The organism is Candidatus Endolissoclinum faulkneri L5, assembly GCF_000510265.1.
GTDB classification, from domain to species: domain Bacteria; phylum Pseudomonadota; class Alphaproteobacteria; order Thalassobaculales; family Thalassobaculaceae; genus Thalassobaculum; species Thalassobaculum faulkneri_A.
Map to the genome: position 1 here is coordinate 692,058 of NZ_CP006745.1, position 115,343 is coordinate 807,400.

A 115,343-nucleotide genomic window follows, 5' to 3' on the forward strand; every position below is an offset into this window, starting at 1 on the left:
TAGACAATCATTTATCGGCACAGAAAGCTTAGTTAGATAATAAGGATCCGGCCCATGGCAGCCTTCGATTAAAATATTTATGCCATAGAGGACATTAAATAGGATGGAATACCATATATTATCTAAATACTCATAACAAGTAGTTTACAAACTACACTATCAATTTTTAATCACAATTAATAGCAATTATTCGTAAGTACTATAATAAGTTAATAATGCCCTTTATTCATCAAAAACTAACGCTACTTGATAAGTAAGTAAATCGTCCAGTAGTGATTAGTTTATTTAACTTATTCTAAACGATTTAACTGAATTTAATCTAGTATTTGTTAATACAATTTAAGTATGCAAGTATATTAAAATACTTTGTTTGAAATAATATTTTAATATACTCATTTTATACTACTAGTAAATTACGAGGATGTTAAACAAAGTAGAATGTTACATATAATTCATCTCAAATTATTTTCTATAATTTATTAGCTAATGATTATTATATTATTTTTTAGACATATGTTATTTACCGCTGAACTATTAGATAGAATCTAGGATATTTTATAGGCGTTAGTTGCTTTTGAATCTACTCTAAGAGATATCAAGTTAGTTACTGTTAACATAAACTTAGTTATTTAGTTTTTGCGGCAAAACATCTTCGTAAAATAAGTTTAAAGTATTGCTCTTCAAAAGTAACTTACGCAATATAGATTTAATAATAATTATTAAATCTATATTGCACACGATAGCAAGCTTTATGATTCATTATTTCTTCTACTACATCAAATTACACAAGTTATGTATTTGTTCATGGCACAAACGTCATATCCCATAGTCTACATTGGGCTATTCTCCAAATCCCAAAGTATTGGAGCAAAAAGTAGTGTATTTTGCAATCATAAAAAATTATTTCTCGCATCAGACTAATGCTTTAATTGTTAGCATATATTTTTATTTTATCCTACATTAACTAACTCTCTATCACTTGTAATGCGGCTTAATTTATTTTTAATTGAATTATATATCTCTCATCTTATTACTGCAGATAGCGTTTTATCATGTATAAATATCATAAATTCCCCTAGTGTAGATAAGAATACTTTCATTTGTTATGTCAATTTACAAAGCACCTCTTTCTACTAGTATCTCTGTAATAAAATCTGTCATATTGTCTATTTCTGCACCAGGGAACAATTTTAATACCTTAGCAATTAAGGGGTAAGCTGCAAATTCACTCTGTATAGCAGCTAATTGTGCTTCATTTTGTTCCATCATTGTTGGGCTACCTTTTTCGTTAGAAATTTCGATAACCCACTTCTTGCCAGTCCAACATTGCAAATATTGAGTAAGCAATTTAAAAACATGATGATGGTCGATACTTCCCTGCGGACGAAGCTTTAAGCGACCTGGCTTAACAAGCACCGGATGCACATTAGTTACTAATGTAGTTCCCAAAATCGTTTCGCCTCTCTGGAATGCTAATTTAACCACTCCAGCAAAGTCGACAGGCATTGGATCCAATATTTTATTTGGATTGTAAGCTAATGATTTTTTGTCAGGATGTACATCAGCTACGCTAGAATCTGAGATAACATTTTTGCTACATTGTGACGTTTCATAATTTAAGTTATCAAAATCATTTCTGCTATCATCAACGGCAATATTGCTAGAGGCATTAGATGGCATATCGATTGTTTCAATAGGTATTGATGAAGCGTATGTTGGTAAATGAGTTTGTGTTTTTGTAGTTTCGTATGTAACATCTGTGGGCAAAATTTTCTTATCGTGCATCATTCGCATCAAATCAAGTGGCTCAGGTAATTCAGCGCTATAAGCAATACGAATAATAATCATCTCTACTGCGGCAATTGGCAGAGAAGATGCTTGAACCTCGCTAATTCCCTTTGCCAACATTTGCCAAGCCATAGTCAGGGAGGACATCCTCATTACTTTTGCTAGGGCTATACTTTGTTCTCTCTCCGCTTCGCTTAGGTTGTTATTTACAGCCGCTTCAGGGGCAATTTTTATGCAAGTAACAATATGAGTTACCTCCATTAGATCCTGTATTATTATAACTGGGTCAGCGCCATTCTCATACAATTTTGATAAAATATTGAGAGCATCTAAAATTTTACCTGCCATAATTGCTTGGTACATTTCATAAATTCGTATACGGTCAATTAGACCAAGCATTTGACGCGTATCATCAAGCGTAATTAAATTAGCATTAAGTGCGATAGCCTGATCTAGAAGCGATAAAGCGTCACGAGCAGATCCATCGGCAACGCGAGCCAATAATTTTAACGCATCAAATTCTGCCTCAATTTTTTCATTATGGCAAACCTTTTCAAACAATTTTATTAATAGATTAATACTTATTCTTCTTAAATCAAATCGCTGACAGCGTGATAAAATCGTAGTTGGAACCTTACGAATTTCAGTAGTGGCAAAGATAAATTTCACGTGTTCAGGTGGTTCTTCAAGCGTCTTTAACAGTCCATTAAAAGCATTTTTGGATAGCATATGGACTTCGTCTAGGATATATATTTTATAACGACCTGCCACAGGACGATATCGAGCATTTTCTATCAGCTGGCGTATATCATCTACACCAGTATGAGATGCTGCATCCATTTCTAACACATCTATGTGTCTACCTTCAGCAATAGCACGACAATTATGGCAAACAACACATGGCTGCATTCTTATCCGATCATCTACACTTTGACCGACACAATTCAAACTTTTAGCTATAATTCTGGCTGTAGTAGTTTTACCAACTCCACGCACACCAAACAACATAAAAGCATGGTGTAAACGATCATGCTTGCATGCGTTGCGTAAAGTACGCACTAAGACATCTTGGCCTATAAGGTCGTCAAACGTCTGAGGCCTGTACTTACGCGCTAAAACCAAGTATTCACTCAATACAAAGCTAACCCAGGCAATGAGAAAATGTCCATTAACTTAATAACTATAGTAAATAAAACGATGTATTTTATATAATCGTAAACCTTTCATTGAAAAGGTGGAAGATTAGCAGTGACCCACACTAACAATCGTTACGGCTGCTTCCTTCCGGATCTGACCGAGTTGGCGAATAGCATGCCCAAGCTAACCTTCCGATTATGATGATACATTATTAATCTGGTCCAAAGCAAGGATTAATTTTAATAATTTTATAAAATTATAAGAATCGATCCATTATCCCTATAATCAAACGTTAATAAAAACAATAATCTAGAGAATAACTATAACTTATATTAGTCGTAGTTAATATTCTAGCTATAAATTGGCTATCTGCGCTTTAATTATCAGCAATATAAAAGCTTGCATAGCCTTAGTAGCAAGATAAGAAATTATAGACAAAAACTAACTGTATTTGTTAAATAATCGATATATACTATGTATGAGATATAGCTAGACGATTAACCAATATAATTGTTGCATATAGTGCAACTTAAAATTTGCTAAAATTTCTAGCTTTATTATATTTTGAATGAGCAATCCGAAAGATTAAATAATTTAATATTATTCTTAACTGAGGATTTTTATGCTCATCATTTACGCAAACTTGCTGAATTTTATATTTATAATTAGTCTATTTTAACTAATTCGCTATACCTATCACTGAAGGATTCTTCTTGAGGGAGAACGAATACAGATAAAAAACACCACAAGATGTTAGCTTTCGTTTTATTAATTGGCATCCTTTAAGATTTTGACACCATGTGACTATCACTTAATTATTTAAATTAATCAAAAGTAGTGCATATTAAGATACTTAAGGGTATTAGAAATTACTTTTATCGTCTAAAGATTTGTTCTTTCTATAATTAAGAGAAATTATACAATTAATCATCGTAAAATACGTATATTGCAGATAGAATTTGCGCATTGCTCGCTTTCCATTCTCGGCTAACTGCATCACCCACATTGACTAACAAATAGTTGTAAAAGTTAGCAAAACTATTAGACGTAAGTTTATCGTCAAGACAATTACCATTCTGGTTTATTTACTTTCGCAGTACCAAAAGCTTTTTCACCTCTGCAATCGCCTTAGCTGGATTTAAACCCTTGGGACATGTATTAGTACAATTCATAATTGTATGACACCTATACAAGCGAAAAGGTTCATCGAGCATATTCAATCGCTCCTCTGTTTGCTTATCGCGGCTATCCGAAATCCAGCGGTAAGCCTGTAGCAACACTGCTGGACCGAGAAAACTTTTGCTATTCCACCAGTAGCTCGGACACGCGGTAGAACAGCAAAAACATAAGACACACTCCCACAACCCATCAAGCTTATCGCGTTCCCGCGGAGACTGCTTGTGCTCTTTGGCAATAGAATGTGGTTTATCAACTTGTAACCAAGGCTTGATAGAAGTAAGCTGTTCGTAGGCTGATGATAGATCTGGAACTAGATCTTTAATAACTGGCATATGCGGTAGTGGGTAAATATAGACGTCACCTTTTATATCAGAGATCGACTTTAAGCAAGCAAGTGTATTAGTTCCATCGACATTCATTGAGCAAGAACCACATATACCTTCGCGACAAGAACGGCGAAAAGTTAAAGTTGTATCAATCTCGTTTTTAATTTTAATCAGTGCATCAAGTACCATCGGCTGGCAATTATCAAGATCTATCTCATAAGTATCTAACCTGGGGTTGGGTATTTTATCAGGGTCATAACGATAAACTTTAAAATTCTTAATTCGAACTCCCCCTTTTCGCGCTTTATAAGTATGACCAACGCTAATTTTTGCATTCTTGGAAAAATTCAACCAGCCCATCAGTACATTTCCTTCATTTATTAGGATATTAGGTTAGAGGAGATCAGTTAATAAACGCGATCAACAGGTGGGATTACTTTTACATCATCCGAAAACGTATGCATGTGGACTTCGCGATAAGCAACAGTAGTTTCATTTTTACCGTTTAACCACATAACCGTATGTTTCATCCAGTTTTCGTCATTACGATTAGGAAAATCCTCATGAGCATGGGCACCTCTGCTTTCTTTACGTAAGAAAGCAGAGGTGAGAGTAACAATTGCTTGACTCATTAAATTATCTAATTCCATCATATCAATAAGATCAGTGTTCCAGATTAACGATTTATCGTTAACACTGACGTTAGATATCAGACTAGCTACCCCCTTCAACTTTTCTCTACCTTTATCCATGAGCTCCGTGGAACGAAACACTGCAGCATGTTTTTGCATTGTGCGCTGCATACTAAGCCGCACCTCGCCAGCACGCAAATCTCCTTTTGCATTACGAATACGATCAAGACGTGCAATTGCCCTATCCGAAGCATCTTTAGTGATTGATTTATGAACTTTACCAGGCTGTAATATATTAGCAATACGATGGGAAACGGCACGACCAAATACGATAATGTCTAGCAGAGAGTTTGTTCCTAATCGGTTCGCTCCGTGCACTGATACGCAAGCTGCCTCACCAATTGCCATAAGACCATGGACTACACAGTCAGAATTTTCTGCGCTTGGATAAATCACTTCTCCGTGACAGTTGGTCGGGATTCCTCCCATATTGTAGTGAACCGTTGGTAATACTGGTATAGGTTCTTTAGCAATATCAGAGCCAGCAAAAATTCTAGCTGTTTCCGATATGCCAGGTAAACGCTGTTGCAAAACATCTGGACTAATATGCTCCAAGTGTAGCATAATGTGATCACCATTTGGACCAAAACCACGACCTTCATTAATTTCAATAGTCATAGCTCGACTAACTACGTCGCGAGAAGCTAGGTCATTAGCTGTTGGCGCATAGCGCTGCATAAAGCGCTCACCATCAGAATTTGTCAGATATCCCCCCTCACCACGTGCACCTTCTGTTATCAAGCATCCAGAACCATATATTCCAGTTGGATGAAATTGTACAAATTCCATATCTTGTAGTGGTAAGCCGGCACGCAATACCATTGCATTACCGTCACCAGTGCAGGTGTGAGCTGAAGTGCAAGAAAAGTAGGCACGGCCATAACCACCAGTAGCCAGTACGGTTTGATGTGCGCGAAAGCGATGAATAGTACTATCTTCTAAGCACAAAGCCATAACACCAACACACTCATCTTTCTCACTCATGATAAGATCAAGGGCAAAATATTCGATAAAAAAATCGACTTTATTGCGTAGTGACTGCTGATATAGGGTATGCAGAATTGCGTGACCGGTTCGATCTGCAGCAGCGCAAGCACGTTTAGCTATTGATTTACCGTGATTTAAAGTATGACCACCGAACGAGCGCTGATATATTTCGCCATTCTCAGTACGCGAGAATGGCACACCAAGATGTTCCAGCTCGATAACAGCTGGGATAGCATTACGACACATATACTCAATAGCATCTTGGTCACCAAGCCAATCGGATCCTTTAACGGTATCGTACATATGAAACTTCCAGTTATCCCCTTCACCCATGTTATCAAGTGCTGCACCAATACCACCCTGAGCAGCTACTGTATGGCTACGGGTAGGAAAAACTTTAGTAATACAGGCAGTCTTTAAACCTTTCATAGAAATGCCTAAAGTTGCCCGAAGACCAGCGCCTCCTGCACCAACCACAACTACGTCATATTGGTGATCAATAATTGAATAGGAGTTCATGACATTAACGCCCTAAAGCAATTTTTAATACAGCGAATATTGCAGAAATCACTACAAAAATTAGTGCGCATTTCATTAAGACTAGTATTGCAAGCCTTGCGCTCTTGGTATGTACGTAATCCTCAACAATCACTTGAAGACCAAGTTGAGCATGATAAAACGATAAGATGATTAAAGATATTAAGGTTATAGCTACTGAAGTAGAACCGATCCAATCTCTGGCACTAGCGTAGTCCATTTTTGTCAAACTTACCACAGAAATCACGAACCACAGGATAAAAGGCACTAGTACTATGGCAGTAATTCGTTGCATCAACCAGTGATGCTTGCCGCCTTTAATATACTCCATATGTTGTATTTGCTCCAAATATATACTTTAAAATAAACTTTAACATCAGTCCGTGTGGCAATTTATCTAAATAACTGTTGTCCTTAAAATGATTACAAAGATCCAGGTTATAGAAGTTAGTAGGACTGCTATAGACAAAGTAATCCATCCAGACTTATACACATCCTCTAAACGAAACCCGTAGCCAGCATCCCAGAATAGATGTCTGATGCCATTACATAGGTGATACATAAGCGTACAAGTAAAAATGAATAAAATTAGTATGCCTAGCCAAGAAGTTAAGAACTTTTGAACCTTATCGAACACCTCTGGCCCTACGGCAGCGGCAATTACCCACCAAACTAGCAATAAAGCACCTGCTACTAGTGCAACTCCTGTAGCGCGATGGCAAATCGACATAACACTAGTAAGCTGAGGCTTATAGATTTGTAAATGTGGCGAGAGAGGGCGATTGTGAGTTTTCATTATTTTAAAAATCTCATAGCTGGGAAATGTTTGACTGCTTTTAAATTATATAGCTAGAAAGTAATACTGCAAATTACTTAAATATATCTTTATAACCTGGAGGGAAGCGGCAATATTAGCTTTTCCATACTTGTTCTAGAGATTAATCTTTTTAATAAAAAATCTTAATTAAGTTGCAAATCTCTTAAAAAATTTAAACATTTGCGCATGGATGCCTTCGTCGTATTTTAATTTTTATGAAATGTCGGTATGTATTAACTTAAGCAACATCTGTTCTTGAGCATGATGTTCAGTCTGCCATAATATTACGGTTAAAATCAAGCTAATTTGATGGAGTAAAATACATAGACTGCAAATTTTTGCATGGAATCATACATTGCTCTATGTATTGAGGAGTTAAATAAATGCGGCAAGAGCAACCAGTAGTACTGAGCTAAGAGTTCTAAGTCATAAGGCTGTTACAGAATTTTTCTTAATCTTAAAGTTTTTTAAGAAAGGCTTATGGTTAATTTTTGCTTGCTCTTAAATTGCAAATACTGAAGAAAGAATAAAGTTAAATATTAGTTTTAGTACTAGATCGATTAGAGTATCATTCATTAGTTAAAACTAGGATATATTTAGTAAATAAAAATGATCTTAGTAGGTTTTGTATTAAACACACTAAATCTTTAAAACAAATATTTTGAGTTATACTAAAAGTATCAAATTAGTTATGCAGAAATATTAATCATTATAGAGCATTAGTCTATTCCCCAGTTTAATAAAGTTATATCGAAATAATTTTGCATTAACACAAAAACACTTTGAGATTCCTCTAATAAGTGTAAAACATTATACTAAAAAGGGAAGATTATACCTAATGCATCCATATTTCTTAGTCTATATTTAACAATTTTAGAATGATAAACCCCATCAGTTTAATATGCCCAGCGATAAGTTTTGTTTATTAGGATTAATAGTTTCGTGAAGTTCTCACTAGCCTGTTTTTAGGTATTTAATTATGCCCAATACAAAAATTGCTGCACATAAGTTATTTTGCAAATCTATCGCGGCAGTAGCGATTTTAAAAAATTATTCGCTTCAATCTGAAGTTATTGTTGCTATTTTAGAGCCTTGTAATATACTTAAGGTAATATTAATATACTTAAGGTAATATATTAATCCGGCAAAAGCTTTAATTAAATCGTAGAGCACAAGTTATGATTAATGTAGTAAAATAAGGCATATCAATTTTGCTTGAGTTTTACTTTAGTTAATGTTATAATTCACGTTTTTTATAAGTTAGCGGATATTAATCCAGTGATTCGAAGTAATAGTCTGTTCAGTATGATATAAATTGGTCGGTAAATTTTAGCTGACTTTTACTTCCAATAGTTTATGTTTTCATGTATTTGACTTTTATTAGCAGTTTTTAAGTTCTCATACTTTTTGATAAGCTATAGCAAAGTAAACTTGGCGGATAATTTATACTTAATTATTAAGTATACTTATATTATAAGTTAGAGTATTTACTAAGGTTATTAACTTCTTGCTTGAAGATCAAATTTTGGTTACCTTGATGGGGTATGTAACTCATATTAGCATTGAGTTATTCAATAGTTGGAGATCCACTAGAATTTAAAAATTTTGAGTTGCTTAATTTATCAATGAATAAATGATTATGACTCTGTTTAGCAAAACGCGTATTTGAATTTTTATTTTTGTTCAAAGGTAAAATTCAAATTGAGCATGAGAATATCTTCGTATTAGCAGTAGAATATTAATATATTTTGATTACTGATTAAATTGTTTTGCTTATCGATTAAATTTCTTCGCTACGTGCCCCTAGCTTTGTCGTTCTTTTGCTTGCCAACTTATAGAGTAAGTATAAGTCGAAGAATTTTTGTTTAAGTGCAATATTAATTTATGCTAATTAAAAATGAGGAGTTTTTTTCATTCCTAGCGTAGTTCCCAAAGAAGTTGTTTCAAAACTAGAAACTCATAGGCCGATTATTTGTTCCAGAAGTCATGGTCGAATTATCCGTCTAGACCTTAATGAAGGTGCACTTGGTCCATCACCAAAGGCTATAAAGGCTCTGTCTGGAATAGGCTCAAAAATTCATACTTATCCGGCTGAATCCACATCGGGACTTGTTGAGGCAATAGGAGTGAGATATAGAATTAATGATCCTTCGCGAATAGTTTTAGGATGTGGCTCGGATGAGCTGATTCGTGCGTTAACGCAAGCATATTTGGAGCCGGGCGAAGAAGCAATCCATACTCAATATGGCTTTTTACAGTTTCCCACAGCAATTAAAATTGCCGGTGGCATACCAGTATCGGCGCCAGACAATCATTATACCGCAAATGTAGATGCGATTTTAGAACGTATTACTAGTCGCACCAAGATTGTATTTTTAGCAAACCCTAACAATCCGACCGGTACTTATCTCTCAAACAAGGAGTTAAAACGTCTGCGTGTTGAACTACCTCAGCGAGTTTTGCTCGTTTTGGACGCAGCTTATGCCGAATATGTTCAGATACATGATTACAGTGCTGGGATAGATCTGGTGGAACAGAACGATAATACAGTTATGTTACGTACTTTCTCTAAGATGTATGGCATGGCAGGATTACGTCTTGGATGGGCATATTGCTCCGCTGATATTGCTAATACCCTTTATGCGGTAAAACCCCCTTACAGTGTAAATACTCCAGCATTGCTGGCAGGAGTTGCGGCTATAAATGATTTAAAATTTCAGAAAAAATCCGTAGACCATAACGCAGTATGGCTGCCTTGGTTACAGAATGAATTTAAGAAGTTAGGCATGAAGCCTTATTCATCTGTTGCTAACTTTTTTATTATCCGCCTACCTAAACAAGCAAGAGAATATTTAGCTAAACGCGGGATCATAGTACGCAGCATGTCTGACTATGGTAAACACGAGTTTATTCGTATATCCATAGGACTAGAAGATGATAATCGCGCTGTGATTCAAACTATGGTTGATTTCTTCAACGGAATAGAGGTATGAACAAAAGATCTCAGATTAAAATTTTTTATGTTCTAAGATATCTGTATTGGCAAAATTAATCTCTTATTGGATCTATAAACAAACTTTTACATAGAGTGCCTAAATATAGTTTGTTTACTCATAAATTTGCTAGCAAATTTAACATTTAAAGACTCTGAAAGCTTATTGAGCTCACAAATATATTATATTTGGCTGATACAATTTAACTGAGTACTTTATACAAAACTTTGCTAGCTTACCGAGTTGAGCTAAGGTCTAGTGCATACTAGAGTTGATGTGCGATTTTACCATAAAATGATTGTGTGTAAGATGCTAACATTAATATCTGTAGATAAGCAAGTGCAGACTACATATTAATAAAAATCTTTTCGTATCTGATTAGCATCAATAATAATTTTTTAAACTATATAATAACTAACTGGTATCTACTTTTATTTTGATTGTTAGCTGGAAAACCTTTTATCTGAAGGCATTGCCGCTAGTACGTAGCAGCTTCTTATAGCTGATGACATATCAGTCATACCAGTATTAGCCAGTGGTAAAAAGTAGATCAAATAATATTAGAAATAATGAATGAGATATTAAGCATTTTGTATAAGAACTTACTTGCGCTCTTTTAGATACGAAGTGCATTCGCAGTAAGTATCTATCACTAATCGATGATAGGCTAAAAACCCTTGTCAAGAAGAATATATTGGGCTTTGTTTCTTCTAATATACTACGATTAATCTATGTGATGAACGGTATAAAGTCTTGTGATTGTTATTTTAGTTAATTAACTAACTGAATCTAAAATTCAGCTTTTATATTAAAACAATCAATGATTTTAAACCCATGGGATTATTGAGTATTTACTTACTAGTATGGCAAAAACTTTTTCTTCATTTATTTTATCGATACTCGAAAGCAACCGTCAATCAACAAGAGAGGAGTACTATTATACACCATTTGTTTTATTGGTAATTGTAAGCAACAATTGATTTTTTAAGCAAAAATATATCCTTTTAAATATAAAATGACATTTCTTATATATTGATATAAAGCTGTTTAATTAAACAGTTAGCTTAACGTTTATATATTGTCAAAGCACAAAGACATTATAAGTCAAGTTTATTATTATTAACGTTTAATTATCGGTGMTTCTATACCGCATTATAATTTTTGTACCATACTCTGATTATTCCAATGAATACATCAAATTTCATAGCATTAAACTAAGATAACCTTAATAGTACAATACTATTAGTTAATAAAATTATTTAATAGTTTAGCGTCAATTTATCTTTGTACAAAATTAGCTATTCGCTAACTTAGCAAGTATTTTGTCTGTAAACGATTAAACTTATTCCTGTGACTATTTGTCTGATTTTATTCGGAGTTCATATATTATGAAGCTCTGCTTAAAGTATTCTTGAGCAAAAAATATGCTTGAATATATTGAATTAAGTAGTTAATTAAAGCAATTAATATGCTAAAACTTTTTAAGCGAAAAAGATAAATTGTCATTTTGATATGGTATAGCTAACATATTATAGTTTTTTATATTTTTTAGTGACCCATAGCTACAGCGGAAAAACTATATCAATTCTTGCAATTTGATTTAAAAAATCAAAAAACATAAAACTTTCTATGATTTAAATTTTAGCATAATGGAAAGTCTAACTAAAAATATAACATTGGTTAATAGTTATATAACCAAAAATAGATCTTATCGATTAATAAGATAATCCTAACTATGCCAAATGACGTCTTTTTCACTTGAGTATTATAATTTATATGCATTATCAATGCAATAGCTTTGCTATTTGTCTACATGCATGCGACGCATTCTGGTCAAATTTTGGATTAGCCACTACAAATTTATATACAAAAAGATTAAAATTACGTGTATAATTATTCCTTGGTTTGTCTACATTCTTCTTAATTTAAAAGCTAATTATCGTACCTGAAAAATACTATTATGCTGAATTAATACTGGATAGATTTATTAATCCGATTACCATACCTAAGTATGCTACAAAAATTGTTGCAATTGACGAATGTTCTCTCTTGACTGCGCTAAAACTCGTGAAAGTTTGTATTTTATATGCTAATATTATAGTTGGTTAGCTATAGATCTACATGTTGGTAATACTTATGTTAAATTATTATACGATAAAAATTAAAAGTGTATATGAACTGTCATCAAGCAAGCTATTATAAAAAATTAATATAACGCTAATTTTACTTCCTTAGTTAACTGGTATAATTAAGAAAGCACTGTTGATAACGATCACAGTCAAATAAGATTTTTAGTCTTGGTATCTGTAAATATGTACAAGTGTACAATTAAATATTGCTTTTCAGCTTTAATCTAGAAAAACTGACAAGTTGATGCTAATTTAATATAGCATTCGCCAATAGCAAAACAGTAATAACAAATGTTAAACAGCAATAATTAAATAAGTTAATACACACTTTACTTCAAAAATAATTTAACTTTTTTATGTTTAAGCTGACATCGAGATACTAGCATCTTCTGGTATGCCAAGTAGTAAATTCATGTTCTGCACAGCGGCACCGGAAGAGCCTTTGCCAAGATTATCCAGACGCGCAGTAATTACTGCGCGTCTGGTATTATCGTCAGATAATACAAATATTTCCATTAAATTAGTGCCGTTTAGTGCTTGCGGATTTAGCTCTTGCAATTTTGTTGTCTCAGTAAGTGAAGCGACACGTACAAAGCGACTGTTATTATAATGTTCTGATAAGATTTCATGAAGTGATCGTGCAGTAGGTTGTCTATCTATCTGCCATAAAGCTAACGGTACATTGACCAGCATGCCCTGCGCGTAATTAGCAACTGCTGGCTGAAAAATTGGCGGATGAACGAGACCAAGTCGGTTGGTAATCTCTGGCACGTGCTTGTGATTTAGGTTTAACCCGTACTGCCAGAATGGGTCAGGCTTATAGTTCTCTGCAGCTTCTGATTCATATCTTGTGATAAGAGATGTGCCCCCTCCAGTATAGCCAGATATTGCATTAATTGTAAAAGGATAGTCGATTGGTAGCAAGCCAGCCTTGATTAATGGCGCAAGTATGCCTACAGCGCCTGTGGCATAGCATCCGGGGTTAGAAATACGATTGGCCGTCATGATGGCTTCACGTTGACCTTCCTTAAATTCTGCAAAACCGTAAACCCAACACTCATCGGTACGATGCGCGCTAGAAGCATCAATTAACTTAGCATTTGATTTTTTAGCAATTGATGCTGCCTGTCTAGCAGCTTCATCTGGCAAGCATAGAAAAGCAATATCGCATGCATATAGCGCTTCAATCCGATACTTAAGATCCTTGCGCTGTTGATCTTCCAAGGATATAAGTCCTATGTCATTACGAGCAAGCAATCGCTCACGAATTAGCATACCAGTCGCACCGGTATTACCATCAATAAATATCTGTGGAACGCCCATAAATCAATCCAATACTTTAAATAGTATAATATATAAAAATCATCCTAACAGGCAACAAGCTTTGTAAGTTTACATTAGTATAAGCATAAACCTATTCTTAGTTAGACAATCACCTGTTATAGCCATCATTATAGAAATTAATTAATTTTTAATCGAAAACGAGTTAATATTTATTTATAAAATAATAACTCGTTTTCGATTAATAAATGAATAAAATTGATAATTTATCAAATTAGTTAATTTTAAATTGAGCAAATAAAAAAGTTTATTCTACTTAGCTAAAGAGTAACGATTAGTTATATAGTTTCTATATTCTCAAAAAAATATCTTTAGAGGGCTAAGTGCAAAATAGTACCATTAATTTCTAATGTAATATGCTTAATTTACATTAGTTGGCGAAAGTGTGGCGTATAGGATTATGTTAAAAGTCAATCTTGTATTTGTAATGGTGGCTAAATGGTAATATCAACATTTGATATTAATGTTAATAGAATAAATGATTGCCTGAAGAACATAATCTACCGCAACTAGTATCAAGTAATTTGCTTTGGATTCGTTAATTTGCTCACTACCTGAAGTAACGGATTAATATTCAAGTAATAATTGATAATAATTATCTTTTAGTTAGAGGACAGAACAAAAAATGGTTATATGTTACTACCTTTTTAGCCCATATGTTTATATTACTTAAAAACTTTTTCCAAAGTAGAGGCGTAACAAAAATTACCTTTGTAGGTTTACTAAAATAATTTAATTAAATTTTAGGCTCATTTAATAATTAAATGCTTTTGACCTAGGAGGTGTTTAATTTGCAAATAACTATATTATTTCAATATAACTATATAAATATGAAAATTACTAACATACTGAATTTATAATGCCACCATTATACTAAATAGGATTATAGCAATATGCTTATTGTTATTTAAAACTCATCAAGCAAAAGTTGCTATTCTAAGTAACTAATTATTTCAGCCCACGAACTATATTAAGCGGTGAAAAAGCCTGAGCTCCCGCCATAATCTCAATCCTATTTATGTTGATGTTTCGTGGTCGAGAGACTGCCCAAAATACTGCATCTGCAATATCATCAGGCTTGATCGGACTAACATCTCTATAGATGTCTGCTGCTTTTTTTTTATCGCCCTTGAATCTTACTTCAGAAAATTCTGTTTCTGCTAAACCAGGTTCTATATCAGTGACATGAATGTTTTTGCTAACTAAATCAGCACGTAAATTTAAAGAAAATTGGCGAACAAAAGCCTTAGTAGCGCCGTAAACATTACTTCCAGGATATGGCCAGTAACCAGCGATCGAGCCAATATTTACCACATGCCCACTACCCCTTTTTACCATCTGAGGTAATATTGTACGAGTACAATATAGAAGACCTTTTATATTAGTGTCAACCATCAGCTCCCAATCTTCAATACACACTTCATCGGCATCCATCATGCCGAGTGCTAAGCCAGCGTTATTAACTAGAACGTCAACTGGAGTAAATACATCCGGTAAAGCACATACCGCTGCGGTAACCGCATCAAGATTGCGCACGTCTAGAACGATACTATGGCATGGGTTTAGCAAATTTTGCTTCAATGTTTCTAAGCGCCGGCTGCGCCTACCTGAAATCACTGTATACCAACCTTCTGCATCAAACCGCTGAGCAATCGCTTTACCAAATCCACTAGTTGCTCCCGTTATAAATACTTTTTTCGCTGTACAGATCATATTTTTAATTTAACTAAAGCACTTTCATTGACTTTTTATTAATTTAATTTGCTTTTATTCTAAAAAGCAAGCAAAAACTTTTAACTAGGCTTTGTTTAATTCATTTTATCGATCAGCAATTTATTATTCATAGTGCAAAAGAATTTCCAGAGCTAATACGCATGGTAATCTCCTATCTATTTATAAAAGTAAGCACATACCTCTCCCATAAGCAAAGCAAGCATACTTCTTAGTCTGTTATTGTATCTTACTAATTTGCAATCTTGCTTAGTGCTCCATTTAGGTAACTTAGCTTTTCTCAAGTATTGTCAAAAAAAATACGTTTATAGTTAAAATATTATGTTATAGTATACATATATCTGATAAAACAATATTTACTATGGCAAGTATGCTACACATTAAATTGATGGAAATATTTAGTAAATGTATTCTAACACTACAGATTAATATTGTTTAGTCGTCTAAAAAATCCAATTTTTATGATTGATAAGTAAATCATCAAGTAGCACCTATTGATATAAATCATCGTCTATACTCAATAAATATTAATAAATATTTTTCCCTCATATAATTCATCATGCTTGATTACTTTTATTAAAGTAAAGCTAAAATATACATTAATATAACCTTCAAGCATAATTTTAATGTATAAAAAGCTTCTCCCTTACCATAATTCAATATTTATTCTTAATCTAAATTAGCATTAAAAACAACAGTATCTGTATGCTACAATAAAGGCGATTATAGCATCTATGACAAATAGATTTTTGTAAGCTAATATATTTAATCCATTAATAAAATATTAAATTTTACAGTAAAAATTAACTGTATTGTATTTTATTATCCCAATAAATTTTTTAAGCGTTGAAATTTTCAATTAGTTAATGTATTGTTAGAATATGTAAGATATTAATTTTTACTGCTAAATTAATTTAGCTGTCGCCTTTTGATCAATTTCCATATTGGAAATATTCACGCTAATTATTAATAGTCAACGTTCTAAAATGATTGTCTATATTTATGCTTTTAAATTAATGCAAGGATTTTTTATAAAAAATATTGCATTCCAGCAATTTTAAGATTGTGCAGAATAGTTCCACTAAAATTAAAATAAAGTGTAGAATAAGTGTAATGTTATATAAGTGATCTGTCTATCATTGAATTTACGTATCATTAAATAATTCTCACTCCGTTATTTGGCGGCTTAATGCATCTACTAAAGCTTTAATACTCCCTGCATTGGCTTGAATCACCGAAGTGTATTCTTGACGCTGAGTAATGCTCATACTCATGCCCTCAATAATAACATCAATAATTTTGAAAGTAGAATTGGATTTAGCTACTACCCATTCCAAGCGAACCCCTTCATTGTTTTTTGGTGATACAATCCTACTGGAGACAATGTCAAACCGACCATTTTTACGAATACCATAGATTACCAATCGTTGACCGAAGTATTGATCTAGTTGGCGCGCGTATGTATAAACAATATTTTTGGCAAAAACTTTAAGATAAGCATCCCACTCAGCTTGTGTAGCAGTTTGCCAATATTTTCCTAACAAAAACTTTCCAATTACGGGCAAGTCAAAGTACTTTTGTACAAGCTGTTCAAATTTATCGCGACGCTCGGTTTCGCTTAGATCAGAGTAAGACATCAGAATAATTGCTTTATCGGCAAATTCACTAACTGCAGAGCTGGCATCAAATGCAGCCGTAGCTATCGAGGATGGCCAAGCAATGAAAGAAAATAAGATAAATAATCGAATGAGTTGGCTCATTTAGTAATCAACTAGTGTTGTAGATTAGAAAAATGGTAAAAATTCTACTAAATTTAGGCTAGTATTAACTAAACAAGATAATCTGTATTATCTAATGTAGATTATCTTGTTTAGTTTTATCATTCTCTTTTGCTATAATTAATCGTCGGATACCTGAAATTTCTCAAAATTTCATTATGGTTTTTTTTATTAGTACATGATTTCAACCGAAGAGAGATTATTTTTGATTAACAAATTACGATGCTGTTTATATATAGCACGGATTCGTGCGTAATAGTCTATCGAGGTCTCTTTAATGTTTTTTATCTTTTGATAATTTCGAGCACGAAAATCGATTACTTCACCAACATTCCGTGTAGCTTGAAATCTCATTTGTTTGTCATTACAAACTATAATATGTTGAGTTGGGTCCATAAAATAGTCAGCTAATAAGCCACTTGCGTCACGCAAATTTGATGGTCCAAGAAGAGGTAAAACTAGATATGGACCGTCGTATACACCCCACACTGCTAAGGTTTGACCGAAATCTTCTGGCCATCGCTCTAAACCGAGGCCAGTAGCATTATCGACAAGGCCAAACATTGGAGAATTGGCGATAAAACGGGCTGTATTATGTTCTAAAGCCGTAAAATTTCCTTGTAGGGCACTGTTTACAATATATATGGGAGAGCTTAACCAATCGAGAAAATTGTAAACAACTTCGCGTATTGGTGCAGGAATTACACTCTTGTATGTATATGCCGTTGGCCGCAAAATCACAGTGTCGATAACATCGTTCATCGAGAATACTAACCGATTAACTGGCTCAATTGGATCGCTAACAAATTGATTGTTGAATTTTTCTTGAGATGCACAGCCGGCAAGTAAAAATAATATGAATGTTTTTTTTATACTTAACCTAAGCAATCTCTTTTCACCGTAAGAATAAAATTTAGCAACAAATAATCCTCATTTACTTTCGTCGAATTGATTAACGATTAGGATAATAACGCAACTTTTAATTTTATCATTAATACGGGTAAATTATCTAGGGTTACAGTGTTCAAGCTAAAGAAAAAATACGTACATTATAGAAAAATATTAATTTTCATAAAAAAGCAGCAATTTTTGACATACTAAATAAGCGAATATGATAATTATATCGCTTGTATATGAGCTGTTAAGAACGTAGTAGCAGAGTTTTATCTGCTGTTTTGATCAAAACGTTTAGTTTATATTTTTTATTTAGCCTAATCAAGTCAGTACTTTGCTCATCACAAAATCAATCTTCGGAAGATATTATTGCGCAGAGCATATTTTATTATTCTGTGATCGCATTTTGGTAATTATTCTGTGATCGCATTTTGGTAAATGAATATTACTAAAAATGATTGGATGTATTGCAATTATAGGGCAGCATTTTTATGGAAATCACAGTTTTTATTTGGATGCTGCAGCAAATCAAAATTTTTAAAAATTAGGTGAGTTTAAACTTATAGATAAATTTAGCAATATGATGCACTTAATAGCTGATAGAACAAACTATCGTAATTTTTGTTATAATTTATTTAAATTCTAGATCATTAATATATTTATGCTGAGTTATATTGGTGCGCATTATTTGCGATTTTTTAAAATTTTTACCGTATACTACTCAAGGCTCTGAAATATTAGCCTTTAGGTTGTCATTTCTAAAAAACATGAAGATTACTTGGCATATTTGAGGGTTGAGCTTAAGATCTTTTTAGCTCCTCAAATATCAGATACGTAATTACACACATCCAAATTAACCACAGATTATCCCATATTTTATTAACCACAGATTATCCCATATTTTATTATAATTTGCGTATATCAGCTAAATAATTTTTCAGATTTATTGTATGCTTTTTAATAAGCACAAAAACAAATACAGTCTAATCTACAAAATTTAGACATGACTAGGAAAATGTTTTATCACTACTGTAGATTTTCGTTCAGCCAAATCGTAGATCAGGTTAATTTGAACATTAATGCTTTTGAGTAAATTTCTACATGATGGTAAAGCGCAATTCGCATTGAATTCATCTTTAATCTAAATATTTTTTGAACATAAAAACCATTCACAACTTTAATAACAAGATGAATAGCAGTAAATTTTACTTTTCATCAAAGTCAAATAAAGTTATAATGTGTTATGCGTTTCTTTAATAATTTTTAAATCGATTAAGATTGAGTTAAATACTTTTCGACTTTTTTGGTTCAATTTAAAAAATAAATCGTAACCTTCTTTGTTGTTTTTTTGCAGACGTATTGGCTAGAAATTAATGCAAGAAAATTTCTAAAATTATTTTATACTTTTAAATAAAAAAAAACAAAACAGCGATTTTCAGGATTGAGGATCAAAATAGAATTATTATACAATTCAATTTTTCTTTATAGTCTAGCAAAGCTAGAATTTTATAGATCATTGATGTGACTATTGTTTTTATCTGGATATTTCAGCTGGCTTTTTCAATTTTTAGCATTGGTAGATATTTACTGATACGCCTAATTGTCTGCAATATAAACAGCAAGTTCAACATAACTACTTTACGCGTTTAGCCCGCACTACTTTAACATAATATACATACTTTTTTTTCAATATTTTATTGAGTATTAACTGTTGTTTGATATTTTACATCTTATCATTTGTATATTTTTAGATAAAGCAGGGCGGTGCTATTTTATCCACTCAATAGACAAGTAAAATATTTAGGGGCTAAAGATTGTTTACGTAAGATTATATTAAAAATATTCACCAACTTAAAGGTTATTTTGATTAAGCGCAATCTAATAAATGTTAATAGTTTGTATTGAAAACAGCATTTCTAATTATCGTTGCACGATAATTAATTAGATAATTGTCTACTGTAATTCATATCGATTGGCTTTCGCCAAACTTGATTTATGGAAAAAAGTTTCACAAAAATTTATTAGATATTAAGGAATAAAATATCAATGCTAATTAGCAGAAATAAATTATTAAGTGCAGGATTCTGGATAAATAGATAGGAGTTTAATTGTTAAAATTAATCTTAGCAATGACACAAATTTGGTAAAGGAAAACAACATTCAAATCAATAACAGCTTTCGCCAATAAGAAATCTGCAGCTAAGAACAATAAAGTCTATCGATTGATTCATTAGCAGCATAGAAGGAGCTGTTCTTGGCAAGAAATATCAGATAAAAAATCTACGATTATTTAATAGCAACATTTGAGCAGCAATATAATAAAAACTTTAATTGGCGAGTATCTCAAATATCATAACGAATTATCAGATTGCATTGTGAAAAACTCTAAAAAAAATTTCACATTTTGACTATGAATAGCTTTTAAAAATATAAATGCGTCTACTAAAAAAACTTTAAATCTATAACACTAAATAAAGTATAAAACTATAATAATTATTTTTGCACATTTAGATAGACACTAATTTGACTAAAGCTATTTTCTTCTTAGTCTAACCCTGTCTCGCCTTAAAGCGGGGATTAGATTTGTTTATTACGTATACTCGCCTTTTACGTCTGACAATTCTACATGCTTTGTGACGATTTTTTAAAGTTTTAAGTGAACTTACAACACGCATCAAATTTCCTTTCAAAGTCCAGAAAAGGATAAATAAACATAATTTTTTCGATAATTAAAAATTGCCTTTAAGCAATCCCCATAAGAATTATGGACTTATTAATTATTAACAATAGAAATTATTAGCATAGCTATCCGGTATGATTACACAACTTTTGCGATCCCAATTAATCAATCTGCAGATTGCTCCTCCGGATGGATAATAAACGCCAGTGACTTCACCATAGCACTTCTATGATTTTTTATTAATTAAGCACGATCTATATTGTTGTAGTTTTTATTTTTTCTGATCTGAAAGTACATCTCTCAAGTAATCATTTTTATATAAAATATTTATCATTCAGCATAGCTTCAACTACATAGTGAAATCATTGTATTAATTGATTAACTTACTAGATAATCACAAAAATCAATAAGTTATTCGCTTAAGAAAGACGAATATTATCAATTAATCACTCGCACAACGACATATATTGGCTAGTTTACAACATCAAATGGTATATTTGCTTTTCTTATCATCCAAAAACATAGCAATTATCTAACGATACAATCGTATGATAATTGAATTAATTTTTTCATAGTTAACTTAAACAATAATTGCAAAAATCTCTAATCAAATTATACAACGACCCTAAATAATTAAAAGCTAATTTATTTAGTTAATAGCTTATCAGAATTACATAATATAACATTAAGATATTTTGGATAAAAAGTTGTCTTTAAAAATTGTGATTTATCTTTTTATATCCTATTATCTAGAGCAATTTATTTAGTTTGTAGTTGAACAAGTAAAAATTACAAAGTTAGATCAAAAGACATTATTGAGCTAAAAATATACGCAAGATTTATTTGGAACTAATACAGCCTCTGTAGGCTAATCATATCCGACTTCATCATAAAGCTGCTGAGCTAATGACTGATGTTCGCCAAGCTTAGATAAATTCATGATGTCTTGACGAAATATACCAAGTTTGGAGAGAGCACAGCTAATTCCTACACCTGGAACTACTGGATATTCGTCATTATCGGATGAAAAATATTCTTGTGCGCTATCGGAAGCTAGATATTCCATAAACTTAATAGCGTTTTTTCTGTTAGGTGCCGTGGAAATTACACCAGCGCCGGAGATATTTATATGGGCACCGGTCGTATCCTGGTTAGGAAATATCCAGCCAATTTTGGCGATATTATCCTTGTTTATACCGTCTACCTCGTTACGTAAGGCGCGAACAAAGTAGTAGGTATTAGCTAATGTTACTCCACATTGCCCAGAAGCAATAGCCCGAAGTTGATCTGTATCCGATCCTTGCGGACTGCGAGCTAGATTTTTATAAACTCCAGCAGCCCAATTTCTCGCTCCATCCCGACCAGCGTGCTCGATTTGCGCCGACATAAGAGATAGCATGTAAACATTTGAACTTGATCTTGTGCAAACCATGCCCTTCAAAGAAGGTTCAGCTAATGCGTTATAATTTTGAAGCTGTAATGGCGAAACCCGAGACTTATCATAAAAGATGATTCTTGCACGCTGAGAAAAACCGTACCATAGGCCGTCCGGATGTCTCAGGTGGACTGGTATTCGAGAATTGAGAAAATTAGAATGCACCGGTTGAAAGATACCCATACTACTAGCTCGCCAAAGTCGTCCAGCATCAACGGTTAACAGAATATCAGCTGGGCTATTACGCCCCTCGTTCTTAATACGCTGAATCAACTCATCAGCATCACCCTCAATTCGATTAATGACTATGCCAGTTTGCTTCTCGAAGTCAGAGTAGAGCCTTTCATCTTGATCATAGTGCCTTGAGGAATAAAGATTAATTTCTTCAGCAGCTAATACATACCGACTGATAAGACCATTGATACCACAGACAAATAGGAAGGCAAATATAGTCAATATTTTAAAGCGCCATTTTTCCAATTCCTTATTGCATTTTGCTTTCAATTCCTTTTGCATTTTGCTTTCTTCAAAATTCATTCATAAACTAAAGTGTTATCCAGAGTTAAAGCACTAAGATAAGTTAAAGCAGTAAGATAATCAGTCAAATGTCTGTGACTCACAGAAAATTTTCTATGCAACGATTATCGATTCACTGAGCAAAGACGATGTAAAGACGATGTATAATCACCCGTCCTGTAAAAGTTAGATATTTCACCACAAGTCCTAATTAGCAACACTACAAGTCCTAATTAGCAAATTAAAATCTAAAGATCAAAGTATTCTATTTCTAAGATCAAAGTATTCTATTAATAATCTCTATAATAATAAATAATTCTATAATAATAATCTCTATATCAATAATCTCCTCAATATCTAAATCTCCATAATCTCTAATCTAACATCGAACTAATTAACTAATCTAAATATCAGCTTATGTAAAATCTAACATATCAACTATGATTTTTGCTTGCTACGGTTGATAAAATAAACGAAGGCCGAACTAAGTACTGAATATATTAAGTACTGAATATATGATGTGACTATCTAAAATACAATGTGCAAGTTGGTACATGGAGAAATTCGTCTAGAAAAATTAAAATCTTGACTTGATATAATGAGGCTATAACTTGATATTAATGAGGCTATTATTACGAAGTATTGCTGCTATTGCTGCTATTATTACGAAGTATTGCTGCTATTGAAATAAGAATACTTTATAAAGTTGGAGATGATATATCTCAATTATTATTTGGAGATGATATATCTCAATTAATCTGCTTAACATCTCATTTAAAGGCTAATCTGCTTATTTTATATAGGCTAGTTATTTTATATAGGCTAGTTTGTTTTTTTTGATGGTACGTTGACACTGTATTCAAGATACGGTACGTTGACTAATGTAATTCAAGAGTAAAATAATACTATAGATCTGCTTCTCAAGTAGAGGGTTGTGGTTTTGCTCAGTTCTTGGATTGCAGCCAAACGTTTGTGGATATTTTCTCAATGCAAAAGTCATTGTTATTTGCGGGAAATTCATATGAAGCGACTTGTTATTGCAACCTGTGCTGTATTGTTGGAAGTTAGCACGATTGTTATCTTCGGCTTTTCTTTAGTATCAGCGCAAAGTCAACAGCCTATCTCTAAAGGTCAAAAGTTTATCTCTATAGGTACTGGTGGAGTCACTGGCGTTTATTATCCAACCGGAGGAGCAATATGCAGATTGATTAATCGGGATCGTAAAAAGCATGGTATACGTTGCTCTGTAGAAGCTACTGGCGGTTCGATTTATAACGCAAATATCATCCATGCAGGCGAACTCGAATTCGGCATAGTTCAATCGGACGTACAATATAACGCATACAATGGCAAAGGTAGCTTTGAGAATGTCAGTCCATTCAGGGAACTACGCAGCGTATTTTCTCTTCATGCCGAACCAGTGACTATAGTGGCGCGCAAAGATGCAAATATCAAAACATTTGCTGATTTGAAGGGCGCTAGAGTAAATATCGGCAATGCCGGCTCTGGCACACGCAATACTTGGGAAATTATAGAGCAGGCCCTAGGCTGGAAACGAAATGATTTAAGACTTGCTGCCGAACTTAAATCTGCCGAGACTGCTCAAGCTTTGTGTGATAATAAAATCGATGCAAATTTCTGGATGGTCGGTCATCCAGCAGCTATAGTATCCGAAACTATGTCAACTTGTGAAGCTAACTTGGTAAGTGTTGTAGGTCCTGTTTTCGATAAACTGGTTGCTGATCATTCTTACTATCGCAAAGCTACAATTCCTGGTAATATTTATCCAGGTAATTCGAATGATATCAATACTTTCGGTGTAGGTGCTACTTTACTCACTTCATCTAAAGTTTCCGATGAGGTTGTTTATACGCTTACCAAAGCCGTATTTAGCAATTTAGAAGATTTTAAGAAACTGCATCCGGCTTTTGCCACCCTCAAGGCCGAAGAGATGATTAAAGAAGCTTTATCTGCTCCCCTCCATCCAGGAGCGATTAAAGCTTATAAAGATCTTGGTTTGATGTAATCCAGTATGATGTCTTGCTTTCTCCATTTCGGCTTTGTTTGTTTGGCAAAACATTCGGAGCTTCGGTGCTGAATAAAAATAAGTAATTTTTCATAATAATATGCTGCCATATTATCTGACACGTTTTCCTGTGATTTAAAGGATCCGGAAATTATGAATAATCAGAACGGCACATCTAAAACTGTCGATCTTGAAGATCTCGTCGCCTCTACTGATACTGGCAACAGGGTACTTGTGGGGGTTGTAGCTAAGCTACTAGCTGGGCTGGCACTGGCTTGGTCTCTATTTCAGTTGTACTACGCATCTAATTTTCCGTTCATTCTTAGTGATATCACAGGCCTCCAAGTAGTTTTTAATTCCGACAGCGCCAGAGCCATACATCTAGCTTTTGCCTTTGTCCTTACCGCTTTGTCTTATCCGCTATTTAAGTCTTCACCACGTGATCGGGTCCCGTGGTACGATTGGATTTTGGCAGTTCTTGGAGTAATGTCGTGTTGCTATTTGATATTGTTCGAAAATCAAATAGCAACACGAGCTGGATTGCCTAACGAGGTGGATTTATTGATCTCGACGTTAGGCATCGCTTTGGTTTTGATCTGTACCTATAGAGCACTCGGCTTACCGCTGGTAATAGTCGCTTTGGTATTTCTTACTTACGTTTTTTTTGGTCACCAAGCATTTATTCCAGAAGTTATTCAGTGGAAGGGTGGCTCTTATGGAAAGGCCATGTGGCATTTTTGGATGCAAACCGAAGGTGTTTTCGGTGTTGCTCTCAGCGTGTCAACGTCAATGGTATTCATGTTTGTCTTATTTGGTTCATTGCTTGACAAGGCTGGCGCAGGTAATTACCTAATAAAGGTTTCTTTTGCTTTACTGGGACATCTGCGAGGTGGCCCAGCAAAAGCGGCAGTAATTTCTTCAGCAATGACTGGACTAATCTCCGGTTCTTCAATCGCTAATGTAGTTACTACAGGTACTTTTACCATACCATTAATGAAGCGTGTAGGCTTTTCTGGAAATAAAGCCGGAGCCGTGGAAGTTGCTTCTTCAGTTAACGGTCAGATTATGCCACCGGTTATGGGGGCAGCAGCTTTTCTTATGGTAGAATATGTTGGCGTAACTTATCTTGATGTAGTCCGTCATGCAATTTTACCAGCTTCGATCTCCTATATAGCACTACTATACATAGTACATCTAGAAGCCTTGAAAGCTAATATGAAAGGACTAACAAAACCAGGTCTCCCGCGCTCAATGCTAGAAACTATTATAGGCTTGCTAACTGGGTTTCTTGCTATCGCTATTCCAGCTGCAATAATTTATTATTCGCTTGGTTGGACTAAAAGAATATTTGGTGAGTTCAGTTTTTATGCCGTGTGCATTTTGTTTGTAGTGGCTTATATTTTATTGTTGGCAATAGCTGCTCGACTGCCCGAACTGGAAATGGATAATCCTAACGCTCCAGTTACTAGTCTACCAGAGATAAGGCCGACAATTCTATCAGGCCTTTATTTTTTGCTGCCTATTGTAGTATTAGTTTGGTCTCTGATGGTTGAGCGATTATCACCTGGACTTAGCGCCTATTGGGCAAGCGCAGCAATGCTGTTTATTTTGATTACTCAGCATCCTCTGAAGGCGATGTTTCGTAAATCTGGGGGCTTATCTAAAGGATTAACACGTGGTTTATCGGAGATTTTGGAAGGATTAATCGCCGGAGCTCGTAACATGATCGGTATTGCGGTTGCTACCGGGGCAGCGGGAATTATTGTCGGTACCATCTCGCTGACTGGTGCACACCAGGTTGTTGGTGAGTTTATCGAATATCTTTCTGGCGGTAATTTGATGGCTATGTTGGTGCTGGTAGCAATTTTTTCTTTAGTCCTAGGAATGGGTTTACCAACCACGGCTAATTACATCGTGGTTTCTTCTTTAATGGCTGACGTATTAGTTAAGGTTGCTGCACAAAACGGTTTAGTTGTGCCTCTGATAGCAGTGCACTTGTTCATTTTTTATTTCGGTATATTAGCGGATGTTACCCCCCCTGTTGGTCTTGCTTCTTTTGCTGCAGCTGCAATTTCTGGTTCTAACCCGATCAACACTGGTTTTACTGCTTTCTACTATTCCTTACGCACGGTAGCACTCCCTTTCTTATTTATCTTTAATACTGATTTACTATTAATCGATGTTAGTTCGCTGGAAGCTGTGTTTGTATTTATGATTGCTACTGCTGCAATGTTACTGTTTGCTGCGGGCACTCAGGGGTATTTCTTTGCTAAGAATCGTTTGTGGGAAGCGCTAGCATTACTCCTCGTAGCCTTTACCTTATTTCGTCCCGGATTTTGGCTTGACCTGATTGAAGATCCATTTGAGAGAATTGAGCCGATACGTGTTGTTGAAACAGCACACAAATTACCTAAAAATAGTGAGCTGCGTCTGGTCATAAGAGGGCCTAGCGTAGATGAATCAAATTCAGCAGGTTATACTACTACTATCGTGGTACCTCTTGGGGCATGTGCTGATGGATTAGATAGGTTAAGGAATGCAGGCATACTAGTAAGGGTGGAAAATGGCATCGCTAAATTGGACGAACCACTCCAATTTGTTAATTCTAGCAATATTCTAACTCAAAAGCTGGGAGATTTTGACTTTTATGACAACGATAACCCAGTACATATCTCCGAGGTTTATGTTAAGGCACATCGTTTACCAAAAGAGGTATTTTATATTCCTGCACTTTTGCTGCTTTGGTTAGTCATCGCATTACAAAATCGACGTACTGCATTATTAGCATTTTAAAAAGGCCAGCGATATGTTTTTAGATATTTTGCTAGCGATAGATTTGGTATCTCCGCAAACTCAAGAAAAGGCTGTTGCGATTGCTGTCGAGCAAGCCAAATTATTTAATGCTCGATTACATGTCTTAACCGTAGTTCCAGAAGTTCATTCAGGTATAGTGGCTGGTTTTTTCCCTAAAAACTTTGAGAGTGCGGCCATAGAAGTAGCTCGTCAGCAGTTACGTAATTTTTGCGAAAAAAGAATTCCTTCTAATGTAAAGCTTCAGCATGTGGTCGCTCATGGGACTATTTATCAAGAAATCGTTAAGGCTGCTCAGCAAACTAAATGTGATCTTATAGTGATGGCTTCACATCGTCCAGAGCTATCAGATTTTTTATTGGGACCAAACGCAGCAAGAGTTGTTCGCCATGCTTCATGTTCAGTAATGATTATTCGTGATTAAGGATGAAGTGCATTATAAATGATTAATTTTTTTAATTTTATTGAATAAATATTTTGCTAAAATCTATTATTAGTTTACTTATAATTATTAACTAAATCATATAGTTGCCTATAATATACTATATTTTAGCTTTATGCTAGTGCCATTCACTATTATTACTAAGCATATTAAAAGATTTTGAATACAGTAATATTGAAGCAGTATTGCATACTTTTTTATTTAAGCAATTGATTATTCAAACATCATTATAAAAAACCAGATTATTAATATTAGAACCGAACTAAAAAACTTTAATTTGCATTCTATAGATTTTATCAGATAAGGTTAATAATCAGTATTTATAAAGAAATATCAATGCTAGTTGAGCACATAGATAACACATTTAACTTAAAATTTAAAATAGAACATAAAGTACTTTTATTGCAAACATAAATTAAATTATGTGTGGATTAATAATTTAGTCGATCATACCCAGATTGTTAGGCAGAAATTATCTTAATATCTTTGTATGATTATCATATAACTAGACTAGCTAATTAGCTTTTAATTGAATTATTAAATTGCAATACTAGTTAATTTGCGTTACAAGCTAATGCTATTTTAACGTATAGGGATTTAATGAGTCAATTTATCATAAAAATTAAACTATCTAACAGATATAGGCAAATTTAATCAACTTTTCTACTTATTTTGGCTATTAAAATTAGTTTGATGTTGACAAGCTGTTAGATAGCTCTTTCATGGATATCATCACATTAAAAACATTAAACAAATAGTAATGTTAATACTACTTTACTAATATTACTAAGAAGGTCAATAAAAATAATGCGCCTACTCAGGGAAGGGTAAATAAAAAAACACACAGGGTGCGATAAGCAAAAAAGCAAACACGTTGTATTTAGCGATTTCTTCAGCTAAGTAAATAGCATTTTATTACAAGAGCAGCGAAAATTGACACAAAATTCCTAGGTAGTATATTAGTAAATATCGCTAAAAATGTAAATCACAAGTTGACATATGCATTTCGAAAAAGAAAATCTTATCGTTTTTGAAATCAAAAGCCAGCACAATATATGAATAAATTTACTAATGACATGTTTATTATTATTTTTCTCAAATAAAAAAGCTACTTTATGAAAGTGACACAAATACTTTATGCTTTGTTAGCACTACAAACAATTTATTCTTCGTCATAAGACCGATTGTTTTTTAGAAATTTCTTGCTTTGTTCATCCCAAAGGGATAAAACTAGATATCTTGATCAGCACAAACTCTTTTAATTTTATTTCCAAATTGTTATTACAAATTTGGAAATTCACTAGTAAGGGCATTGAATTTATCATCGATTATAAATATTTTTTATTTCTTTTTTCGAAATTGATCTAAAAAAACTACATCAGCAAGCAAACTAGGGGTATTTTTCTCTACAGAAACTTCTCCCTTCTGTGCAATATTCCGACTAGCTATTTGTTCAAATTGTAAGCCAAATTGAACAGAAGGATCAGCAAAACTAGTAAGAGCCTCAAAAGGAATTGCTATTGACTCAAGTACATTATTAAAGCTCAGCATTAGTAAAAACTTATCCTCCATTACCTCCAGATTCCAAAACTGGAACTGTAGAATAATAGTCATCTTATCTGGATAACGCTCAAATAAATACTTCGGAATTTTTACTCCATTAGCACGCGTTTTAAATGTAATATACAAACTTCTATTATCAGAAAGACCATGCCGCGCAACTAGCTTAAGAGTTTGCTTAACTACATCACGCAAGGCGGTTTCGACCATTAAGTCGTATCGAAAAATATCCTCGTCCATTTGCTTTAATGCATCTATGATCTTTAGTCCTAAGACAGATTAAAAGGAGATTTGTTGATCTTCAGAAAAAATTTCTAGCCAAATCTGCCAAGTAATCTAAAAAGCACGAGCCTTCTGTTGCTAGGCGGCTCGCAAGCCTCACGTTTTAGGCAAAAATCCAAAACGAATTAGTTAGAGGAAGCCGAGCCGCATCACGCAGCCAGGCGAGCCTCAAAATAGTTGTCGTTCGCAACTAGTATGAAAGCCCGATAACGGTGGAACAATACCGAGCAAAAAGTGACCCTTTATTACGCACGTCGACTCTATTTCGCCCCCATTAAAAACCTGCTATCCATAATATAGATACAACTCATGGTGGAGGCGCCGGGTACCGCCCCCGGTTCCGCTGCGCTTATTCCGAGCACCATTTATCGCCATAGTCGAACGTTAAGATCTGACGAACAATAATGTAGTCTTTGTTAAAGATTATTAAAGAGGTATCAAAAAAGACTACATTATAAATATTTTTTCAAGTAAAAATAATCCTGAATTGCATTTTTATTCAAAAGATTTTTATTGTAAATTTAATAATTTAAAAAAATGAAATGTTGATTAATCTCCACAATAAAACAGGCAAGCATTTTAGTTATCATGCTTTGTTTGAGCTATGAACTTACTCCGATCGTTCTAGTAGGGTTGTTAATAAAAACGAAAGATTAGAAAAATTACTATAGAATTTGCTATTCATCGCCCATAACGAATGAAATTACTGAGTTTACAAGCAGACAAAACCAATGAATTTAGGCGTTAAATTTCGACAGCTAATTCCTGGTTAATAATTATAACAACAGCTAATTCCTGGTTAATAATTATAACATATCACCTAGAAAGAAAACAAAGATATCTTAAAATTTTTAAATTTATGACAAGTAAAAATCATAGACATATGGTATAATGAATGCACTTAATCGATGATAAGATTCAGCCAATTTAATCTAAAAACTGATTTTTGTTCTTTGATGAAAAACTAATAGTATTAGTAATAATTATATGGATAAAAATCCTGCTCTTACCTAAGGGTTTTCATGATTCGCTATGATTGAATGTAGCCTGATCTAGAAAAGGATTTGTTTAGTTATCAACTAACCAAATAATATCAATGAATAACTTTGATAGTCTTTGCTTTAACTACTAAGAAAGTACTCTCAAGTTATGTAAATTCTACATTTAGAAATAGAACAAAATTTATCTATGAGCCTTGATTTACACTTATGCGCATAAATAATCCAAAACAAACTAGCACAGCATTGCGATAATTAATTTGCCTATATTGAAATTCATAATAACAAAGCAGATTAATATTAAATCTGGATTTGGGAGTATACTATAAGAATGTAAGAATTCATGAAACCTAGATACTAATGAAACCTAGATACTAATAGAGAAGAAAGTAAAGCAATATTTTCTTGTTTTTACCAGTCAATAGACTTCATTTTTATGACCAATCAAATAAACTAGCACGCTAGTTATTTGATTAAATCTATGAGGATAAAATCACTAAAATTACTATCATTGCGGCAATGGCTGACAACATGGTAATCGGTCGTAGTAATGCTGGGTTACCTTGGTCAATACCTAAGGATCTTGCTCGTTTTAAACGTCTTACACTGGGTCACAGCATATTAATGGGTCGCCGTACCTGGGAGACAATTGGCTACCCTCTGCCCCTTCGACGATCAATAGTTTTAACTCGTGATATCAACTGGGTTGCAAATGGAGCATATCGAGTAAAAGATTTGGATACTGCCATCGCAGTATGTAGTGAAGAAAAGGAAATATTTATCATTGGCGGAAGCGAAATCTTTGCTTTAACTATTCCTTTGGCTGATTCTTTATCTCTTACTTTTATACATTCACAGGCGTGTGGTGATGTTAAATTTCCAAAGATTAATTGGTTTGCTTGGAGCGAAATCTGGAGAGAAAATCATGTAGCTGAAGATAGTCGACCGGCATTTACTTTTACTACTTATGTGCGCGCCCAGGTACGATACTACAATCGTTAAAAAGTTAATTAATATTAAAATTTAGTAAAAGCAACTTGTAAAACGTCTGAGCAAAACTCTCCTCAACTATGAGTTAGTTGGTGTTAAATAAAAAATTTGTTTGCGAGTTAGCTAAATAACCACACAATATCATTATTCGATAAAGCGTTTTATAAACGGTCGTTGTTGTGTGTTAACAAGAACCAGAGATGGCTAATTTTACTTTATTAGCAATATTAGTAAATGCTGTTCCATGTGAAGTTAAAGGTTTGGAAGCAACTATCGGAGTGCCATTATCGCTAGCTACTCGGATGTCAAGGTGCAGAGGTATCTCACCCAAGAATGGTACACTTAGTTTTTTGGCTTCTATACGTGCTCCTTCGTAACCAAAAATATCGCTGCGCTTACCACAACAAGGGCATATAAAATAGCTCATATTTTCTACAATTCCTAGAATTGGAACAGCTACTCGGCGAAACATATTAAGCCCCTTGCGCGCATCAATCAAGGCAATGTCTTGCGGTGTAGAAACAATTACCGCGCCAGCCATAGGAACTCGTTGGGCCATAGTAATCTGAGCATCCCCAGTGCCAGGAGGCATGTCAACTACAAGTAGATCCAATTCACCCCATTCAACGTCACGAAGCATTTGTTCTAAAGCACCCATTACCATTGGCCCGCGCCAAATAGTTGGTGTATCTTCTGCTGTCAAAAAGCCTATTGACATGCATTTAATCCTGTGATTTTCTAACGGCAATATTTTTTTACCTTTAAAAATCTCAGATTTATGTTTAATACCCATCATGCGCGGTAATGAAGGGCCATAAACATCAGCATCCAGCATACCTACTTTCAAACCATTTTCGGAAAGAGCTATTGCCAAATTAGTAGCAACGGTTGATTTGCCCACTCCACCCTTGCCAGAAGCAACAGCGATAATGGATTTAATTTTTGGTATCGCTTGGCGTGGTGGTATACGATTTTGTTGGGGATGAACAGTACCGCGATGCGCTGTAAGTACAGCTTTTACTGATGATACGCCTGATATCAACAGAACAGCAGCTTCCGAAGCTTTTCGTAGACCTTCCATGGCATGCCCCTTGGCTGGATCTACCTCTAGCGAGAAGCTAACATTACCTTCGTTGATTACTAATCCTGATACCTTAGCGACTGTGAGTAATGTAGCTCCGGAAGTCGGATCAACTACTTTTGCTAAAGCATTTTGAATAGATTCTTTGTAAACCATTGTCATAGGTTGAAATCCCTGCCATTTCGCCAACATACTGGAAGTTGTAACATACTACAAACCCAGCATTTGGGATATTAGATTATTCAGCTGTGCCTTATAAACGCGCCGGCAGTATACTACTTTTCCCGCTTCAAATATAGAGAGGAATAGCTATGCCTTGGAGGGATCAAGGAGGACGTAAACGAGGTCCCTGGGGAGAGAGCAACGAAAGTGGAGGGCTTATCAATTCACCTTGGGGGCGCTCTCGAGGAAATGGAGGAGGTAGTCAGGGACCGAGCCAGAATGATATCGAAGATATGTTACGTCGTCAGCAGCAAAAATTTCGCGATATGATGCCAAGTGGTTTTATTAGTCCTAGGTTTATTATTTTGGCAATTTTTATTGTTGCCTTTATTTGGCTGATATCTGGTTTTTATCGAGTACAGCCAAACCAACAGGGTATTGAACTTGTTCTTGGCAAATATCAAGGTATTCCAAAAGGACCTGGCCTGCAATGGAATTGGCCAACTCCAATTGGTGAAATATTCCTTCCGGATGTTACTCGCGAAAATAGGATTGAAATTGGTTTTCGTTCCGGAGTTAATGAACGCACAAACACTAGACAGGACGTTCCAGAGGAAAGCCAAATGATCACTGGCGATGAAAATATTATTGATATTGATTTTGTGGTATTTTGGCGTATTCGCAATGCCAGTAATTTTTTGTTTAACTTGCATAATCCTGAACAAACTGTGAAGGTTTCTGCTGAAGCAGTAATGCGTGATATCGTTGGCAATACAAAGATTCAGGATGCTCTAACTGAATGTCGTGGTGCAATTGAAACCTCTGCGCAGGAACAACTTCAGTTATTGGTTAATGAATATCAGGCTGGCATAGAGATCCGCTCTGTTCAACTCAACGAGGTTGATCCACCTGCTCAAGTAATCGATGCTTTCAACGAGGTCACGCGAGCACGACAAGACTTGGAGCGACTCAAAAATGAAGCAGAAGGTTATCGAAACGACGTGGTGCCTCGAGCCCGAGGGGAAGCCGCCCAAATAATTGAAAACGCCGATGCATATCGCCAAGAAGTAGTTAACCGGGCTCAAGGGGACGCTAATCGATTTAGCTCAGTTTACGAAGCTTATAAACGAGCTAAAAAACTGACAACTAGACGTATCTACCTAGACACTTTGGAAGAAATTCTATCAAACATAAATAAAGTAATCATTGACGATAACGTTAAGAATAGTGGTGTTATACCTTATTTACACCTACCAGAAATTCATAAATTATTCAGCAATAATCGTTTAACGAAAGATAGTAGCCCTAAAATAAAAGGGGGGGGGGAGTAACTAAATGAACTGGGTAATTACCAGTATTTGCATCTTAGTCGGGATGGGTGTCATTCTTTCGCAGTCCTTATTTGTTGTTAATGAAACCGAGCAAGCATTAGTAGTGCTCTTTGGTGAACCGGTTCGCGAAATTCGAAAACCAGGTATTAATTTCAAAATTCCTTTGGCGGAGAACACCACTTATTATGAGCGTCGCGCGCTTGATGTAGATCCGCCGCGCCAGCAAGTAATTCTAGCTGACCAAAAACGTCTTGATGTAGATAGTTACGCTCGCTATAAAATTATTGATCCGTTACAGTTTTTTCGAGCAGTACGTGCTGAAAGTGAAGCAGCTTCAAGACTGTCAATAATTATCAACTCTTCACTAAGACGTGTTCTGGGCAACCAAACATTAGCTGATGTCTTGTCTAAGAAGCGTGCTAGAATTATGACTAATATTAAAACTGAGGTAAACGATAGCGCACAGCGATTTGGTATGGAGATAATTGAAGTACGCATTCGTAGAGCTGACTATCCGGATGCGACTAAGCAAAATATATTCGATCGTATGACTTCTGAGCGAGAGCGTGAAGCAAGAGAGTTTCGCGCTCAAGGGAGTGAGCAAGCGCAAAAAATTCGGGCAGATGCTGACAAACAACGCACGGTTATCGTTGCAGAATCTCAAAAAAACGCAGAAATTTTACGCGGTCAGGGTGATGGTCAAGCGATAAAAGTTTATACCGATGCTTTCAGTCGCGATCCTGCGTTTTTTGATTTTTATTGGTCCATGCAAGCGTATAAGAAGATGGTGAACCATGGAAATAGTGATACCACAATGGTGCTTTCCCTGAATAGTGCGTTTTTTAAGTATTTTAATTCCATAGCTAGTAATAAACCATCTATGGATGCTCAGTAATTTAGAATTATTAGGCATAGTAAATATAATGAAATATATTAATTTATTCTATGATAATGATTGTGTATTTTTATTAGTTAAAAGTACTGTTTTATGATATGGTCTATAAATAGAAAATTTAGCTTTTTGTTAGTGATTAATTTCATGATTTAGATATATAGCTAAGCTATGAATTAAAAATATTTATTTCATTATGATAATCTTTTATCTTAGTGTTGTAAAATATTAGATCATTAAAAACTGGGTTGTATATTAATCTAATATATAACCCACCTTCTGTTATTATTGCTTTAGTGAAAAAATTAACTTTTGCGGAATACTATCTTGTTGGATAAAAAAGTTATTTCGAACAAGATTCTAAGTTAGTTCGATAAAAAATAAGATTATTGGACTGCTTTTTATAACTTAGGTATACAGTTTTTGCTTATTTACCAAAGATATCTAAAGCAGTATAGGAATAATTAGTAATTACATTACTATTAAGGTATAAATAAAATAATATATTGAGACTACATTTAACTTAATAATAAGGCTTTACTTTTTTACTAAACTTAATTAATTCTTATATTTAATTAATATTGGTAGTATTATTTAATCAGTTTAACAATTTTTACTTAAATTTAACTTAAGACTATTTTTAGTTAAAACTATTTTTTAGTTAAAATTGTATCGTAGATAATGACCTTTCTAGAAGGTTGCTTCAATTTATAAGACACTCTTATAGGTAGCGCGTAAAGTGTATTAAGATCATTAAAAAGAATTTTAACTTAATGGCTAACTTATATTAGCAATAATTACGATAATTTCTAAACTATTTAGTAATTTTTTATTTACATAGTTTATTACAAGATGGATTTAGCGCAACAAAGATTATTTTTTGTTAGATGTCAACTTATTTAATATTATAATTTACCATGCAGATATGATCAACTGTTATTAAAATGCTCTTGTTTACTTAATATTGTACCGGGATCTATTTTTAGATTTTTATTATCGATACTGTAGCAGTAAAGGAAGTAAAGTTTATGCCCTTATTTGCAGCAACCGATCCAGCAGATAAGGTAGCTCTGCTAAACGCTGTAGCTATCCTAGCTAGAGCAGCTGGACAAATTGAGTTGTTTTATTATCGTGTTGGCACTGTGACTTCCACTAAAATGGATGGTAGCATTGTTACTGCTGCTGATCAAGCAGCCGATACTTATATCGTAAAAAACCTTAATTTACTTACCCCAAATATTCCGGTGGTGGCTGAGGAAAGTTTTGAAGCTGGTGAGATACCCGATATTTCTTATGGAAGGTTTTGGTTAGTTGATTCGCTTGATGGCACCAAGGAATTTGTTAATGATAGTATTGATTTCACGGTCAATATCGGATTGATCTGGGATGGTATTCCCATTCTTGGTGCTTTGCATACACCTGAAAATGGCATAGTTTGGGGTGGTATACTAGGTGAAGGCGCATGGGAAGAGTGCAAAGACGGTACTCGGAAAATGATTGCTGTTCGTAAATCTCTTCCGGATAAACTAAGCGTAGTTGCTAGTCGCAATAGTCAGAATCCAGAGTTAGATGCTTACATCAGGAAAATGCATGTGAAAGAAATCCTGTTACGTGGCTCTGCTTTAAAATTTGCTCTTATTGCTAGAGGTGATGCTGATATTTATCCCAGAACTAGCCCTACAATGGAATGGGATACGGCCGCAGGTCATGCTTTATTGCTAGCAGCTGGAGGAACAATGACAAAATTTGACGGTAGTCGATTTGATTACGGTAAGCCAAACTTTCTTAACGAAAAGTTCATAGCTCGAGGCCTCTGAGTAAATTTAGACCAGTACACTTTAGACCAGTACACTATTTTAACTACAATACTATTATTTAACTACAATACTATTATTAAAAATAATTTTGCCGTTGTTAGATCTAAAAACAAATAAAAACTAATTTTAGTATTGTAGTTTACATGTAATAATAGTTGAGAAAACTAATCTTTTTGTTTAGATAAGAGCGATAAATTAATTTATTTAAAAACTATAAAACTTTAGGATTGGCAAATAGTCAAAAAAATAAAATTTTTTGCTTTTAGTGAGCGCATAATCTAAAAATTCTTACTTACTTTTCTTCGAAAGAAGATTTTTTGGTTGACTGTCATCTAATTAATCAGCTATTAATATAGTCAAGTTTCATTTTCCGAGTTACCCAATAGTTAAATATTAGAATAATAAAACGACTTACGATAAGTAACTCGCAGAAAGGTAGTTGATTTGATCAACGCAGATTCTAAAAACCCAAATATTGACAATATTGTAGCATATGACTAGTACAATTTTAACTGTTAAAAGCAAACGCGTAGAGTAAGCTGTGAAGCTTATTTTATTTTTATTTAGGGAAAATCATGCAGGATTTGCTTTACTTTTTAAGAACTTTACTCAAAAAAGCTGCTCCTGAGCTTAAACCACCCTCATCGATGCTATGGCCAATGCCTGGCCTTGAAATAGATGTTACTGTTATGCCAGCAGATGTAAGAGAACTCTGTGCCGCTTCCATGGCACTAAATGGCACGACATTGTCTAAAGTACCATGAATCAGCAAAACTTGTGGTCTTGAAGTAATAGGATCTTCCGGTATGTCTTCGACGATCAATGCACCAGAATAACCAACAATGCCTGCAATAGGCGGCAAACGACGTAGAGCAGTATACAAAGCTATCATTGTTCCTTGACTGAACCCTACTAAAGCAAGTTTATTGGCAGTAATAGATAAGCGATCTAGCTCAACATTAAGAAAGTGATTAAGTATTTCTGCCGTTTTACGCATGCTAGTATGCATGCTATTATGATCACCATCATGCATAAGATTAAACCATTGACGACCAGAGTGGGTTATATCGCAAGGAAAAGGAGCGTGGGGTGCAATAAAAGCTACTGAACCCATTTCTGGCGCCCAAATCCGAGCAACTTCTATCAGGTCATTTCCATCAGCTCCTAATCCATGTAGCATTACCACTAATGCCTCTGCTTTATCGCCGCTCGATGGTTCCAAACTTGGACCATAAATTTGTTTAATTTGTGTCATAATCGTTTCATCCGTCACATTGATCAACTTTTAGTTAATCAATACTGGCTATAATTATCATATAATAAGATATACTGTTATAATTTAGCATAAAACTCAAAATATTATGATATTTTATCGAAATACTAGCTTAATTGTTAAGCCATATTTGATCACCCACCCAATAAGATTATATTTAGGTTTAATATAGTTTATCAATCAATTATATTCAAATTGATATTATATTTTGCTATTTTACATTTAGGGTGGTAATTAATATTGCAATTAAAAGCAGCGTAGCTTTTAATCTAACATACCAAATACAGTGCAGAGCGTTCTTCGCATAATAAGAAATCATTTTTGAAGTATGTCTATTGGTCGTTTGGAGGTTATTTTACAACACTTTTATAGCAAATACCGATAAATTTATTGCATAAATGAATTTATTTAATTCAAATTCACTAACTAGTATCCAATATATACTGCTTGAAAGGTAAAAATTTATAAACTAAGCATCTGCTGCAAAAAGCAAATTATCTAAACACAAGATAAAATTAATGCAGCAATGTAATAAACAAACCAAACTACTAAATGAGTTAATTCATCCGCTTCCAGCGGAATAGCTATTATTGGTTAAAAGCTAAGCGCAGTTCACTTAAGTTAAGGACAATCTTACGAATAGAAATAAAAAAAGATTCGAACACAAAAATAATCTTAACTAAACTTTAATTATACAACAATACATTATATCTTAATGATTACTTTTCTTTAAATTAATTTAAGCTGATTTTTAGGTTTAGTGTGAGATATAAGCGCAATAAAAATTAAGTGCGCTTTGGTATATCAAATCAAAAAATAGTATATCGACCGAAGGTCCAACCAGCAGCAAATGCTAGCAAGATGTGCCAATAACTTAGCTGAGTTCTTGTCTGTAAAATCAATCGCATCGTATCGGGGTGTAATTTGATGCTACCATCTTTCATGTAGCCGAGTGCTTTATCTGCCTGACGAATCAGCGAAGGCATTTGCTTAATGCCTCGCACAATATCCGCGCTTATTAATGCTATACGAGCTTCCGGTCCTCGGTTTTCGCGCATCCACTCCTCAATTAACGGCTTAGCTAGATCCCACATGTTGACGTTTGAGTTCAAACTTCTACCTACGCCCTCCGACATTACCATAGTTTTATGCAATAATAAGAGCTGAGGCTGGGCTACCATATCAAAATTTTCTGCGATACGTAAAACTTGCCCGAATAATTTAGCCACAGATATTTCCTTCATAGACTTGTTAATCAGTGGCTCGCCGACTGATCGGATAGCTTGAGTAAATAGATCGATAGACTTATTGGCTGGGACCATACCCATTCGAAAATGAACTTCTGCTACTGTACGCCATTTACCTAACAAAAAACTGGCCAATGTGTCTGCCAAGTAGTATCGTGTTTGCAGATCAAGTCGTCCCATAATTCCGAAATCTACAGGCATTAATACACCATCTGGTGATACTAACATGTTACCGGGATGCATGTCAGCGTGGAAAAATCCGTCACGAAAGACTTGATTAAAAAATACACCTGCAGCACGAGCCAGCAACATTGTTGGCTCCAAACTGGCCTTAGCAAGTGCTTTAGTATCATCTATGCGAAATCCATCAATCCATGCATTAGTGAATACTCGACTCGTAGTGCGATCCCAGTCAACCTCAGCAACAGCAAAACTTTTATCACCAACAAAGTTTTCCGCAAGCTCAACGGAAGCTGCTGCTTCTAGGCGAAGGTCTATCTCAATTTTAACGGTATCGCGAAAAACATTGATAATATCAACCGGTTTAAACCGATGAGATTTAGGTAAGTAACGCTGTAATATTTTAGCAATCCAAGAGAGCAGATTAAGGTCGCGAGCAATCGCCGTTTCAATATAAGGTCGTAAAATTTTTACCGCAACTTTACGTCCATTTTTGGTAGTGGCACGGTGCACTTGAGCTATAGAAGCTGCAGCAACCGGAGTTGTATTAAATTCGGAGAACAAAGCGTCAATAGGTGAACCTAATTCATGCTCTAGTATACTACGAGCAATCGCATAGTCAAATGGGGGTAAACGATCCTGAAGCTGTGTAAGATCTTCGGAAGCCTCTTCGCCAATTAAATCGCCACGAGTCGCTAAAGACTGACCAAGTTTGATAAATGTTGGGCCAAGCTGCGTTAGTGCTGCAGCAAGTCTTTGACCCCAACGACCGGTAATCGAATAACTACGTAAGTACCGAGCTATCTTGGCCAGATTAGAAATAGCGGGTGCTCCGTTTAGCGTTTCTAATGGTTCAAAGACACCATTCTTGGACAAAACCAGGAATATGTGTAATAGAAAAATTAGATTGCGCAATGAACGTATCATAGGAATTAGCGTATCACTTTAGAACCGCCAACCAGAATGAATTGCAACAATCCCAGCAGACAAATTTCGCCACTTAATATGTTCGAGTCCAACTCTGCTCATACGCTTTGCTAGATCATGCTGGCTAGGAAATTGGCGAATACTTTCAATAAGATATTTGTAAGCTGCACGATTATCTGCTATCTTTTCGCCTAACCAAGGTAAGACCCTAAAAGAGTAGATATCGTAAACAGAATTAAATAATCCTTCGCCTGGTCGAGAAAATTCTAAGCACATAAAACGGCCTCCACGACGTAATACTCTAGTCATTTCCATCAATGCTAAGTCAATGTTGGTTACGTTACGTAACCCAAATGCAATCGTAACGCGATCGACTAAACCTTCGCTTAATGGAAGTTGCTCAGCATTACCGACTACCCAATCCGTTATATCGCTACCATCTTTTTTCATACGTTCTTGTCCAACTGCAATCATCTTAGCGTTGATATCACAGACCGTGACCCGCCCACCACCACGTTTTTGCCAAAGATTTGCAATGTCCCCTGTCCCACCTGCAACGTCTAATAGCCATTGCTGCTGTCGCGGCGCTAACCAGTCCACAAATGCTTGTTTCCAAATTCGGTGAATTCCAAAACTCATCAGATCGTTCATTAAGTCATAGTTTGTTGCTACATTATCAAACAACTCGCGAACCATTAAGCTTTTTTCATTTGCAGTAACAGAGGTAAACCCAAAACTGCTCATACCTTCATGAATTTTAGCGCCGGAAGCGAATTTTTTATCAGTTGAGCAAATTAAATTGCTGTCATCACCATTTGCGTTAATCACTTTAAAATATATTCCATATTATTATAGTAAATGATATATAGTTTGTACCTTAATGATATATAGTTTGTACCTTAATATAGTTTGTCTAATGTTATTTATTCTCCCTAATAGTTTGTTTAATTGTAGTATATTTTATAAGCTTTTCTAATCTAGAATATTCATATTCATGTGAAATCAAGGCCACTAACTGTTAGATCTGACGATCTAACAGTTAGTGGCGAATGGTTACCTAGGGTGCGTTTAATTATTATGCCTGAATTGCCTGAAGTAGAAAATGTAATGCGTGGGCTTGCCCAGAGGTTAATAGGACAAAGATTGGCTAAGATTGAACTACGTCGCTCAACATTACGTTGGCCAATACCAGAGAACATAGTTGAACAGTTAACTGGTAAACGTATCACTGGTTTTCGTCGTCGAGCTAAATACATCATTATCGACCTTAATAGCAATATAAGCTGGATAATTCATTTAGGTATCTCTGGTCGTATATTAGTATTCAATGATTCAAAGCCTTTGATTGACATTCATGATCACGTAGTATGTCATACAGATGACTGCATTTGGATAAAATTTAATGATGCTCGTCGCTTTGGTATGATGGATTTGTATAAAACAAGTGAAATTCAGCAGCACAAATTACTTAAGAATATCGGACCAGAGCCTTTGGATAAAGGCTTTTCTGGTACAATGTTAGAATCTGCATTATCCGGCAAACATGTGCCAATCAAAGCAGCTCTACTTGACCAAAAAATAGTAGCCGGAATCGGTAACATTTATGCATCTGAAACTTTGCATCGTTCCGGGATTTTACCATCGCATCTTGCTATGAATATTACTGAAAAACGAGCAGAAAAATTGGTTTTAGAGATAAAATCAGTGCTTACTGAGGCTATAGCTGCAGGTGGATCTAGTCTAAGAGATCACCGTCAAGTTAATAACAAACCTGGATTTTTCCAGAATTTTCTTCGTGTCTATAATCGCGAAGGGGAAAAATGTCTATCTTATGGATGTCATGGATCGGTGAAACGAGCAGTTCAGTACGGAAGATCAACTTTTTATTGTCCTCAATGTCAGCACTAAACTTGTAATCTGTTGTCATAAGTATTACAGTGTACCACGTTTATTTTTTTTCTAATGTGCTCTAAGATTCTTAAGCTAACAAGATCAACACTGCTTTATTTTTCAGTTTAAAGTAAAATGCCAAAGCATTGTATCAAATGAGCTTAGTCGCTTAAGCATCTTTTAACTGGAGATCCGAGCATATAAACTGCGATTACTAGATTACAAGATAAATTAATGGCTTAATAAGCCAGAATGTATTGTTGATATATTTTTTCTGGGAAATACTATCCAAAGTGAGTTAAGTAGGTACAAAATTATTAATTTTGTACCTACTTAACTCACTCGCTGCTGTAAAATTTGGCTGATATTTACTTATTATGATCGTAATATATTGTAGTCATGGTAGTTAAAAAAATCTTTGCAAATATTTAGATAATATTGTATTTTCCGTTAGAGACCATTAAAGCATAGTTCTGATATGATAAATCCGAGAAAAATGTCGCTGTTTTATGCGAGAATAAACGTGAGAATATCTTGTTTTGTATACCATAATCAAAAAAGCGCATTTTAGATTTTATAATAATGAAATAAGATTTTCAGCACTACGAAGGAATAATTGAAATAGCAAATTTAATTAACATAGTATTGTGTGAATCTATACTATGTTAATTATTCCGGTATGTTTGGGCGACGATAATTTTTATCTTGATTGCTGAACGATCCTCAGTAGAAGGCGTTGCTTGATAGGCCGATAGTGTGTTTTTCATCTAATTATAGGTTCAAGAACAAACATATAATTATTAGGTTCAAGAACAAACATATAATTTAGATAAAAAACTTAGTATAGTTAGAAAAGAATCAAATCGTTTTAAAAAACCAACAACTTGATACTGGTAAGATCGTAGATATAGACATTTAGATGATACATTTGTGAAGATAATCTTTGTTTACTTAGGCATAACGAATGTTACTAATGTGTTTAGTAATAGAATTTATTATGAAGGGAGAGAATATATTGGCTAATCATACTTCAGCTGAAAAACGCATACGGCGTAATGCAAAACGTTACGAGATAAATCATTCTCGTATCGCACGTATTCGGACTTACGTCAAAAACGTAAAAAAAGTAATTGCTACTGGTGATCATGCTAGTGCAATGGAAGTTTTTAAAGTAGTTCAGAAAGAGATGCATCGTGGAGCATCAAAGGGAGTTATGCATCGTAATAAAGTTGCTCGCAGTTTATCTCGACTTAATAGTAAGATTAAAGCTATGAGTACTTAAGTTTACACTATTTTCTTGTTGTAAAAAGGTCAATTAAGTTTGCTAAGTACTTGATTTAAAGTGTGATTTTTTGCTTTTGACTTCCCAGCAAGCAAATTAAAAAATTTGTAATTTTTACGATTGTTTTATCCAAATTCTAAAAGTTGCTATTTCCCTACTCCAGTAAACAAGCAAACTAATCATAAAAATTGCTGTAGTATATTTTAAGTTATTCTAATAAGCTAGATATCTTTACTGGTTAAGGATAATAAATATCTTGCCGCTTATAATGTTTATTAGGCATTTTAATTATTCCTACTTAGTATTTGGCAAAAAAAAGAAAAGCAAAAAAAATTCCAGTAAACCAAGTAGTAGCATTTGCATTGATTAAATCAGTGCAAATGCTACTACTTGGTTTACATTATTCATTATACGATTTATCTTCAGCGAATTAGAAATATTTGATATGTATCATACTGCTATATAAAAAAATAATATTGCTAGTCGCTAAATCTATCGGAAATTATTCCGATATAAAAAGCTTGGAAAAAGCTAACTGCTTAATACTTAAGCAAGCAAAAGATTTTACAAATCTATCAACTTGATATAAAAATCGAAGCAAAAATGTTAATTAAGCAAATTAAGTATTGCTTAACCAGATTAAAATACTAAAAATTTTAATCGATATATTTGTTAACAATGTCTATTTAAATTCTATTAAATTAGAACATACTATTAGTATAGTCATGGCATTCTTGCTAAAGTTATTTACTTACAAACAAAATAATCCGATATAAAACAATTTAAATAAATTGCCATGAATAGCGATTTATTTAAAGACAGCAGATATAAATCTAAATTTCCAGCACGATTGTAACTAATGAAGCAGTTAGCGTAATAAAGCGTAAAAAGTTTTATGCTGAACATTAGATCATTTATAGGATTGAGCAATAATTATCACAAAGTATCCTAATAGATCATCAGCTAATCTACTTAACAGCAGATTAGCTGATGATCTAAATAAAATGAGTTGTAATTTGTTATTAAATTATTAATTTTGATTTATTTATCTAATACAAATTACTTTTTATATTCCAACAATAATTAAGCTTTTTATTATTTAACAATTATTATGAATAATAAAAAGATTAATTATTTTGGTAGAATGCTAAAAATTCCCTCGTAAGTTTTACGGATAAAATAAATACTAGAATTCTTTATTAAAGTAATGTGAAGAAAACACGTTAATACCAATCCGCGGGATGAGCCAATCGCAGCATATATAGCTAAAATAGAAATATTGTAGCATTATGTTGATCATCGCCGACTAGTCAAACAGGCGATCTTTCTAGGATTATTCGTCATGTCTGAATTGGCAGATTGCGATGAATTGGCAGCTCAGTGGGCGCGAGTAAAAATACGTTTGCGCTCAGAATGTGGTGAAACAGCGTATCATGCTTGGTTGAAGTCTCTAACTTTAGCTTATCGCAATGGTCAAATTGTCTATCTGGTAATGCCTTCAAAGTTTGAACGCGACCGGGTAGTCACACAATACGGCGACAGACTACGAGGTCTTTGGCAGGGTGAAGATCCAGCTATTGCAGCTGTAGAGGTGGTCGCCACTAGCCGAAGAAACAATGGACTACGGCCAGTGGATAAATTACCAAAGTCAAACCTGGCCGAGGAGCCAATTGTAAATATGCTGTTGATGCAAGAACACATCCTTTCAGATCCACCAGGTGACTTCAATGCTATATCAGCATCGTTGGACGATCGCTTCACTTTTAAGAATTTCGTTGTTGGGAAACCAAATGAACTTGCTTTCGCCGCAGCTCAGCGAGTAGCGGAGAGTGATACAATACCCTTTAATCCACTTTTTTTATATAGTGGAATCGGTCTCGGCAAAACTCATCTAATGTGTGCTATGGCTTGGGAGATCCGCAAAAAATATCCGCAACGACGAGTTATATACCTCTCAGCTGAGAGGTTTATGTATCAGTTTATTCGCGCTCTAAGGTACCGAGACACGGTTACTTTTAAAGATTTATTTCGTTCAGTAGACGTGCTAATGATTGATGACGTACAATTTATCGGCGGTAAGGACAGTACTCAGGAGGAATTTTTCCATACCTTTAATGCATTGGTGGGCAATAACCGCCAAGTTGTAATTTCTGCTGACAAAAGCCCAACGAATCTAGATGGGCTGGAAGAAAGGCTACGCTCACGTTTAGGCTGGGGTCTAGTGGCTGATATTCAACCTACAGACTACGAACTCCGTTTGAGTATTTTGCAATCTAAAGTAAAAGAGGTAAATGTAGATATTCCGACAAAAGTTATAGAATTTTTATCCCATAAAATCAGCTCCAACGTACGTGAACTTGAAGGGGCATTGAACCGTGTTGTAGCACACTCCACCCTAGTTGGCTTAGCAATTACCTTAGAAATGGTGCAAGAAGTGTTGTCCGACATGTTGCAAGCGAATAATCGACAACTGACAATTGAGATGATCCAACGTCAAGTTGCATCACACTATAAAATGGATATCACAGATATGTACTCGGCTCGCCGTGCTCAAGCAATCGCTCGCCCTCGGCAAATAGCCATGTACTTAGCAAAAAACCTTACTCAGCACTCCCTTCCAGAGATTGGCCGCAAATTCGGTGGCCGTGACCATACGACAGTTATGCATGCAATAAAAAAAGTGGATGAGCTACGTGCAACAAACAATAGTTTTGACGCTGATCTTACAATTCTACGTAAAATGCTTGAGAAATAATTATCTTTTCTGCTGTTGATTATAAAGAGAAATTTACTCGTTTAGGTTTGTTTTTATGTTATAAATTATTACTAATGCTATTTTATGTACAATACAACATTTATCTAGAGTATTAAATTAAATGATAGCAAACACATGAAAATTATCATTGATCGATCAGCTTTTCTTAAACCCATGGCCCACATTCAAAGCGTCGTTGAGCGGCGAAGTAATATTCCAATCTTAGCTAATGTGCTCTTACAAGCTAAAACAGGACGTCTATCAATGACCGCTACTGATATGGATATGAATTTAGTTAATAGCACCGCCTGTATAGTTAATCAACCCGGCTCTATCACTGTACCAGCCCTTACTCTTTACGATATCATCCGAAAACTGCAAAAAGGATCAAAGATTAAACTAAATATGGATAAAGACAGTGTCAATCTATCAATTAGTGCTGGACGTTCTAAATTTTTCTTACCTACCCTACAAGTAGACCAGTTTCCTACTTTACCTAACGATGAAATAACTGTTAATTTTATGCTTTCTGCGGCTAATGTAAAATCGCTAATAGATCGAACTCGTTTTGCTATTTCCACAGAAGAGACTCGATATTACTTGAACGGTATGTACCTGCATGCAATCCAAGCTAATAATATATCTGTACTGCGAGCTGTGACCACTGATGGCCATCGAATGGCTCTAATGGAAATTCCGCTACCTGAATCAAAATCAGACATACCACCAGTAATTGTACCACGCAAAGCTATAATTGAAATACGCAAGCTGATTGACGAAAGCGAAGGCTGGATAGATCTAGCTTTTAGTAAAAACAAGCTTCGTTTTGACTTCGTTGATACTGTGATAACAACTAAGTTAATCGATGGAAATTTCCCAGATTATGAACGAGTAATCCCGAGTTCTAACGATAAGATTATGCGACTTGAGTGTAGATCTTTAAAAAAAGCCGTTGAGCGTGTCGTAACTATCTCAACAGCAAAATCGCGTTCAATCAAGCTAGAGATCAACAAGGGAAATTTAATGTTATCAGCCAAAAATCTTGATAATGCCTGGGCAAGTGAGGATATGAATGTAGACTATGATTCTGAACCTATAGAAATAGGTTTTAATGCGCGGTATTTGTTAGAGATAACTGATCAATTTAACGACAACGCCATAATGCTATTTCATATGGCAGACAGAGCGTCTCCAGCTATAGTCACCAATGAGAAGAACGACGGTGCAACTTATGTAATTATGCCTATGAGACTCTAGCTACCCGCTTATTTGTTAGCGTTATAATGTTAAACAAACAACAGCAGTGAACCCTCGGTTTCTGAAACTGTTTTATTTAGTAATGAGATTGATAATTTTAAGTTCATTTCATGAAGCATTCAGCAAATGGTATGAAGAAAGGTTGAATAGGTAAGATTATAGCTTAGAACTACTATCTTAAGCAATATTGACGACAAACAAATAAGTATTTTCTTAACAAGAAATTATTGCACTGTATTAATTTGGTCTTTTACGCTTGATTGGGTTGATAATTTAAGCAAATGTACTCAGCATTAGCAAAAATCACATAAAATGCCTAAAAGATTGTTCATATAGGCTAACGAGCCGGTAATAAATTTCACTAAAATATTAGTAATAAATTTCACTAAAATATTAAACGATTGCTTTAGTTTAATTTCATTGACTCATTGCCTATTTGCCAAAGTATGCTAATAAAGAAACCATTGGCTACTCAATCGTAGATTTTAATCTTTATTGTCTAACCATAGATGACATAGCAATTAAAAATACCTAAGAGTTATTCCTGATGCCTATACAGGCGCTTGCATAGCAGGCAGGTGACAGCAAAGTTTATTTTAAGTAAAAAATAATTGGATTTATACTCGTCAATGCAACTATTTTCCTTGCAGCGACGTGCAGTAAATAAAAAATTTAATGCTCTATTTCTTTGGCAGATTTAGATTTGGAGATAACAAACTAATTAATAAATTATAATTACATATAACTGGCCAACTAGCAATAGACGATTTTACAATTCTACGCATATCTTTAATGCTTAATCGTATGAGTAATGTTATGTTGATGGCTTGATAATGATATAGGCCAATCTAACTCCTTTCTTACCTGATATATTATGAAGATTCTGCTCTAGTGAGCTAATACTTGATTAAATGAGATCTCATACCGTGCGACTAGTAGATGAAGCGTCTAGCTATCTGAAACAGATCGGAGTTGTAGCTATATTGTTCTAGCCATATTGTATTTTGATCAATATTTACGGGTGGAATAAAAAAAAACTATCTTTTACGACCTCGCATTGATCTTTTACAGGCAAGATTATTTGACTTTGTAGATAGATAATTCTGGCTGGCTGAAGTCACATTTAACTGGAGGTCTAAGATGCTTGAAGCTTCTACTAAGTGCATAGAAAACGGTAAAAATAATGAGTATTCTGCTGAATCAATTAAGATTTTGCGTGGACTTGATGCTGTACGTAAGCGCCCAGGTATGTATATAGGAGATACCGACGATGGTTCAGGTCTACATCATATGGTATATGAGCTGGTTGATAATGCGATCGACGAAGCTATGGCCGGTTATTGTGACACAGTGCGAGTTATTATCAACTTCGACGGATCAATGACAGTAGAGGATAATGGTCGCGGCATTCCTGTTGACATCCATACTGAAGAAGGAGTGTCAGCTGCGCAGGTTATCATGACTCAACTCCATGCCGGCGGTAAATTTGATCAAAATTCTTACAAAGTCTCTGGCGGCTTGCATGGACTTGGCGTTTCGGTAGTGAACGCCTTATCTGAATGGCTGGAACTAAGAATTTGGCGTGAAGGTAAAGAGCATATGATGCGATTTTATCATGGATATGCAGAAGCAGATCTAATTGAAATTGGCCCATCGTATGGCAAAGTTGGCACTAAAGTTACCTTCAAGCCTTCAAATGATATTTTTACTATGGTTGATTTTGATTTTTCGATTCTGGAGCATCGACTACGCGAGTTAGCCTTATTAAATTCTGGTTTGCGTATTACTCTAATTGATCAGCGCAGCGATAGGTTGAAGAACGTAGACTTATTTTACGAAGGTGGGCTGAAAGCTTTTATTCAATATTTAGACCATTCGCTTATTAGTATGCACCCCACCATTGCAGCCTTTGGCGAAAAAGACGGAATTACTGTTGAAGTAGCGATGGAATGGACAGAATCTTATCGTGAGACAATTTTCTGCTTTACTAATAATATTTTACAGCACGATGGTGGCGCCCATTTAGCTGGTTTTCGTGCTGCATTAACCCGGAAGATAAATAACTATGCTAGCCAATCGAATATTGCTAAAAAGGATAAAGTGTTGCTTTCCGGCGAAGACACTCGTGAAGGGCTTACTTGTGTACTTTCAATTAAAATGACAGATCCAAAATTTTCTTCCCAAACTAAGGCTAAATTAGTTTCCTCAGAAGTTAAACCGGTAGTAGAAAATGTTATTAGTGAGCGGTTAGGTAGTTGGCTTGAAGAACATCCTAACGAGGCTAAACGCATAATTACCAAAGTATATGAGGCTGCTACTGCTCGGAATGCTGCTCGGAGAGCTCGTGAACTGACTCGTCGCAAGAACGCGCTTGATATTGCTACTCTCCCTGGTAAATTGGCTGATTGTCAGGAGAGCGATCCATCAAAAGCTGAATTATTTTTAGTTGAGGGGGATAGCGCTGGAGGTTCTGCTAAACAAGGTCGCGATCGTAAAAACCAGGCAATTTTGCCATTACGTGGCAAAATTCTGAATGTAGAGCGCGCTCGTTTTGATAAAATCTTATCTAGCATAGAAATTGGTACACTCATATCAGCACTAGGAACCGGTATTGGACCAGAAGATTTTAATATAGAAAAAACTAGGTATCACAGGATTATTATAATGACCGACGCGGATGTCGACGGTTCGCATATTCGTACCCTGGTATTAACTTTTTTCTTTAGGCAGATGCCGGAGTTGGTACACCGTGGTTATCTCTACATTGCTCGTCCTCCTCTTTATCGAGTGAAAAAGGGCAATAAAGAAACTTATCTAAAGGACGAGAAGGCACTGGAGCGTTTTCTAGTAAATGAAGGCAGCAGGCTTGCTGTACTATACATTGATTCAAATACTAAAATTAGCGAGGATGATCTAAGAAATCATGGCGAGCTCGCTCGTCAAGCTCGCCAATTACTAGAGCCTGTAGTGCGCAAGCTAGGTGCTTTAATAGTGACTGAGCAAGCTGTGATAGTTGATTTGTTACATCCAACTCTCCTCGCCAATCCAGCAGCAGCAGCGATAGCAGCAAACGATTTTGCAAAAAGAATGAATGCCTTATCGGGGGCACATGAGCGTGGCTGGTCAGCTGTATACAAAAAGCAGACTGATAAGGGGCCAGCAATCATAGTTAGTTGTACCTTGCGAGGTGTGACTGAAACATACCATATAGATAACGTATTAGTAAAAAGTCCTGAAGTTGAGGCCATTAGGAAGCGCTTAGTCGATTTGCGCAAAATATTTATCAACCCAGCAACCTTAGTACATAAAGATGGAGCTAGGCGTACTGTTTATGGTCCAGTCGGATTAATTGATGCAATATTCGAAATTGGACGAAAGGGATTAATAATTAGCCGCTACAAAGGTCTCGGTGAGATGAACCCTGACCAGCTTTGGGAAACTACTATGGATCCAAATCGGAGAAACCTTTTACAGGTTAAGATAGAGCATTTAGATGCAGCTCATCATGTCTTTAGCACTTTGATGGGTGATATTGTTGGACCGCGTCGCGAATTCATTCAGTCTAACGCGCTTAAGGTAATAAATTTGGATGTTTGAATAAATGATTATTCTTTTATACACCGTATAATCAGTAAAAATACTAAATAAATTATTATTATGTATTAATGATCAATTGTAATCAGTTGGATGGGTTACAAATCACCTCTTTCTAGAGATCATTAGTAAAATTTAAAATATTATTTTAACAAATTCGTAAGTGGATTTCAATGCACTTTGAATAAAGTAAGTTTATTATTGATATTATTAAATAAACGGTTACTTTTAGCTGATTCATTTCTGTAAGAATATACGAAGGCGTAGAATTCTATTGTATCGATCAAAGTACACTGATCTTGCATCGTTTTTCGCTGCTTGAGTTAATAGCGAATAACATTCGTGCCTATTGATATGCTTATATTATTTGGTAATTATAAGTCCAATAAATAAATCTTTATAAAAACTTATATTAGTTTTGCTTTGAGTAAACGTCCTATACAATATCTGATATGTGATGAGATTAATTTATTGCTATCTGAATACTTATCTAATGATCAATTTAATAAAAATTAAATCATGAAATTTAAATAGATTAGAATTTACGTAGCAGATATATTATATTACAAAACAAAATCTTGTTTGATAGCGTTATTTATGTAAAAGACAACTGATAATGTCAGTGTAAAGATCTATAATCACTCCATGACCTATCGTATAATATAAACACGCTAGGCTAATATAGCTTAAGTATGTAAAAAATCAATTTTATAATTTATTGTTTTGTTCGACGTAAAAATTATTTGACTAAATGACGTATCTTGTTCAATATAAAATCTTGTTAGAACAGACTTAATGTTAATGTATAGTGATGATTTTTAAAAGATCAGTTAATTTTTAAGGCATCCAGCTACATAAGTTTAAAAATAACGATCATATCAAATAAAACCATCAAAAATATTTGATGGTTGCTATTTAGCAAATCAATTACTAAGAACAAAAATTCCAAAATTTTACAGCCAGAACATAGCAGAAGATATTGTTTGTAATGATATAGTTTTATTATTATCAAAATAAATTCATAATGTTAATTAATAGATTAATATTATTAATTTATCAATGTAAGCTTTCTAGCAATCAAACACAATTTATTTTTCTTAAACTTTACCTTTTGATGCTGGCATAATAAAACAATCTAAAAAAACTAAATATTTATATATCACATACTTAAAAATTTTTGATACTTTAAGTACTAAGCATAGATAACTATCTGTAGGTGCAAGGTTTCATTGGGGTATGCTATTTACTTTTTAAAGAACTGATAATCTGTGAATGATACATAAAAATAGTTGCAATAGCTCCATGTGCTCACATAAAATTTTATGCTTTAAATTTTGTCAAAATGGCAAGATTATAAAATAGTATTATTGCCCATAGATTAATTTCAACGTTATAGAATAACCTATCGATATTAAAGTTTTGTATAGAAAAACACTTATAGAAACGGGGATACAAAGCATTGTTGACGACATATGCTGTTCTTGGCATAGAAACAAGTTGTGACGAAACATCAGCCTCAGTGGTCGCAAACGATAGGAAAATTTTGTCGAATGTCGTTCTAAGTCAGCTTAATGAGCATAGATTATATGGTGGTGTAGTTCCAGAGATTGCTGCTCGCGCCCATATCAATCACATCGATTCCATAGTAACTAGAGCTATGATTGAATCTGGGGTTAAGTTTGCTGATCTCGCGGGAATAGCAGCAACAGGAGGTCCTGGATTGATTGGCGGTATATTGGTCGGTAGCACATTAGGAAAAGCGATTGCTAGCGCTCACTGTAAGCCTTTTATTGCAGTTAATCATCTGGAGGGACACGCACTTACAGTCAGATTAACTGATGCTATAGATTTTCCCTATTTATTACTACTAGTTTCAGGCGGTCACTGTCAACTTTTGTTTGTAAAAGGAGTGGGTTTGTATCGTAGACTTGGCACAACTATAGATGACGCAGTGGGCGAAGCTTTTGATAAAACCGCAAAGCTTCTAGGTCTTGGATATCCCGGAGGGCCAGCCGTGGAATATGCAGCTGCATTAGGGGATTGCTCTAATGTTAAGTTACCTAGGCCTATGTTAGGTAAAGCAGGCTGCGATTTTTCCTTTTCTGGATTAAAAACTGCCGTGCGGAGACGAGTTAATCAGGTAAAGGAAATACTTAGCTCACAGATGGTTGCAGATATAGCAGCTGCTTTCCAAAAAGCAGTGTCTGATACTTTAGTAGACCGTACCAAACAAGCAATAAATCTCCTAGAGATAGAAAAAATTAACAATCAGTTTCTGGTAATGGCTGGTGGAGTAGCAGCTAATCAGACAATCCGAGCTGCTATTGCAGATCTAGCTGCACTCCGTGGGTTGCAGTTCGTAGCACCTTCGATGAATTTATGCGGCGACAACGGTGCAATGATTGCTTGGGCTGGAGTAGAACGCTTAGCCTTGGGACTAATCGATGGTATGAGTTTTCGTCCACGCTCTCGTTGGCCGCTTGATCAGTATGCTGCTCTATCTAGCAAAACTAACAAAGTCTAATAATTAATTTTTTAAAAAATCGCTTATATTATAACTAAACTACCCATTATCATATCTAAATAGAAAGCAATACTACGTAAAAAGATCAAGCTATTATAAAAAAAGGTTTATAGAATTTCGAGTAATTAAAGAATAAGTTAACGAGTAATTAAAGAATAAGTTAAACTAATTTAATCATTAACAGACAAATAAGCATAATATAAATTATTTTTAATTACTAATCAGTATTATTATACTTTTGTATAAATTACGAATATTAAATATAGCTAATAATAAATAATCTGGTATTTTATGTATATAAAGCCCTAAGTTTAGAAAGATAATGGGATTTAATCAAAAAGTTTTTTTGATTAAATTAGTCAGCGTTATAATAGGGGTATTCTCTTTTATATTCTAAAATTTGGCATGAAAATAAATATTCGAATTACCATAAAAGATGCCAGATTTTATAACATTAAACAATTTATAGTAATTTGGTATATAATGGTATGGTAAGATTTCATCTAGAACTGCGATAACATTACTATTATCTACAGATGCAATAATGGAAAAACTATTATAAAGGTCAAGCATTGTTGTAACAGAATAATTTAACCCTTGCCATTTAAGGTCTAGTGTGCCTCGGATTATTTATCCCCAAAAAGCTAAGGCCAACTTTTAGGAAGAAAAACATGTGTAACGACGTGAAAAGGGTTATGAAATTAATCCAGGAGCGTAACGTTAAGTACGTTGATCTCAGGTTTACAGATCCGCGCGGTGCACTTCAGCACCTCACCCAGCACGTGCGCACGATTGATGAGGAAAGCATAATCGAAGGATTTATGTTTGATGGGTCATCTATCGCAGGCTGGAAGACGGTTGATGAGTCTGACATGGGTCTGAATCTCGATTTATCTACCGCCGTCATGGATCCTTTCTTTGCACAACCCACTCTCGCTATTACTTGCGATACATTTGAGCCGTCTACTGGTGAAGCCTATGAACGAGACCCACGTTCAACGGCTAAAGCTGCAATCAGCTATATGGCAAACCTCGGTATTGGGGATACAGCATTTTTTGGTCCGGAAGCTGAGTTTTTTCTGTTCGATAATGTAAAAATTGCAATTAGCATGAATAAGGGATATTATGAAGTAGATAATGAGGAAGGATCATATAATTCTGGGCGTGAATATGATGAAGGAAATTTAGCGCACCGTCCAGGTGTTAAGGGTGGTCATTTTCCAGTCCCTCCAGTCGATAGCAGCCAAGATATTCGTTCCGAAATGTTATCCGTAATGCGCGAGATGAATATTAAAGTTGAGAAGCATCATCACGAAGTCGCGCCGTCTCAGCACGAACTAGGTATAGAGTTTGGAGCTATGATCCAAATTGCAGATCACTTACAACTTTATAAATACGTAGTAAAACAAGTTGCAGCGTCTTACGGAAAAACTGCTACGTTTATGCCAAAACCAATCTCTGGTGATAATGGTTCAGGTATGCATGTGCACCAGTCGATTTGGAAAGACGGTAAACCAATGTTTGCGGGTTCAGAATATGCTAACCTATCTGACACAGCGCTATACTATATAGGAGGTATTCTTAAGCATGCTCCTGCGATCAATGCCTTTACCAACTCTACGACGAACAGCTACAAGCGTTTAATTCCAGGATTTGAAGCTCCCGTATTATTAGCCTATTCTGCTCGTAATAGGTCAGCTTCTTGCCGCATACCACACTCAAATAGCCCTAAAGGTAAACGAGTAGAGGTTAGATTTCCTGATCCAGCTGGAAATCCATATTTATCATTTGCAGCTATGCTAATGGCTGGTTTACATGGTATACGGAACAAAATACATCCTGGTAATCCAATAGATAAAAACCTATACGACCTCCCGCCTAAAGAGATATCGGCGATACCGAAAGTTTGCGGTTCTTTGCGTGAAGCGCTAAATAACCTGGATAAAGATCGAAATTTTCTCACTCAAGGTGGAGTATTTACTGATGATCAGATCGATGGCTATATTGAACTAAAGATGCAAGAAGTATACGCATTTGAGCATACGCCGCATCCGATTGAATTCGATATGTATTACTCTAACTAATCTCTAACAGGTGTGATACGAGTGCACAAATAATTGCTGAGTTTATCTAATAAGCATTACTAATCTGATCATAAATATTACCTTTATTTTATTTCTTTGTTTCTAGTATATGTATATTGTAGTGAATGACTGGTTTGAATCATTAATTGTTGTTTATTAAGCAAAATGTCCTATAAAAATAAATAGCTTTGCTCTATAATGCATGCAAATTTTGCATGGAATCTCTGTTAGATTTTAATTGTTACTTAACATATTAAAATGCTCATTAATCTCTGCGTGATTTAAATTCTACGATGCAATTTTGCGTTTAGGGTATTTGTAGTAGAATTTCTTCAAAATAGAGCACAGCTAGTAGCTTGCAAATTTAAATGCACAATGCTTACATAAATGTAAGCTGTATAGATAAAATGATTAATCGCTTATGTTAAAAATCCATGAGATTTGTATAGACGGAAGTAATTTTTAATCACTTTAATAAAGTTAGCTTATTATTTGACCAAATTGTTTTATTATTTATAGATTTGATGCATATTATTTAATAATAAGTGTTTTATTTATCTATTACATATTAAAATTATAGCCTGTTATAATTATAATACAGGCCCCAAATAAATTTTTGGCAGAAAGTTTAATGTCAGATTTTTTTGCGAATAATGCTCCTTTCAATATATCGAATTACTCAGCTAAAGATATTGAAGTACTTGATGGCTTGGAGCCTGTGCGTCGTCGACCTGGCATGTACGTTGGTGGCACCGACGAGCGTGCTATGCATCATCTGGTGGCAGAAGTGCTAGATAATTCTATGGACGAAGCAATTGCTGGTTTTGCTTCACGAATTGGAATAGAGCTCTCTGCTGACCAAACTGTAACTATTTACGATAACGGTCGTGGTATTCCTATTGATCAACATCCAAGATTTTCTAACAAATCGGCTCTAGAGGTAATTCTTACGACGTTACACAGCGGCAGCAAGTTTTCCGAAAAAGTCTATGCAACTGCCGGTGGATTACATGGAGTTGGTATATCGGTAGTAAATGCCCTATCCGATAGATTGGAAGTAGAAGTTTTTCGTGAACAACAACTTTACAGACAACGTTTTTCGCGCGGTATCCCAACGGGAGTTTTGGAGAGCTTAGGCAATAGATTGGGCTGCCAAGGCACTACCGTGCGTTTTCACCCGGATCCTGAAATATTTGGTGCCAAACTGAAATTCCGCCCATCTACTTTATTTCGTATGGCTCGTTCCAAAGCTTATTTAGTCAACGGTGTAGAAATTTATTGGAAATGTGATTCTGATTTATTAAACGATGATAATAGTACACCGCAAGAAGTTAATTTACATTACCCAGGCGGGCTCTCTGACTTTCTAGCTGGTGCTATACAAGGTCGTCGCACTATTGCTACTCGGCCTTTTATAGGTGATGTAAAATTTGCTGGTGATCGAGGTCGTGTAGAATGGGCTATAACTTGGCCTAACGATCAAGATAATGGTTTGCTACTTGCTTATTGTAACGCAATTCCCACGCCACAAGGTGGTACTCACGAGTCTGGTCTACGCAACGCTTTGGCTCGTGGAATTAGAGCTTATGGAGAATTAGTTAACAACAAAAAAGCAGCACAGATTACATCAGAAGATACCATGGCTGGAGCTTGTGTGGTGCTAAGCATTTTTATTGCTGATCCAGCTTTTCATGGTCAAACAAAAGATAAACTTGCTACTGCAAGTGCCACTAAGCTGGTGGATCAAGCAATAAAAGATCATTTTGATCACTGGCTATCTGGTGATCCAGATACTGCTAACCAACTTTTGAATCTACTAATTGAGAGGGCCGAGAATCGCCTAAGGCGTCGTCAGCAGAAGGAGATAAGTCGCAAAACCGCTGCTCGTAGGTTGCGACTACCAGGCAAGCTTGCAGACTGCTCACGCTCTGAGAAAGAAGGGACTGAGATCTTTTTAGTTGAAGGTGATAGTGCTGGAGGATCAGCAAAACAAGCCCGCAATCGAGAAACTCAAGCGATTCTACCATTAAGAGGTAAGATACTGAATGTAGCTAGTGCTACAGCAGAAAAGTTACGGGCTAACCAAGAACTTAGTGACCTGCTTCTAGCGCTTGGTTGTGGTTCTGGTTCTTCTTACCAGCAAGATGCTTTGAGATATGAGAAAGTTATTATTATGACTGATGCCGACGTAGACGGCGCTCATATAGCATCGCTGCTAATAACTTTCTTTTATCGAGAATTGTATAGGTTGATTGCTGACGGCAATCTTTATCTGGCTATGCCGCCTCTTTACAAGCTAGTGCATAATGGTAAGACTTTTTATGCTCGTGACGATGCACACCGTGAAAAACTTGTGCATAGTTACTTTAGTGATAAGGACAAAATAGAAATAAGTCGTTTTAAAGGTTTAGGAGAAATGCAGCCAGCACAGCTTAAAGAGACCACTATGGATCCTAGATCACGACAACTTATACGTATAAGAATTCCTCCAAATTCTGATTCAGAGCTGATAATAGAGCCAGAACTAAACAGTGAAAATGTACGTACCCGCCATATGGTTGAAACTCTTATGGGTAAAAAAGCTTATAAACGTATGGACTTCATACAATCAAATGCTCAATTTGTATTGAATCTAGATATTTAAAATAAAACTAGGTATGTAGATATATCTTCTGTTTAGATTAACAATCATTTATTTAGATGAATACAGAGCTATATTAATTTACTATTTTATAAAAAAATAATTTTGCTAGCCAGTGATTTATAATTAATATTTACTCGTTAATTCGTTTTATTTAAAAAAGTAACATCATTTTTTACAAGCATCTAAGCATCATCTATTTTGTACTAGATGTTTTAATCTATAGAAAAGATCTTTACCATTTAATCAGATGTTTTCATCTGGCTAAATTTCTTCAGTAACTAGATTTAATTAAACTAAAATTTTTTATTTAATTGTTATAAGACAAAGTAAATAATGCTGCTTAGCAGTTGCTAACTTCTTTTAATTAAGAATGTATAAAAATCGAGCATTATAGTTCAGATCATACGAAGTTTTACTAAAGAGCCGCTGAAAAACTTTTCAAGATATAGGAGCATCTTCTGAAAGAGGAAAAAATAAGATTATCTTTATTCAACTTATTAGACAATTTTTAGATGATTCACTGCTAGGTAACTACGTCCATATCATTCGTTACTATTGCGATATGTCTATAAATAGCACAGTCAAATATAATAGTTAATTAGCTAATGATACTTTATCTTGAATAATTTTTATTAAAGATAAAGCAATTAAGTCATAGTTTAACGTAAAATACTATTTATTATTTATTTAAAAGTAGATAATATTCAAAAAAAAAATCACAGATGCTTGATACTTTATTACAGATGCTTGATACTTTATTATAAATAGCAATTACATTATAAACTATCATTCAGTTAATTATTAACTAGTTCTACTAATCATAAAATACATTCACGTTTTGTAGTCATGATAGTCTATGTACAATTCTTGGTTTGAAGAGTTAATTGTAAACTAAAATAGCCTATGGGATTTTTAAAATCGGAGTAGTCGTTATTAAAGCTAATTATACTATAGCAATAAATGGGTTAGAAAAGCTATTTATAATCAGCAGACTATATCGGCAATAAAAAAAATTACCTTTAGCTTAAAATAACTAGCTCCGGCTATTCTCAGCGAGAAATATAAAATATTTGTACATTGGAAAGGATGTGTAATAGACATTCATTAAATAACAAATGTGTATTACACATCCTTTTTGCCTTCTAATAAACTAATCTGAACACTATGTTTAATTTATCTGATTTTGCTGTATTACAGTTGTGTATAGAAGTTCAATATAATTTAGAATCTTTAATGATGGTGATTTCATGATTTATTTAAGATCATCTTTCTTCAATTTGATTTGGATACTGTGGTCGCTATTGATGGCGTTGACGGTCCCGATTAGCATACTGTTCTACCGCGGTGACGATGGTCGTTATGCTCGTCAAGTAAGCCGAGTGTGGTCGCGAGGTACTACTTGGCTATTAGCAATGATTTGTGGGTTACGGTATCGTGTAGAGGGAAGTGAGAACATACCAAATAGACCAGCCTTTTTAGCCTGTAAACACCAATCAGCTTTTGAAACATTCGTAATGAATATAATCGTTCCAGATTTATGTATTGCGTATAAAAGCGAGCTAAACTCCGTTCCCATTTTCGGCTGGTTTTTACGACATTCTAAAATGATGTCAGTTAATCGCAATGGCGGTGCTTCAGCATTACGAAATATGATGGCACAAGCAAGAGCAGAGTCTAACAAAGGTAGATATGTACTTATCTTTCCTGAAGGCACTAGAGTAGCAGTTGGCGAGTACGGTAACGCTCACGTTGGAATTGTTGCTATGGTACGCGATCTAAAACTACCCGTTGTTCCTATCAGCCTCAATTCCGGACTTTATTGGCCAAGAAAATCTTTCTTGCGTTATCCAGGTGAGATCATAATTAGATTTATGCCCGTCATCGAATACGTTGATAAATTTGGGAAAAAAGACCTAGAAGATCTAATAAAAATAATAGGATACGAGTCATGTAGATTATGTTCTATTGAACAACATTAAAATCAATAATAGAGATATAAACTTTAGGAAAAACACTGCACAAGTTTATTATAAAGAAAATAGTATAGAATCATCTAATAAATTACATTAGTTTGTTGATTCATTATATTTTGCGGCCTTTTGTGCAAAAGGATTTGTTCCTTATAGAGTAACTTCACCCTTTTTACTGAGTAAAACTAAAATAATGATCGAGCATTATATAGAAAATAACCTAATTTAGCAAGATTATTAATTATTTATTAATAATCAAAATTAAAAAGATTTTCTTCCAAAGAGCACTCTATATTGTTAGAGCATTGCTAAAAGTTTTAATTTAGAATTAAATCTTGCTAGTTTAAATTCTCAATAAAAAATTTTTAATGTAGATAATTAACAAAAATTTTATTTTCTTGACTAAGTTCAGTGTATATCCAGTTAAGCTAAAGTAAAAATTATTTTATTAATCCTAACCTCTGCTACACATATTTATTTTCATAAAAGACTAGGTTTTATTTACCGTTAAATGCTATAATCTTAAAAAGATCAGCTAATTGATTAGCATTCAATATGAATTATTACCAGTTTATTACGCATAATGCAAACCGATGATAAGTTAGAAATTGCACTTGCGAATAATATAGTGAAGTATCCATAGATAATTTTTCACTATAGAGCTTTATATTTTTGATTAACGATTTCGTACATTTTTAACTACAATGAAATTGGCTAATTCAAAAAAGCATTTAATGCTTTATAATTTAAGTTTTGCGTGAGTACTACCACTAATGCGTAAAGTTAATAAAGTTTAAAAATTAAACAATTTTGAGCTATTAATTTAAAAATATAGTCAACAACTATTAAATGTAATCAATGATTTATGCTAACTATTGTTTGTAAATAAGCAATTGTTTGAATTGTACTGCGATTATGCTTTTTCATTGCAATAAAGATAATTCAATTATTATAGAAAAGTATTAGTTGTATTGGTATTAAAGCATTCTGCTTGCGAAGGTATTTTAAGTGCGGTAGCGAGTTGTTGCAGTGCAATTAGTGATTAAATTATATACAGACGATAATATCATTTTAGAAAATTCTTCTACTCCCTTGTTCGGGGTTATATTCATTTGATATGTATAGTTCGTTATACTGGATTACAAGTATATTTATATACTTGATGCTACTATTTATATACTTGATACTACAATCACAAATCTACTGGCATATATTTTTGCAGATAAAATGCATTCCACAATCTAATAAAAAACTAATATTTGACTTAATCTAAAACTAAAAATAAACAATTAAACTAAAATAACTATTTATACATCCACTTAAGATATTAAATATCAAAGACTGCTCAGTTACTGAGCTAATATCGATTTTGTTAATATTACATAGGTTAGCAGTATTGACGAAAGGATTAGTTAACTAATTGCGAGTAGCTAGGTGGTGCATAGAGCACTACACTTACTGTGCTTATTCTGTTCTACTGTGTAAATCTTATTTCTCTTACATTTTTAGAATATTATCTAAAAGTAGATAATATTCTATTCTATTCACGATAGAAAGTTTTTAGCGTTAAACAAACACAGTGTAATAAAACTTTCCTAAGTCATATTGTTTCTTTTAATGCACCAAGAGGATTCTATGGAATTAATTATAACATCAAAATAGCTTACTGGCTTACTAGTATGGACGTTTAGGTTAATCAACAGGCAATTATTCTAATGATAAAAGAAAATTTTAATCAACTTAATACAAAAACTCATCAAGTAGTTTGATCGAATGTTAATCTACTACCTTCATCAAGGATATAGAATTTGTTTTTGTCTATAAAATCTCTTCAGTTAGGGTTGGTAATTTACCAGTTTGTTAATTGATCTGGATTGTCTCGTGTGGGCTGTCAAGAGAAAAGGCTGGGATAGATACTTGGAATATTATTCCTTCAGCGTTCTTCATCGCGTAGGTGCCTACCATCATGCCTGATGGGGTAGTTAATGGACAGGCGCTGGTATACTCAAAATGCTCTTCTGGTTTAAGTATTGGCTGATCTCCTACAACCCCTACCCCGCTTATTTCTCTAATAAGTCCAGTAGCATCGATGATTCGCCAATGACGTGTTATTATGCGGACGACTTCTCTGCCGTTATTCTCTATTTTGACTTTATAAGCCCAAACATAATGATTATTCGATGGGCTAGAATATCCATCAAGATATACTGAAATTACTGTCACATGGATATTACGCGTAGTCTTGCTGTACATTTGCCAGCCCTACATATTTATGTATGTCTGTAATAGGTTTAGTTTGCACCTAAAAATATAAAAGTTACAATTAACATGTAATTTTGCCTAAACTTAGTTAAATCAATTGTAGTTATTGGCTTAAGAAAATTTTTCTTTTTGCTTCTTGACTTTATAAACTTAAGTAAAGCGTAACGCTGCAAATTATTTAGAGTAATTAAGTAATTCTTTTTATTTTATTATTAGAAATAAAATATATTATTATAATCCTCCGCAGAGTTAGATCAAATTTCTTTGAAAAGTAGTGATTATAGGTTAAGAACGAAATTCATTCTCTTTTTATAAAACATGTATATGATTGTGGTTAAAATCAATCAGTCTCTTTAATAATTAATAATGCTGGCTTGTATATTCAAAGTTAATGAACTACTGAGCTAAAACGTTTGCTTGTAAACAAAAAAACATTAACAATAGTTAAAAATGAATAATCTAGCTTTAATGAGATTGATCAGTAGCATAGTTGCTGACTTATATTTATAACCAAGTAGTGTTATAATTCTTTTACTTAAGTAAAAATACAGTTTTTCTTTGAAACAAAATACCATCACTATTTTAAATAGTATTTTTAATATTACTTAAATCACTAGATTTAAGTAATATTAAACCAATTCTGTAGTGTATTTTAGATTGTTTTTACAACATAACCAAGAAAAACGTTGAATGATAACATTAATTGGATATTATTTCTAATAAATTTAACATACAATCAATGATTATTACCTTAAGATATAAAGATGTAATATATAAAACTATTAAATCTTTAGAAGACTTTTATTCTTTACTAGTAGTAAGGCAACTTCTAGTTAAAATTCTTTATATAATTAGTAGATTAGTTTCATTATCTTAGCTTTAACTGCAGTTAAAGCCCTAAGTTAACAAAAATCTTTTTAAGATTACCATCTTAAAACCTACTAAGTATCTAATAATAAAAGTTGCTTTAAGTTATACCTAAAAATACAACAATCCAATTTGATTTTATAGGACTTTTATGTATTCCAGATAATCTTGAATAATTAAAATGTTATATAGATGCGTCTTTTACGCCCAAACATTATACCACCTTAAATATGTTAATATATTTAGGGTGCAAATGATAGAATTATACTAATAAGCTTAACTATTCAGTTAAACACAGTGCATATTTTAAATAAATTGCTAAACAAACTGCATTCGCTATTGTATGCTATTTTTTTTACTTATTTTAATAATTCATTATTTACTAAAAGCAAAATCAAGTAATAATTTTCAGCATATGAAAATTATTACTTGATACAGTAGCATCAACAAGCTTATTGACTAATAAATTATTTTTTAAAGGAAAATTACTACGCTATTTATAAAATAACATAGTTGCTTTCGTAGATATTGTTAGCTCAGATATATAAACTGAGTATGAGTTTCAATTTTTATAGCAAATACTCTTCTCGCTGAGAATTAAAATATGTTTTTATCAATCTCACATAAAAATAAAAGTAAAAATAATTATCATCGTTGTTAATATACAAGGAAATATTTAAAATCAAATTGCTTACTAACTATAGTAAATTGCGTTAATTGTTTTAACAGACACTTATGGTTAGGAAATGGTAGTGTAGCACACACTTATTGCCTCAAACAGAGTAGTTAAAATAAATTATAGTCAATCTTTTATGATTTAATACATATTAAGAGTTATCATCAACAATAAATCAGCAAACGCAAATGATTTAGGAAGATTTATTGACGGGTGTTAAAAGTATAATACACAATTAATTTTTAGCAAGTAGTAATGCCCGACTAACTTAGTGGCATAAAACTACTTTCGTAAATCCAGAATCAAAATTGCTGATGGCCTTATATAGAAAAAATTATTAATCTTACTTTAACTACAAAAATAACAAATAATACCTTTTCTTTTTATGAAAAGTTAGCTTTATTCTTTCTCTTTTCAGAAATAATTTAAGTAAAACACAAAACATTCCTAATTTAACAACTAATACCATAGGATGAATTTAAGATTCATGTTCTATAGTATTTTTAGAACATTTCACCTAAAAATTTTTTTTAAAATAGCCGCCTAATGAATCTTAAAAGATTAACGCTCTGGTATAAGGCCCCTTGGAGCGAATCGCATTACTGATAACAAGATAATTCCCATCAATAGATAACGAGTATAGGAAGTACCTGCTATTAAATGAGTAGTAATAAAAGAAGTTTTAGGCAAACTAGCAGTAATTATACTCACAAACCAATTTCCTACTGGTTCCACTTCAACCCACAAAAACCAAATTATAACCCCACCTAAAACCGCCCCCCAATTGTTTCCAGAACCACCCAGTATAACCATAACCCAAATTAAGAATGTGAAACGCAAAGGGATGTAACTAGTAGGGGTAAACTGACCTTCCAAAGTTGCAAGCATAGCACCAGCAATACCGCAAATTGCACAACCCAAAATAAATACTTGTAAATATCGCGCTTTAACATCTTTTCCCATAGCTTCTGCAGCATCGCGATTATCGCGAATGGCACGCATCATTCTTCCCCAAGGCGATTTTAATGCCCTCTCGGAAAGCCACAGGATGATAGCTAAAACAACAAAAAATAGAACACCATAGCACAATTTTACAAATATGCTAGAAGCATTATTGATATCAGTAACTCCTAGAAAATGCGTTAAACTAACAAACCAAGAAAGATCTAATAAATCGATCTCGTAAGGCACTGGACGAGGAATTCCTGTGACGTTTCTCACGCCACGTGACAGCCACTCCTCGTATTTAATTATTGCAATAATGATGTCAGAAATACCAAGAGTAGCTATAGCGAAATAGTCTCCGCGCAATCCAAGTGATACTTTACCGATCAACCAACCTGCTACGGCTGTAACAATGCCAGCTATAGGCCATGACAAAAGGATTGGCAGCCCCATCCCACCAAGATAACCAGATATTACCGGATCAATTGCTTCGATTTGCTTAGTAGCAGGTAAGAAAAAATTACCGATTAATAAATACCCAGCAATCAGCAAACCGATTGTAACAGGCAGACGTAAACTTGAAGTAAGCGGCAACAAGCGACGAGCTAAAACAATAGAAATCACGACAGCTATAAAACTAAGAAAAGATAGTATAAGTCCATTGCTAGCAACTACCCAAGCCCGTTGTACCTTTGGCATTGATACAACTACAGCCGTCAAGGCTCCCAGAGCGGTAAAACCCATGATACCGACATTAAACAGTCCTGCATATCCCCACTGTATGTTCAAACCTAGCGCCATAACAGCAGAAATAATGCATAGATTAAAAATGCTTAAAGCAATATTCCAGCTCTGTAAAGCACCTACCGCAAGTAGAGCTATAGAAGTTATAAAATACACGACTCCCACATGTTTGGTCATGTAGTTTTACCGGGAATAATGCCAGTAGGCCTTAACAACAATACTACAATTAATATGATATAGGAAACTGCATATTTGTAATCAGTAGATATAAGTTGTACTAAACCTTGTGGTTCCCAATTTGTTGGGGCAAGATATGTTAAAAATTTTTTAAAAGAATAAGTAACTGCTACCTCCGAGAAAGCAACAACAAAGCCTCCCAATACTGCACCAATAGGTTGTCCAATACCTCCTATAATTGTTGCAGCGAAGACCGGTAAAGTAATCTGCGTAAATATAAAAGGCTTGTAAATCTTATCAAGACTATATAACGTACCCGCAACACAAGCAAGTGCGCCAGCAATTATCCAAGCAAGCAGCACTACACGCTCTGGGTTAATCCCGGAAAGCAAGGCCAAATCTTCATTGTCGGAATAGGCACGCATCGCTTTACCCCAACGAGTTTTATAAATAAACCAGAGCAAATTAATGACCACTATTAGAGTTACCACTAAAGTTATTAATTGGGTTTGTTTAATTGCTATTCCTTGATCCCATCCTGTAATCGCCTTAAAATCTCGGAAACTAATTAAGAATCGAGCACCATCAGCAAAACTGTACTCATTAGGGCCAATAATTATTCGAATTAAGCCAGCCATAAAGAACATCAAGCCAAGCGAAGCCATGGTAAAAATTATTGGTTTTGAACGATTTTTTCGATAAAATCGAAATATAAGTTGGTCTGCTAGCAAAGCTATCGCTATAGTAGCAATAATTCCTATAGGCAGTGCCAACAAAGCTGTTGGTATAGGAAATATATTAATCCCTTTTGTTTGAAATAAACTGGTAATTAGAATAGTTACCATAGCTCCAAAAGACATTAACTCTCCGTGGGAAAAATTGGCAAAGCGCAAAATACCAAAAACAATCGTCACGCCAAGCGCGCTAAGAGACAATTGAGCGCCGTAGGTAATACTCGGAATGATAACAAAATTCGTGAGCAAAGCAAAAGCATTGGCTATTTCCATTTTAACCTCCAAGAAACGAACGACGAACTTCTTCGTTGGCTAGTAGCAATTTACCGCTATCTATAAAACGGTTGGATCCCTGAACCAGGACAAACCCCTGATCAGCAATCTCTAGTGCCTGACGTGCATTCTGCTCTACCATAATGACAGCAACCCCGGTAAGCGCAATCTCTACTATACGATCAAACAGTTCATCCATAACTATTGGCGATACACCAGCAGTAGGTTCATCTAACATCAGTAATCGTGGTTGAGTCATCAATGCTCTTGCGACTGCTACTTGTTGACGCTGCCCACCAGATAAATTGCCTGCCAGCTGATTGCGTTTTTCAGCTAATATCGGAAATAACTCAAAAACTTGCTCTTTTAATGTGGAAACATTACTATCACTAATAAATGCTCCCATTTCCAGGTTTTCTTCTACACTTAATGAAACAAAGACATTGCGGTTCTGCGGTACAAATCCCATTCCAATACGTACTCTCTCCTGCGGCGCAAGATGAGTAATATCATCACCATTAAAAACCACACTCCCACTGCAAAGATTCAGCATTCCAAACACTGCCTTCATTGCCGTTGACTTTCCAGCACCATTGGGACCGACAATTACAGCAATTTCACCCTTGTTCACCCACAACGCACAATCATTGACGATGTAAGTACCGCCATATCCGCATGTCATGCCAGTTGCCATTAGCAAACTCATAATCTACGACACCTTTTTGTATTTACGCCCAGTACCTAAATATGCTTCTATAACATCCTCATTATTAATTACTTCGTTTGGCTTACCCTGAGTCAAAATACGCCCCTCGGCCATAACTATGACCATATCGCATAGACGAGCGATAAAATCCATATCGTGCTCTATCAAACAAAAAGTGTAACCAAATTGCTGGTTTAAACGCAGAATAGAGCCTGCAATAATTTTTAGCAATCTACGGCTTACACCAGCTCCAATCTCATCTAAAAAAACAATTTTGGGGTTAGCCATCATGGTACGACCAAGTTCTAGTAACTTTTTCTGTCCGCCCGATAGATTACCTGCTAACTCGTTCTCCATTTGATTAAGTTCCAAAAAATTGATCACTTCTTTAGCTTGCTTACGCACTAATTCATCAGCTTTGCGGACTTTAGCACAGTTAAACCATGTGTGAACCAACTGCTCACCAAACTGATCACCAGGAACTACCATCAGATTTTCAAGTACTGTTAGACTAGAAAATTCATGAGCAATCTGGAAAGTGCGAAGCAATCCCTTGCGAAATAATTCATGTGGCTTAAGAAAAGTAATATCTTCTCCATCAAGATATACCGCTCCTGATGATGGTGATAAATGTCCAGCAACAATGTTAAACAGCGTGGTTTTGCCAGCACCATTCGGGCCAATTAAACCGATAATTGATCCTTGATCTATTTCAAAAGATACTCCATCAATAGCTTTGATACCGATAAAATTCTTACTAATATTACTAACTTTAATCATTCAACAAATCCTAATATAAAACAATTTGGTTGCAAAAATGCTTTTTAATTGTTAGTATCTTTAGCAATCAACTACTTAATTCCATAACTATTACTCATAATATATCAAGCAAAACCAAATAACTAAAATTTCTTGGTTTATTCTACAATAGAGATTAAAGAATAAAATACTTTACAAATCAAAGCAATTAACATCGCAGCATATAAAACAATCAATCATGCCGTTCTCGAAAGTTTAATTTTATTTTTGCAGACTTAATAAAATTTTTGGGATATCGCATTTATTAAGCGAAACGTGGATGCTAAAGTATCATGTGTGGTAAACAAGTCATTCAACTTGCAATAAATTATCCCCGTAAACCTTTGTGAATGTTGCTTCAGCAGCAAAGAATAGAATGCCAGTTTTTCGATTGCTTGGATTAATTCTTAACAAGAACTATTAATTTTCTAGTAAATTTTCCAGCAGTACAATTTAAGATAGCATAGATGCTATCAAAATTAAATAATATGGGATTAAGTTTTGCAGCAAATACTTTATACGTGTTTATATTTACGTATTTGTATTTAAAATTTTTAGTAGCTATAAATTTAAGTAGCTATAAAAAAAGGAGTAATTGCAATAACGCTCAATAATCAACAATTACCGGAGAAAAACCGTTTTCTGTATATTTTTCGCAAAACTAATTAATTAATTAGTAATTATTGTAAGATAAGCTTACCGGAAGGTAAGCTTCTTCTATAAGAAGAAAATATCAATATAAAAATTCTCGCAAAAGGGGAACTTTTAGTTTTGTAAATGCGTTAACGTCATAATTATTGGTAAATAAATCGACAACACTAAAACTTATTATACAAAAATGCTTTAAGTAACAAATGATTCATAGCAAAAATAAACAATAATAAATTAAATGCAGCCAAAACATATGGCTTTGATCGGTACTTTTATTAGTATCTAGAATATTTTTCTTAAATGTTTTAAGAAATTTTAAACTTAAGCATAAATCAAAAGTAATACACTAATAACTTAATAAAAAAATTATTTCCAAATAACTATACAGTTCAGGATAAAAAAATAAATTTTATAATGCTTAAATCAATCACAATTTATTGATTGCCCATATCATAAAAGATTTATGTAATTTTTATTTGCAATTGCATTTTATAATTAATATCATTAACCCACTATAAAATTTCATAAAATGATTTTGCTTTAAAAAGCTAAATATTTGGTATATAACTTATTTACTCAAAAAAAATAAAGAGAGCAATGTAGTACACAACTAATTATAATGTCTGTTAAAAATATTTATTCTTGCAAAATGTGTGAATAACTAACTGAGGTAAACGTATATTCTTAAAGCCAAGCTAGTTATTTAAAGCAATGGTTTGACTTCTTTAAGCATGCCATCTATTATTACGATTATACTAGATTCTTAGTAATACTACTAAATGATAAATTAAAGACAAGCGATGACATACGATAATCTTAGGCAGATTGCAGATAGTTGGGGAATACTTTATATCGTAGCGATGTTTCTTGCAGTTGTCGCCTATACCTTTCGTTCTTCTGGGCGCAAGCGAGCAAACGATGCAGCGTTTATACCGCTGAATGAGGATTTATTTAGCAATCGAGAAGAAAATCAAAGAAAGACTCTTCAACATAAAACACTGAATGATTTGAGTGATACTTAATTAAGTAATTCCATTCTGTTTTTGTGTCTAGCGTAGCGTTTTTTGTGTATAGCTTTGCTCCTTTTCCTAAGCTAGGTCGTATTATTGTTCTTTGGCTTGTATTCGACTTAAAACGAAAATATTTACAACAATTTATACTTACAATTGGTTTTCCTTTGCTTCGTTATATTATATTTTTATTATAAAAACGCAAAAAGCTACTTTGAGGTAGATCAGCTTGTCATAACCGTTAGCGAATAACTTTTTATGTCTATAAATATATAAAGTAGCTTAATTAAAAAAAACTATAATTAGTGTATTTAGAAACCTTTGGATAACGATAAACAAACGATCCAGCATAAGCAGTTTTTTTGACAAAGTCACATATGATGAGAATTTAGCTTGCGTTATGATAGATCGAGAACATAATTTTATTTCAATAACTGGATTACTGACGATATATTAAATGTAATCTACGAAAAGTAATCGATGATTACCTTAGTGCATCTAAACTTATCTAACAACTAATCCCGCAGCATTTTATCACATTCTAGGCTAAAAAACTTATTAGACGTCAATGAATAATAATTTCTGAGCACTGCTATAAGGATAAAAATCTTCCTGGCTTTTTATTTGTCGTTAATAATAAAATAACCGCGTTTTATTTTATTGCTTAAATTAAAAGCAATTTGCAGCATTGCCCTGCAATTAGCTTTGCTTACTGTTTATGCTAGTAGCATTTTATGCAATAAATTGCACAGAGTTTTTCTATCCTTATACATACCTTTATTATTCACCCATTTTAGTTGGTTGAAACCTTTTAATAATCGCGCTCTCGATTAGGAATGAGTCGAATAAGATTAATAAAATTAAATATTTGTCAATTTATTTTGTCAATTTATTACTTCTGTTGGTATCGACTACAATAAATCGGTTGTAACTCAACAACTGATATTTACCAATATTGGCATATTAAAACTGTTAAGAAAATAATTGCTCTAGTTTGTTTGAGGGGCTCAACTAATCATTTAATTACTTAATACAAACATTTAGTTTATAATGTTTAGCCATTTCTTCGGTCACATAAACATGTACGTACGACGCCATACACAATAAAAGTTACTCAGGAATAATGCTACTAATCCAGCAAATATGCTGTTTAATGAGCAAATATTAGATGATTTCATTAAATCTTGTTAGCCTTAAAAAATATTTCCTGACACTGCTTTAATTTGCCTAGTTTTTCTTTAAAAAATTCTTAGTTTATCAAAAAGTTACGAACAATTAAGTAAAATTAATTCATCCTAATGTAAACAAAAAAAAGACTAAAATGTCCTGCTGCATCTCCTCCGCTCCATTTTCTTTAAGTGATGCCCAAAGGCCAAGCAAGTGCGAAATAATTAACGCCTCACAAGATATCGGTAACGGAGTTATTGTTACTCGCTTAGCTATACCAGAAGCTCATTGTGCAGCTTGCATAGCTACCATCGAAAAGGCAATAAGTATGGTTGAAGGTGTTATTGACGTACGAGTGAATCTTGCTGAACGCTTCGTTACTGTGAAGTGGCCAAGTGCATCAATTAACCCAGACGCAATTTTTAATGCACTAGACCGTGCTGGCTATCGAGCAAATCTACTTGAGGAGATTGAGATAACGCCTGATCCTATTCTACGTCGCTTACTCCTTGCGCTCGCAATAGCAGGGTTTGCTTCCGGTAATATTATGCTACTTTCTGTGTCTATTTGGTCTGGTGCAAATGATGCCACACGCGACTTGTTTCACTGGATTTCAGCCTGCATCGCCATTCCTACGATTATTATTTCAGGCCGACCATTTTTTGCATCAGCACTTAAGGCAGTTGTAGCCAAGCACTTGAATATGGATGTGCCAATTTCTTTAGCCGTCATTCTAGCAACTGGATTGTCTTTACATGAAACTTTGATAGGTGGCTTACATACTTATTTTGATGCTTCAGTTACTTTGCTATTTTTTTTGCTGATCGGGCAAACGCTTAACCATATGCTACGCTCGCGCGCTGGATCAGCTCTGCGTACATTAGATCGAACGACTCCAACCGGAGCTTCAGTCATATCTTCTGATGGAACAATAACTTGGACCCCATTATCTCGAGTTGTTCCCGGTAATAAAGTATTAGTATCTTCTGGCGATCGAGTACCAGTAGACGGGATAGTTATCGATGGTTCTTCGCGAGTTGATTTAACAATCGTTACTGGTGAAAGCGAAGCGATCAATATATCAATTGGGGATACTGTAACAGCCGGTGCGGTAGTGCTCGATTCTTCGCTAACTCTAAGTGCTATTAGGATCGGCCAAGCATCCTTTCTTGGCGAAATGCGCTCAATGCTAGAGTTAGCAGAAAATAATCGACCGGCTATTAGCAATTTAGCAGATAAAGCTGCAGCGTTATACGCTCCTGCAGTACATCTGATCGCTGTAGCGACCTTCATCGGTTGGTGGATTGTCGGAAAAGAATTTAGCCAGTCTTTAAGCACAGCAATCACTGTTTTGATAATTACTTGTCCATGTGCCCTGGGGTTAGCAGCTCCAATAGTACAAGTAATCGCTGCTGAGGTATTACTAAAATATCGCATATTGTTGCGTGAAGGTAATGCACTAGAAATTTTAGCTAACATTGATCAAATTATTATAGATAAGACTGGTACAATTACTATCCCGACGATAGATAATTGTTGCATGAAAAATTTTTCTAAGGTTGCTTTAAGTGTTGCTAGCACGTTAGCACGAGAGAGCCATCATCCAATATCCAAAGCCATAGCAGATTCAATTGGCTTGACAACATCTGTCGCTATCGATCACTTTAGCGAGCATATTGGTAAAGGCTTAGAAGGTATGATAGACAGCCAGATATGGCGTCTTGGAAAACCTAATTGGGCCCTTTCTGATAAGGCTTTTTTTAAATACTTTTCAATTGATCGTCGAAATGCTTCGGTGCTATCTTGTAACGGTAATTTGATGGGCGTATTCAACATGGTTGACCTGCCTCGTCCAGGAGCCGACATTGCAATAGCAAAAATGATTTCTTTGGGACTATCTCCAACTTTGCTTTCTGGAGATAGTGAAGATAGAGTAGCAAACGTTGCACGTCGTATTGGAATTACAACTTGGAGTTCAAAAGCTACTCCAGATAACAAAGTTAATGTTATAAAAATGCTACAAAACAAAGGACATCACGTGCTAATGATCGGTGACGGGTTAAATGATGCTCCAGCAATGGCCGCGGCTGACGTATCAATCGCGCCTGGTAATGCTTCTGACGTGAGTCGCACAGTCGCTGAAATAATTTTTCTTGGCAAGGATATGAATGCTGTTGTTACTGCTATTATGATTGCCCGCAAAGCTAAACAAATAATGGTACAAAATCTCTTATTCGCTTTCTCCTACAACGCCATTGCTATTCCCTTGGCGATTGCTTGTTACGCAACTCCGCTTGTTGCAGCAATCGCTATGTCAGCGTCTTCGATTATTGTCATTGCTAACGCACTACGTCTAATCATACGGTGAAATAATATGATGGCTTCATCATCCATTAACATAATCCCAATTTACGTATCTCAGATATCCGCTAAATATTGTAATGATGGATAGAATGCTTGCCGACTACTTATATTTCCAGTTTTTATTTTCACTTTAATGATAATTTTATTTTCTGTATTTAAATACATAATTTCTTATTGTTGATCTTGATATTGAATTAAGACTTTATACTTTACTAGGCCGAAATAAAGAATTTTTGTTTCCGATGCGGAGCTAGGCTTAAACCTTTATATACTTAATATTGAATTTACAATACAGTTATTTATTCTAGGCAATACAATATCCTAAACAGATAACATTTTAACAATACACCATGTTTAAAAGCACTTAAATTTCTATTTAATTTTTAATAGAAATTTGCATTATTTTTAATAATATTGGCATCATCCATTTTAACTAAGCTTATCAAGCTATATCTTATAGATTTTGTTTAGATTAATTAACAATATTTTGTTGGCAACAAATTAAATAAAAAATAATTTGTGCTTGTTTATTATTATTTAATTAATTGTTAGTTAATTAATCACAATGCAATGTACTGTATATTGTAGTGTGATGGTAATGCTTGGAAAAATCTTGTATAATGTGTCATATCCCAGCAATTTCATAAAATCTTTTTCCTTTATGCCTTTCATAAAGTTATGTCTTTGGCTAGCCTAGAACAATAATAATACATAAAGTTTATAGTTAGTGTGTAATAATCTCCTCATCAAACCTAATTAAAAATATCTTAACTGCAATACTACTTTTCAAAAGTATTCTAGGAGCTTTCATGCGCCGCCAGTTGTTTATAACATTAAAAGAATATGCACGTCTTAAAGCAAGAAAATATATTCGTACCAGCTACAATATATCCACGAGTCGACTTCTTAACAAAATTTCACTTGTCATCAAGATACAAAATATCAACTAATTTAGTTAGTTGAATCAAAAATAATAAACTGTTATTGAATACACACCAAATCTTATTCTTATCGATAATTTACTTTCCCAATATAATCTAGAAAAATTATCCTAGTTCAAAAAAAACTATTAATAAATTGCCAATGCTTAAGTAATTCGATTATTAATTGATTATAATGGTTATTTTAATAAAAATACCATATTAAATATTTTTTATTCTATGCTTTGAAATAGTCGCATACAAAATTTAGTAGTATAATCTACCATATCTCGATTGATTCTTATTACATTCACAAAACTACCAAATATTTATCAATATAAACATCATAATTTGTATACGATCGCAGTCATTGCATTTATTTCAATAAATAATTTTACTGCACAAACTTATTATAAAACCTAAAACTTTGATAAAAGTAATTAATGCTCAGTAGACTGTCTTGATTAATTCAAGTAATAACTGTAAAGTCAATTAATCTTATCATATTAGAGAGAAGGATTTTGTAATGATTTTACATAAGTAAGTTATTAAACTACTAATAATTTTTATTTTTATAGAATACTAGCTGTTCCCAATCGTCATAAAGTATTTTAGTAAACCTCTAGATTTTGTATAATTAGATGTTTTCAAGAATAAGGCAATTAATTAATAAGGTGGTATTACTTTGCCTAGTGTAAATCGTACTTCAGATTTTATCTTAAAACCACAATAACAAGTAAGGCATTATTTTTGATATTTACTACAAATGTAAATTGTAGTAAATAATATCACTGCTCAAAATTTTTGCCTAATTACCATCAACCCATTGCATGCATTTTAAAAAGATATTATTGATTAACTAATCTATAAACCGTGATATTTACCTTATTACCGTGTGAGTAATTTAGTCCACATACTTTCCCAATCGGCTTTACTTTCATATAAAGCTCTGCGCTATCAGCAAGAAATTTTTTCTGCTGGCTATGTTCGATCGCAGCTAAGACGCAAGTCGACTGGTTATTATTCAATAATTTTGCCGCCTCCTCAGCATTGCTGAATTGGGTATTAGTACCATGAAAAAAAACTACGCTTGGTTCAGAAAATCCAGCGATAACTAATCGCCTATTCTTGCAATTTTCTTCTTTAGAAACAACCTGATATAAAGATCGTGCGATCCAAAGAGAAGTAAGTGATGGAATTACCTTGGCAAAGATCAAGGTGTAAAAAATACAAACGCTGACAGCTAAATGGATTAATCGCAGTAAAGATAGCTCAATTGAAAAACGGATCATTAATATGACTAAAATAATGCCAGCACTAAAAGTGCTGATACTTAAAAAGGTCACTCCGTTTGCAAGATAAATCTCAGCAAAAAACGGAAAAATAGCAAACAAAACGCTTATTAAAATTACAATAACATTAAGCAGTTTTTGGGCGATCAAACCTTTTCCTAAAGAAACTAAATTAGTACCGGTTGTCAAAAATACACCTGCAAGAATTGCAATAGCTGGATATACAGGAAAGGTATAGTGCGGTAGTTTAGTTGCTATCAGCTCGAATACTATAAGGGTAGGTACAATCCAACATATTAAAAATCGGATATCCGGAGAAATTCGACGAGTCCAGGCAAGGATCGCGCCACCTGCTGCTAAGGTGGTACAAGGCCAGAACGCCAAAATGAATAACAGCATGTGATACCCAGGTGGTGCGCCATGATGGTCATCCCCTCTCGCAATTTTGCCCATTAGCGCATGACCAATGGATTGCTCTAAAAAGCTAGTTCCAGAATTTATACTAATCGCTATAATCCAAGGAGCTACTATAATAATATTTAAGACAATGCCCGATAACCAATAAAGCCGTTGTAGCAACTGGCGATTATTATTCCACAAACACCAAAAAATAATAGTAGTTCCGATTACGAGGGTAATTATCGGTCCTTTGATTAACAAACCAATCCCATGAAACATCCAAAAAGCCAAAGGTGAGCGTAATCTACCAGTAAAAAATCTTTCAGGTCTTTTGGGATGAGTAGCAATTCGATGTAGAGCAATCTGTGCAGCTAAAATAGTAGCAACTAGAAGCGCGTCTGTTTTAGCAGTACGTGCTTCTACGGCGGTAATCAGTGCTAGAGCTATAACAATACCTGAAGCTACTCCCGATTCCGCTGATCCTAATTGAGCAGACATCCATGTAGTCATTGCAACTATACCAATAGCTGCCAACAGAGATGGAAGGCGATAAGCCCAAATGCCAGCTTGCGGTCCACCACCAAAAATTTTTGCGCTGGCAGCCTGCAACCAATAAATACCAATCGGTTTCACATAGCGGGGTAAGTTCTGGAATCTTATATCTATTAGATCGCCGGTTTCTAACATTTGACGTGATGCTTGAGCATAGCGTGCTTCATCACGATCCATTACTGGTATTTGCAAAATACCAGGGATCAAAGCCATTAAGGCGATTGATAGCACTATAATCCAATGTCGAATTAACAAAATATTTATTGCCTAAAATTTCTGAGATACATTTATGATTTAATGTATTCGGTCGGCTTCGATGAAGAGTAATACCTAACAGTAGTGCGACGTAACAACCAAAATACACCAAGTAAATCGATAATTCCTACTAAAGCACGCTTACTGTTGTTATATTTAGATCTTCCTACTCTACGAGGTCGATCGTCAACTAAAACATGCAGCGTCTCATAACCGTAGCACTTGGTTAGCGCCGGCATGTAGCGATGTAAGCTATCAAAGTAAGGAAAAGCTAAAAATAATGGCCGCAGGACTACTTTAAGTCCACAAGCTGCGTCAGGGCAGTCGTCACGCAGTAAAATTTGCCGCACAAAATTGCCAATACGTGATGCAATCAAACGACCTAATCCGGCAGTACGGTGCCGACGAACACCAGCTACAAGACCAACCTTACCAACTTTTGTCGCATCTATTTGAGCAACCATTGCTAGCACGTCAGTTGGATCATTTTCACCATCACCATCTATAGTTGCCATCCAAAGAGAATTTGCTATCATTGCCCCAGTGCGCAACGCTGCGCTTTTATTTGACCGCTTAGCATGGCGAACTAATATAATGCGTGAATCATTAGCGGCTAGTTGCTTCACAATTTTGTCAGTTCCATCACAACTGCCGTCATCAACAACTATAACTTGTACACGATAAATTGCTCCAACCTTATCAAGCACTTCCTGCAATAAATTTGCTATGGCGCCTGCTTCATCCCGCACGGGGATAATCACACTAATCGAAGGCGCATCAATTAACTGATTATTTACCAGCATATTTTCATCATATGCTGGTAAATAATCCGGCAATAGAAGCTGTAATCTCAAACACTTCACCTCAATAGTTTTTGAAAGAGTGTTGTATAATTAGTGACACAAGCAAACTTGCTAAACTCCGCAGCATGTCGAGCGCTGCCAGCCTTACTTAATCTATTCGCTAGCTCGTTATCCTGTATCATCAGAAGCAAAGCATCTCGCAGTGGGTTTACCTCATCTTTGGTAACTATCAAACCATCGATCCCATTACATACAAATTCAACAGGTCCATCAGTATCTGTCGAGATCAGCGGTTTACCATAGGCCCATGCCTCCAGCATAACTGTACCGAAGGGTTCGTAGCGTGAGGGTAAAGCTACTATATCACAACTTCGAAAGAAAGCGCCAGTATCACTTCGCCATCCGAAAAACGTTACTCTATCACTTATACCTAGTTCTATGGATAATTTCTTTAGTAGTTTTTTTTCTGGACCACTACCAGCTATCCATAAATGAATTTGAGTTTGATCTGCTATAGCACGCATCAGCACATCTAAACCTTTCACTCTATGGAGACGCGACGGAGTAAAAATCACTTTCGCCCCCTCGGGGACTCCCAGGGCAGCGCGATCAAGTGCTGCGGTTTTATCACATTCAGCAAAATTATAGATCACACTGCATCGATCATTGGGCCAACCGTGATCGATGACATAGCGACGAATGCCCTCTGTTATACAGATCAGATGCTCGCAATTGAGAAAATGATCTAAGTTGTACAACCCGCCTAATCGAGCAACTTTAACATGCGTTCCTTCTGGCATAAAGGCGCTAGCACGACTCATGTAAGACAGCACAATATCAGGTTGAAACTTTGTTACCATGCGACAAATAGAATTTTTAGTATAACAATCCATAAAAGAGTAGAAAGGAGCTTCTGAAACCCACACCCCATTCGCTTCTAAAGTAGCACGACGGTGGTAATTAGGGCGAATTACTGTGCTACAGGTTTCACCTGCGGCGGCAAGCGCACTAGTTAAGTTAACAAAAAATGTCTCCGCTCCACCGTTAGCAGCACCGGCGATTATTGAAAGTATTCGCATGGTATTTAGATCCGCGTAGATGTCAAAATTAATTGGCTTTTATCAAGCTTAAGGAATCAATAAGCTATCATAAATCAGGCAACCGTCATGAAAATAATTTAAAAAATCAGCTCCAAAGAGCTCTTAAAATACATGAAATTTTATAAATTTTGCAACGAAACTCTCAGCTATTTTCTACATGCAGTTACTGATTACTAAATGCAGTACTGCATTTATACTAGAAGATTTTTTCTGGCTATGGAAAATGAGGGGGATATTCACATTAAAAATAATCTAAGCACAACTTTGGCATCGGTAAGTTCAGAATTAGGGATGTGAAAATTGAAAGCAATTTGCAATATGCTTTAAAGACTCTAGATTAGTTAAAAGCATTGCGGAAAGTCATTCAATGCATCTAAAATGTTCCTTAATGAAACATTATCTTTGCATCTAAAATGTTCCTTAATGAAACATTATCTTTGCACCTAAAATGAATATTTTTACGCATCGCAGATAATTTATCGATTAAATTTTATAAATTCAGACCACGTTATATCTGCTACCGGTACTTAAATTTAAAATTATGTAAGAATTTTTCAAAAAAACAATCAAATAATTATTATGACTTTATATTGGCAATTCTTAACTTTTAGTGCAAGCTTTAACTAAACGATCTCCTGTAAAATACGCGATATTAATGAGTAACACAATATTTCGTCTATATGCTTGCATATTCGTCTACAGTGGCGTTATAAACGTCGAAGACTTCGTATGGAATAGCTATTGCCTTCTTGCAAGAAATAGGTTTATGGCCTGTTTTATACTGATGCTAGCTTACAATAATCTGCACGCTAACACGCGTTCCCCGAACCCAGTTTTCCCGGAATTGGATGAATGCCTCCGGTGTTAAAGCCGTGTCTTAGTTATTGCTCGTGAAGGTTAAGCCGGAAAAACAAATCCTTATAAGGAAAAAACATGACTGTCCCTAATTTTACCATTCGCCAATTACTCGAAGCTGGGGTCCATTTTGGCCATCACACTAGGCGGTGGAACCCAAAAATGGACCCATATATCTTCGGCGTTCGTAATAATGTCCATATTTTGGATCTTCGTCAAACAGTTCCACTTCTATATCAAGCCCTTGAGGCCGTGCGTGACATTGTCGCTAACAACGGACGAGTATTATTCGTTGGAACAAAACGCCAAGCTGCTAGCACGATTGCTAAAGCTGCACAGCAGTCTGGTCAATACTACGTCAACCATCGATGGCTTGGTGGCATGCTAACAAACTGGAAGACTATGTCTAATGCCATTAGACGATTACGAGAACTGGAAGAACGTATGGAAGCAGGCATAGATGGCTTAACTAAAAAGGAAACACTTGGCTTGTCTCGTGAACGTGATAAGCTTGGTCGCTCACTAGATGGGATCAAAGAGATGGGTGGGCTACCTAATATTATGGTTGTAATCGATACTAACAAAGAGTCTCTTGCAATTCAGGAAGCAAATACGCTCGGTATACCTGTAGTGGCTATCTTGGATAGTAATTGTGATCCGGATGGCTTAACTTATCCGATTCCCGGCAATGATGATGCTATGTGTGCTATTGAATTGTATGCCGAGTTAATCGGACAAGCTGTCATTGGCGGGATTAGAGCAGAAGCAGCTGCTTCCGGTATCGATGTTGGCGAGTTTAAGGATTCTTCAACTGACCAAAAACTCTCCAGTAAGACCTCGTCTTTAATAGCTTAGTCGACCAATCAATCGGCGCTTACCTAGCCCAGAGCATGGTTGATTGGCTGAGCCAATCAATTAATATTGATGAAAAAACAGCTTAATAAACATTTATCAGCGCAGAGGATTAAGTCATGGCTGTTACTGCTTCTTTGGTGAAAGAATTGCGCGAGAAGTCTGGCGCAGGGATGATGGATTGCAAAAAGGCCTTGACCGAGACCGGGGGTTATCTTGACGCTGCCGTAGATTGGCTACGCAAAAGAGGATTGGCCGCAGCAGCGAAAAAATCAAGCCGCATAGCCGCAGATGGTTTAGTAGGTGTTGTGGTAAATGCCAATAAAGGTGCCATCTTAGAGGTTAACGCTGAAACTGATTTTTTGGCAAGGAACGACGTTTTTAAAAACTTTGTCGCAACCGTAACCAATTTGGTGCTGCAACATGGAGAAGACATAGAAAATTTAAATAATACAACATATCCAGGGACCACCCATACTGTTGCGGAACAATTGGCTAACAACGTCGCGATCATAGGGGAAAAAATCTCCTTACGTAGAGCAAAAATATTATCAGTTTCCGGTGGAATTGTAGTTTCTTATGTTCATAACGCTGTACAGCCTGGACTAGGCAAGATCGGCGTCTTAGTTGCCCTAGATTCCATAGGTGACAATGCTAGGCTATATGATATCGGAAAACAAATTGCCATGCATGTTGCCGCTACCGCTCCGATGTGCCTGTCCATCGAGGATCTGGACGGAGAAGTGATTAAGCGAGAGCGCACTATTCTTACAGAGCAGGTTCGTCCTATCCATAATAGAGAAGATATTACTGCCAAAATAATTGAAGGCCGTATGCAAAAGTTTTATCAAGATGTTGTTCTTTTGGAACAAAAATTTATTATGAACGGAGAAATTCAAATTTCAAAGTTTCTTGAGAGTGCAACTGAGATTGTCGGCGCAGCAGTTAGATTGACTAGTTTTGCTCGTATTCAGCTTGGTGAAGGAATAGAACGCAAGGAGGCTAGTTTCGCAACCCAAGTTGCTGCATCCACGCCTTCTTAAGCTGCCTAAGAAAATAAAAAGGCCATAGCGACAAGGAGAGAGGCGCATGGCAAAAAACAGCTGCCAAGAAACAGCAAAAAAACAAGCTAAAAAATCAACTACATCCTATAGGCGTGTCCTTCTAAAAATCTCTGGCGAATTTATAATGGGTGACTTTACCTATGGAATCGACCCGAAGATGGTTGATTGGGTAGCTCGCGAGATTTATTTAGTCTCAAAATCTGGTGCTGAGATTTGTCTAGTGATTGGTGGTGGAAATATTTTCCGTGGAATTTCTGCAGAAGTTGCCGGAATAGAGCGAGTAACCGGAGACTATATGGGGATGTTAGCTACAATAATTAATTCACTGGCTATGCAAAGCGCCCTGGAACGCCACAATATTCAGACTAGAGTTATGTCTGCCCTACCAATCGCAGCAGTTTGCGAGCCGTACATACGTCGACGTGCCATGCGACATATGGATAAGGGTAGGGTAGTTATCTTCGCTGCTGGTACAGGAAATCCCTTCTTTACTACCGATACTGCTGCTGCTTTGCGCGCTTCGGAGATGGGTTGTCATGCTTTATTAAAAGCAACTAAGGTTGATGGTGTGTATGACGCTGATCCGATGAAAGTATCAACTGCAAAACGCTATGATCGTTTGAGCTACATGGAAGTACTTACACGTGATTTAAAAGTGATGGATGCCTCCGCGATCTTACTTGCTCGAGAAAATGATATCCCAATTCTCGTATTTTCCATAAACCATAGCGGAGCATTTGCTGATGTAGTTCAAGCTAAAGGTCGGTATACGATTATTACGGAGTAGCTTAAGTATGACCAAACTAGATCTCGATGACATTCAACGCAGGATGAATGGTGCCGTAGCTAATCTAAAAAGCCAGTTCTGTAGTTTGCGGAGCGGACGAGCTTCAGTTAATATGCTAGATTCAGTTATGGTTGACGCATATGGCACGAAAATTCCCGTAAACCAAGTTAGTACAATTAGCGTTATTGAACATCGAATGCTATCGGTACAAGTGTGGGATGTAGGTATGAGTAAAGTAGTGGAAAAAGCAATTCGCGATAGCGATCTAGGTTTAAATCCGCAATCATGCGGCAAACTAATACATATACCTTTGCCAGATTTATCCGAGGAGCGAAGCAAGCGATTGAAAAAAATTGCTGCAAAATACGCTGAAAATGCCAAGGTTGCCGTGCGTAATGTACGCCGAGATGGTATGGATATCTTAAAAAAGTTGGAAAAGGATAGTTCTCTAAGTCGAGACGATCGTCGTTTGTACGAACAAGATATTCAGGAGTTTACCAAAACGCACGTTAAAGAAATTGACGAGGCTTTAGAGGAAAAAGACAAAGACATCATGCAGGTTTGAAATGGTGAGTGTAACACCGTTAATTAGTTCTCTGTCTTCAGCTTCCCTCCTTCATGTCGCAGTTATTATGGATGGTAACGGACGTTGGGCTCGTTCTCGGGGTATGCCGCGCACTTTTGGACATCGAGAAGGGATGAAAGCAGTTAACCGAGTAGTAGATTGCGCATCGCAGCTCGGTATTACCCATTTAACTATGTTTGGCTTTTCGTCAGAAAATTGGAGCCGGCCTAAAGAAGAAATTTCTGAATTGATGAATATCCTTCGTTACTATTTACAGCGCGAAGTAATTGGGCTCCACAAAAATAATGTCTGCATTAGAATGCTTGGAGATCGAGATAGAATGACAGCTGATATCGTATCATTGATTAACAAAGCTGAGCAGCTAACTGCTAGAAATACTGGTCTTAGTCTAAACATAGCGCTAAGCTACGGTGGTCGCTGCGAAATTACTAAGGCGGTACGCCGCATCGCTAATGCTGTAGCAGATGGCAAGCTCTCGCCATCTGCTATCGATAATGATATAATCAATTCTAGCTTAGATACTAAAGGCATTCCTGATCCTGATTTATTGATCCGTACCAGTGGTGAACACCGAATTTCTAATTTCCTACTTTGGCAAATTGCCTATGCTGAGCTTGTTTTTACCGACGTTCTTTGGCCAGATTTCGGTAAAAGACATCTAATAAAAGCGTTAGAAGAATTTTCTCGTCGCTGCCGACGTTATGGGCAAACGACTACATAATGAGGTAGAGATATGAAGAAGATCTTCAAGGATAACAGAATCAATTATGCATCCACATTAAATGAACGATTTGACGATCTATGTAAGCGAGTTATTTCTTCTTTGGTATTACTTCCGCCGACTGTATTACTAATCTGGATAGGGGGGCTAGCATTTGAGCTCGGCATCCTAGTAATCGCTAGCTGCATGTTATGGGAATGGGGAGGCTTGATTGCTATTCCTTCTGATCGTTATCGCACTCGACTAATTCTTGTGGTAGCAATGCTGGCATGTTTCTTGATGGCTCTTGTTTTTTGTTTTTCAGCAGGAATGGTTTGTGCATTGTTATCTGGCTCAATATTTGTAATATTCGCTAAGAACCTTCGAATAGTAAAACTATTTTGGCTTGGCGTAGCAATAATCGCGACAATAATCCCAACATTGGGTATAGTTTGGATGCGGTCACATATAGAATTTGGTTTAGAAACGGTAATCTATGTAATTACTAGTGTGATAGCTACAGATATTGGCGCATATGCTACCGGCAAAATTATTGGCGGCCCGAAGTTATTACCAAAAGTTAGCCCTTCTAAAACCTGGGCTGGATTGGCTGGAGGTATCGCCGCTTCAATGCTAATCGCAGCTATATTCACTATAGTGCTTAAAGATGCTCGCGGACCTGCTTTATTACCGATAGCGATTTGCATTACCTTAGTCGCACAAATTGGTGATTTATTAGAATCTAGCATCAAACGCCACTTTAATGTGAAAGATTCTGGTACTCTTATTCCAGGTCACGGCGGTGTTCTTGACAGAGTTGATGGTATGATGACTGTCTTGCCAATAATTACGCTTGCGATTTGGATAAGCGGAAGGAGTGTTCTACAGTGGTAGATAAACCACGTTTGATCAGCATACTTGGGTCTACTGGATCAATTGGTAGCAATACAATCGATTTGATTGCTCGTACGCCTGAGCATTATATCATATCTGCCTTAGCTTGTAAGCAAAATGCTAGGTTGTTAGCACAACAAGCAAAGAAGTTACAAGCTGTATTTGTAGCTATCGAAGACAAAAACGCTTGGCCAGTCTTGCGTAATGCTTTAGCAGGAACAGGAATTGAGGCTGCAGCTGGTACTGAAGCAGTATTGGAGGCTGCAAAACGCCCAGCGGAATGGACTATGTGCTCTATAGTCGGCGCAGCTGGTTTGGCTCCAACGTTAGAAGCTGTGCGACGTGGCCATACAGTAGCACTAGCCAACAAGGAGGCCTTAGTTTGTGCTGGTTCGTTATTCATTAGAGAAGCAATGCGTACAGGATGTCAAATATTGCCGGTTGATAGCGAGCATAACGCCATTTTCCAACTGTTTGATAGCCGAAAACGCGAGGGAATCGAAAAGATAACTCTTACAGCCTCAGGTGGCCCATTTCGTACACTTTCTCGTAAAGAAATGGCTTGCAAAACTCCGAGCCAAGCAGCAGCACATCCTAATTGGTCTATGGGAACGAAGGTTTCTATCGATAGTGCTACTATTATGAATAAGGGTTTGGAGATCATTGAAGCTCATTATTTATTTGCTATACCAGAGGTGCAAATAGACGTGTTAATTCATCCTGAATCTGTGGTGCACTCAATGGTTTCCTACATAGATGGATCAGTCATTGCACAACTTAGCTCTCCAGACATGCGTACACCTATTGCATATTGCTTAGCTTGGCCGAAAAGAATGGATACAATAATAAAAAATTTAGATTTAGTGTCGATTGGTCAACTTAGCTTCTTCGCCCTCGATAATAATAGATTTCCAGCCATAAGTCTGGCAAGAGAAGCATTACGCGCAAAGGGAGATGCAGCCTGTGTGATGAATGCGGCTAATGAAGTAGCTGTTGAAGCATTTGTGGCGGGGCGAATTGGTTTTACCGAAATTAGTTCGGTAGTGTATGAAACGATGCAGCGTTGTCCTACAGAAGATATCGATAACCTTGAATCAGTTTTTAGATCAAATGCTAAAGGGCGTCGTATTGCCGACGATATAATATCAGATTTTACAGGTGTTTCGATTGCAGATAGGAGAAGATATTTACTTTTGCCCAACTTTTCCATGAAAAGTGTAGCTGTAATGCATAACAAAAAGATTTAAGGATAAAATATTGTAATGATCGATATTATCGCCGGCTATGCATTGCCGTTTCTAGTGATCATGAGTGTATTAGTTTTCGTTCATGAATTAGGTCACTATCTTATAGCTCGACGTAACGGTGTACGAGTTGAGGTTTTTTCCATCGGCTTTGGCTTAGAATTGTTTGGCTGGACCGCAAAAAATGGCACTCGATGGAAGATATGCGCTATTCCACTTGGTGGATATGTAAAAATGTTCGGTGATAATAAAATTATTGAGAGTATGTCCTATACTGAGGAAGATCGACGTGAGTCGTTTTGCTATAAAAGTGCAAATGCTCGAGCAGCAATAGTTGTCGCTGGGCCATTAGCAAACCTCATATTTGCCATCTTAGTGCTATCCTGTCTCTATATGTGGGTTGGTCAATCCTTTGCACCTACCGTCGTTGCAAATGTGATTAAAAACTCTCCTGCCGATCATGCGGGTATCACGGCTGGCGATAGAGTGGTTAGTGTGGATGGTACAAAAATCACTAACTTCTCTGATCTTAGAAGGATTATCATTGAGCAACCAGGAAAACCTGTTACGCTCTTAATTAAGCGAAATGGAGAAACTTACAATATTTCAGTCACTACAGATAGCATAGTAGATCCAGACCCATCAGGCAACAAAAAATACTTGGGTCGCTTAGGTATTCAATCTAGTAATATGCTTTTTGATAAGCTTAATCCATTAAAAGCAGTAATGGTAGCCATTACAACAACTTTCTCTATAATTGTAGAAACTTTTAAAGCGATTGGAGAAATGCTCATTGGTCTGCGTAGCACCGATGAACTTGGTGGCCCATTGCGCATTGTTGAACTATCCGGTACAGTAGCACATAACGGATTGATAACAACTATGTGGTTTACAGCTGTGCTTTCAATTAATCTTGGGTTAATCAATATGCTTCCAATACCAATTCTTGATGGTAGCCATTTGATATTTTATGCGCTTGAAAGTATCCGTGGAAGACCTTTGAGTGCAAAAGCGTATGAATGGATGTCTATTATTGGCATGAGTATTATAGTAATCCTCATGCTATTCGTAACTTGGAAGGATCTCATGAGATTTAATGTAAGCAATTTATTTAAGTTCATTAATTAAATAATTGCTTCGACTGTCCGAAACATACAAATGGTTAACCGTCTATGCTTATATTTTTCAGCTATTTGGTAAAACTATTTTTAATGCCGATATAACTGGCGCAGGATGATTGCTTTAGTTTAGACTGAGGGACTGAACCTTGCGCATAAAACTAATCCTTTTTTGCCAGGCGGTAGCGCTTGCCTTTGCTGTCGGAATGATTCCGACAGCAAAGGCAAAATTCGCGGAGATGAATAGGAATATAATTAAAAAAGTTGTGGTTGAGGGGACAAAACGCATCGATCCAGCCACAGTTCGTTCCTACTTGCTAATTCAGCCTGGTGATACATTTGATTCAGAGAGACTCGATAGATCGCTCAAAGCTCTATATAGCACCGGCCTGTTCTCAGATATTACGATGTATCGTGATACTACTAATCTATTGATTAAGGTGGTAGAAAACTCTATCATTAATCGCATTTCCTTTGAGGGAAACAGACGAATCAACGATGAAGAATTAAAGCGCGAAATTAAGCTTCGCCCTCGCTTAGTATATTCTCGTAATCAGGTACAACAGGATGTGCAACGCATAATTAAGACCTATCAACGTTCAGGATATTACGCTGTGAATGTTGAACCAAAAGTCATACAACAAAACCAAAACCGTGTTGATTTGATATTTGAAATTAAGGATGGTGAACTTACTCGAGTACAAACTATCAATTTTTTAGGTAATCGGGCATTTAGCGATGCTAATTTACGCGGAATCATTAAAACTAAGGAATATGCATTTTACAGATTTTTCACTTCTGATGACAATTATGACGCGGATAGGTTGAGCTACGATAAAGCGCTACTGCGTCAATTTTACTTAGAAAACGGCTATGCAGATTTTCGTGTACTTTCGGCCGTAGCTGAGCTTGCACCAGACGGTAAGTCATTCGTTATAACTTTTACCGTAGAAGAGGGGTACTTCTACACTTTTGGATCAAGTGACTTTGATATATCGTTGCCACAAATTGATTCTAAAGCTTTGCGCCAATTTGTCCTCACTGAGGAAGGAGAAAAATACAATGCTAATTTAATAGACGATACAATCTACGCTATCAATGACTACCTTGGCACTTTAGGATATGCCTTCGTGGACTTAAGCTACACAGTAAACACTGATCTTAAAAAGCGAACAATTGATGTTACATATCAAATTGGTCCAGCACGTAAGGTTTTTATTGAAAGAATTAATATAAGAGGTAATGTGCGAACACTGGACCGAATAATTCGGCGAGAGATAGGCTTTGTAGAAGGTGATTCATTTAACATCTCCCAAATGCGAATATCTGAACAACGCATTCGCAATTTAGGATTTTTTAAAAGCGTTAATGTAAAAAATACTCAGGGTAGTGGGCCAGATCGTACCGTAGTTAATGTTGATGTCGAGGAGAGATCTACTGGTGAAATTTCTTTCGGTATTGGCTTTTCTACAACAGAATCAATAATCGGTGATATTGGTATTCATGAGAGAAATTTACTTGGACGAGGACAAGATTTACTCTTTAACATAACGACATCAAATGTTGCCACCGAATTCGATATAGCCTTTACCGAACCTTATTTATTTAATCGTGATCTAGCTGCTGGTTTTAACCTCTTTCGTACTGAAAGAGAAAGAAAAGAAAGTTCTTATAATGAGCTCCGTTTTGGCGGAATGCTGCGCTCCTACTACACTCTACAGCCAAATCTAACGCAACAAATCAAATATCGACTTGAGCAAATAGAGATTAAAGAAGTGGACGAAAACACTGCTCAATACATCAAAGCTCAGGAAGGAACAAGGATAGTTTCTCAGTTTGGCCAAACTTTAACTTATGATAAACGTGATAACCGCCTAGATCCACGCGATGGATACATCACTCAGCTAACGAATGAAGTAGCAGGTGCTGGGGGGGACGAAAAATTTTTTCGTACTCGTATAAAGGCTGGTTACTATTATCCACTAGATGATGTTTGGGGATTGTCATTTCTAATTAATAGTGGATTTATTGTCGGTCTTGGTGAAGAAGTTTCCATCTTAGAACGATTTTTTATTGGTGCTAGTTCTTTCCGAGGCTTTCAGCGTGGTGGTGTTGGTCCACACGATAGTGTTAGCAAAGACGCCTTAGGTGCCAACAATTATTATGTAGGATCAGTTGAGCTTGCATTTCCAAATGGCATGTCAAAAGACCTTGGTATGCGTACATTTATTTTTACCGATTTTGGTAGCGTATGGGGCATTGACGAAAAAGATAACAAAATAGCGGATGATCCCTCAATGCGTGCAACTGTAGGATTGGGACTATCTTTTGCCACTGCATTTGGTACAATTCGATTAGATGTAGCTGAAGTATTAGCAAAAGAAGATTTTGACGTTCCTGAAGTATTCCGCTTAAGCTTTGGTACACAGTTTTGAATATTCTTTGTCCTATAAACTTTTCTTTGAAAAAACCTCTTAAATGGATAATTAGCCCTTAAAGGAGATGATAAAAATTAGATTAATAAAAAGTGTATGATGCGCTTATTGTAAAAGCGATGATGAATTGCGAGTTACAGGCTAGTGATGTAATTAGCCTTAGAGCATAATAAATCAATTACGGAAATTGCTCTTCGGCCAAGCATTTCAAAATATGAATACTACTGAATAAATACATAACAACATTAACTACTATAGCTAAATTTATTAGCTCCGGATTACTCAAAGGCTGCAAAATATTGCCTGTGAACGAAAAAGATTTACAACAATAGTCCTTAATCTAGCTTGGAGCTGTTTATTACACACGGTTATTATAACTTTAATAGTAAAATTATGAAGTTACAAAAATAATGCATAAGCAAAGAAAATCCTTAGTCAAACTTTCATCAGAGTAAAAAAGTTAAATAACATATTAATTTCGGTAACTAATGAAATTAATATGTTATCGATAATGAAATTAATTCCTGTTAAAGAATCCATTATTTTCTTCCAAAGAAATCAATGGATTGGATCGGGAAATGCTTTAAGTAGCTTAAATAAATGAATGGTATCAATTAAGATTGAATTGCCAATACTCATATTAACCCACTATATATGTACGGGGGGTGATAAAACATGGTCGATAGCCGGTTCCATAGCGAAGCTGGCCAATTTACTCTCGGGCAAATACTTAAAATGACAGGAGCTAAATTGCATGGTAGTGGGGATCTAGCGCTTCCATTTTATGGTGTCAGCACACTAAGTAATGGCAGTGGTCAAGAAGTAACATTCCTCGAAAATCGTCGTTACTTGAAAGATTTTCGTAGCTCTAAAGCAGGAGCTTGCTTAGTTGCTTCAGCTTTTGCTAATCAAGCACCAGATGGTATGGCAGTACTTATTACTGCTGTTCCTCGCCGCAGCTATGCCAAACTGGCTCGACTATTTCACCCTGCAGAGATTCCGCCGATAGGTATACATCCCACTGCGGTTATCGATCCTACTGCCAGGTTAGGCAATGAGGTTGCCATCGGACCAGGTGCTATCATTGGTGCAGAAGTAGTATTAGGTGATTCAGCTTGGATTGAGGCTAATGCGGTAATTGGTCAAGCAGTCAAAATTGGCGAACGAACACGTATTGGTGTTGGCGCAGTAGTTTCCCATGCTTTGATAGGCGCTAGGTGTTTTATTTATTCCGGAGCGAGAATTGGCCAGCCTGGATTTGGCTTTGAAATGGATGCAGGAACTCCGTTTCCGCTGCCGCAACTAGGACGAGCAATTATCGAGGATGATGTAGAGGTTGGCGCCAATACTGCAATCGACCGGGGTAGCAATGCAGACACGATTATAGGCCAAGGCTCGATGATTGATAATCTTGTGCAAATAGGTCATAATGTTGTGCTAGGAAGAGGATGCATAGTAGTGTCACAGGTTGGCATTTCTGGTAGCACCAGACTTGGTGATCGTGTAGTACTTGCTGGAAAAGTTGGCATCGCTGGTCATCTGGAAATTGGTAGCGACGTACAGGTTGCAGCTATGTCTGGTGTTAACCGCAGCCTACCCGGGGGAGCTTCTTATGGAGGAGTACCGGCTATTCCGGTACGCAAGTGGCGGCGACAAATCTCGACATTAAAGAAATTGGGCCAAAGTAAGCAGACTGCCAGATCAATGAACGAGAGTTAAGGCAGAATATTATGAATGATGCGGTGAATGAACCGAGCAGTGGCTATTCCGATATCGATATAATGCGGATTATGGATCTAATTCCTCACCGATATCCATTCCTCTTAGTCGATAAAGTCGTTCAGGTAGATCCTAATGTTGGTTGTATTGGTATCAAGAACGTCACCATTAACGAGCCATTTTTTGCTGGACATTTTCCACAGCGCCCTGTCATGCCAGGAGTGCTTATCATAGAATCTATGGCCCAAACAGCCGGCTGTTTGGTTGTAGCAACTTTAGGTCCAGAATCTGAAGGTAAGCTGGTTTATTTCATGACAGTGGACAACGCACGGTTTCGCCGCCCAGTAGTACCCGGTGAATGTATGAAAGTTCATGTAAAAAAGCTTCGCAACCGAGGAAATGTCTGGAAGTTTGAAGGACAGGCTAAAGTGAATGGACTTCTAGTAGCTGAAGCAACTTATTCAGCAATGATTCTGGACCATTGAGGAGGTGGCAGTGGCCACGCAAATCCATCCCACGGCGATGGTTGAGCCAGGAGCTCAGCTTGATGATGGCGTCCAGATCGGAGCCTATTGCCTGGTTGGTACGGATGTTTTGCTGTGTAATGGATGCGTCTTACATAGCCATGTAGTCATCGGTGGACATACCAGTGTCGGTCCACGCACTCAAATTTTTCCCTTTGCCAGCATTGGGTTGCAGCCACAAGATCTTAAATATAACGGTGAATTGTCAACCTTGGAAATTGGTTCTGATAACGTAATCCGTGAGCACGTAACCATGAATCCCGGAACTGAAGGCGGTGGAATGGTAACCAAAATCGGTAACGGTTGCCTATTTATGGTTGGCGTTCATATAGGACATGATTGCCAAGTAGGGAATCAGGTAATTATGGCAAACAATGCTACTTTAGCTGGACATGTAACTGTACAAGATTTTGCAGTGCTTGGTGGTCTATCGGCAGTACACCAGTTTGCACGTATCGGCCGATACGCTATGATAGGTGGCGTTACAGGGGTTGAGCGCGATGTAATACCTTTCGGCTCGGTTATTGGAGATCGAGCGCGCTTATCAGGTATTAATATAATTGGTATGAAGCGCCGCGGCTTGTCTCGTGAAGAAATTCATGACGTCCGTAAAGCGTACCGCTTACTATTTACAGGTGAGGGTACGTACCACGAGAGATTAGAAGAAGTCGCTATAGAATTTCCCTCATCAGCGCCGGTTATAGAAATTATTAATTTTATTCGAGCTGATTCTGCGCGTAAAATTTGTCAACCAGAAGACGTTAACGATCTTTAAGGGAGTAATGACTGCTCATCCTAGCGGTAGTCTCGGAATCTTGGCCGGTAGAGGTATACTGCCACGACGTATTGCTGAGATTGTATTAAGTGAAGGACGTACAATATTTGTAGTAGCCTTTAATGGACAAACCGATCCCGCAACTGTCGATGGCTTACCGCATGCCTGGCTACCCCTAGGTGCCACAACTAAGACTCTCAAAACTCTTCATAAAGCTAACTGTAGTGAAGTGGTTATGGCCGGATCAATAAACCGCCCGGCCTTATCTTCTATAAACTTAGATTTACGTTCCACTCTTAGTATTGCTAGAGCAGGAGCGAAAGTATTTGGTGATAATGGGCTGCTATCCTTGATCGTTGAGGAGATAAAAAGTGATGGAATACAAGTGATTAGTATTGAGGATATATTAGGTGGTTATCTTATACCCGAAGGTACTCATACAAAAATTGAACCAAATACGTTTGCCATGCAGGATGCTGCTAGAGGAATTGCTGTGCTAAAAAATACAGCCTGCGCAGATATTGGTCAAGCTGTCGTGGTGCAGGAAGGAATTGTACTAGCCGTAGAGGCGATAGAAGGGACAGATTCAATGATTAACCGTGCTGCTAATTTGCGTCGCAAAGGTACTATTGCCCCGATTCTAATAAAGGGCTGCAAATCAGGGCAAAGCACCTGCGTTGATAGGGCGACAATTGGTCCAACTACCATCTCCTACGTTGCATCTTCTGGATTTGCTGGCATTGTTGTGGAAACACTGCAAACTTTAATCATAGATCGTTATGTAACAATAGCTGCTGCCGACGCTGCAGGTATATTCCTTCATGCTATGTCTTTTGATGGAAATAATCGTTGAGCAGCGAATCGAGTGCTGAGGTAAAAGTACCTTTGATTTATATCATTGCGGGCGAGTCTTCAGGAGATACACTTGGCGCTGGACTGATTCGAGCATTGCGGGCAGAAACCAGAGGTAATGTGGAAATAGCGGGTATTGGAGGTGATCTCATGAGTGCGGAAGGATTGCAAACAATATTTCCTATCACTGAAATAGCTGTTATGGGTCTCATTGAAATCTTGCCTAAAGTACCAAAGATACTAGAACGCATTCGTCAAACTGTAGCTGATGTGCGATCCCGTCAGCCAGCAGCTGTTGTGACCATCGATAGTAAAGCTTTTGCCATGCGAGTAAATAAACAATTACATGCACTACGTGTTAGGAGTGGTAATGGCCCCAAACTGATTCATTGGGTGCCACCGACTGTCTGGGCATGGGGTCCCAGGCGGGCAGAGGTTATTGCCAAGTACATTGATCATCTTCTAACACTTTATCCTTTTGAGGCACCTTATTTTGCAGCACACGGCCTGCCAACAACTTTTGTTGGTCATCCAGCTGCATTAACCCAGAACAACAACAGTAAATGTTTTAAAAGTATTTATGGTTTGCCATTAGAAGCTCCGGTACTAGGGGTATTTCCAGGTAGTCGTTTAGGTGAGGTAAAACGTCTATTACCCATTTTTGGCAATGTAGTCGATCGTTTAGCTGTACGTTATCAAGGTCTACGGATCGTATTACCAACGGTATCCTTGGTTGTTGATAAAGTTCGCGAAGCGATAACAACTTGGCGCTCGCCAGTCACTATTGTAACCGAACATCGTCATAAAACTGCAGCATTTTCCGCATGCACAGCGGCATTAGCAGCTTCGGGTACAGTAACACTTGAGTTAAGTTTAGCAGGTGTGCCAACAGTAGCGGCATATCGTCTTAATGCATTGACTGCAACTATTGCCCGGCGCTTAATAGATCCAGATTCAGTAGTATTGACCAACAAACTAATGGGCAAACGTGTTATTCCACAATTTCTACAAGAGGATTGCACTCCCGAACGACTAACCGTAGCAATTAAGCAGCTATTTGACGATCCTCGAGCTAGGGCAAAACAAGGAATAGTTAGTGAGTCAATTCGCCAAATGCTCATCGTAGATGGCGAAGACCCCTCTATACGAGCAGCGCGTAAGATATTAACACTACTCTCCGAGTCATGTTAATATCTTAGCAGCAAGTTAGCACTTTGCTTAATCCAATTAAATCACCGGTGGATATCTCATCTGATCAGCCTAAGGCATCGCTAGGCTAGTTTCTAATTTGTGTTAATTATAAAAATAAGATTATTCAAAAATAAATACAGAAAACTACTAATTAAATATGTATTAAATAATACATTAGTCAAGTCAAATCAGTAGCGTTAAAATTAACGTTAGTTAATAAAAACATTGAACTTCACTTTTTATCGATTTTTCCAACAAAATGCAACGAACTCTCGTGGAGAATACTCCACCTTTTGAATTTTCGACCATCAAAGCAGTATAATGAGAAAACACACCGCTCTGTAATTAGAGCAAATATAGCCATGCGAAAGAAAGAAAATTTTCTTCTAAGAGGATTGAATATTTGCGTTTTTATTAGCTTAAATATTAGGATATTATCTATAATACAGATTAATCAAATAAAAATTTTTATTTTAGTTATTACAAATAATACAAGAATACCAAGTATTAAAATAACAAATCAATTTAAAGATAAGCTTTATAAAGAGTCATTGTATATCAGAAATATTGTTTTGCGTAAAATTTTTATGTTATCTTGTGAGGTGATTTATTATTGCAATAATACTTGGATAACTAAGTAATGATTGTGTCGATCGACTACAAAAATAAAAATAAGCCTTCTGTGCTAATAAAGCTAGTATCTATATATACAAAAAAGCTTGATCAAATAAATTTCCGCTTATGAAGAATAGTATCTTGTAATAGTTAGATAATTGAATTAGTATATAGACAATGTAATGTAAGCTATATAATACTAAAAATTATTCAATCATCTAGTAGAAATTAAAGAAAATAGTATACAACACAGGGTAAGTTTGATATATCCTTAAATTCCTAAAAATTGATATTATCTTCTAGCTGTAGTTGAGGTAAAACAATCTAGAATTACTAATTTTAAATCCTTTTAACAAGTTACCAATGCCTAATTTTACCCCATTAGGTAATAACAGAGACGAGCTGTCAAATCAACAATTTTGCAAATTTTATTCTTTGTATAATAACTTTATACTTTAATTTTTGTTTAAGTATAGAAAGATTTTTTCTCATGGAAAATTAATCCTACAAAGGAAAGTAAAAAAACATATTTTATCTAGAACAATAGATGTTTTACTTTATTCATACCATAAGGTATATATCTTATTTGTATCAATGCTGTTAAACCTGCTAAGAAATATTATAATCGATTACCTTTATTTCTCTATGTTAACAATCGCTGAGTAATCAACGCTTAATGAGGTGGGGCAATAAGGATTTGAATAGTTGCAACTATACGGCTAACAACAAATATTTATTGCATATTAATTATTTTCTTGATGTGATCGGCTTGAACCCAGTCAGTACTATAATATTTAAATATTAATACTTGACTGGATTATTTGCAAACCCGTAAAGTTTAGCTGTGATAGTTGTTTAATAACAGTAATCATTGTCCTAAAAGATAAGGCACAAAACAAGAAATTTGTTCAGATAAATAACTAGCAAAAGCGTAAAACAAAAAATACTACTTCAGCTAAAGTTAGCTATTATTACTAATTATTTTTGCTTATTCGGCGAATAAAAATATTTATTAGTAAATAATAGCTTCGGGGGGGGGTGAGCTCGTCAATTGATGAATCAATATTCAGGAATTGATGATACTAAAAATTATTAGCAATATTGATGAAGATACATTTTGTTTGATAAATACTGATTGAAATTGGTACACCTAAGTTTACGTTAGTAAAACTACTGCTGCATGATGGCGGATTTTTCTACAATTTATTATACTTATTAAGGATCGAATACCTAAACAATTATCTAAAAGTTTTATTGATACTGACAAAAAAAGACTTTTTATATTTTATAAAAATAAAATTATTAAAGTCTTAGTACCAAGTATTTATATGCTCATTAAACGATATATTTTAATTGATTATAAGGATAATTGTTACTACTTTAATGGATTATATTGGGAAACGATTAAATCCACTAAGTGAGATAAAGAATTTTGATGATTTACCGTATATACTCAAGATGTACGGTAAATCATGTTAGAAAGGCTTCCTTGGAGGAAATTTGTTAAATTAACATGAAGTAAACATTTGGATACAATAATTTATTCTAGATAGTTATTTTTAATAAAAATATTATTTATTAATATGTTTTCCCTTAGAAATATAATCTTTGCAAAAAAAATTAATTATTTTTTATTTATCTTTGTAAGCTAATAATTAAAAATGCATTATTAATATAGTTAAGTATATAACAGTAATTATATTATTACTTAATAGATAAGTATATATTTATTATTGATTTCTAAAAATATTTTTACCGATGTAATTCTATTATAGATAAAAAACTCATAGCTGTTGTTGATTAATGCATTCACAATAGCTATACTAGGAAAATTTACGTCGATGTTAATTATTATGTTAATAAACTAAATTATTTAAAACACTAATAGTAAATTTTTATTGATTGTTTAAATTTTTATTGATTTTTAGAGATGGTTATCATGAAATCTTATTAGAATATTTGTCTAATATAGTGATAAGCCTTAATTTGGAATGTCTTGTATGTCAGTCATTACTCGGTTTGCTCCTTCACCTACAGGATCTCTGCATATTGGTGGCGCTCGAACAGCACTATTTAACTTTATGTTCGCTCGCCATCATGGGGGGCGTTACTTGTTGCGTATCGAAGATACAGATAAGGAACGTTCTAACATGAGAATGGTAGACGATATTTTAGATGGACTGGCTTGGCTTGGTCTCGAGGGTGATGATGAACCAATATTTCAACATAAGAAAATCGAGCGTCATATCGAAGTTGCTTATCAATTATTGAAAAACGATAAAGCGTATTATTGTTACTGTTCGCCAAATGAACTGCAATTAATGCGCGAAAATGCTCGCGCTGAAGGCCGTCAACCCCGCTATGATGCTACCTGGCGTAATCGCAAAGCGTCATTAAATTCTCCGAAAGGTGGAATCAACCCAGTAATCCGCATCAAGGCCCCTCTAAGTGGTGAAACTACTATAATTGATGCTGTACGGGGACCGGTAACTGTAATGAATAAGCAACTCGACGATATGATTATACTCCGAGCTGATTGCACGCCGACTTACATGCATTCGGTAGTAGTAGATGATCACGATGTCGGTATTACGCACGTAATTCGGGGCGAAGACCACCTAAACAATACTTTTCGTCAAGCAATTATTTACCAAGCTATGGGATGGGAATTACCTACTTTTGCACATATTCCACTAATTTACGATTCAAATGGTTCAAAATTATCTAAGCGCCAAGGAGCAGTTAATATAAATGTTTATCGCGAGATGGGCTATCTTCCCGAAGCGTTAAATAATTATTTACTTCGCTTAGGTTGGTCTTACGGTAAGGAAGAGATCATTTCGCATGATAGAGCTATTAAACTATTCGACCTTAGCGGGATCGGTCGTTCTGCCTCTCGTTTTGATTTTGCTAAGTTAGAAAATATAAACAGTCATTATATACGCAAAACGGATAATAATAAACTAACGGATATGGTATTAGCCCGTTTAAGTGCTGGAGCAAATAACTTAGATCTGACAGATGAAATCAGACTTCGTATTTATTTGGGAATGGATGGATTAAAAACACGTGCTCGCACAATTAATGAATTGTCAAATAATGCGCGATTTTACGCTGCTAGTCCGCCACTTAGTTTGGATGAAAAAGCTAGTCAATTACTAGATAATTGTGCACTAAACATATTATCCGGGATTGCGCAAACGCTCAGCGAGCTGAGCTCTTTTCATGAGAGTAATATTAAGCATACAATCTGTCTTTTTGCTAAGGAAAACAGACTAAAACTTGGCCAAGTAGCACAGCCCCTACGCGCTGCGGTTACTGGGTCAATTAATTCACCTAGTATTTTCGAAATATTGGCAATTCTTGGCAAAAAAGAAACGCTTAGACGCATAGATAATGCTTGTAGTATTAATAAAAAAGGCTACTAAGATTATTGTCCATGCTTATCGTTAATGATTTATCTTAACTAATTCCAAATGTGGGTTTGAAATAGGATAATCAAAAATGAGCAAAAAAAATACAGAAACTTTTACCCTCATTGATAATTCAAGCGGCAAAAGCTTTGAACTTCCAGTGATTAAAGGTTCTCTAGGCCCCAGTGTTATAGATGTGCGCAAACTTTATGCACAAACAGGGTACTTTACCTATGATCCTGGCTTTAATTCTACTGGATCTTGCGAATCTAACTTAACCTATATTGATGGTGATATTGGCAGACTGTTACACCGTGGATATTCCATAGAAGATCTGGCTGAAAAATCTGATTTTATGGATGTCGCTCATCTTTTGCTAAATGGCGATTTACCAACCCCTAAACAGAAAAAGAGTTTTGTTCACGATGTAACTTACCATACTATGTTGAACGAACAGCTTGCAAATTTCTATCGTGGTTTCCGTAGAGATGCCCACCCGATGGCAATTATGTGCGGAGTTGTAGGTGGTCTATCGGCATTCTACCACGATAGTACAGATATCTATGACGCACACCAACGTATGGTAGCATCTTTTCGTCTTATTGCTAAGATGCCTACTATTGCAGCCATGGCTTACAAATACTCAATAGGGCAACCTTTTAACTACCCACGCAATGACCTTTCATACGCTGAAAACTTTTTATATATGATGTTCGCAGTTCCAGCAGAAGAATACATTATTAGCTCAGTTATGACTCAAGCTATAGATCGGATCCTAATTTTACACGCCGATCATGAACAAAACGCTTCCACATCAACGGTTCGTTTGGCTGGCTCATCCGGTGCTAACCCCTTCGCTTGCATCGCTGCTGGCGTTGCTGCTTTGTGGGGTCCAGCACACGGTGGAGCCAATGAAGCTGTACTAAAGATGCTTGAAGAGATTGGTCAGAAAGAAAATATACCAAAATTTATCAAGTACGCTAAAGACAAAAACGATCCATTCCGACTTATGGGATTTGGTCACCGAGTATATAAGAATTACGACCCGCGTGCTAAGGTTATGCAAAAGACATGCCACGAAGTTCTCAAAGAACTTAATCTGAACGATCCTCTGCTTGAACTTGCTATGGAAATGGAGAAGATTGCCTTGTCAGACCCATATTTCGTAGAGAAAAAGCTATTTCCAAATATCGATTTTTATTCAGGTATTCTACTAAAGGCACTAGGATTCCCTACTTCTATGTTTACTGTGTTGTTTGCCGTTGCTCGTACAGTTGGCTGGGTTGCGCAATGGAAAGAAATGATTGAAGATCCCGGTCAACGCATTGGACGCCCTCGTCAACTTTATACTGGCCATCCTGAAAGAGACTACATCCCTTTGGAAAAGCGCCGCTAATAATAAGCTTGATTAACAAGGAGTGAAAATACTAAAAAGTATCCTTAAATTTACTAAAGTTATCATTTACCTTCTTCTAAGCGGTTACGCTTATTAAGTTGTAATATTATACGAGTAAATTACTAATCAAAAATTGAATTCGACAGCTTGATGATAAATACAAAGATAACTCATTAACCAATGAATTCTGGAACGATTGATATATCAGCACTATATATTTACTTTATAATTTGCTACTTATCCTCTCAAACGGTGTATTTTTATTCAATTCACATCTACTATTAAGCGAATGATTGAATCAATTTTATTATAGCTATGAGCTAATTATCATATACTATCCTGTATTAATTGAATCATTTAATATAATCATCTTATGATAGCCTAATTATATAGTATTGCTTATATTAATAAATTAATAATAAACCTGTTTTAGTTATTGAAATACTAAGCTCTAAGCTATAAAAAATTTTTTGTTTAAAGAATTTGTTGCCTATCTATTAAGAAAAATTAATTTTTCTTAAATCGCGAAATGTCTTATTGGTTATTAACTCGCTAACCAACTAGCGAGTGAGGAATTAGATTATTTCTAATAATATCACCTTGGTTTAAATATAGATTGAAATGCTTTTTATAGCAATAGTATACATAACGCTCAAGGAGCGCACATAGAATAATGAGATAACATTTAATTAGTAATAAGATAATTACACTTTTCATGCTAGCAAACACAAAAACTTTAGCGTTCGATAATAATTATACTATTAATATTGTACTTAAATTTTTAAATACAATTTTGTTTATATATTTTAGAAATAGATAGTTCAAAAACTAACATAGAGAAGTTCTTTATTTTATAAAGAATAACACCTTGTAAAATAAATAGCAGCTATCTATTAATATTAGATTGATAAATCTAAAAAATTTGCACTAGTAAATCATGCTGCTTGCCTATCTTAGGCGGCGATAAAAATTAAAAAAAGGATAGAATAGACAGAAAAAGGATAATTTGTATTTAAAATATTTTAGATTAATAACTTATAAGTAATTTACTTATTCAGTATCAATGAAATTGATTTTTTTTATATTATTGATGATGTTATGTCCTATATTTATTATATAATATATTTTTAATCTGTACTTTTATCCTCAATTACTTGATCTTAATATTATAATTATATTATATTATATTTACTTGTATAGTAAGTAATAATAGTTTTAATAAAAACTATACAATTGCTCCTCTACTACGCTAGTAGAGCGTTGATCTTAGGAAAAATAATAAACAAGATCAATGCATTGGTAAATAAATTTTAATTATAACAATTGATTATTTTAAACATCATAACCAAACAGCGTTCTCTTAATTAACAAGAAGTATAGCAACTAGCTAATTTATCATAGTCAATTTAGATTTTTGTAGCATAATAAGCGGATGTAAAAAATAAATGACGGTAGTGTAATTCATATTCTTGCTTATTATAATATAATATCAAACATTTATTAACTAAAATCACAATTATTGTACAAAACATATTATAGTTTTATAGGTTTTAAAGATGCTAGAAATTATAGTAACCTTGGCTTTATAACACAGCTTTTACAACGAATAAAATATTATTACGTTGAGGGCAAAATTATCCAGCTAGAATGCTAATCTGTAATCCAGGCAATTATAATTTCTTAAATTAGTATAAAAATTATTATCTAATTATTTTATATTATAACTTAATAATCTACTATAGTTAGAAATCGTTGTCACCTATATAAAAATAGTAATTGCCATAAAGACTAACAATTAACTCAACTCAAATAAACATATAATACAACTATATATTGGTTTATTATATGTTGAGACTATTGTTTTTGTATAGCTACATTCTAAACGTGTTATTGAGTGTTACAGTAATGCTTCATCCTATTAAAACTTTCGTTTACTATGTAATAAATAAAGTAGAAATTATAAATAATAAAACATAATTTGTATCAAAAATATTCATTGGTTAATTAAAATTACAATAACTAAGTAAACTCCAATCGATCACTTGCTAGATCATATAATTCTTACAAAGCAAAATATACTCATGATAACTATTTATTACTGATTATTCCAATATATAATCCAATTTATTATTGGCATGTTTTACTACTAAGTATAAATAATCGTTAAATTAACAATAATCATCTGAAATGTTAACAACAATATACTATTGACTTGGCGGTACGGGCAAAATAGGCCTATGGCGCCGACTCAAAAATGTATAAGTTACTGGTACTAAGTAAAGTGCTAAAATGGTACCTATGATCATACCACCAACAATAACTGCAGCAATATGTTCGCGTCCATGGGCGCCAGAACCAGTAGAATAAAGCATCGGCAATGCACCAGATATCATCGAGATGGAAGTCATAAGAATCGGGCGAAGACGAGTAACTGCAGCATCTACTATAGCAGTACGAAGATCAAGCCCGCCTTCACGAAGCTGGTTTGCGAACTCAGTAACTAAAATACCTTGTTTTGCGATTAAGCCGATCAAAGTAACCATCCCAACTCCACTATAAAGATTTATGCTTCCGCCAATAATCGACAAAACGACAGTACCACCAAGAACAGAAAAAGGTACCACTAGTAACACTACGAAAGGATCTCGAAAACTTTCAAATTGAGTTGCCAAAAAACCGTAAATAAACAGAAGAGCAAGTAAAAATACTAAAACCAATGAAGCATTAGCTTGCTTAAGTTGACGTGTCGCTCCAAGCCAGTCGATAGAGGAAGTAGGCGGTAAATTTTCTTGAACTACATCCTGCAATTCACCAAGCGCTGCGCCAATAGCGGCACCATTTCTTAACCCAGCTTTGATGGTAGCAGAGCGCTGTCCATTAAAATGCTCTAATCTAGTTGCCCCTACAACAGATTGCAGGCTAACTAAGCTATGCAGTGGGATTAATTTACCTTTGTTGTTAGGCACTTCAAGCAAGCCAATATCTCTAAAAACATCAGAATCAATATCAAGTTCTAATAGTATATTGTAATTTTTCCCTCCGTAGGTAAAAGTTTTAATCTGAAAACTACTCGTTGCAGTTGCGATCGTGCTAGCAATATCAATTACTTTGACACCGTTAATGCCGGCTGTTGAGCGATCAACATCAAATTTCAAGTAAGAGCTATTCATCTCTAAGCTGGACGTTGGATTACTAAGATAAGTCGTACCACTAGCTTCTTTTAGCAATACATTAATAGTTTTTGCTAACGATTCATAGCCAGCAATTGTACGCACTACCATCTGTACTGGTTGTTGCCCCCCGCCAGAAAGTGAACCAGGATCAAGTACGCTAGCATCTAGGCCAGGAATTTCCAATAGCTTTGTCTCCAGTATCTTACCTACCTGATGTGCAGAACGCTTACGCTCGTTAGAAGGTGTAAGCATAAGTATGCCAATGCCCGAACTAGGCTCCGGAGTGCCTAATAAAACTAAAGAGCTTTTTCTTTCAGGTAATTTGTCCATCATGACAGACAAAGTTTGACCCATTTTATGAAGTCGATCGTAGGAGATCGATGACTCAAAAGAAAACTGTACATAGATGTAATCGCGGTCTTCAGATGGCGCTACCTCGCTCGGCAAAGCTACAGTAAATACTGTACAAACACCACCAGCTAACAAGCTAACGATATAAATAAAACCGCGGTGATGTAGCGCCCAATCCAGTGATCTTCGGTAGATACTTTCTATATAACCCATTACCTGTTCAATCAAATAAGGACTACCGCGTGGACGCAATAAGTAGGCACACATCATAGGCGATAAGGTACGTGAGGTAAAACCAGAAATTATAACTGCAGAAACTAAGGTGAAAGCAAATTCAGAAAATAACTTACCCATTATTCCAGGCAAAAAGCCGATCGGTAAATAGACCGATGCTAAAGTAAGAGTGGTTGCTACAATAGCAAAGCCAATCTCTCGACTGCCAATGAAAGCAGCCCTTAGAGGACTCAAACCTCGCGAAATTAATCTTTGAACGTTTTCAACATCAACAATAGCATCGTCTACTACCAAACCGACTGCAAGAACCATAGCTAATAATGAAAAGGTGTTTAAGCTGTAGTTCATAAAATTCATAAAAGAGAATGTACCAATCAGAGAGATTGGGATAGTAATCAAAATAATAAATGCGGCATTAAGTGAACCAAGAAACAGCAAAACAACTATCACCACCAATACCACGGCAATAATTAAACTGTTAAACACCTCTGCGATCGAATCCTGTATAAATACAGTGCTGTCAAACGCTACTTCTATATTGACGTCTATCGGTAGCATGCTACGAAGCTGAGGAATCAGTGCATTAACACCTTTAGCTACAGACACAGAATTGGCATCGCTTGCCCGCAGCACGCTAATAGCTAACCCCTCATGTCCATTTATCAAAACACCTGTTTCAGTGCTATCAGCCGCAACGATCACATCAGCAACATCTTTCAGACGTACAGAGAAGCGATCTTCATTCAATATTGGAATATTTTCAAACTCTCTAACAGTAGCGAGTGCTGTATCAGCGCTAATATTAATCCGTTGCCCAGATAATTCGACATCACCCATAGGCATATTAACTGTGCTGCTTTGCACGGCAGATTTTATATCTAAAGTAGTCAAGCCATAAGCTGCGAGCTTTGATGGATATACATGAACACGGATGGCATATTTACGCTCACCCAATAACTTGATTTCACCAACCCCTGATACTGTAGTAAGTGGTGTACGAATTACAGTTTGGATAAGCTCAGTAAGTTCCATCGCTGAGCGTGTATTGCTCGATAGGGACAGATATATAACTGGAATTTCATCAGTGTTGTGTTGCTGTAATAAGGGAGTATTAGCATCGATAGGCAATTCTGCGATTGCTAAATCAAGCTTAGCGCGAATTTTCTCTAGCGGATTATCAACATTTTCATTATCACGAAACGTGACAACAATCGAACTCATGCCAGGAGTGCTAGTTGATGTAATGTAATCGATTCCAGGAACAGATCCAATCCGTTCTTCTATCAGAGTGGTAATTTGAGTTTCGATCTGCTCAGAAGAAGCTCCAGGTAAAGCGGTATTAATAGTCACTACAGGCACATTGAAAGAAGGCAGCTCGCCAACAGACAATTTAAATAGCCCATACAAAGAAATAGCTACAATTAGAGCGTTAACAACTATAGCAAAAACCGGACGCCGGATAAATATATCAGAGAGAATCACGCCGGTTCCATCGCAATCATGACTTAAACCAACCTAACTGGCACGCCATGAAGAACACGGAAACGACCGTCAGTTATTACTAAGTCGTTTGGTGCTAGCCCTTGAATAATCTCGACCATATTACCTTGTTCAATTCCAAGATTAACCCGTACGCGCTGAGCATTGCCATTGACTACCTTAAATACAAAAGTACCACCCAAAGCAAAAACTAAAGCATCTCTAGGTATAATAACAGCTTCTGGTTTTTCCTTCACAATTAGTGACATAGCTATAAATAGCCCAGTACGTAACGTTTGGTTGTGGTTAGGAATCAGACCACGGACGAGAACACTGCGGGTAATTGGATCTATATCCGAAGATATAAACTTAACCACCCCGTGGTTAAGTAGATCATTAGTAATACCGTTCTCTACATCAAACTTCATGCCCTTGCGAATGCGTTTTGCATCACTTTCTGCGATTCGCACGTCAACATACAAGAAAGAATCATTCCACAATTTGGTAATCACTTCTCCTGAAGTAACAAAAGCACCAACTGAATAGTATAACTGCCCAATGACACCATCAAACGGCGCAACAACTTTACGCTCATTTAATAATCGCTCATTGCGAATAACTTCAGCATGCGAAGTAGCTAATTTAGCTTCAGCGATTTGAAGAGATTTGCGTGCCCCGTAGCCTTTCTCAACTAAACCCTTAAGCCGATTATAATTTTGCTGATCGAATTGGAGCTGAGCTCTTGATGCTAACAACATAGCGGTAGCCATGTCTGAGTCGAGTTGCATAAGCACATCACCCATTTTTACATGAGATCCCTCTGAAACAGGTAATGCAACCAAAAAGCCATTGTTAGGAGACCTAACGTTAATTTTGCGTTCCGAATACAAATTACCAACTGCCCGCAACCTTTCCGATATATAACCAACCTTAACAGTTGCTGTTCGCACCGGTATTCGTGGTATTCCACCACTGACATTAGTAGATACCTTCGAATTGTCAAATCTTACATTCATCTTGGTAATTTTACTTTTAAGCAGATCCCAATTAAGCGCAATTAAAACACTACCTGCAGCTAAAACTATAAGGAAACTCCATAAAATAAAATTTATACGAATTTTTCCAATCATCTGCCCCGATCTACTACGACCCTGCCCTCTAAAATAATTTCAGCCAAAACTAGCGGAAAATTGCCATAAACAATAGCCTTGATGCGAAATGGTTAATAATTTTAAAATCTTTCTTAAAATCTATAAAACCTACAAAAATCTAAGCAAACAAGCAAACTAAATTATCAAATTAAGAGACCAACTAACTAGAACTGCAAATAACTCGCAAGTTTCACCTAAAATTCTATTTAAAATATGCCAAAACTTTCGCTCTCTACAAATCGAAAAAACTATACTATTATGCCAAACAAGGTTAAATTTTAGCTATAACTATAACTATATTATGCCAAATAAAGCTAAATTTTGTGGTAATTTTGTACTATTAAAAATATAGATGTTATACTATAAACTATAAATATATAGATGTTATACTATAAACTATAAATATAGATATTACTATATTTAAGACGTTATAAACAATCCTAAATCATACCAGCGCTAAGGGCAACCCCCAGCGTAGAATATCTGCAAAACAAATACAGCACAGGTTGTTATATAAAACAAACTAGTCACACAAATCAAGCTTTGTGTTTAGTAAGCAATATAAAAATTGCAAAATCAACACCTAACCAATTAAGCCCTGTCCTAACGATTTACAAGCAAACTTAACAATAAACACCCGGCAACAGAAACCGCCTATTTGCTTCAATAAGCCAAAGCAGGCTATATTAACCTTCTAATGAAATTTAGCTAATTTTATGTGGTCGCTTAAGTATAGATTAAGGCTATTATCAAGTCTAGTGCAGTGTCTTTGATCAAGAACAAGAAATTATAGATTTAAATATTAACATCGATTTAAATAAATATCATTAAAATAAATATCATTAACTATTAATATATCATTAACTATTAATATAATTTACTTTACACTTTACTTAACCCATGACAATCAAAGCAATACCATTTTAAGTACAATGACATAAAATATTGAACGAAAGCGCTATGTCTATAGCGAATATCCGCACAAAAATTTGTAATACTAGCAAATTTATATTCTACCTTCAGAGACAATCGTCTCAATTTAAACAAAGCCCAGGATCATTATAAATCACTATTTATGAACAACAAAAACTGGCAAGAACTTATTAACCTTCTTCAAAGGTATCAACACAAGTAATAATCGTCTAGAAGAATTAATAAAACAACTAAACACCCTTGCGACGTCCCCCCCGTCGCGAAGTTTGACGCCCTAAGCCAATTCTCTTTGCAAATTCAGAGCGCTGAGTTGCATAGTTCGGAGCCACCATAGGATAGTAAGCAGGCAAACCCCACTTAGCTCGATAATCTTCGGGAGTCATCTCATAATTAGTCCGCAGATGGCGTTTAAGCATTTTTAACTGTTTACCGTCCTCTAGACAGACTATATAATCGGGAGTAACTGACTTTTTCACCGGAACCGCAGGCTTCGTTGGCTCAGACTCCGGTTCTATACCGACCTCATTCAAATTGTTAAGTGCATCATGCACCGTATTAATCACTTCAGTAATTTGATTAGGGGCAACTGAATTATTACTCAGATACGCCGCTACAACTTGCGTTGTCATTTTGATCATTGATTTACCAGTGGCTGCTTCAATTCTAGCCTCATCACTCAATCTCATTAAAAAACCATTTCGAATTAAATTTATCAGGATTATATATGGACACATAACTGATGCAGACAGAAGAGAAATTCAACATACTACGTTGGAAAAATCTTAACATTTTTTTATAGCTTGCTCAGCTTAAATCTGAAATTTTAATTCCCTGTATTACTTGTAATTCGATAATTCTCTGTATTACTTGTGATTTCGAGATATCTCAGAACTAAAATTTAAAAACTAAAGAATTCTTTGGGGCGCCTTAAAATATATTCTTAAATCTTTGGGGCGCCTTAAATATATTCTTAAATCTTTGGTGCGCCTTAAATATATTCTTAAATCTTTGGGGTGCCTTAAATATATCCTAAAATATTTAGGGTGCAGAGTGCTTTTATTTTCTATTATTTATGGTGCCTTAGTATATTTTTTATTCTTAAATCTTTGGGGTGCCTTAAATATATCCTAAAATATTTAGGGTGCAGAGTGCTTTTATTTTCTATTATTTATGGTGCCTTAGTATATTTTTAGGAAAATAATTCTTGATTTAGAAGTTAACGGATTGTGGTAATTAAAACAGCAAAATTCATTATCTGAGTTTTGCTGTTTTAATTTAGAGGTTATTGCGCTACTTTTGGTTTAGAGGTTATTGCGCTACTTTTGGTGTTTCAAGCTATTATATTGGGTAATGCTAACTTTTAATTTATTAGGATCTTTACACGATGAGCTCTGCTACGATTGCCATTGCGTCAGATCATGCTGGTTTCCCGTTAAAGTCAGATCTAGCAAACTTTTTGCGCAGAAAAGAATTCGAAGTACTCGATCTTGGAATTAACGGTACAACTTCTGTCGATTATCCAGATTTTGCCGTAGCTGTAGCGCAAGCATTGTTGGACGGAAAAGCATCACGTGGGGTCCTTGTGTGCGGCACGGGGCTAGGAATCAGCATTGCTGCCAATCGATATCCCTGGGTACGAGCTGCTTTGTGTCACGACGTAACAACTGCAAGACTTTGTCGAGAACATAACGACGCTAACGTGATAGCTCTAGGGGCCAGACTACTTGGCATAGAGGTCGCACGGGATTGTCTTGAAGCTTTTCTTACTACTTATTTTTGTGACCACCGCCATACTAAACGGTTAGTAAAAATGACTAACCCGCCAAACCTCAATAACGTTAAAGAACAGCTTTAACTTATAATACGTTCGACTCTTCTTAAATCACGTTTAATTATTTTGAGCTCCTAAGGAGGCCGATCTCTTCATGACTCTAACAATAAATCCTCGCACAGAAGCAACGAACTTTTTTGCTGCTAGTTTAGCCGAAAAAGATATTGAACTCAATAATGCAATCTCTAAGGAATTATTCCGTCAGCAATCTCAAATTGAGCTAATTGCATCGGAAAACATTGTATCTCGCGCTGTACTGCAGGCGCAGGGATCCGTTCTAACTAACAAATATGCTGAAGGTTATCCTCATCAGCGTTATTACGGCGGATGCGAATTTGTCGACATAGCTGAACAGCTAGCAATTGATAGAGCTAAAAAACTTTTTAAGTCCTCTTTCGTAAATGTACAGCCTCATTGCGGTGCTGCAGCTAATCAAGCTGTTTTTTTAGCTTTACTTAAACCTGGAGATACGATCCTAGGAATGTCACTTGATGCTGGCGGTCATTTGACACATGGGGCAAAAGCAAACTTATCAGGTAAATGGTTTAATGCTATAGGCTATGGTTTATCTAAAAAAGATGGACTGATCAACTACGATCAGGTAGAGGATTTATCTAAAACCCATAAGCCTGCTATGATAATTGCTGGTGGTTCGGCATATTCGCGCAAAATCGAATTCGTACGTTTTCGAGAGATTGCAGATAGCATAGGTGCTTATTTTATGGTCGACATGGCTCATTTCGCTGGTTTAGTTGCTGCTGGAGTTATGCCTAGCCCTGTACCCCATGCAGATGTTGTAACCACAACTACTCACAAAACCTTGCGTGGACCACGTGGTGGGATGATAATATCTCGCGACAAAAACATTGGGAAAAAGATCAACTCTGCTGTTTTCCCTGGTTTGCAGGGTGGACCACTTATGCATGTCATCGCTGCCAAAGCTGTAGCTTTTGGAGAAGCGCTTCAGCCTGAGTTTACAACATATGCTCAAGCTGTGGTTGATAACGCTGAAGCGCTAGCAGAAGTATTAAAAGATCATGGACTAAACCTTGTGTCAGGAGGAACAGATACTCATTTAATTTTAGTTGATTTGCGATCAAAAAATCTAACCGGTCTTGATGCGGAACATGCCATGGAACGTGTCGGCATTACCTGTAACAAAAACGGTGTACCGTTCGATCATCATAAACCAACGGTTACCTCCGGTGTGCGTCTTGGTACTCAAGCAGCTACAACTCGCGGCTTTGGCTTGGAAGAGTTCCGTCAAGTTGGTAGAATTATCGGTCAAGTAATAAACGGTCTAGCCAACAACGCAAATGGAAATAGCCAAATGGAAGCAGAAGCTCTAACTAAAGTCGAAGCCTTATGCAATAGATTTCCAATCTATTCATTTTATTAGCATGTTTCATGCAAAGAATGCAGTATTGTCATTAATAGAGAACAAAAGTATTAAAGATCGCCAATCTTGTTTAAGGTTCGGCACTGAATCAAGCAGTTTTTAAGCTGAATAAAAATTTGTGAAATAACTGCTGAATAAGAAAAAGCACGCTATAGATTAATATAGAAACAAGTAAATCAAATTGATAGGAATTGCTCTGCAAGAGCCCCTTAGCAGATTTAGTAAGTATTGAATGCCTTTAAGAATAATTGACTAATTTTGTCAATTATTCTTAACTTATTTAAAGTTGTGACTATACAGATTGTACAATACTCCACGATTTACAGAGCTTTAGATACTTCATTGAAAAATCAATATCAAAAACGCATTAATCAGCTATTGACTGCCAATCTAATCCGTAGGTTGCTATGACATTAGATTCCTGCATCAACATAGCTGACAAATGTTTTATGAGGATTGCCTTACGTCTTGCTCGGAGGGGATTGGGACGAACAGGGGATAATCCGTCTGTAGGATGCGTATTAGTCCGCGACGGCGAGATACTAGCAATGGCCCGTACTTCTGATGGCGGTCAACCACATGCAGAAACTAATGCTTTACTAAGAGCAGGGCAGAAAGCTTTAGGGGCAACTGCTTATATAACTTTAGAGCCATGTATTCATTGGGGTAAAACTCCTCCTTGTTCTGAAGCCTTAATCAAAGCAGGAGTAACTCGTGTTGTTTTAGCCATGAACGATCCAGACTGTCGAGTTAATGGCGGCGGATTTGCAATGCTCACCTCAGCTGGAATTAAAGTGATAACCGGGGTGTCCTTGGTAGAGGCCCAGAAAGTTATCGCTGGATATATTTATCGCAAGAAAATCGGTCGACCGCTTGTAACATTAAAACTTGCCACCAGCTTAGATGGGTGTATTGCTACAGCTGCGGGTTCGTGCCGCTGGATTAGTGGTTCAACAGCGCGCGCAAGGGGGCATTTACTTCGTGCCAAACACGACGCTATTCTCATCGGTTCAGGGACTGCTACAGCTGATGATCCGGAGCTCACTTGTCGTTTGCCTGGGCTAGAAGCACAATCACCTGTACGCGTAGTGCTTGACAGTAATTTAAGTATTGCTCATTCGGCTAAGCTTGTTACTACTGCTAAACAAGTTCCAACTTGGGTGATTTGCGGTACAAAAACGAACCCTAAAAAGCGCGAGAAGCTGGAAGCTTGTGGTGTGACTGTACTACCTGATATAAGCGATAAAAATTCTCGGCCAGCAGTTGATGTCATTATGTCGCTACTAGCACAACGCGGCATCAATAATCTCCTAGTGGAAGGAGGGGCTACTGTTGCTGGTGAATTTATTCAGCACAAAGTAGTTGATATCATAGCATTATTTCGATCACCCATAACAATAGGCGACGGGAGGGCATCTTTAAAAGGTCTTTCTGTTATGGATTTGCAAGAAGCCCCGCGTTTCGTTTCAGAAGGAATAGAAAAGCTTGGGGCAGATACTCTAGAAATTCTACGTCGACCGGAGCGTCTAATCTGATTTTATGTTTACAGGAATAATTACAAATGTTGGCTACTTAAGTTCGCTTGAACAGCGGAGGGGTACGCGCCTGGTGATAGAGACTAAGAAGAAGATGGATTGTATGGCTATTAGCGATTCCATATCCTGTAGTGGAGTCTGTCTTACAGTGATTGAGAATAATAAAGATAGTTTTACAGTCGATGTATCTACAGAAACTTTATCTAAAACCACAATCGGTAGTTGGGTTAAAGGCATGCGAATCAATTTAGAAAGCTCTATGACTTTAACTTCCAGATTAGGGGGGCATTTAGTTACTGGCCATGTAGATGGGCTAGCAAAAATTCTCGAAATCGAGCGAGAAGATAACAGTTATCGACTATCTGTAGAGGCGCCAGAATACTTGAGTGCTTTTGTCGCTACAAATGGTTCAATATGCCTTGATGGCGTTTCTCTAACAGTAAATTCAATTAATGGAAGAAATTTCTGTCTAAACTTGGTTAATTACACTTGGAATAACACAACTTTTTGCGATAGATCGGTAGGTGATAATTTGAACATGGAAGTGGATTTGCTTGCGCGATACGTTACTCGTTTAGCTGAAACAGGAACAGTGCTAATGTCTTCGCTAGTCAGTCCAACAATTAAATCGTGATGTCCAATCAGCGAATGCTATATCCATTAAAAGTTTATCCAGGCGTGCTATCTACTATAGATGAGGTAGTGGAAGAGGCTCGTTCCGGGCGGATGTTTATACTGATAGATGACGAAAATCGAGAAAATGAAGGTGACCTTTGCATAATCGCTGAAATGGCTACTCCGGAAACTATCAATTTTATGGCAAAGCATGCACGCGGGCTAATTTGTCTTTCTTTAACACGAGAGCGGATAGATAAGCTTGGCTTACCTCTAATGTCCTCACGCAATGAAACAAGGCATAAAACTGCCTTTACAGTCTCAATTGAGGCGAGAAACGGAGTTACTACAGGTATTTCAGCTCATGATCGTGCCCATACTATCCAGGTTGCCATCGATGTACAGTTAGGACGTGAAGATATAGTCACGCCAGGTCACGTTTTACCACTTATGGCGCGTGAAGGAGGCACTTTGGTACGAGCTGGGCATACTGAAGCTGTAGTAGATATTGCCCGTATGGCTGGATTAAACCCTTCGGGTGTTATTTGCGAAATTATGAATGATGATGGCACTATGGCTAGGCTGCCAGATCTTATGAAATTTGCCCGGTTTCATAAGATGAAGATTGCCACTATTGCCGACCTTATTGCTTATCGCAGACGAACTGAAAGTATTGTTGATCGTGCAGTGGAAACCTCATTGCATAGCAAGTTTGGAGGCGACTGGCGTATGATAGTTTACACTAATAAGATCAGCTATGCTGAACATGTTGTTCTTGTTAAGGGTGACATAACCACCAAAACTCCTGTGTTAGTACGCATGCATGCGCTTAACGTTCTTGAAGATGTACTAGGCAATGATGCTGGTAATCGTGACGGCATATTGGGGTCTGCAATGACACTAATCGGTAATGTCGGACGTGGTGTTGTCGTGCTGATCCGCGAACCAAGTGCTACTTCATTGTCAGACCTAGTACATGACAAATTGCGTGCAGAAGCAGAAGGTCGTACAACCAACGAAGAACTTCGTGACTACGGGGTTGGCGCACAAATACTTCTAGACTTAGGGATAAACTATATGATCCTATTGTCCAATACTAAACGCACAATTATCGGTTTAGACGGCTATGGTCTAAAAGTTGTCGAACAACGTTCAATAACTGTAGACAAATAAAAGAATGTAAATATGCATAGAATACTAATAGTTAAAGCTGGGTTTTATGAAGAAATAGTCAATGAGCTATTACGTGGCGCAGTTCAGCACCTGCAAATGATAGGCGTTAAATATGATCAAATCACTGTACCTGGCGCTTTTGAAATCCCAGGAGCGATTTCTATGGCCTTTCAAAGCTCTTTAAAAGGAGGAGTATCATATGATGGTTATTTACCCTTGGGTTGTGTAATCCGTGGTGAAACCAATCATTACGATTATATCTGTAGCGAAAGTGCGCGCGGTATTATGCAGCTGTCTTTACGCAATAACTTAGTGATTGTTTACGGCATATTGACTGTAGAAAACGCTCAGCAGGCTTGGGAACGCGCTAAAATAGAAAATGGGAAAAATAAAGGTAAGGAATTTGCAGAAGCTTGTATGAAAATGATATCATTGCGTTGTCGATTCTCAATAACATGAACACCGATATCCGATGTTTAAACGATGAACGTAGAGATAGCAGAACTTTAGCTCGTAGATTATCACGTCTAGCTGCCGCCCAGGCTATGTACGAAATAGAAATTACTCAGTCGTCTCCACATGAAGTAGTGCAAGCTTTCTTTTCTTTCAGTTTTGCTAGCATTAATGACTACGATACTTCATCGCAAGTTGATGCTTTGTTTTTTAAAAAGTTAGTAATCAACACGGTTCATGATACGCCAACCCTCGATCCTATTCTAATAACTGCGCTAGAACCTGATTTTACTCTTCATCGCTTGGAAGTGCTCTTACGCTC

General features: G+C 35.8%; 69 protein-coding genes and 2 other RNA genes (1 of these 71 only partly in view). 42 read left to right on the forward strand and 29 right to left on the reverse strand.

What is annotated here, in order from left to right:
• Nucleotides 1-1,113 precede the first annotated feature (1,113 nt).
• The 6 genes from P856_RS02065 to sdhC form a co-directional block, all read right to left on the reverse strand.
• Nucleotides 1,114-2,922, reverse strand: coding sequence for a DNA polymerase III subunit gamma/tau (locus tag P856_RS02065; protein ID WP_025300514.1), 1,809 nt, complete (start codon nucleotides 2,920-2,922; stop codon nucleotides 1,114-1,116).
• Nucleotides 2,923-3,024: 102 nt separating this feature from the next.
• An RNA gene (gene ffs / locus P856_RS04185) (signal recognition particle sRNA small type) lies at nucleotides 3,025-3,115 on the reverse strand.
• An 895-nt stretch (nucleotides 3,116-4,010) separates the two neighbouring features.
• Nucleotides 4,011-4,790 (reverse strand): succinate dehydrogenase iron-sulfur subunit, encoded by a 780-nt coding sequence (locus P856_RS02070; protein WP_025300515.1) that lies wholly within the window; start codon nucleotides 4,788-4,790, stop codon nucleotides 4,011-4,013.
• Nucleotides 4,791-4,837: 47 nt separating this feature from the next.
• Nucleotides 4,838-6,628 (reverse strand): succinate dehydrogenase flavoprotein subunit, encoded by a 1,791-nt coding sequence (gene sdhA, locus P856_RS02075; RefSeq protein ID WP_025300516.1) that lies wholly within the window; start codon nucleotides 6,626-6,628, stop codon nucleotides 4,838-4,840.
• Nucleotides 6,629-6,632: 4 nt separating this feature from the next.
• Nucleotides 6,633-6,977, reverse strand: a complete 345-nt coding sequence (gene sdhD / locus P856_RS02080) for a succinate dehydrogenase, hydrophobic membrane anchor protein (RefSeq protein WP_025300517.1) — start codon at nucleotides 6,975-6,977, stop codon at nucleotides 6,633-6,635.
• Nucleotides 6,978-7,043: 66 nt separating this feature from the next.
• Complete coding sequence (gene sdhC / locus P856_RS02085) at nucleotides 7,044-7,442, reverse strand: succinate dehydrogenase, cytochrome b556 subunit (RefSeq protein WP_025300518.1); 399 nt, start codon at nucleotides 7,440-7,442, stop codon at nucleotides 7,044-7,046.
• A 2,018-nt stretch (nucleotides 7,443-9,460) separates the two neighbouring features.
• On the opposite strand from sdhC, the gene P856_RS02090 reads away from it, so the two are divergent.
• Complete coding sequence (locus P856_RS02090; RefSeq protein WP_227028697.1) at nucleotides 9,461-10,456, forward strand: pyridoxal phosphate-dependent aminotransferase; 996 nt, start codon at nucleotides 9,461-9,463, stop codon at nucleotides 10,454-10,456.
• A 2,489-nt stretch (nucleotides 10,457-12,945) separates the two neighbouring features.
• Here P856_RS02090 and argC read toward each other — a convergent pair.
• The 6 genes from argC to P856_RS02115 all read right to left on the reverse strand — a co-directional run bounded on the left by argC (nucleotide 12,946) and on the right by P856_RS02115 (nucleotide 22,900).
• Entirely contained in the window at nucleotides 12,946-13,908 is a 963-nt protein-coding gene (gene argC / locus P856_RS02095) for an N-acetyl-gamma-glutamyl-phosphate reductase (RefSeq protein WP_025300520.1), read from the reverse strand.
• Nucleotides 13,909-14,874: 966 nt separating this feature from the next.
• Nucleotides 14,875-15,639 (reverse strand): SDR family NAD(P)-dependent oxidoreductase, encoded by a 765-nt coding sequence (locus P856_RS02100; protein ID WP_025300521.1) that lies wholly within the window; start codon nucleotides 15,637-15,639, stop codon nucleotides 14,875-14,877.
• A 1,184-nt stretch (nucleotides 15,640-16,823) separates the two neighbouring features.
• Nucleotides 16,824-17,417: an MlaC/ttg2D family ABC transporter substrate-binding protein gene (locus tag P856_RS02105; protein WP_025300522.1), complete on the reverse strand. Its 594-nt coding sequence runs from the start codon at nucleotides 17,415-17,417 to the stop codon at nucleotides 16,824-16,826.
• A gap of 189 nt (nucleotides 17,418-17,606) precedes the next feature.
• Nucleotides 17,607-18,323 (reverse strand): MlaA family lipoprotein, encoded by a 717-nt coding sequence (locus P856_RS02110; RefSeq protein WP_025300523.1) that lies wholly within the window; start codon nucleotides 18,321-18,323, stop codon nucleotides 17,607-17,609.
• Between the two features lie 2,555 nt (nucleotides 18,324-20,878).
• Nucleotides 20,879-21,004 (reverse strand): type B 50S ribosomal protein L36, encoded by a 126-nt coding sequence (ykgO, locus tag P856_RS04190; protein WP_081713427.1) that lies wholly within the window; start codon nucleotides 21,002-21,004, stop codon nucleotides 20,879-20,881.
• An 873-nt stretch (nucleotides 21,005-21,877) separates the two neighbouring features.
• The gene (locus P856_RS02115) at nucleotides 21,878-22,900 is read right to left on the reverse strand and encodes an extracellular solute-binding protein (protein ID WP_227028690.1); all 1,023 of its coding nucleotides are present in this window, start codon (nucleotides 22,898-22,900) and stop codon (nucleotides 21,878-21,880) included.
• 994 nt (nucleotides 22,901-23,894) lie between these two features.
• Here P856_RS02115 and P856_RS02120 point away from each other — a divergent pair.
• From P856_RS02120 to P856_RS02130, 3 genes are all read left to right on the forward strand, one after another.
• A complete protein-coding gene (locus P856_RS02120) occupies nucleotides 23,895-24,986 on the forward strand; it encodes a TAXI family TRAP transporter solute-binding subunit (RefSeq protein ID WP_227028691.1) in 1,092 nt (363 codons plus the stop codon).
• A gap of 153 nt (nucleotides 24,987-25,139) precedes the next feature.
• The gene (locus P856_RS02125; protein ID WP_025300526.1) at nucleotides 25,140-27,779 is read left to right on the forward strand and encodes a TRAP transporter permease; all 2,640 of its coding nucleotides are present in this window, start codon (nucleotides 25,140-25,142) and stop codon (nucleotides 27,777-27,779) included.
• 13 nt (nucleotides 27,780-27,792) lie between these two features.
• A complete protein-coding gene (locus tag P856_RS02130) occupies nucleotides 27,793-28,221 on the forward strand; it encodes a universal stress protein (RefSeq protein ID WP_025300527.1) in 429 nt (142 codons plus the stop codon).
• 1,359 nt (nucleotides 28,222-29,580) lie between these two features.
• On the opposite strand, the gene P856_RS02135 is transcribed toward P856_RS02130, so the two are convergent.
• Nucleotides 29,581-30,039 (reverse strand): SspB family protein, encoded by a 459-nt coding sequence (locus P856_RS02135; RefSeq protein ID WP_025300528.1) that lies wholly within the window; start codon nucleotides 30,037-30,039, stop codon nucleotides 29,581-29,583.
• Between the two features lie 102 nt (nucleotides 30,040-30,141).
• Nucleotides 30,142-30,516, reverse strand: a transfer-messenger RNA (tmRNA) gene (ssrA, locus tag P856_RS04195).
• A gap of 1,073 nt (nucleotides 30,517-31,589) precedes the next feature.
• Between ssrA and P856_RS02140 the strand changes: the two genes are divergently transcribed.
• The gene (locus P856_RS02140) at nucleotides 31,590-32,081 is read left to right on the forward strand and encodes a dihydrofolate reductase (RefSeq protein WP_227028698.1); all 492 of its coding nucleotides are present in this window, start codon (nucleotides 31,590-31,592) and stop codon (nucleotides 32,079-32,081) included.
• A 172-nt stretch (nucleotides 32,082-32,253) separates the two neighbouring features.
• On the opposite strand, the gene P856_RS02145 is transcribed toward P856_RS02140, so the two are convergent.
• Complete coding sequence (locus P856_RS02145; RefSeq protein ID WP_025300530.1) at nucleotides 32,254-33,312, reverse strand: Mrp/NBP35 family ATP-binding protein; 1,059 nt, start codon at nucleotides 33,310-33,312, stop codon at nucleotides 32,254-32,256.
• A 149-nt stretch (nucleotides 33,313-33,461) separates the two neighbouring features.
• Between P856_RS02145 and hflK the strand changes: the two genes are divergently transcribed.
• The 3 genes from hflK to cysQ all read left to right on the forward strand — a co-directional run bounded on the left by hflK (nucleotide 33,462) and on the right by cysQ (nucleotide 37,352).
• On the forward strand, nucleotides 33,462-34,643 hold the full coding sequence (hflK, locus tag P856_RS02150) for an FtsH protease activity modulator HflK (RefSeq protein ID WP_025300531.1): 1,182 nt from the start codon (nucleotides 33,462-33,464) through the stop codon (nucleotides 34,641-34,643).
• A 4-nt stretch (nucleotides 34,644-34,647) separates the two neighbouring features.
• On the forward strand, nucleotides 34,648-35,538 hold the full coding sequence (hflC, locus tag P856_RS02155; RefSeq protein WP_025300532.1) for a protease modulator HflC: 891 nt from the start codon (nucleotides 34,648-34,650) through the stop codon (nucleotides 35,536-35,538).
• Between the two features lie 1,025 nt (nucleotides 35,539-36,563).
• On the forward strand, nucleotides 36,564-37,352 hold the full coding sequence (gene cysQ / locus P856_RS02160; RefSeq protein ID WP_025300533.1) for a 3'(2'),5'-bisphosphate nucleotidase CysQ: 789 nt from the start codon (nucleotides 36,564-36,566) through the stop codon (nucleotides 37,350-37,352).
• Nucleotides 37,353-37,941: 589 nt separating this feature from the next.
• On the opposite strand, the gene P856_RS02165 is transcribed toward cysQ, so the two are convergent.
• The 3 genes from P856_RS02165 to ubiE form a co-directional block, all read right to left on the reverse strand.
• The gene (locus P856_RS02165) at nucleotides 37,942-38,607 is read right to left on the reverse strand and encodes an alpha/beta hydrolase (RefSeq protein WP_044214883.1); all 666 of its coding nucleotides are present in this window, start codon (nucleotides 38,605-38,607) and stop codon (nucleotides 37,942-37,944) included.
• A gap of 827 nt (nucleotides 38,608-39,434) precedes the next feature.
• The gene (gene ubiB, locus P856_RS02170; RefSeq protein ID WP_025300535.1) at nucleotides 39,435-40,979 is read right to left on the reverse strand and encodes a 2-polyprenylphenol 6-hydroxylase; all 1,545 of its coding nucleotides are present in this window, start codon (nucleotides 40,977-40,979) and stop codon (nucleotides 39,435-39,437) included.
• A gap of 18 nt (nucleotides 40,980-40,997) precedes the next feature.
• Nucleotides 40,998-41,807, reverse strand: coding sequence for a bifunctional demethylmenaquinone methyltransferase/2-methoxy-6-polyprenyl-1,4-benzoquinol methylase UbiE (gene ubiE, locus P856_RS02175; protein ID WP_025300536.1), 810 nt, complete (start codon nucleotides 41,805-41,807; stop codon nucleotides 40,998-41,000).
• Nucleotides 41,808-41,975: 168 nt separating this feature from the next.
• Between ubiE and mutM the strand changes: the two genes are divergently transcribed.
• From mutM to P856_RS02220, 9 genes are all read left to right on the forward strand, one after another.
• Nucleotides 41,976-42,887: a bifunctional DNA-formamidopyrimidine glycosylase/DNA-(apurinic or apyrimidinic site) lyase gene (gene mutM, locus P856_RS02180; protein WP_081713429.1), complete on the forward strand. Its 912-nt coding sequence runs from the start codon at nucleotides 41,976-41,978 to the stop codon at nucleotides 42,885-42,887.
• A 997-nt stretch (nucleotides 42,888-43,884) separates the two neighbouring features.
• On the forward strand, nucleotides 43,885-44,151 hold the full coding sequence (gene rpsT / locus P856_RS02185) for a 30S ribosomal protein S20 (RefSeq protein WP_025300538.1): 267 nt from the start codon (nucleotides 43,885-43,887) through the stop codon (nucleotides 44,149-44,151).
• A gap of 1,342 nt (nucleotides 44,152-45,493) precedes the next feature.
• Entirely contained in the window at nucleotides 45,494-46,906 is a 1,413-nt protein-coding gene (dnaA, locus tag P856_RS02190; protein ID WP_025300539.1) for a chromosomal replication initiator protein DnaA, read from the forward strand.
• A gap of 135 nt (nucleotides 46,907-47,041) precedes the next feature.
• Nucleotides 47,042-48,163 carry a DNA polymerase III subunit beta gene (gene dnaN / locus P856_RS02195; RefSeq protein WP_025300540.1) on the forward strand — a complete coding sequence of 374 codons (1,122 nt, stop codon included), beginning with the start codon at nucleotides 47,042-47,044 and terminating at the stop codon, nucleotides 48,161-48,163.
• Nucleotides 48,164-49,303: 1,140 nt separating this feature from the next.
• On the forward strand, nucleotides 49,304-51,760 hold the full coding sequence (gene gyrB / locus P856_RS02200) for a DNA topoisomerase (ATP-hydrolyzing) subunit B (protein ID WP_025300541.1): 2,457 nt from the start codon (nucleotides 49,304-49,306) through the stop codon (nucleotides 51,758-51,760).
• A 1,456-nt stretch (nucleotides 51,761-53,216) separates the two neighbouring features.
• Nucleotides 53,217-54,281 (forward strand): tRNA (adenosine(37)-N6)-threonylcarbamoyltransferase complex transferase subunit TsaD, encoded by a 1,065-nt coding sequence (gene tsaD, locus P856_RS02205; RefSeq protein WP_144079721.1) that lies wholly within the window; start codon nucleotides 53,217-53,219, stop codon nucleotides 54,279-54,281.
• A 671-nt stretch (nucleotides 54,282-54,952) separates the two neighbouring features.
• A complete protein-coding gene (gene glnA, locus P856_RS02210) occupies nucleotides 54,953-56,365 on the forward strand; it encodes a type I glutamate--ammonia ligase (RefSeq protein WP_025300543.1) in 1,413 nt (470 codons plus the stop codon).
• A 631-nt stretch (nucleotides 56,366-56,996) separates the two neighbouring features.
• Nucleotides 56,997-59,009 (forward strand): DNA topoisomerase IV subunit B, encoded by a 2,013-nt coding sequence (gene parE / locus P856_RS02215; RefSeq protein ID WP_025300544.1) that lies wholly within the window; start codon nucleotides 56,997-56,999, stop codon nucleotides 59,007-59,009.
• Between the two features lie 1,310 nt (nucleotides 59,010-60,319).
• Complete coding sequence (locus P856_RS02220; RefSeq protein ID WP_158380572.1) at nucleotides 60,320-60,988, forward strand: lysophospholipid acyltransferase family protein; 669 nt, start codon at nucleotides 60,320-60,322, stop codon at nucleotides 60,986-60,988.
• Nucleotides 60,989-62,839: 1,851 nt separating this feature from the next.
• Here P856_RS02220 and apaG read toward each other — a convergent pair.
• The 5 genes from apaG to P856_RS02245 form a co-directional block, all read right to left on the reverse strand.
• Nucleotides 62,840-63,232 (reverse strand): Co2+/Mg2+ efflux protein ApaG, encoded by a 393-nt coding sequence (gene apaG / locus P856_RS02225; protein ID WP_025300546.1) that lies wholly within the window; start codon nucleotides 63,230-63,232, stop codon nucleotides 62,840-62,842.
• A 2,113-nt stretch (nucleotides 63,233-65,345) separates the two neighbouring features.
• A complete protein-coding gene (locus P856_RS02230) occupies nucleotides 65,346-66,650 on the reverse strand; it encodes a branched-chain amino acid ABC transporter permease (RefSeq protein ID WP_025300547.1) in 1,305 nt (434 codons plus the stop codon).
• Complete coding sequence (locus P856_RS02235; protein ID WP_025300548.1) at nucleotides 66,647-67,657, reverse strand: branched-chain amino acid ABC transporter permease; 1,011 nt, start codon at nucleotides 67,655-67,657, stop codon at nucleotides 66,647-66,649. The genes P856_RS02230 and P856_RS02235 overlap by 4 nt, the downstream gene beginning before the upstream one ends.
• 1 nt (nucleotide 67,658) lies before the next feature.
• On the reverse strand, nucleotides 67,659-68,363 hold the full coding sequence (locus tag P856_RS02240; RefSeq protein ID WP_025300549.1) for an ABC transporter ATP-binding protein: 705 nt from the start codon (nucleotides 68,361-68,363) through the stop codon (nucleotides 67,659-67,661).
• A gap of 3 nt (nucleotides 68,364-68,366) precedes the next feature.
• Nucleotides 68,367-69,143, reverse strand: a complete 777-nt coding sequence (locus P856_RS02245; RefSeq protein ID WP_025300550.1) for an ABC transporter ATP-binding protein — start codon at nucleotides 69,141-69,143, stop codon at nucleotides 68,367-68,369.
• A 1,469-nt stretch (nucleotides 69,144-70,612) separates the two neighbouring features.
• Between P856_RS02245 and P856_RS02250 the strand changes: the two genes are divergently transcribed.
• Together P856_RS02250 and P856_RS02255 are read left to right on the forward strand one after the other, a co-directional pair.
• Nucleotides 70,613-70,834, forward strand: a complete 222-nt coding sequence (locus tag P856_RS02250; protein WP_025300551.1) for a cbb3-type cytochrome c oxidase subunit 3 — start codon at nucleotides 70,613-70,615, stop codon at nucleotides 70,832-70,834.
• A gap of 1,309 nt (nucleotides 70,835-72,143) precedes the next feature.
• A complete protein-coding gene (locus tag P856_RS02255; protein ID WP_025300552.1) occupies nucleotides 72,144-74,357 on the forward strand; it encodes a heavy metal translocating P-type ATPase in 2,214 nt (737 codons plus the stop codon).
• Between the two features lie 1,764 nt (nucleotides 74,358-76,121).
• Here P856_RS02255 and P856_RS02260 read toward each other — a convergent pair.
• Genes P856_RS02260 through P856_RS02270 form a run of 3 tightly spaced genes read right to left on the reverse strand, consistent with a single transcriptional unit; the run spans nucleotide 76,122 to nucleotide 79,653 of the window.
• On the reverse strand, nucleotides 76,122-77,747 hold the full coding sequence (locus P856_RS02260) for an ArnT family glycosyltransferase (RefSeq protein WP_144079722.1): 1,626 nt from the start codon (nucleotides 77,745-77,747) through the stop codon (nucleotides 76,122-76,124).
• Nucleotides 77,748-77,803: 56 nt separating this feature from the next.
• A complete protein-coding gene (locus P856_RS02265; protein WP_227028652.1) occupies nucleotides 77,804-78,634 on the reverse strand; it encodes a glycosyltransferase family 2 protein in 831 nt (276 codons plus the stop codon).
• Nucleotides 78,631-79,653, reverse strand: a complete 1,023-nt coding sequence (locus P856_RS02270; RefSeq protein ID WP_025300555.1) for a glycosyltransferase — start codon at nucleotides 79,651-79,653, stop codon at nucleotides 78,631-78,633. Before P856_RS02270 ends, P856_RS02265 begins: the two co-directional genes overlap by 4 nt.
• Before the next feature lie 954 nt (nucleotides 79,654-80,607).
• Here P856_RS02270 and rpsB point away from each other — a divergent pair.
• From rpsB to P856_RS02350, 16 genes are all read left to right on the forward strand, one after another.
• Nucleotides 80,608-81,384, forward strand: coding sequence for a 30S ribosomal protein S2 (rpsB, locus tag P856_RS02275; RefSeq protein WP_025300556.1), 777 nt, complete (start codon nucleotides 80,608-80,610; stop codon nucleotides 81,382-81,384).
• A gap of 116 nt (nucleotides 81,385-81,500) precedes the next feature.
• On the forward strand, nucleotides 81,501-82,424 hold the full coding sequence (gene tsf, locus P856_RS02280; RefSeq protein ID WP_025300557.1) for a translation elongation factor Ts: 924 nt from the start codon (nucleotides 81,501-81,503) through the stop codon (nucleotides 82,422-82,424).
• Between the two features lie 46 nt (nucleotides 82,425-82,470).
• On the forward strand, nucleotides 82,471-83,232 hold the full coding sequence (gene pyrH / locus P856_RS02285) for a UMP kinase (protein WP_025300558.1): 762 nt from the start codon (nucleotides 82,471-82,473) through the stop codon (nucleotides 83,230-83,232).
• Between the two features lie 7 nt (nucleotides 83,233-83,239).
• A complete protein-coding gene (frr, locus tag P856_RS02290; protein ID WP_025300559.1) occupies nucleotides 83,240-83,797 on the forward strand; it encodes a ribosome recycling factor in 558 nt (185 codons plus the stop codon).
• Between the two features lies 1 nt (nucleotide 83,798).
• Complete coding sequence (locus tag P856_RS02295) at nucleotides 83,799-84,539, forward strand: isoprenyl transferase (protein ID WP_025300560.1); 741 nt, start codon at nucleotides 83,799-83,801, stop codon at nucleotides 84,537-84,539.
• Between the two features lie 12 nt (nucleotides 84,540-84,551).
• Complete coding sequence (locus P856_RS02300; RefSeq protein ID WP_025300561.1) at nucleotides 84,552-85,412, forward strand: phosphatidate cytidylyltransferase; 861 nt, start codon at nucleotides 84,552-84,554, stop codon at nucleotides 85,410-85,412.
• Nucleotides 85,406-86,659, forward strand: a complete 1,254-nt coding sequence (gene dxr / locus P856_RS02305; RefSeq protein ID WP_227028653.1) for a 1-deoxy-D-xylulose-5-phosphate reductoisomerase — start codon at nucleotides 85,406-85,408, stop codon at nucleotides 86,657-86,659. The genes P856_RS02300 and dxr overlap by 7 nt, the downstream gene beginning before the upstream one ends.
• Nucleotides 86,660-86,674: 15 nt before the next feature.
• On the forward strand, nucleotides 86,675-87,784 hold the full coding sequence (gene rseP / locus P856_RS02310; RefSeq protein WP_044214887.1) for an RIP metalloprotease RseP: 1,110 nt from the start codon (nucleotides 86,675-86,677) through the stop codon (nucleotides 87,782-87,784).
• A 139-nt stretch (nucleotides 87,785-87,923) separates the two neighbouring features.
• Complete coding sequence (bamA, locus tag P856_RS02315) at nucleotides 87,924-90,209, forward strand: outer membrane protein assembly factor BamA (RefSeq protein ID WP_025300564.1); 2,286 nt, start codon at nucleotides 87,924-87,926, stop codon at nucleotides 90,207-90,209.
• A 675-nt stretch (nucleotides 90,210-90,884) separates the two neighbouring features.
• A complete protein-coding gene (gene lpxD / locus P856_RS02320) occupies nucleotides 90,885-91,928 on the forward strand; it encodes a UDP-3-O-(3-hydroxymyristoyl)glucosamine N-acyltransferase (protein WP_025300565.1) in 1,044 nt (347 codons plus the stop codon).
• 11 nt (nucleotides 91,929-91,939) lie between these two features.
• Nucleotides 91,940-92,413: a 3-hydroxyacyl-ACP dehydratase FabZ gene (gene fabZ / locus P856_RS02325; RefSeq protein WP_025300566.1), complete on the forward strand. Its 474-nt coding sequence runs from the start codon at nucleotides 91,940-91,942 to the stop codon at nucleotides 92,411-92,413.
• A 10-nt stretch (nucleotides 92,414-92,423) separates the two neighbouring features.
• A complete protein-coding gene (gene lpxA, locus P856_RS02330) occupies nucleotides 92,424-93,227 on the forward strand; it encodes an acyl-ACP--UDP-N-acetylglucosamine O-acyltransferase (protein WP_025300567.1) in 804 nt (267 codons plus the stop codon).
• Between the two features lie 7 nt (nucleotides 93,228-93,234).
• Nucleotides 93,235-94,080, forward strand: a complete 846-nt coding sequence (locus P856_RS02335) for an LpxI family protein (RefSeq protein ID WP_025300568.1) — start codon at nucleotides 93,235-93,237, stop codon at nucleotides 94,078-94,080.
• A complete protein-coding gene (gene lpxB, locus P856_RS02340; RefSeq protein ID WP_025300569.1) occupies nucleotides 94,077-95,270 on the forward strand; it encodes a lipid-A-disaccharide synthase in 1,194 nt (397 codons plus the stop codon). The genes P856_RS02335 and lpxB overlap by 4 nt, the downstream gene beginning before the upstream one ends.
• Before the next feature lie 2,615 nt (nucleotides 95,271-97,885).
• On the forward strand, nucleotides 97,886-99,313 hold the full coding sequence (gene gltX, locus P856_RS02345; RefSeq protein ID WP_025300570.1) for a glutamate--tRNA ligase: 1,428 nt from the start codon (nucleotides 97,886-97,888) through the stop codon (nucleotides 99,311-99,313).
• Between the two features lie 76 nt (nucleotides 99,314-99,389).
• A complete protein-coding gene (locus P856_RS02350) occupies nucleotides 99,390-100,694 on the forward strand; it encodes a citrate synthase (RefSeq protein WP_025300571.1) in 1,305 nt (434 codons plus the stop codon).
• 2,204 nt (nucleotides 100,695-102,898) lie between these two features.
• Here P856_RS02350 and P856_RS02355 read toward each other — a convergent pair.
• The 3 genes from P856_RS02355 to P856_RS02365 form a co-directional block, all read right to left on the reverse strand.
• Nucleotides 102,899-105,934 carry an efflux RND transporter permease subunit gene (locus P856_RS02355; protein ID WP_025300572.1) on the reverse strand — a complete coding sequence of 1,012 codons (3,036 nt, stop codon included), beginning with the start codon at nucleotides 105,932-105,934 and terminating at the stop codon, nucleotides 102,899-102,901.
• A gap of 23 nt (nucleotides 105,935-105,957) precedes the next feature.
• The gene (locus tag P856_RS02360; RefSeq protein WP_025300573.1) at nucleotides 105,958-107,061 is read right to left on the reverse strand and encodes an efflux RND transporter periplasmic adaptor subunit; all 1,104 of its coding nucleotides are present in this window, start codon (nucleotides 107,059-107,061) and stop codon (nucleotides 105,958-105,960) included.
• A 1,184-nt stretch (nucleotides 107,062-108,245) separates the two neighbouring features.
• The gene (locus tag P856_RS02365; protein WP_144079724.1) at nucleotides 108,246-108,701 is read right to left on the reverse strand and encodes a Ros/MucR family transcriptional regulator; all 456 of its coding nucleotides are present in this window, start codon (nucleotides 108,699-108,701) and stop codon (nucleotides 108,246-108,248) included.
• A 698-nt stretch (nucleotides 108,702-109,399) separates the two neighbouring features.
• Here P856_RS02365 and rpiB point away from each other — a divergent pair.
• The 7 genes from rpiB to nusB all read left to right on the forward strand — a co-directional run.
• On the forward strand, nucleotides 109,400-109,870 hold the full coding sequence (gene rpiB / locus P856_RS02370; RefSeq protein WP_025300575.1) for a ribose 5-phosphate isomerase B: 471 nt from the start codon (nucleotides 109,400-109,402) through the stop codon (nucleotides 109,868-109,870).
• A 70-nt stretch (nucleotides 109,871-109,940) separates the two neighbouring features.
• A complete protein-coding gene (glyA, locus tag P856_RS02375) occupies nucleotides 109,941-111,245 on the forward strand; it encodes a serine hydroxymethyltransferase (protein ID WP_025300576.1) in 1,305 nt (434 codons plus the stop codon).
• A gap of 407 nt (nucleotides 111,246-111,652) precedes the next feature.
• Nucleotides 111,653-112,780 (forward strand): bifunctional diaminohydroxyphosphoribosylaminopyrimidine deaminase/5-amino-6-(5-phosphoribosylamino)uracil reductase RibD, encoded by a 1,128-nt coding sequence (ribD, locus tag P856_RS02380; RefSeq protein ID WP_081713430.1) that lies wholly within the window; start codon nucleotides 111,653-111,655, stop codon nucleotides 112,778-112,780.
• A gap of 4 nt (nucleotides 112,781-112,784) precedes the next feature.
• Nucleotides 112,785-113,414, forward strand: a complete 630-nt coding sequence (locus tag P856_RS02385; RefSeq protein WP_025300578.1) for a riboflavin synthase — start codon at nucleotides 112,785-112,787, stop codon at nucleotides 113,412-113,414.
• 14 nt (nucleotides 113,415-113,428) lie between these two features.
• Nucleotides 113,429-114,568, forward strand: a complete 1,140-nt coding sequence (ribB, locus tag P856_RS02390; protein WP_227028654.1) for a 3,4-dihydroxy-2-butanone-4-phosphate synthase — start codon at nucleotides 113,429-113,431, stop codon at nucleotides 114,566-114,568.
• Between the two features lie 12 nt (nucleotides 114,569-114,580).
• A complete protein-coding gene (gene ribH, locus P856_RS02395; RefSeq protein ID WP_025300580.1) occupies nucleotides 114,581-115,027 on the forward strand; it encodes a 6,7-dimethyl-8-ribityllumazine synthase in 447 nt (148 codons plus the stop codon).
• Nucleotides 115,024-115,343, forward strand: partial view of a transcription antitermination factor NusB gene (nusB, locus tag P856_RS02400; protein ID WP_025300581.1) — the 5' portion only. The gene runs 172 nt beyond the window's last position; the window shows 320 of its 492 coding nt (coding positions 1-320); it begins with the start codon at nucleotides 115,024-115,026; its stop codon lies off the right edge, out of view. Before ribH ends, nusB begins: the two co-directional genes overlap by 4 nt.

Excerpts from the sequence above, each read along its gene's own strand:
- argC (WP_025300520.1), bottom strand. The coding sequence starts at position 13,908 with ATGGGCGTTCCACAGATATTTATTGATGGTAATACCGGTGCGACTGGT.
- rpsB (WP_025300556.1), top strand. The coding sequence starts at position 80,608 with ATGACTGTCCCTAATTTTACCATTCGCCAATTACTCGAAGCTGGGGTC.
- P856_RS02130 (WP_025300527.1), top strand. The coding sequence starts at position 27,793 with ATGTTTTTAGATATTTTGCTAGCGATAGATTTGGTATCTCCGCAAACT.
- P856_RS02135 (WP_025300528.1), bottom strand. The coding sequence starts at position 30,039 with ATGGACGAGGATATTTTTCGATACGACTTAATGGTCGAAACCGCCTTG.
- P856_RS02335 (WP_025300568.1), top strand. The coding sequence starts at position 93,235 with ATGACTGCTCATCCTAGCGGTAGTCTCGGAATCTTGGCCGGTAGAGGT.
- dnaN (WP_025300540.1), top strand. The coding sequence starts at position 47,042 with ATGAAAATTATCATTGATCGATCAGCTTTTCTTAAACCCATGGCCCAC.
- dnaA (WP_025300539.1), top strand. The coding sequence starts at position 45,494 with ATGTCTGAATTGGCAGATTGCGATGAATTGGCAGCTCAGTGGGCGCGA.
- gyrB (WP_025300541.1), top strand. The coding sequence starts at position 49,304 with ATGCTTGAAGCTTCTACTAAGTGCATAGAAAACGGTAAAAATAATGAG.
- P856_RS02385 (WP_025300578.1), top strand. The coding sequence starts at position 112,785 with ATGTTTACAGGAATAATTACAAATGTTGGCTACTTAAGTTCGCTTGAA.
- P856_RS02255 (WP_025300552.1), top strand. The coding sequence starts at position 72,144 with ATGTCCTGCTGCATCTCCTCCGCTCCATTTTCTTTAAGTGATGCCCAA.
- cysQ (WP_025300533.1), top strand. The coding sequence starts at position 36,564 with ATGCCCTTATTTGCAGCAACCGATCCAGCAGATAAGGTAGCTCTGCTA.
- ubiB (WP_025300535.1), bottom strand. The coding sequence starts at position 40,979 with ATGATACGTTCATTGCGCAATCTAATTTTTCTATTACACATATTCCTG.
- rseP (WP_044214887.1), top strand. The coding sequence starts at position 86,675 with ATGATCGATATTATCGCCGGCTATGCATTGCCGTTTCTAGTGATCATG.
- rpiB (WP_025300575.1), top strand. The coding sequence starts at position 109,400 with ATGAGCTCTGCTACGATTGCCATTGCGTCAGATCATGCTGGTTTCCCG.
- P856_RS02235 (WP_025300548.1), bottom strand. The coding sequence starts at position 67,657 with ATGGAAATAGCCAATGCTTTTGCTTTGCTCACGAATTTTGTTATCATT.
- P856_RS02300 (WP_025300561.1), top strand. The coding sequence starts at position 84,552 with ATGAAGAAGATCTTCAAGGATAACAGAATCAATTATGCATCCACATTA.
- glnA (WP_025300543.1), top strand. The coding sequence starts at position 54,953 with ATGTGTAACGACGTGAAAAGGGTTATGAAATTAATCCAGGAGCGTAAC.
- P856_RS02365 (WP_144079724.1), bottom strand. The coding sequence starts at position 108,701 with ATGAGATTGAGTGATGAGGCTAGAATTGAAGCAGCCACTGGTAAATCA.
- P856_RS02165 (WP_044214883.1), bottom strand. The coding sequence starts at position 38,607 with ATGACACAAATTAAACAAATTTATGGTCCAAGTTTGGAACCATCGAGC.
- frr (WP_025300559.1), top strand. The coding sequence starts at position 83,240 with ATGACCAAACTAGATCTCGATGACATTCAACGCAGGATGAATGGTGCC.
- glyA (WP_025300576.1), top strand. The coding sequence starts at position 109,941 with ATGACTCTAACAATAAATCCTCGCACAGAAGCAACGAACTTTTTTGCT.
- sdhA (WP_025300516.1), bottom strand. The coding sequence starts at position 6,628 with ATGAACTCCTATTCAATTATTGATCACCAATATGACGTAGTTGTGGTT.
- P856_RS02100 (WP_025300521.1), bottom strand. The coding sequence starts at position 15,639 with ATGATCTGTACAGCGAAAAAAGTATTTATAACGGGAGCAACTAGTGGA.
- ribD (WP_081713430.1), top strand. The coding sequence starts at position 111,653 with ATGACATTAGATTCCTGCATCAACATAGCTGACAAATGTTTTATGAGG.
- P856_RS02250 (WP_025300551.1), top strand. The coding sequence starts at position 70,613 with ATGACATACGATAATCTTAGGCAGATTGCAGATAGTTGGGGAATACTT.
- P856_RS02295 (WP_025300560.1), top strand. The coding sequence starts at position 83,799 with ATGGTGAGTGTAACACCGTTAATTAGTTCTCTGTCTTCAGCTTCCCTC.
- sdhC (WP_025300518.1), bottom strand. The coding sequence starts at position 7,442 with ATGAAAACTCACAATCGCCCTCTCTCGCCACATTTACAAATCTATAAG.
- sdhD (WP_025300517.1), bottom strand. The coding sequence starts at position 6,977 with ATGGAGTATATTAAAGGCGGCAAGCATCACTGGTTGATGCAACGAATT.
- P856_RS02070 (WP_025300515.1), bottom strand. The coding sequence starts at position 4,790 with ATGGGCTGGTTGAATTTTTCCAAGAATGCAAAAATTAGCGTTGGTCAT.
- hflC (WP_025300532.1), top strand. The coding sequence starts at position 34,648 with ATGAACTGGGTAATTACCAGTATTTGCATCTTAGTCGGGATGGGTGTC.
- P856_RS02360 (WP_025300573.1), bottom strand. The coding sequence starts at position 107,061 with ATGATTGGAAAAATTCGTATAAATTTTATTTTATGGAGTTTCCTTATA.
- P856_RS02245 (WP_025300550.1), bottom strand. The coding sequence starts at position 69,143 with ATGATTAAAGTTAGTAATATTAGTAAGAATTTTATCGGTATCAAAGCT.
- fabZ (WP_025300566.1), top strand. The coding sequence starts at position 91,940 with ATGAATGATGCGGTGAATGAACCGAGCAGTGGCTATTCCGATATCGAT.
- tsf (WP_025300557.1), top strand. The coding sequence starts at position 81,501 with ATGGCTGTTACTGCTTCTTTGGTGAAAGAATTGCGCGAGAAGTCTGGC.
- P856_RS02125 (WP_025300526.1), top strand. The coding sequence starts at position 25,140 with ATGAATAATCAGAACGGCACATCTAAAACTGTCGATCTTGAAGATCTC.
- ykgO (WP_081713427.1), bottom strand. The coding sequence starts at position 21,004 with ATGCGTGTTGTAAGTTCACTTAAAACTTTAAAAAATCGTCACAAAGCA.
- P856_RS02230 (WP_025300547.1), bottom strand. The coding sequence starts at position 66,650 with ATGACCAAACATGTGGGAGTCGTGTATTTTATAACTTCTATAGCTCTA.
- P856_RS02350 (WP_025300571.1), top strand. The coding sequence starts at position 99,390 with ATGAGCAAAAAAAATACAGAAACTTTTACCCTCATTGATAATTCAAGC.
- P856_RS02240 (WP_025300549.1), bottom strand. The coding sequence starts at position 68,363 with ATGAGTTTGCTAATGGCAACTGGCATGACATGCGGATATGGCGGTACT.
- P856_RS02270 (WP_025300555.1), bottom strand. The coding sequence starts at position 79,653 with ATGCGAATACTTTCAATAATCGCCGGTGCTGCTAACGGTGGAGCGGAG.
- ribB (WP_227028654.1), top strand. The coding sequence starts at position 113,429 with ATGCTATATCCATTAAAAGTTTATCCAGGCGTGCTATCTACTATAGAT.
- apaG (WP_025300546.1), bottom strand. The coding sequence starts at position 63,232 with ATGTACAGCAAGACTACGCGTAATATCCATGTGACAGTAATTTCAGTA.
- P856_RS02105 (WP_025300522.1), bottom strand. The coding sequence starts at position 17,417 with ATGAGCCAACTCATTCGATTATTTATCTTATTTTCTTTCATTGCTTGG.
- P856_RS02145 (WP_025300530.1), bottom strand. The coding sequence starts at position 33,312 with ATGACAATGGTTTACAAAGAATCTATTCAAAATGCTTTAGCAAAAGTA.
- hflK (WP_025300531.1), top strand. The coding sequence starts at position 33,462 with ATGCCTTGGAGGGATCAAGGAGGACGTAAACGAGGTCCCTGGGGAGAG.
- pyrH (WP_025300558.1), top strand. The coding sequence starts at position 82,471 with ATGGCAAAAAACAGCTGCCAAGAAACAGCAAAAAAACAAGCTAAAAAA.
- ribH (WP_025300580.1), top strand. The coding sequence starts at position 114,581 with ATGCATAGAATACTAATAGTTAAAGCTGGGTTTTATGAAGAAATAGTC.
- gltX (WP_025300570.1), top strand. The coding sequence starts at position 97,886 with ATGTCAGTCATTACTCGGTTTGCTCCTTCACCTACAGGATCTCTGCAT.
- lpxD (WP_025300565.1), top strand. The coding sequence starts at position 90,885 with ATGGTCGATAGCCGGTTCCATAGCGAAGCTGGCCAATTTACTCTCGGG.
- parE (WP_025300544.1), top strand. The coding sequence starts at position 56,997 with ATGTCAGATTTTTTTGCGAATAATGCTCCTTTCAATATATCGAATTAC.